Annotated in this window: 104 protein-coding genes, 5 tRNA genes, 1 rRNA gene and 1 pseudogene; 45 read left to right on the top strand and 66 right to left on the bottom strand. The window is 60.3% G+C overall.

Going from position 1 to position 114,381, the window contains the following annotated elements; all coding sequences use genetic code 11:
- The first annotated feature begins 55 nt into the window (after positions 1–55).
- Positions 56–2,497: a TonB-dependent siderophore receptor gene (locus tag QOS90_RS04555; RefSeq protein WP_085272426.1), complete on the top strand. Its 2,442-nt coding sequence runs from the start codon at positions 56–58 to the stop codon at positions 2,495–2,497.
- 85 nt (positions 2,498–2,582) lie between these two features.
- Here QOS90_RS04555 and QOS90_RS04550 read toward each other — a convergent pair whose 3' ends face one another.
- Positions 2,583–2,774: a DUF4223 family protein gene (locus QOS90_RS04550; protein WP_027594641.1), complete on the bottom strand. Its 192-nt coding sequence runs from the start codon at positions 2,772–2,774 to the stop codon at positions 2,583–2,585.
- A 205-nt stretch (positions 2,775–2,979) separates the two neighbouring features.
- Here QOS90_RS04550 and QOS90_RS04545 point away from each other — a divergent pair, with 205 nt between their 5' ends.
- The 5 genes and pseudogenes from QOS90_RS04545 (at position 2,980) to QOS90_RS04525 (ending at position 5,286) form a co-directional block, all read left to right on the top strand.
- Positions 2,980–3,597, top strand: a complete 618-nt coding sequence (locus QOS90_RS04545; protein ID WP_027594642.1) for a LysE family transporter — start codon at positions 2,980–2,982, stop codon at positions 3,595–3,597.
- A 515-nt stretch (positions 3,598–4,112) separates the two neighbouring features.
- Positions 4,113–4,376, top strand: coding sequence for a hypothetical protein (locus QOS90_RS04540; protein ID WP_027594643.1), 264 nt, complete (start codon positions 4,113–4,115; stop codon positions 4,374–4,376).
- Between the two features lie 108 nt (positions 4,377–4,484).
- Positions 4,485–4,760 carry a DUF3077 domain-containing protein gene (locus tag QOS90_RS04535; protein ID WP_027594644.1) on the top strand — a complete coding sequence of 92 codons (276 nt, stop codon included), beginning with the start codon at positions 4,485–4,487 and terminating at the stop codon, positions 4,758–4,760.
- 63 nt (positions 4,761–4,823) lie between these two features.
- A pseudogene (locus QOS90_RS04530) lies at positions 4,824–4,949 on the top strand (type II toxin-antitoxin system RelE/ParE family toxin); the annotation flags it as partial.
- Positions 4,942–5,286 carry an addiction module antidote protein gene (locus tag QOS90_RS04525; RefSeq protein WP_027594645.1) on the top strand — a complete coding sequence of 115 codons (345 nt, stop codon included), beginning with the start codon at positions 4,942–4,944 and terminating at the stop codon, positions 5,284–5,286. The pseudogene QOS90_RS04530 and the gene QOS90_RS04525, both read left to right, overlap by 8 nt.
- Positions 5,287–5,414: 128 nt before the next feature.
- Here QOS90_RS04525 and QOS90_RS04520 read toward each other — a convergent pair.
- The 5 genes from QOS90_RS04520 to dapA all read right to left on the bottom strand — a co-directional run bounded on the left by QOS90_RS04520 (position 5,415) and on the right by dapA (position 9,110).
- A tRNA-Ser gene (locus tag QOS90_RS04520) sits at positions 5,415–5,504 on the bottom strand.
- Between the two features lie 92 nt (positions 5,505–5,596).
- Positions 5,597–6,307: a phosphoribosylaminoimidazolesuccinocarboxamide synthase gene (gene purC, locus QOS90_RS04515; RefSeq protein WP_008097517.1), complete on the bottom strand. Its 711-nt coding sequence runs from the start codon at positions 6,305–6,307 to the stop codon at positions 5,597–5,599.
- Between the two features lie 29 nt (positions 6,308–6,336).
- Positions 6,337–7,095, bottom strand: coding sequence for an MBL fold metallo-hydrolase (locus QOS90_RS04510; RefSeq protein WP_027594646.1), 759 nt, complete (start codon positions 7,093–7,095; stop codon positions 6,337–6,339).
- The gene (gene bamC, locus QOS90_RS04505; protein ID WP_027594647.1) at positions 7,096–8,214 is read right to left on the bottom strand and encodes an NlpB/DapX family lipoprotein; all 1,119 of its coding nucleotides are present in this window, start codon (positions 8,212–8,214) and stop codon (positions 7,096–7,098) included.
- Positions 8,215–8,231: 17 nt separating this feature from the next.
- On the bottom strand, positions 8,232–9,110 hold the full coding sequence (gene dapA / locus QOS90_RS04500) for a 4-hydroxy-tetrahydrodipicolinate synthase (protein WP_085272425.1): 879 nt from the start codon (positions 9,108–9,110) through the stop codon (positions 8,232–8,234).
- Positions 9,111–9,369: 259 nt separating this feature from the next.
- Here dapA and QOS90_RS04495 point away from each other — a divergent pair, with 259 nt between their 5' ends.
- The gene (locus QOS90_RS04495; RefSeq protein WP_027594649.1) at positions 9,370–9,930 is read left to right on the top strand and encodes a glycine cleavage system transcriptional repressor; all 561 of its coding nucleotides are present in this window, start codon (positions 9,370–9,372) and stop codon (positions 9,928–9,930) included.
- A gap of 10 nt (positions 9,931–9,940) precedes the next feature.
- Positions 9,941–10,414 carry a peroxiredoxin gene (locus QOS90_RS04490; RefSeq protein ID WP_085272424.1) on the top strand — a complete coding sequence of 158 codons (474 nt, stop codon included), beginning with the start codon at positions 9,941–9,943 and terminating at the stop codon, positions 10,412–10,414.
- A gap of 100 nt (positions 10,415–10,514) precedes the next feature.
- On the opposite strand, the gene QOS90_RS04485 is transcribed toward QOS90_RS04490, so the two are convergent.
- Complete coding sequence (locus QOS90_RS04485; protein WP_027594651.1) at positions 10,515–11,585, bottom strand: AI-2E family transporter; 1,071 nt, start codon at positions 11,583–11,585, stop codon at positions 10,515–10,517.
- Between the two features lie 20 nt (positions 11,586–11,605).
- Positions 11,606–11,845: a sulfurtransferase TusA family protein gene (locus tag QOS90_RS04480; RefSeq protein ID WP_027594652.1), complete on the bottom strand. Its 240-nt coding sequence runs from the start codon at positions 11,843–11,845 to the stop codon at positions 11,606–11,608.
- 120 nt (positions 11,846–11,965) lie between these two features.
- Here QOS90_RS04480 and QOS90_RS04475 point away from each other — a divergent pair, with 120 nt between their 5' ends.
- Complete coding sequence (locus QOS90_RS04475) at positions 11,966–13,402, top strand: M48 family metalloprotease (protein ID WP_027594653.1); 1,437 nt, start codon at positions 11,966–11,968, stop codon at positions 13,400–13,402.
- Between the two features lie 118 nt (positions 13,403–13,520).
- Here QOS90_RS04475 and nadA read toward each other — a convergent pair whose 3' ends face one another.
- Complete coding sequence (gene nadA / locus QOS90_RS04470; protein ID WP_085272423.1) at positions 13,521–14,579, bottom strand: quinolinate synthase NadA; 1,059 nt, start codon at positions 14,577–14,579, stop codon at positions 13,521–13,523.
- Positions 14,580–14,794: 215 nt separating this feature from the next.
- Positions 14,795–16,303 (bottom strand): YdgA family protein, encoded by a 1,509-nt coding sequence (locus tag QOS90_RS04465; protein WP_085272422.1) that lies wholly within the window; start codon positions 16,301–16,303, stop codon positions 14,795–14,797.
- Positions 16,304–16,776: 473 nt separating this feature from the next.
- Between QOS90_RS04465 and QOS90_RS04460 the strand changes: the two genes are divergently transcribed.
- The 3 genes from QOS90_RS04460 to QOS90_RS04450 all read left to right on the top strand — a co-directional run bounded on the left by QOS90_RS04460 (position 16,777) and on the right by QOS90_RS04450 (position 21,360).
- Complete coding sequence (locus QOS90_RS04460; protein ID WP_027594656.1) at positions 16,777–18,129, top strand: APC family permease; 1,353 nt, start codon at positions 16,777–16,779, stop codon at positions 18,127–18,129.
- Between the two features lie 66 nt (positions 18,130–18,195).
- Positions 18,196–20,262: a methyl-accepting chemotaxis protein gene (locus QOS90_RS04455; protein WP_027594657.1), complete on the top strand. Its 2,067-nt coding sequence runs from the start codon at positions 18,196–18,198 to the stop codon at positions 20,260–20,262.
- A 138-nt stretch (positions 20,263–20,400) separates the two neighbouring features.
- On the top strand, positions 20,401–21,360 hold the full coding sequence (locus QOS90_RS04450; RefSeq protein ID WP_085272421.1) for a cation diffusion facilitator family transporter: 960 nt from the start codon (positions 20,401–20,403) through the stop codon (positions 21,358–21,360).
- Positions 21,361–21,429: 69 nt separating this feature from the next.
- Here the strand turns inward: QOS90_RS04450 and QOS90_RS04445 are convergent.
- From QOS90_RS04445 to QOS90_RS04360, 18 genes are all read right to left on the bottom strand, one after another.
- A tRNA-Lys gene (locus QOS90_RS04445) sits at positions 21,430–21,505 on the bottom strand.
- Between the two features lie 61 nt (positions 21,506–21,566).
- Positions 21,567–22,241 (bottom strand): 7-cyano-7-deazaguanine synthase QueC, encoded by a 675-nt coding sequence (queC, locus tag QOS90_RS04440; RefSeq protein WP_027594659.1) that lies wholly within the window; start codon positions 22,239–22,241, stop codon positions 21,567–21,569.
- Between the two features lie 17 nt (positions 22,242–22,258).
- On the bottom strand, positions 22,259–22,906 hold the full coding sequence (gene queE, locus QOS90_RS04435) for a 7-carboxy-7-deazaguanine synthase QueE (RefSeq protein ID WP_085272618.1): 648 nt from the start codon (positions 22,904–22,906) through the stop codon (positions 22,259–22,261).
- A gap of 159 nt (positions 22,907–23,065) precedes the next feature.
- Entirely contained in the window at positions 23,066–23,881 is an 816-nt protein-coding gene (gene ybgF / locus QOS90_RS04430; protein ID WP_085272420.1) for a tol-pal system protein YbgF, read from the bottom strand.
- 6 nt (positions 23,882–23,887) lie between these two features.
- On the bottom strand, positions 23,888–24,385 hold the full coding sequence (gene pal / locus QOS90_RS04425) for a peptidoglycan-associated lipoprotein Pal (RefSeq protein ID WP_008090230.1): 498 nt from the start codon (positions 24,383–24,385) through the stop codon (positions 23,888–23,890).
- Positions 24,386–24,439: 54 nt separating this feature from the next.
- Positions 24,440–25,711: a Tol-Pal system beta propeller repeat protein TolB gene (tolB, locus tag QOS90_RS04420; protein WP_033694211.1), complete on the bottom strand. Its 1,272-nt coding sequence runs from the start codon at positions 25,709–25,711 to the stop codon at positions 24,440–24,442.
- A gap of 26 nt (positions 25,712–25,737) precedes the next feature.
- The gene (gene tolA, locus QOS90_RS04415; protein WP_033694212.1) at positions 25,738–26,862 is read right to left on the bottom strand and encodes a cell envelope integrity protein TolA; all 1,125 of its coding nucleotides are present in this window, start codon (positions 26,860–26,862) and stop codon (positions 25,738–25,740) included.
- Positions 26,862–27,314, bottom strand: coding sequence for a protein TolR (gene tolR / locus QOS90_RS04410; RefSeq protein WP_012273765.1), 453 nt, complete (start codon positions 27,312–27,314; stop codon positions 26,862–26,864). Before tolR ends, tolA begins: the two co-directional genes overlap by 1 nt.
- A 14-nt stretch (positions 27,315–27,328) precedes the next feature.
- The gene (gene tolQ, locus QOS90_RS04405; RefSeq protein ID WP_008090219.1) at positions 27,329–28,024 is read right to left on the bottom strand and encodes a protein TolQ; all 696 of its coding nucleotides are present in this window, start codon (positions 28,022–28,024) and stop codon (positions 27,329–27,331) included.
- A 2-nt stretch (positions 28,025–28,026) separates the two neighbouring features.
- The gene (gene ybgC / locus QOS90_RS04400; RefSeq protein WP_027594664.1) at positions 28,027–28,479 is read right to left on the bottom strand and encodes a tol-pal system-associated acyl-CoA thioesterase; all 453 of its coding nucleotides are present in this window, start codon (positions 28,477–28,479) and stop codon (positions 28,027–28,029) included.
- 124 nt (positions 28,480–28,603) lie between these two features.
- Entirely contained in the window at positions 28,604–29,650 is a 1,047-nt protein-coding gene (ruvB, locus tag QOS90_RS04395) for a Holliday junction branch migration DNA helicase RuvB (protein WP_027594665.1), read from the bottom strand.
- The gene (gene ruvA / locus QOS90_RS04390) at positions 29,647–30,264 is read right to left on the bottom strand and encodes a Holliday junction branch migration protein RuvA (RefSeq protein WP_027594666.1); all 618 of its coding nucleotides are present in this window, start codon (positions 30,262–30,264) and stop codon (positions 29,647–29,649) included. The genes ruvB and ruvA overlap by 4 nt, the downstream gene beginning before the upstream one ends.
- 109 nt (positions 30,265–30,373) lie before the next feature.
- On the bottom strand, positions 30,374–30,898 hold the full coding sequence (ruvC, locus tag QOS90_RS04385; RefSeq protein ID WP_027594667.1) for a crossover junction endodeoxyribonuclease RuvC: 525 nt from the start codon (positions 30,896–30,898) through the stop codon (positions 30,374–30,376).
- A 110-nt stretch (positions 30,899–31,008) separates the two neighbouring features.
- Complete coding sequence (locus QOS90_RS04380) at positions 31,009–31,755, bottom strand: YebC/PmpR family DNA-binding transcriptional regulator (RefSeq protein WP_027594668.1); 747 nt, start codon at positions 31,753–31,755, stop codon at positions 31,009–31,011.
- Between the two features lie 114 nt (positions 31,756–31,869).
- Entirely contained in the window at positions 31,870–33,645 is a 1,776-nt protein-coding gene (gene aspS / locus QOS90_RS04375; protein WP_085272419.1) for an aspartate--tRNA ligase, read from the bottom strand.
- A gap of 93 nt (positions 33,646–33,738) precedes the next feature.
- On the bottom strand, positions 33,739–33,960 hold the full coding sequence (locus QOS90_RS04370) for an FmdB family zinc ribbon protein (RefSeq protein ID WP_027594670.1): 222 nt from the start codon (positions 33,958–33,960) through the stop codon (positions 33,739–33,741).
- A 92-nt stretch (positions 33,961–34,052) separates the two neighbouring features.
- A complete protein-coding gene (locus tag QOS90_RS04365; protein ID WP_027594671.1) occupies positions 34,053–34,382 on the bottom strand; it encodes a ribbon-helix-helix domain-containing protein in 330 nt (109 codons plus the stop codon).
- A 181-nt stretch (positions 34,383–34,563) separates the two neighbouring features.
- Positions 34,564–35,037, bottom strand: a complete 474-nt coding sequence (locus QOS90_RS04360) for a Dps family protein (protein WP_027594672.1) — start codon at positions 35,035–35,037, stop codon at positions 34,564–34,566.
- A gap of 277 nt (positions 35,038–35,314) precedes the next feature.
- Between QOS90_RS04360 and QOS90_RS04355 the strand changes: the two genes are divergently transcribed.
- Entirely contained in the window at positions 35,315–35,908 is a 594-nt protein-coding gene (locus QOS90_RS04355; RefSeq protein ID WP_085272418.1) for a cold-shock protein, read from the top strand.
- Between the two features lie 39 nt (positions 35,909–35,947).
- On the opposite strand, the gene QOS90_RS04350 is transcribed toward QOS90_RS04355, so the two are convergent.
- Both QOS90_RS04350 and QOS90_RS04345 read right to left on the bottom strand, forming a co-directional pair.
- Complete coding sequence (locus QOS90_RS04350) at positions 35,948–36,154, bottom strand: SlyX family protein (RefSeq protein WP_027594674.1); 207 nt, start codon at positions 36,152–36,154, stop codon at positions 35,948–35,950.
- 1 nt (position 36,155) lies between these two features.
- Positions 36,156–36,578, bottom strand: a complete 423-nt coding sequence (locus QOS90_RS04345; RefSeq protein WP_097151314.1) for an HIT family protein — start codon at positions 36,576–36,578, stop codon at positions 36,156–36,158.
- 764 nt (positions 36,579–37,342) lie between these two features.
- Between QOS90_RS04345 and QOS90_RS04340 the strand changes: the two genes are divergently transcribed.
- The 3 genes from QOS90_RS04340 to QOS90_RS04330 all read left to right on the top strand — a co-directional run bounded on the left by QOS90_RS04340 (position 37,343) and on the right by QOS90_RS04330 (position 41,476).
- Positions 37,343–38,626 carry an OprD family porin gene (locus QOS90_RS04340; protein ID WP_085272416.1) on the top strand — a complete coding sequence of 428 codons (1,284 nt, stop codon included), beginning with the start codon at positions 37,343–37,345 and terminating at the stop codon, positions 38,624–38,626.
- Between the two features lie 160 nt (positions 38,627–38,786).
- On the top strand, positions 38,787–40,502 hold the full coding sequence (locus QOS90_RS04335) for a proline--tRNA ligase (protein ID WP_085272415.1): 1,716 nt from the start codon (positions 38,787–38,789) through the stop codon (positions 40,500–40,502).
- A gap of 20 nt (positions 40,503–40,522) precedes the next feature.
- Complete coding sequence (locus tag QOS90_RS04330) at positions 40,523–41,476, top strand: YceB family lipoprotein (RefSeq protein ID WP_027594678.1); 954 nt, start codon at positions 40,523–40,525, stop codon at positions 41,474–41,476.
- A 28-nt stretch (positions 41,477–41,504) separates the two neighbouring features.
- Here QOS90_RS04330 and dinB read toward each other — a convergent pair whose 3' ends face one another.
- Positions 41,505–42,563 (bottom strand): DNA polymerase IV, encoded by a 1,059-nt coding sequence (gene dinB, locus QOS90_RS04325; protein ID WP_177408589.1) that lies wholly within the window; start codon positions 42,561–42,563, stop codon positions 41,505–41,507.
- A gap of 221 nt (positions 42,564–42,784) precedes the next feature.
- Here dinB and QOS90_RS04320 point away from each other — a divergent pair.
- The 5 genes from QOS90_RS04320 to QOS90_RS04300 all read left to right on the top strand — a co-directional run bounded on the left by QOS90_RS04320 (position 42,785) and on the right by QOS90_RS04300 (position 47,482).
- A tRNA-Met gene (locus QOS90_RS04320) sits at positions 42,785–42,861 on the top strand.
- 134 nt (positions 42,862–42,995) lie between these two features.
- Positions 42,996–43,072: transfer RNA gene (locus QOS90_RS04315), tRNA-Met, on the top strand.
- A 133-nt stretch (positions 43,073–43,205) separates the two neighbouring features.
- Positions 43,206–43,282, top strand: a tRNA-Met gene (locus tag QOS90_RS04310).
- Positions 43,283–43,547: 265 nt separating this feature from the next.
- Positions 43,548–46,190, top strand: a complete 2,643-nt coding sequence (mprF, locus tag QOS90_RS04305; protein ID WP_085272413.1) for a bifunctional lysylphosphatidylglycerol flippase/synthetase MprF — start codon at positions 43,548–43,550, stop codon at positions 46,188–46,190.
- Entirely contained in the window at positions 46,190–47,482 is a 1,293-nt protein-coding gene (locus tag QOS90_RS04300; protein WP_085272412.1) for a virulence factor family protein, read from the top strand. The genes mprF and QOS90_RS04300 overlap by 1 nt, the downstream gene beginning before the upstream one ends.
- Before the next feature lie 245 nt (positions 47,483–47,727).
- Here QOS90_RS04300 and QOS90_RS04295 read toward each other — a convergent pair whose 3' ends face one another.
- On the bottom strand, positions 47,728–49,638 hold the full coding sequence (locus QOS90_RS04295) for a potassium transporter Kup (protein WP_027594682.1): 1,911 nt from the start codon (positions 49,636–49,638) through the stop codon (positions 47,728–47,730).
- A gap of 150 nt (positions 49,639–49,788) precedes the next feature.
- Positions 49,789–50,115 (bottom strand): helix-turn-helix domain-containing protein, encoded by a 327-nt coding sequence (locus QOS90_RS04290; RefSeq protein ID WP_027594683.1) that lies wholly within the window; start codon positions 50,113–50,115, stop codon positions 49,789–49,791.
- Positions 50,116–50,402: 287 nt separating this feature from the next.
- Here QOS90_RS04290 and rimO point away from each other — a divergent pair, with 287 nt between their 5' ends.
- The 5 genes from rimO to tsaA all read left to right on the top strand — a co-directional run bounded on the left by rimO (position 50,403) and on the right by tsaA (position 54,491).
- Positions 50,403–51,734, top strand: a complete 1,332-nt coding sequence (rimO, locus tag QOS90_RS04285) for a 30S ribosomal protein S12 methylthiotransferase RimO (RefSeq protein WP_027594684.1) — start codon at positions 50,403–50,405, stop codon at positions 51,732–51,734.
- A gap of 262 nt (positions 51,735–51,996) precedes the next feature.
- Positions 51,997–52,455 (top strand): GNAT family N-acetyltransferase, encoded by a 459-nt coding sequence (locus tag QOS90_RS04280; RefSeq protein WP_027594685.1) that lies wholly within the window; start codon positions 51,997–51,999, stop codon positions 52,453–52,455.
- A gap of 112 nt (positions 52,456–52,567) precedes the next feature.
- Positions 52,568–53,278, top strand: coding sequence for an rRNA pseudouridine synthase (locus tag QOS90_RS04275; protein WP_027594686.1), 711 nt, complete (start codon positions 52,568–52,570; stop codon positions 53,276–53,278).
- Between the two features lie 49 nt (positions 53,279–53,327).
- Entirely contained in the window at positions 53,328–53,789 is a 462-nt protein-coding gene (locus QOS90_RS04270) for a YehS family protein (protein ID WP_027594687.1), read from the top strand.
- Between the two features lie 6 nt (positions 53,790–53,795).
- Complete coding sequence (gene tsaA / locus QOS90_RS04265) at positions 53,796–54,491, top strand: tRNA (N6-threonylcarbamoyladenosine(37)-N6)-methyltransferase TrmO (protein ID WP_027594688.1); 696 nt, start codon at positions 53,796–53,798, stop codon at positions 54,489–54,491.
- 58 nt (positions 54,492–54,549) lie between these two features.
- Here the strand turns inward: tsaA and QOS90_RS04260 are convergent, their stop codons facing one another.
- The 4 genes from QOS90_RS04260 to QOS90_RS04245 form a co-directional block, all read right to left on the bottom strand.
- Positions 54,550–55,872, bottom strand: a complete 1,323-nt coding sequence (locus tag QOS90_RS04260; RefSeq protein ID WP_027594689.1) for a dicarboxylate/amino acid:cation symporter — start codon at positions 55,870–55,872, stop codon at positions 54,550–54,552.
- Between the two features lie 384 nt (positions 55,873–56,256).
- Positions 56,257–57,603, bottom strand: a complete 1,347-nt coding sequence (locus tag QOS90_RS04255; RefSeq protein WP_027594690.1) for an ATP-binding protein — start codon at positions 57,601–57,603, stop codon at positions 56,257–56,259.
- Positions 57,600–58,277, bottom strand: a complete 678-nt coding sequence (locus tag QOS90_RS04250) for a response regulator (protein ID WP_027594691.1) — start codon at positions 58,275–58,277, stop codon at positions 57,600–57,602. The genes QOS90_RS04255 and QOS90_RS04250 overlap by 4 nt, the downstream gene beginning before the upstream one ends.
- 130 nt (positions 58,278–58,407) lie before the next feature.
- Complete coding sequence (locus tag QOS90_RS04245) at positions 58,408–59,013, bottom strand: outer membrane beta-barrel protein (protein ID WP_027594692.1); 606 nt, start codon at positions 59,011–59,013, stop codon at positions 58,408–58,410.
- 129 nt (positions 59,014–59,142) lie between these two features.
- Here QOS90_RS04245 and QOS90_RS04240 point away from each other — a divergent pair, with 129 nt between their 5' ends.
- Complete coding sequence (locus tag QOS90_RS04240; RefSeq protein ID WP_085272411.1) at positions 59,143–59,934, top strand: dienelactone hydrolase family protein; 792 nt, start codon at positions 59,143–59,145, stop codon at positions 59,932–59,934.
- Positions 59,935–60,014: 80 nt separating this feature from the next.
- Complete coding sequence (locus tag QOS90_RS04235) at positions 60,015–60,716, top strand: 4'-phosphopantetheinyl transferase family protein (protein WP_027594694.1); 702 nt, start codon at positions 60,015–60,017, stop codon at positions 60,714–60,716.
- Positions 60,717–60,719: 3 nt separating this feature from the next.
- On the opposite strand, the gene QOS90_RS04230 is transcribed toward QOS90_RS04235, so the two are convergent.
- A complete protein-coding gene (locus QOS90_RS04230) occupies positions 60,720–62,327 on the bottom strand; it encodes an ATP-binding protein (RefSeq protein ID WP_085272410.1) in 1,608 nt (535 codons plus the stop codon).
- Positions 62,324–63,022: a response regulator gene (locus tag QOS90_RS04225; RefSeq protein WP_085272409.1), complete on the bottom strand. Its 699-nt coding sequence runs from the start codon at positions 63,020–63,022 to the stop codon at positions 62,324–62,326. Before QOS90_RS04225 ends, QOS90_RS04230 begins: the two co-directional genes overlap by 4 nt.
- A 623-nt stretch (positions 63,023–63,645) precedes the next feature.
- On the opposite strand from QOS90_RS04225, the gene QOS90_RS04220 reads away from it, so the two are divergent.
- The 3 genes from QOS90_RS04220 (at position 63,646) to QOS90_RS04210 (ending at position 68,536) form a co-directional block, all read left to right on the top strand.
- Entirely contained in the window at positions 63,646–66,525 is a 2,880-nt protein-coding gene (locus QOS90_RS04220; RefSeq protein WP_027594697.1) for a ribonucleoside-diphosphate reductase subunit alpha, read from the top strand.
- Between the two features lie 137 nt (positions 66,526–66,662).
- Positions 66,663–66,794 (top strand): hypothetical protein, encoded by a 132-nt coding sequence (locus tag QOS90_RS04215; protein ID WP_256208043.1) that lies wholly within the window; start codon positions 66,663–66,665, stop codon positions 66,792–66,794.
- Between the two features lie 491 nt (positions 66,795–67,285).
- Entirely contained in the window at positions 67,286–68,536 is a 1,251-nt protein-coding gene (locus QOS90_RS04210) for a ribonucleotide-diphosphate reductase subunit beta (protein WP_027594698.1), read from the top strand.
- A 145-nt stretch (positions 68,537–68,681) separates the two neighbouring features.
- Here the strand turns inward: QOS90_RS04210 and QOS90_RS04205 are convergent, their stop codons facing one another.
- A complete protein-coding gene (locus QOS90_RS04205) occupies positions 68,682–69,005 on the bottom strand; it encodes a helix-turn-helix domain-containing protein (protein ID WP_097151313.1) in 324 nt (107 codons plus the stop codon).
- Between the two features lie 1,268 nt (positions 69,006–70,273).
- Here QOS90_RS04205 and QOS90_RS04200 point away from each other — a divergent pair.
- From QOS90_RS04200 to QOS90_RS04190, 3 genes are all read left to right on the top strand, one after another.
- Complete coding sequence (locus QOS90_RS04200; RefSeq protein WP_085272406.1) at positions 70,274–71,533, top strand: nucleotidyltransferase domain-containing protein; 1,260 nt, start codon at positions 70,274–70,276, stop codon at positions 71,531–71,533.
- Positions 71,517–73,304 carry a ThiF family adenylyltransferase gene (locus tag QOS90_RS04195; protein WP_085272405.1) on the top strand — a complete coding sequence of 596 codons (1,788 nt, stop codon included), beginning with the start codon at positions 71,517–71,519 and terminating at the stop codon, positions 73,302–73,304. The genes QOS90_RS04200 and QOS90_RS04195 overlap by 17 nt, the downstream gene beginning before the upstream one ends.
- Positions 73,305–73,462: 158 nt before the next feature.
- A complete protein-coding gene (locus QOS90_RS04190; RefSeq protein ID WP_349496966.1) occupies positions 73,463–73,783 on the top strand; it encodes a Mov34/MPN/PAD-1 family protein in 321 nt (106 codons plus the stop codon).
- On the opposite strand, the gene QOS90_RS04185 is transcribed toward QOS90_RS04190, so the two are convergent.
- From QOS90_RS04185 to QOS90_RS04175, 3 genes are all read right to left on the bottom strand, one after another.
- Entirely contained in the window at positions 73,784–74,335 is a 552-nt protein-coding gene (locus tag QOS90_RS04185; protein WP_085272403.1) for a 3'-5' exonuclease, read from the bottom strand. It abuts the gene before it with no gap.
- 105 nt (positions 74,336–74,440) lie between these two features.
- Positions 74,441–74,644, bottom strand: coding sequence for a hypothetical protein (locus QOS90_RS04180; protein ID WP_085272402.1), 204 nt, complete (start codon positions 74,642–74,644; stop codon positions 74,441–74,443).
- Between the two features lie 154 nt (positions 74,645–74,798).
- Positions 74,799–75,158 carry a histone-like nucleoid-structuring protein, MvaT/MvaU family gene (locus QOS90_RS04175; RefSeq protein WP_085272401.1) on the bottom strand — a complete coding sequence of 120 codons (360 nt, stop codon included), beginning with the start codon at positions 75,156–75,158 and terminating at the stop codon, positions 74,799–74,801.
- 279 nt (positions 75,159–75,437) lie between these two features.
- Here QOS90_RS04175 and QOS90_RS04170 point away from each other — a divergent pair, with 279 nt between their 5' ends.
- Positions 75,438–76,556 carry an SAVED domain-containing protein gene (locus QOS90_RS04170; RefSeq protein WP_085272400.1) on the top strand — a complete coding sequence of 373 codons (1,119 nt, stop codon included), beginning with the start codon at positions 75,438–75,440 and terminating at the stop codon, positions 76,554–76,556.
- Positions 76,557–76,673: 117 nt separating this feature from the next.
- Here QOS90_RS04170 and QOS90_RS04165 read toward each other — a convergent pair whose 3' ends face one another.
- The 7 genes from QOS90_RS04165 to QOS90_RS04135 form a co-directional block, all read right to left on the bottom strand.
- A complete protein-coding gene (locus QOS90_RS04165) occupies positions 76,674–77,336 on the bottom strand; it encodes a hypothetical protein (RefSeq protein ID WP_143491059.1) in 663 nt (220 codons plus the stop codon).
- Positions 77,333–78,508: a nucleotidyltransferase domain-containing protein gene (locus QOS90_RS04160; RefSeq protein ID WP_085272398.1), complete on the bottom strand. Its 1,176-nt coding sequence runs from the start codon at positions 78,506–78,508 to the stop codon at positions 77,333–77,335. Before QOS90_RS04160 ends, QOS90_RS04165 begins: the two co-directional genes overlap by 4 nt.
- 47 nt (positions 78,509–78,555) lie before the next feature.
- Positions 78,556–80,148, bottom strand: a complete 1,593-nt coding sequence (locus QOS90_RS04155) for an SAVED domain-containing protein (protein WP_085272397.1) — start codon at positions 80,146–80,148, stop codon at positions 78,556–78,558.
- Between the two features lie 989 nt (positions 80,149–81,137).
- Complete coding sequence (locus QOS90_RS04150) at positions 81,138–81,833, bottom strand: hypothetical protein (RefSeq protein ID WP_085272395.1); 696 nt, start codon at positions 81,831–81,833, stop codon at positions 81,138–81,140.
- Positions 81,834–82,061: 228 nt separating this feature from the next.
- On the bottom strand, positions 82,062–83,459 hold the full coding sequence (locus QOS90_RS04145; protein WP_143491057.1) for a GrpB family protein: 1,398 nt from the start codon (positions 83,457–83,459) through the stop codon (positions 82,062–82,064).
- 167 nt (positions 83,460–83,626) lie between these two features.
- Positions 83,627–84,613 (bottom strand): ATP-binding protein, encoded by a 987-nt coding sequence (locus QOS90_RS04140; RefSeq protein WP_085272393.1) that lies wholly within the window; start codon positions 84,611–84,613, stop codon positions 83,627–83,629.
- A gap of 437 nt (positions 84,614–85,050) precedes the next feature.
- Positions 85,051–85,959 carry a site-specific integrase gene (locus QOS90_RS04135; protein WP_159455777.1) on the bottom strand — a complete coding sequence of 303 codons (909 nt, stop codon included), beginning with the start codon at positions 85,957–85,959 and terminating at the stop codon, positions 85,051–85,053.
- A gap of 923 nt (positions 85,960–86,882) precedes the next feature.
- On the opposite strand from QOS90_RS04135, the gene QOS90_RS04130 reads away from it, so the two are divergent.
- Positions 86,883–87,419, top strand: a complete 537-nt coding sequence (locus QOS90_RS04130; protein WP_085272391.1) for a BRO-N domain-containing protein — start codon at positions 86,883–86,885, stop codon at positions 87,417–87,419.
- A gap of 249 nt (positions 87,420–87,668) precedes the next feature.
- On the opposite strand, the gene QOS90_RS04125 is transcribed toward QOS90_RS04130, so the two are convergent.
- The 3 genes from QOS90_RS04125 to QOS90_RS04115 form a co-directional block, all read right to left on the bottom strand.
- Positions 87,669–87,956, bottom strand: a complete 288-nt coding sequence (locus tag QOS90_RS04125) for a type II toxin-antitoxin system RelE family toxin (RefSeq protein ID WP_085272390.1) — start codon at positions 87,954–87,956, stop codon at positions 87,669–87,671.
- On the bottom strand, positions 87,946–88,185 hold the full coding sequence (locus QOS90_RS04120) for a type II toxin-antitoxin system RelB/DinJ family antitoxin (protein ID WP_085272389.1): 240 nt from the start codon (positions 88,183–88,185) through the stop codon (positions 87,946–87,948). Before QOS90_RS04120 ends, QOS90_RS04125 begins: the two co-directional genes overlap by 11 nt.
- Positions 88,186–88,278: 93 nt before the next feature.
- Complete coding sequence (locus QOS90_RS04115; protein WP_085272388.1) at positions 88,279–88,743, bottom strand: GNAT family N-acetyltransferase; 465 nt, start codon at positions 88,741–88,743, stop codon at positions 88,279–88,281.
- A gap of 101 nt (positions 88,744–88,844) precedes the next feature.
- Here QOS90_RS04115 and pdxR point away from each other — a divergent pair, with 101 nt between their 5' ends.
- Complete coding sequence (pdxR, locus tag QOS90_RS04110; protein WP_085272387.1) at positions 88,845–90,323, top strand: MocR-like pyridoxine biosynthesis transcription factor PdxR; 1,479 nt, start codon at positions 88,845–88,847, stop codon at positions 90,321–90,323.
- Between the two features lie 104 nt (positions 90,324–90,427).
- On the opposite strand, the gene QOS90_RS04105 is transcribed toward pdxR, so the two are convergent.
- Complete coding sequence (locus QOS90_RS04105) at positions 90,428–91,696, bottom strand: type II toxin-antitoxin system HipA family toxin (protein WP_085272386.1); 1,269 nt, start codon at positions 91,694–91,696, stop codon at positions 90,428–90,430.
- Positions 91,689–92,006, bottom strand: coding sequence for a helix-turn-helix domain-containing protein (locus QOS90_RS04100; RefSeq protein WP_085272385.1), 318 nt, complete (start codon positions 92,004–92,006; stop codon positions 91,689–91,691). Before QOS90_RS04100 ends, QOS90_RS04105 begins: the two co-directional genes overlap by 8 nt.
- A 598-nt stretch (positions 92,007–92,604) precedes the next feature.
- Between QOS90_RS04100 and QOS90_RS04095 the strand changes: the two genes are divergently transcribed.
- From QOS90_RS04095 to QOS90_RS04060, 8 genes are all read left to right on the top strand, one after another.
- A complete protein-coding gene (locus tag QOS90_RS04095; RefSeq protein WP_027594702.1) occupies positions 92,605–93,843 on the top strand; it encodes an OprD family porin in 1,239 nt (412 codons plus the stop codon).
- A gap of 248 nt (positions 93,844–94,091) precedes the next feature.
- Positions 94,092–94,898 (top strand): NAD-dependent epimerase/dehydratase family protein, encoded by an 807-nt coding sequence (locus QOS90_RS04090; RefSeq protein WP_085272384.1) that lies wholly within the window; start codon positions 94,092–94,094, stop codon positions 94,896–94,898.
- Between the two features lie 25 nt (positions 94,899–94,923).
- Positions 94,924–95,802: a glucurono-1,5-lactonase gene (locus QOS90_RS04085; RefSeq protein WP_085272383.1), complete on the top strand. Its 879-nt coding sequence runs from the start codon at positions 94,924–94,926 to the stop codon at positions 95,800–95,802.
- 63 nt (positions 95,803–95,865) lie between these two features.
- Positions 95,866–96,837 (top strand): TRAP transporter substrate-binding protein, encoded by a 972-nt coding sequence (locus tag QOS90_RS04080; RefSeq protein WP_085272382.1) that lies wholly within the window; start codon positions 95,866–95,868, stop codon positions 96,835–96,837.
- A gap of 66 nt (positions 96,838–96,903) precedes the next feature.
- Positions 96,904–97,431, top strand: a complete 528-nt coding sequence (locus QOS90_RS04075; RefSeq protein WP_085272381.1) for a TRAP transporter small permease — start codon at positions 96,904–96,906, stop codon at positions 97,429–97,431.
- Positions 97,432–98,712, top strand: a complete 1,281-nt coding sequence (locus QOS90_RS04070; protein WP_027594707.1) for a TRAP transporter large permease — start codon at positions 97,432–97,434, stop codon at positions 98,710–98,712.
- A gap of 53 nt (positions 98,713–98,765) precedes the next feature.
- The gene (locus tag QOS90_RS04065; RefSeq protein WP_085272380.1) at positions 98,766–99,689 is read left to right on the top strand and encodes an EamA family transporter; all 924 of its coding nucleotides are present in this window, start codon (positions 98,766–98,768) and stop codon (positions 99,687–99,689) included.
- 25 nt (positions 99,690–99,714) lie between these two features.
- The gene (locus tag QOS90_RS04060) at positions 99,715–100,584 is read left to right on the top strand and encodes an aldose 1-epimerase (RefSeq protein WP_085272379.1); all 870 of its coding nucleotides are present in this window, start codon (positions 99,715–99,717) and stop codon (positions 100,582–100,584) included.
- 338 nt (positions 100,585–100,922) lie between these two features.
- Here QOS90_RS04060 and QOS90_RS04055 read toward each other — a convergent pair whose 3' ends face one another.
- The 11 genes from QOS90_RS04055 to rrf all read right to left on the bottom strand — a co-directional run bounded on the left by QOS90_RS04055 (position 100,923) and on the right by rrf (position 114,251).
- Positions 100,923–102,218, bottom strand: a complete 1,296-nt coding sequence (locus tag QOS90_RS04055) for an MFS transporter (RefSeq protein WP_033694215.1) — start codon at positions 102,216–102,218, stop codon at positions 100,923–100,925.
- Positions 102,219–102,389: 171 nt separating this feature from the next.
- The gene (locus QOS90_RS04050) at positions 102,390–103,286 is read right to left on the bottom strand and encodes a LysR family transcriptional regulator (protein ID WP_027594711.1); all 897 of its coding nucleotides are present in this window, start codon (positions 103,284–103,286) and stop codon (positions 102,390–102,392) included.
- 86 nt (positions 103,287–103,372) lie between these two features.
- A complete protein-coding gene (locus tag QOS90_RS04045; protein ID WP_085272378.1) occupies positions 103,373–105,403 on the bottom strand; it encodes a pyridoxamine 5'-phosphate oxidase family protein in 2,031 nt (676 codons plus the stop codon).
- Positions 105,404–105,430: 27 nt separating this feature from the next.
- Complete coding sequence (locus QOS90_RS04040; RefSeq protein WP_085272377.1) at positions 105,431–106,060, bottom strand: glutathione S-transferase family protein; 630 nt, start codon at positions 106,058–106,060, stop codon at positions 105,431–105,433.
- Positions 106,061–106,233: 173 nt separating this feature from the next.
- The gene (locus tag QOS90_RS04035; RefSeq protein WP_027594714.1) at positions 106,234–106,785 is read right to left on the bottom strand and encodes a UPF0149 family protein; all 552 of its coding nucleotides are present in this window, start codon (positions 106,783–106,785) and stop codon (positions 106,234–106,236) included.
- A gap of 90 nt (positions 106,786–106,875) precedes the next feature.
- On the bottom strand, positions 106,876–107,865 hold the full coding sequence (locus QOS90_RS04030) for an asparaginase (protein ID WP_085272376.1): 990 nt from the start codon (positions 107,863–107,865) through the stop codon (positions 106,876–106,878).
- The gene (locus QOS90_RS04025; RefSeq protein WP_027594716.1) at positions 107,862–109,013 is read right to left on the bottom strand and encodes a hypothetical protein; all 1,152 of its coding nucleotides are present in this window, start codon (positions 109,011–109,013) and stop codon (positions 107,862–107,864) included. Before QOS90_RS04025 ends, QOS90_RS04030 begins: the two co-directional genes overlap by 4 nt.
- Positions 109,014–109,024: 11 nt before the next feature.
- Positions 109,025–109,921, bottom strand: coding sequence for a nitrilase family protein (locus QOS90_RS04020; protein ID WP_027594717.1), 897 nt, complete (start codon positions 109,919–109,921; stop codon positions 109,025–109,027).
- Positions 109,922–110,069: 148 nt separating this feature from the next.
- On the bottom strand, positions 110,070–112,004 hold the full coding sequence (locus tag QOS90_RS04015) for a flavin monoamine oxidase family protein (RefSeq protein ID WP_027594718.1): 1,935 nt from the start codon (positions 112,002–112,004) through the stop codon (positions 110,070–110,072).
- A gap of 197 nt (positions 112,005–112,201) precedes the next feature.
- Positions 112,202–113,845 carry an acetolactate synthase large subunit gene (locus QOS90_RS04010; RefSeq protein WP_027594719.1) on the bottom strand — a complete coding sequence of 548 codons (1,644 nt, stop codon included), beginning with the start codon at positions 113,843–113,845 and terminating at the stop codon, positions 112,202–112,204.
- Positions 113,846–114,135: 290 nt separating this feature from the next.
- A 5S ribosomal RNA gene (gene rrf / locus QOS90_RS04005) occupies positions 114,136–114,251 on the bottom strand.
- Positions 114,252–114,381 lie beyond the last annotated feature (130 nt).

Genomic DNA, 114,381 nt, shown 5'->3' with positions numbered 1-114,381 from the left:
TCGGTTAACCCCTCACAACCTCCCTCAACTGACCGTATCGACCTCAGGGACCAGCATGCCGACGCCCCTCCACCCCGCCTTTCGCCTGGCGCTTGCCGCCCCGCTTTCCCTTTGTGCCGCTGCACCGCTAATGCTGCCGGCGACCTTGGCGCACGCCGAACAAGCGATCAATGCCGAGACTGCCTTCAACATCGCCCCCGGCTCGCTGACCAGCGCCCTCAACCAGTTCAGCAGCCAGGCCGGCATCTACCTGGCCGGCAGCAACGCATTGGCCGCCGGTAAAACCAGCCAGGGCCTGCAAGGCCGCTACAGCGTCACCCAAGGGCTGGCCCGTCTGCTGCAAGGCAGCGGCCTGCAGGCTATACCGCAAGGCAGCAGCGGCTATGTGCTGCAACCGGTCGAAGACGGCAATGCTTTGCAACTGGATGCCACCGCCATCAACGCCGCCACCCTGGCTGCCAGCAATGGCCAGGGCGACACGGGCTACCGTGCCGTCTCCAGCGCCACGGCCAGCAAGACCAGCAGCGCCCTGGCCGACACCCCGCGCTCGGTCTCGGTGGTGACGCGCCAGCGCATGGACGACCAGCAATCGCAAACCCTCACCGAAGTGCTCGGCTATGTACCGGGCATCTTCTCCCCACCCTTTGCCGGCGGTGACGGCCAGGCGGGCGACCTGTTCTTCATCCGTGGTTTCAACGCCACCGACTATGGCTACGGCCTGCTGCGCGATGGCCTGCGGGTGCAAGGCAACCGTTACGACACCAGCAGCGAACCCTATGGCCTCGAGCGGGTGGAAGTGTTCCGCGGCCCGACCTCGATCCTGTACGGCGAGAACGCCCCAGGTGGCGTGGTCAACCTGGTAAGCAAACGGCCGACCGCCGAGGCCCGCGGCGAAGTGCAGCTGAGCTATGGCTCGCACAACCGCCGCCAGCTGGGTGTCGACGTCTCCGGCCCGTTGAACGATGAAGGCAATGTGCTTGGCCGCTTGGTAATGATGGGCCGCAACGCCGATACCCAGGTCGATCACCAGCCTGATGACCGCCTCTACATCGCCCCGTCGCTGACCCTGAACTTCGACGAGTTCAACAGCCTGACCGTGCTGGCCACCTACCAGCGCGACCGCACCTTGATGGAGTTGGGCTACCCCGCAGCCGGCACCTTGCTGCACAACCCCAACGGCAAGATCGACAAGGACCAGCTGTCCGGCAACCCGGACTGGGACAACTTCGAACGCGAAACCTGGAGCCTGGGCTATGAGTTCAGCCACCGCTTCAACGACACCTGGCAGTTCCGCCAGAATTCGCGCTATATGCAGTCGCGCATCGACCGCCAGGAGATGTGGCCAGGCAGCCTGAACAACGGCGGCTTCGGCACCACCTTGGGCAACACTGCCTACGACCGCTACAACAAGTCCATCGCCTACTCGCTGGACAACCAGTTCGAAGGCCACTTCGACAACGGTGAGTTCGAGCACACCCTGCTGCTGGGGGCGAGCCTTGACCGCACTTCGTTCAACCAGGACTGGGATGCCGGCAACGGCGGCACCATCAACGTGTTCAACCCGGTCTGGAATGGCAAGCCAAGCACGCCTTTACACGTGCAGAACGCCTTGCTCGAACAGACCATGTACGGCCTCTACAGCCAGCTGCAAACCAAGGTCGACAACTGGGTGTTGCTGCTCGGCGGGCGCCTGGACCGGGTCAACAGCCAGTTCCGCAACAAGGCCGGTACCCTCAATGCACAAGCCGACATGGACAGCTGGGACAGCGACTTCACCTGGCAGACTGGCGTGATGTACCAGTTCGAAAACGGCCTGTCGCCGTACTTCAGCTACTCCACTGCCTTTGCCCCCACCCAGCAGACCGAGAGCAAGAGCGGCCCGCTGGACCCGACCACCAGCGAACAGTACGAAGTGGGTATCAAGTACGAGCCCAAGGGCTGGAACACCGCCTTTACCGCGTCGGTGTATGACCTGCGCAAGAAGGACGATGTGCTGTTCGACTCAAGCGTCGGCGACTACCGCCAGATCGGCGCCAGCCGCGCCAAGGGTGTGGAGCTGGAGCTCAACAGCGACCTGAGCGAAAACCTCAACCTCACTGCGGCCTACACCTACACCGATTCGCGCATAACCAAGGACGTGGCGGGCTCGCTGTATGAAGACCACCAGATGACCGGCGTGCCGCGCAACCAGGCATCGGTGTGGAGCACCTACCGTTTTCGTGACGGGCTGTTGAAGGGGCTGCAGATCGGCGGTGGCGTGCGTCACTTCGACAGCACCTTCGCTTATACCCCGGCGAGCCTGTACGGCAAGCTCGATACCGGTGATGTCACGCTGGTGGATGCCAAGGTGGGGTATACCCTCGACGAAAATTGGTCAGTCGAGGTCAATGCCCGCAACCTGTTCGACAAAGAGTATGTAGCAGGCTGCAACAACGCCGGGCGTTGCTACTGGGGTGAAGAGCGGACCTTGCTCGGTACCGTTTCGTTGCGCTGGTGATCCCTTAAACAAAAGACCCCGGGCATCTGCATGACCGGGGTCCTTGGATCACGCCGCAAGCGTCGCGATCAGCGTATCGCCAAGATTACTGCGGCTGAGGCAGTTTATCGATCGGGCCGCAGCCACCGATGACCTTGGAGATGGAAACCGAAGGGTGGAACAGGTAGTCGTACGAGCAGTTCTTCTGCTGGTTGTAGACTTGACCAGTGCAGCCGGACAGCAGGGCAACGCCCGAAACGACAGCAACGGCAACAGTGGCTTTCAACAGCTTTTTCATACTAAGTCCTTTAAATGAATCGTCGGCCATCGTACTGATGGCGCCCGGATCATACAGAACCAAAGCATTGGATCCAAGTCACAGAGGGCTCGATGTAACAATACGTCGCGTTATCGCAGCATTAACCGACAGTTGAAAAGTAAGCCGCCGGGGAAGATAGTCTGTAGTTCTGCCTTGCACCTGCACTATTACAGGAGTTCCCCCCATGCTGGGTGTTACCGACTACGGCGCCTTCGTCATCGCCTTCATCATCGTCCTGGCCATCCCTGGCCCAGGCAACTTTGCCTTGATCACGGCCACGGGCAAGGGTGGCATCAAGGCCGGCTTGGCGGCGACCTTCGGGGTAATCCTGGGTGACCAGGTGCTGCTGTGGCTGGCCGTGGCCGGCGTGGCCACCTTACTTGCCGCCTACCCTGCCGCCTTCCACGTGGTGCAATGGGCGGGGGCTGCGTACCTGGCCTACCTGGGCCTGCGCATGGTGCTGAGCAAACCCGGCGGCGCCCCGCGTGCAAGCCGCATGGACAACGGCCACTACTTGCGCCAGACGATGATGATCACCTTGCTCAACCCCAAGGCGATCATGTTCTACATGGCGTTTTTCCCGCTGTTCGTCGACCCGGTGAAGCACCAGGGGTTGCTGACCTTTGGCTTTCTGGCGGCGACCGTGGCGGTGGTGACGTTCCTGTATGGGCTGATTGCGGTGGTATTGACCCACAAGCTGGCCGAACGCATGCGCGCGAACCCACGGATTGCCAACCTGTTCGAGCGGTTGGCGGGGGTTTGCCTGGTTGGGTTCGGGATCAAGCTGGCGGCGATGCGCTGATTCGAGATTTCCGGGGCTGCTGCGCAGCCCATCGCAGGCAAGCCAGCTCCTACAGGTACTGCACTGCCTTCAAGGCTTGCGCTTTACCTGTAGGAGCTGGCTTGCCTGCGATGGGCCGCAAAGCGGCCCCAGGTTTACCCAAAACGCATAAATAACAGAAGAGCGCAGTTGTCATTTCTTGAACTGTAAAGGATGGCGAATCAGCCATCCGCCCTACAGCTAACCTTCAGTTTTTTCCCCTATCTTGTAGTCCATTTCCCAAACATACTGCCGATCCGCTCAAACTGTTGCGAGTGCTTGGGTCGCGCTCTAGTCTCGCCGTGTCGTTGCCAAATCAACGACTGGCTTTGACAGGCCGACAACCCAAGTTTCCGCTGCAGCGCTTCATGGCGGCTGTACATAGGGCACATTCGTGTGCGCCGGGTTGCTTGGGTACCGGTCTGTCAACCTGTGTATAGCTGCCTCCATTCGTTTGACAGCGTTGCCAGGCAGCTCCACTTACCCAAGGAGCTTTCATGCGCAAGATAGTCCCCGATCCGCCCTACTCCCTCAATTCCTCGCAGATATTGCAGGACACCCTGATCCAATCCACAGAGTACGTCCTCTGTGCCCTGTCTGTAGCCCGCCAATCAGTGCAACTCAAGCCCACCTCCCCCAACTCGATCGTGATGCAGGCAGTCATCCACGAGATGGAGGCAGTACAAAGCCTGGTTGAGTCCGCATTGATGCAATTGCAGATGCAGCCGCACATCCCCGCAGCGCCGGGCACGGTGCATTGAACGTTCGAGTAGCTGCGTACCCCTCCCACAGGGCTCTTCTCCATACCTGTGGGAGCGGGTTCACCCGCGAAGGGGCCAGACCCGGCACTAAAGATTTCAGGGAGTTAAATGACGACTACAGCCACCCCAAAGCCGCCCACCACGGTCGGCCTGACAACGTTCTACCAAGGCGAAAACCAAACCCACCCACTCTTTCGCATCGAGCCAGGCATCTGCTGCCAAAGCGCCCGCGAACAGGCATCCGAGCTGATGGGCTATGTACGCGACATGACCCTGACAGGGTTGATGGAGGGCGATCAGAAGTTGATCTGGGCTTCGCATTACCTGAGCGCGATGGCCAAAGCGCTGCTTGATGATGCGGAACTGGGGATGATGAAGCTTTAGGGACAGGCAACGAAGGCATCGAACCTCTCCGCCAAGGCGCCATCATCAAGATGGCTATCTCACTACTACGTGCGTACAGGCACAACCCGCTACCTGATGCTCTACGGCAGTGATAAGACGGCTCAATCCAGAAGCATTAAACGAGCGAAGGAAATTCTTGACGCCCTGCGAGGTAAAAATCATGAGTAACACAGCCCATCACGACGAGATGCCAATCCTCGATCTAGATTTGAGCAATACCAAGCCTTTCGAAGCCTCTCGGTTCCTTGATAGCCCTGAAACCATTGCCGCGTTTCTAGCTGAAGCGATGAAGGCTAACGACGCTCAGGTCTTGATGCACGCCATGGGAGAAGTGGCAAAAGCAAGGGGCGTGAACCAGTTCGCTCAGGATGCCGGGGTAAACCGAGAATCTCTTTATAAAACACTCAAAGGTGGCGACAAGACTCGTTTCGCTACAGTTCAAAAGCTCATGCTTGCCCTGGGAGTGGAGTTAACGGTTAGGCCGCTTGATAAGCATCTAGCGTAAAAGATGCCGCCTAGACCAAGGTGACGTCTTTTATGACGCCGACTAGGCGACCGATGAGGGCGTATTAGAGACCAACGAAAAAGCCCCTGAAAACTCATCGTTTTCAGGGGCTTCATCTACCACATGTATGGCGGAGAGATAGGGATTTGAACCCTAGGTACTGTTGCCAGTACAACGGATTTCGAATCCGTCCCGTTCGACCACTCCGGCATCTCTCCAATGGCGCGCATCATACCAGCGAATTTATGAAACGCAAACCTTTATTTCAAAAAAATTCGCGTGGTATCAGGCGCTTGCGTGAACGTGCCGCTTACAGCGGCACGCCCAGGCGCTTGGCAACTTCTTCGTAGGCTTCGATGACGTCGCCCAGGCCCTGACGGAAGCGGTCTTTGTCCATCTTCTTGCGGGTTTCTTTGTCCCACAGGCGGCAGCCGTCTGGGCTGAATTCGTCGCCCAGGACGATCTGGCCGTGGAAGACGCCGAACTCCAGCTTGAAGTCGACCAGCAGCAGACCGGCGTCATCGAACAGCTTGTTCAGCACTTCGTTGACTTTCAGCGACAGCTTTTTCATTTCGACCAGCTGCTCGGCGGTGCCCCAGCCGAACGCGACAACGTGGGATTCGTTGATGAAGGGGTCGCCCTTCTCGTCGTTCTTCAGGAACAGTTCGAAGGTGGACGGCTCCAGCTTGATGCCCTCCTCCACGCCCAGGCGCTTGACCAGGCTGCCCGCGGCGTAGTTACGCACCACGCACTCGACCGGGATCATGTCGAGCTTTTTCACCAGGCACTCGTTGTCGCCCAGCAGCTTGTCGAACTGGGTCGGCACGCCGGCTTCTTCGAGCTTTTGCATGATGAAGGCATTGAACTTGTTGTTCACCATGCCTTTGCGGTCGAGCTGTTCGATGCGCTTGCCGTCGAACGCCGAGGTGTCGTTGCGGAACAGCAGGATCAAGCGGTCGGCGTCGTCGGTCTTGTAAACCGATTTGGCCTTGCCGCGGTAAAGTTCTTCGCGTTTTTCCATGATGGGCTCCGCTTGCTTGAGTAGTTGGGCTAGGCGATTTCGCGCCAGTCGAGCCCGTGTTCCTGATTCGCCACCTGAAGCCAGTCCGGGTCGCACCCAAGGGTGTCGACGAAGCACTGGCGGGCCAGTTGTGGCAGGTTGTTCTTGCTGCTGAGGTGGGCCAGCACCAGGTGTTGCAGGTTGCTCCAGCCCAACTCGTCCACCAGGCGCGCAGCCTGGTGATTGTTCAAATGCCCTTGCGCGCCACCCACCCGCAGCTTCAAGAAGGCCGGGTAGTGCCCGCGCGCCAGCAGGTCACGGCAGTGGTTAGCCTCGATCAACAAGGCATCCAGGCCTTGGTAGCGCTCCAGCAACAACGCATCGTACGAGCCCAGGTCGGTGAGCATGCCGAAACGCCGTCGGCCGTCGCTGAACACGTACTGCAACGGCTCGTAGGCGTCGTGTTCGACGCGCGCCGCCGTCACCTCCAGGCCACCGATGCGCAGGCTGTCGCCACACGCGAGAAAACCGGCCACCTCCACCGGCTTGCGCAGGCCGCGCAAGGTCCCTTGGCTGAGGTAGACCGGTACATTGTAGCGCCGCGACAGCAACCCCACCCCATGCACGTGGTCGGCATGTTCGTGGGTGACCAGCACGGCGCTAAGCTGTGCTGCGCTGACCCCGAGCAGCGCCAGGCGCCGCTCGGTTTCACGCAGGGAAAACCCGCAATCGACCAGGATAAGCGTGTCACCACTGGCGATCAGCGTGCCGTTTCCCTGGCTGCCGCTTCCGAGTACCGCGAAGCGCACTTAACCCAGGTGGTCCTGAATGGCGCTCAGCACGCGGCGGGCGACATCGGCCGGAGCCACGGTGTTGATGTTTTTCTCGACCGTTACCTGCACGCTTTCACCGACCTTGCTCAGGCGCACCTGGTAGCGTTCGGCACGGGCTTCACGCTCTTCCTTGGACGGCGCACTGCCGAACAGGCGGCTGAAGAAGCCCGGCTCGTTCTGCTTGTCGTCAGGCTTTTCGGACAGGTTGATGTAGTACAGGCCCAAGCTGCGGTTGATGTCTTCGACACGCCACTCGCCACCTTGCTCCAAGGCGCGGCCTACGCTGGACCAGGCACGATCCAGGTCGGCGCCCAGGTACAGCACCGGGTTGCCGCTGCCGTCTTCGCTCAGGCTGACGCGGCTCGGGGCATCGAAATCGCGTGCGGCCAGCAGCGAGACCGACCCGCCCTTCTCGGCGCTGCGGTTCATGCTGGCAAGCATTTCGTCGACCAGCAGGGCATCGGCGCCAGTGTTGCTGGACGAGGACGGGAAACCAGGTTCGGCAGTGCTGCCGGCCGGGCGCTCGACGCTGACGATGTACACCTCGGAGGTGTTGCGTTGCACGCCGGGCTCCATGCGTACACGCACGCGCACTTCGCTGTCTGCGCTGCTGGCGGTGCTCGCCAGGCGCTGACCGAGTGACGCGGAGAGTTCGTCGAAACGCTGCCAGGTGGTGTTGAATTCGCCAGTCTGTGGGCGCTCTTCAGCAATGCGGAAGCCATTGTCTTCAAAGAACTGACGGGCTGCCGGCCAAACTTCGGCGGGCGAGCGCTGGGCCAGGACCCAACGGCTGTTGCCGCTGCGCTGCAGGCTGAAATCGCTGACTTCGGCACCCGCAGTCAGGGGCTGCGGGCGCGGTACTTCGAACTCGCCGGTGGCACGGTCATCAGCAACGTTACGCGGAATAGGCAACAGCGGGTCGAGGCGCTTGACGTTGCTGGCGTCCGGCGGCAGCTGCATCGGCGCGGTCGGGTGCGCCTGCAGGTAATCGCTGCCGCGGTCGCGGAAATAACCCTCGTCGCCCCACAGCCAGCCGCAACCGCTGGTGCTGGAAATGATCAGGGCAAGGGCGGAAAGACCAGCCAGTCGCTTCATGCGGTGTACTTCCTCGATTAAACCAGTACGCCGGACTGGCGCAAGGCAGTACGGACTTTTTCGTGACAGCCTTCGCTCAGCCAGGTCAGCGGCAGGCGAATGCCCTTGTGCATCAGGCCCATTTCAACGAGCGCCCACTTCACCGGAATCGGGTTGGCTTCGCAGAACAGGTCTTTGTGCAGCGGCATGAGTTTTTCGTTGATCGCGCGGGCCTTCTCGGCATTGCCCTCAAGGGCGGCCTCGCACAGATCGGCCATTTCGCGCGGGGCGACGTTGGCGGTCACGGAGATGTTGCCCTTGCCGCCCAGCAGGATCAGCTCGACTGCGGTCGGGTCGTCGCCGGACATGACGATGAAGTCCTTGCTGACGCCATCGAGGATGGCTTTGGCGCGGGCCAGGTCGCCGGTGGCTTCCTTGATGCCGATGATGTTCGGCACGGTCGACAGGCGGATCACGGTATCGGCCTGCATGTCGCACGAAGTGCGGCCGGGCACGTTGTAGAGGATCTGCGGGATGTCGACGGCTTCAGCGATGTGCTTGAAGTGCTGGTACAAGCCTTCCTGGGTCGGCTTGTTGTAGTACGGCACGACCAGCAGGCAGGCATCGGCGCCAGCGTTTTTGGCGTTCTGGGTCAGGTGCACGGCTTCCGACGTGGAGTTGGCGCCGGTGCCCGCGATGACCGGGATGCGGCCATTGACACGTTTGACAACAAATTCGATGACCTCGATGTGTTCTTCAACAGTCAGGGTGGCCGACTCGCCGGTGGTGCCGACGGCGACGATCGCATGAGTGCCGTTTTCCAGGTGGAAGTCTACAAGTTTGCCGAGGCTGTCCCAGTCAAGACGCCCTTGTGCATCCATGGGAGTGACCAATGCCACCATACTGCCCGCAATCATGTAACTGCTCCTGCCGGAAAAAGAGAGCGGTAATGGTACTGGGGGCATCGGCCTTGCACAAGCGAAGCAGGCGGGCGGAGCATTCCCCTCGGCGGCTTATTTCGCTACCCTTGGCCCTTTGATCGGTGCAGCGCGGCCCGCCGGGCCGTCGACCTTGCTCCCCGCCGGCGTCCACGACCTCGCATGCGAGCCCCGGGCCCTGCCGACTGGAGGCTTTTGCCTGTCCTGCACCGACCGCTCATCGCTTTAGGAATGCTGCATGTCCACCCCCACCGTCCGCGAACAATTCCTTGTCATCAGTGCCCTGGGCCCAAACCCCATGGAACTGGCCAACGTCCTCAGCCGCGCTGCCTTCGAAAACCGCTGCGCGGTCGTCACTTCGCGCCTGAGCCGCCATGGCGAGACCAGCGCCCTGGTGCTGCAGGTCGGTGGCAGCTGGGACGCCCTGGCGCGTCTTGAAGCTTCCCTGCCGGGCCTGGGCAAAAAGCACGGCCTGACCCTCGATGTGGTGCGCAGCGCCGACCAGGAGGTGCGCCCGCAGGCGCTGCCTTACGTGGCCTATGTCAGTGCGGCCTACCGCCCGGACATCATCAATGAGCTGTGCCAGTTTTTCCTCGACCACCGCGTCGAGCTCGAAGCCATGACCTGCGACACCTACCTGGCGCCACAAACCGGCAGCAGCATGCTCAACGCCCAGTTCACCGTGATCCTGCCCGCCGGCACCCAGATCAGCTGGCTGCGTGACCAGTTCCTGGACTTTGCCGATGCCTTGAACCTGGATGCGCTGATCGAGCCTTGGCGCCCACAGAACCCCGTGTAAGGAAGCCCCTATGGCCGTAGCACTCGACCAACCCGTTGCCGACTTCCAGGCCCAGGCCACCAGCGGCCAGACGGTCAGCCTCGCCGAGCTTAAGGGCCGCCAGGTGGTGGTGTACTTCTACCCGAAGGACAGCACTCCGGGCTGCACCACCGAAGGCCAGGGTTTCCGCGACCAGCATGACGCCTTTGCCGCAGCCAACACCGTGGTGTTCGGCGTGTCGCGCGATGGCATCAAGTCGCATGAGAACTTCAAGGCCAAGCAAGGCTTCCCGTTCGAGCTGATCAGCGACAAGGACGAGGCCCTGTGCCAGCTGTTCGACGTGATCAAGCTGAAGAAGCTGTATGGCAAGGAATACATGGGCGTGGACCGCAGTACCTTCCTGATCGACAAGGACGGTGTGCTGTGCCAGGAATGGCGTGGGGTGAAGGTACCAGGGCATGTGGAGGCCGTTTTGGCGGCGGCCCAGGCTTTGAACAAGGCTTGAGATAGGTTGGGGCCGCTTCGCGCCCCATTCGCAGCACAAGGCTGCTCCTACAACGGCAACCTTGTGCTGCGAAGGGGCCGCAAAGCGGCCCCAATGTCATTCAAAGCAGTGGCGAAACACTCGGCTCCTGCCGCGGCCAGGCATCCAGCACGGCCTTGAACAGCGTCGCCAGCGGGATCGCGAAGAAGATCCCCCAAAAGCCCCACAGCCCACCAAACAACAACACCGCGCAGATGATCGCCACCGGGTGCAGGCTGACCGCCTCGGAAAACAGCAGCGGCACCAGCACGTTGCCATCCAGTGCCTGAATGATCGCGTACACCGTCATCAGGTAGATGAACTGGTCCCCCCAGCCCCACTGGAACAAGGCAATCAGCGTCACCGGCACCGTCACCACCACCGCGCCCACATAAGGCACCACCACCGACAAGCCCACCAGCAGCGCCAGCAGCGCGGCATAGTTGAGCCCCAGGCTGATAAAGGCGATGTAGGTGGCAATCCCGCAGATCAGGATCTCGATACCCTTGCCACGGATGTAGTTGGCAATCTGCCGATTCATCTCGCTGCCCACCCGGTTCAACAGTGTGCGCTGGCGTGGCAGATAACCACTGACCCAGCGGGCGATCATTTCCCGGTCCTTGAGGAAGAAGAACACCAGGATCGGCACCAGCACCAGGTAGATCATGGCGTTGACCAGCAGCGGCAGGCTCGACAGCGAGAAGGTCAGGGCCCATTGGCCGAACTTACCGATTTCACCGCGCACCGACTCGATAGCTCGCAACACCTGCTCATCCGACACCAAGTGTGGGTAGCGCTCAGGCAGCAGCAACAACAGCGACTGCCACTTGCCGAGCATGCCGGGCAACTCGTTGAACAGGGTGATCAGCTGGTGCCAGAGCAACGGCACCAGCACCAGCAGGATGACCGCCAGCGCCCCCATGAACAACGCGAACACCACCGCCACCGCCAGCCGAGTAGGCACGCGCAGACGCTCCAGGGCATTGACCAGGCCTTGCATCAGGAACGCCAGGACCATCCCCGCCAACACCGGCGCGAGCATGCCGCCCAAGGTCAGTACCGCGGTAAACGCCAGAAACAGCAGGACCGCCAGCACCACCGCTTCTTCATCGGAGAAGTAGCGCTGCATCCAGTCGCGAAGCACTTTGAACATTGACGATCCTTGGTTAAGACTCAGGCCTTGCGCAGCCAGTAGGTGTAGGTACCGGCCTCGGCCGTTTCGTGCAGCAGGGTATGACCGGCCAGCTTGGCAAAAGTGCGGAAGTCACGCTGCGAGCCGGCATCGGTGGCAATCACCTTGAGCACCGCGCCACTGGCCAGGCGGTTGAGTTCCATCTTCGCCTTCAGCAGTGGCAGCGGGCAGTTCAGCCCGCTGGCGTCGAGTTCGGCGTCGCAGGTCAGGGTGTCACTCATCAGGGGTTCTCCACACGCGGGTAGACGTCTTTGGTAACAGGCCCGCTAGGATACCGCCACTGGTCGCCAACGTGTGAGCGGGCTACAGTAGAGGCCTTTGACCCGACGCGAGCTTCGTGCATGAATCTACTGCGCCCTACCCTGTTGACGCTGGCCTGCCTGATGGCCCTTCCCGGCCATGCTGACGACCTGCCATCACTGGGTGATGCCAGCTCTGCGATCGTCTCGCCGCAGCAGGAACACCAGCTCGGCCGCGCCTGGCTCAGCCTGTTGCGTGGCCAGGTCAATCAGCTGAACGACCCGCAGCTCAAGGACTACGTCGAAACCAGCGTGTACCGCCTGGCAGAAACCAGCCAGCTGCAGGACCGACGCCTGGAATTCATCCTGATCGACAGCCGCGAGCTCAACGCATTCGCCGCCCCTGGGGGCATCGTCGGGGTCAACGGCGGCCTGTTCCTCAATGCCCAGACCGAGGGCGAATACGCCTCGGTACTGGCGCACGAACTGGCGCACTTGTCGCAGCGCCACTTTGCCCGTGGCGTCGAAGCCCAGCAACGCATGCAACTGCCCATGATGGCAGCACTGCTGGCTGGCATCGTGCTGGCGGCCGGGGGCGCTGGCGACGCTGGCATCGGCATGATTGCCGGCACCCAGGCGGCGGCGATCCAAGAGCAGCGGCGCTTTTCGCGGCAAAACGAGCAGGAAGCCGACCGCGTCGGTATCCAGAACCTGGAAAAGGCCGGCTACGACCCGCGCAACATGCCAAGCATGTTCGAGCGCCTGGCGCGCCAGTACCGCTACGATGCCAAGCCGCCAGAATTCCTGCTGACTCACCCGGTCACCGAGTCGCGCGTTGCCGACACCCGCAACCGCGCCGAGCAGGCGCCCAAGGGCGGCATCGAAGACACCCAGCGCTACCAGTTGATCCGCGCCCGCGTGGCCCTCACCTACGAAGGCACCCCAGGCCTTGCCGCCAAGCGCTTCCGCGCCCAGCTGGATGAAGACCCCAAACTGGACGCCGCACGCTACGGCCTGGCCCTGGCGCAGATCAAGGGTGGGCAGCTCAACGAAGCCCGCGAACTGCTCAAGCCGTTGCTGGCCAAAGCGCCCAACGACATTACCTATAACCTCGCGCAGATCGACCTGGACATCACCAACAACCGCCTCGCTGACGCCCAGCAGCGTGCCGAGCGCATGCAGGGGCTGTACCCGGGCAACTACCCGCTGAAACAGGTGCGGGCCGACCTGCTGGTGAAGCAGAACAAGCCAGCTGAAGCGGAAAAAGTACTGAACGACCTGCTCAAGAGCCGGCCGGATGATCCGGATGTGTGGTACGACGTTGCCGAAGTGAGGGGGTTGTCGGGTAACACCATCGGCTTGCACCGGGCGCGTGCCGAGTACTTCACCTTGGTCGGTGACTTCGACCAGGCTATCCAGCAGCTGGATTACGCCAAGCGTCGTGCGGGGAGCAACTTCCCGCTGGCGTCACAGATCGATCAGCGCCAGCGCGAGGTCATGGAGCAGCAGCGGATGGTCAGGGAGATGATGGGGCGCTGAGTTTTTCGGGAGCGCTTTGCGCTCCATTCGCAGCACAAGGCTGCTCCTACAGGAGATCGCATTCCCCTGTAGGAGCGGCCTTGTGCTGCGAATGGGCCGCAGAGCGGCCCCAGCATTTTCAGGCGTTACCCGAAAGCTTCAAGCGCGCCGCCTGGGTGAAATCCAGCATGCGGTTAAGCGGCTTGATCGCCTTGGGCACCAACGCCGGGTCAACAAAAATCTCGTTGCTGCCCGTGCGCAAGCATTCCAACACCCGCTCCAGCGTGTTCATCGCCATCCACGGGCAGTGCGCGCAGCTTCGGCACGCGGCACCGTTACCGGCAGTCGGGGCCTCGACGAATTCCTTGTCCGGGCACAGCTGCTGCATCTTGTAGAAGATGCCGCGGTCGGTCGCGACGATGAAGGTCTTGTTCGGCAGGGTCTGCGCGGCTTTGATCAACTGGCTGGTGGAGCCAACCGCGTCAGCCAGGTCGATCACCGATTCCGGCGATTCGGGGTGGACCAGAATTGCGGCATCCGGGTAAAGCGCCTTCATGTCGGCCAACTGACGCGACTTGAATTCTTCGTGGACGATGCACGCACCGTCCCACAGCAGCATGTCGGCACCGGTCTGCTTCTGGATGTAACGGCCCAAGTGCTGGTCCGGGCCCCAGATGATGGTCTCGCCGTTGTCCATCAGGCTTTCGACAATCTCCAGTGCGCAGCTCGAGGTCACCACCCAATCGGCACGGGCCTTCACGGCCGCCGAGGTATTGGCATACACCACCACGGTGCGTTCCGGGTGCTGGTCGCAGAACGCCGAAAACGCTTCGACCGGGCAACCCAGGTCGAGGGAGCAGGTGGCTTCCAGGGTGGGCATTAGCACGCGTTTTTCGGGGGTGAGAATTTTTGCGGTCTCACCCATGAAGCGCACGCCGGCGACGATCACGGTTTCGGCGGGGTGGTTCTTGCCGAAGCGGGCCATTTCCAGCGAGTCGGATACGCAGCCGCCGGTTTCTTCGGCCAGCGCCTGGATGACCGGGTCGCAGTAGTAATGGGCGACCAGCACGGCGTTCTGGGCCTTGAGCTCGGCAGCGATGGCCGCACGGTATTCGGCCTCCTGCTCGGCTGTCAGCGGGTTGAGCTGTTTGGCGTCGAGGTGGGCCTGAACCAACAGGCGTTCGGAAATCTGGGTCATGATCGCTGGACCTGCAAGCGCGTGCGCGCATCAAATCGAGTGTATCACCCGGCCCTGGCAGATCGGCTAAGGGCGCCGGACGGCGCGCAGGCCATCACGGCCCTCTGCGGGCGCGGATTATTATCGGACGCCGAAGGCTACAGACAATCGAGGGAATTCAAAAGGGGTTTTTATGCAGCCTGCCCCGGCGAACGAGCCGGGGCAGGCTTAGCGAATCAACCTTGCGGCTGCAAGGCGGCAAGACGCATGGACATCAGCATGGCGAACTCTTCTACGGTCATCTTCTGGCCATTGAAGTCGACCATGCCATCGGCATAGTGCAGGCGGGTCACCACGTCGTTGCCCTGCACCGTGGCCATGCCGCTCTGCAGCGCCATCATGCCAACCATTTCACCTGCCTGGCTCGACTGCATGGCGATGGCCTGGGCATCGGTCTGCCCTTCCAAAAGAGCCTGCAAAGTTGCCAGGTCACCGATCATCGGCTTGGACAGCGACAGCGACGTCTTGACCTCGGTGATCAGTTGTTTGCTCAGCTGGTCGGGCGGCAGGTCGAAGGAGGCCGGGCTGGCGAAGTCCATTGCCAGGTTGAAGCGGCTCTCGCCGTTGGCGGTCTTGAACGACAGGTTTTCTACCGCGAGCTTGGGCTTGGAGGCCAGCAGCTGCTGCAGGTCAGCCTGGAACTTGGCCTTCTCGGCTTCGCCCATCTGGATCTGTGGCACCGCCTGGCCTGCTGCGGCCGCAGCCTCGAACTCCGGCAAGTGCGCCTGGTACCAGTGTGACAGCGCTTGCAGCGCCGGTGCATTGACCGACTTGATGCTCACGGCCATCTGCGCATTGCCGACGGCGCGGCCGTCCCAGGTGATATCCGCCAGCGTGTAATCCGCGCGCCCACCGACGGTGTCCGGGCCGTCGAGGGCTTGCTGGGCTTTCTGCTCAAAGCCTTTGATCGACAGCACCTGCTGCTTGGGCCCCAAGGTCACCTTGGTTTCCGCCAGCGACAGGTCGACCTTGCCGACATAGATCGCATCGTGCTGGGTGGCGGCCAGGTCGCCGTCGACCTTCAAGCCCTTCAGCTCGAAGGTGGCAGGCGGCTGATCGTCGTGCACCCACTTCATTTCGAAGCGCTCGGCGCTGCCCTGGAATTTCGTCGCCTTGCCTTCGCGGTCGCCGCTGAGCTGCAACTGCATGCCCGAGAACGCGAGGCTGTTGCCGTCGGTTTCGTTGACCTTGAACGGGGCCAGCAGGACCGTACTGTCGACGTTGCCGCCGTAGCCCAGGCTGGTCTGCGCGCTGACCGGCGCCTGTTCGCCCGCTGCCGCGAACCAGGGGGCGGTGAAATCGTCCTTCTGCAGGGTGCTGTTGCTGACAGCCAGCACGGGCATCAGCTTGAGTGCCTTGACCCGCGACCACGGGAATGGGCCATGCTCGATCTGGTCGGTCATGCCTACATCGAAACTGACCACTTCGTCGTCGCCCAGGTTGATGTCCTTGGCCTTGAGCCGGTACTGGGCGGTACTGCTGAAGAAGTGCCGATCCAGCGAGACCAGTTCGACGGTCAGGCTGCCACCGACGCCCACCAGGGCTTTTTTCAGTTCGGCGTTGCTGCGGTTGACGGAATAATCCAGCTCCGCAGGCAAGCGCTCGCCGGTGTACCAGGCGCCAGCGGTGGTTGCGACGGCAATGGCGATAGCCAGGCCGGTAAGGATGCCTACTGATTTCTTCATGAATAGAACCGAATGCTGTCCATAAGGGCTTACACGTGGCCAAGGTGCCACGCAAGGCCTGAAGAATATCACCGCAGCCTCGGGCAGATGGTGGCCGAAGCCGAGAAATCCCGCTTTTAGGACCCGTCTGATAGGCCCATAGGAAACATCCTATTTGTTCAATTTTACGAACATCTAAATCGATCAAAATCGCAAAAAACCGCGCAAAAACTGAACAAAACCCCATTGAAATCGATAAATATTTCAGTTTGGCAACATCTTGTCATGTTTAACTTGACACCAACCTACCCATCGTTTTTTATTTTCACCACTTGCACCGCGCCCACCCCACAAAGAACAACCGGCGCCTCGCACGCGCCTCCCTCTGCTCCGAACAATAAAGGTGAACAACATGGAGCCCACCCGCTCGCCCTTGCCGCATGCGCAACTCACTGTGCCCGCCGTTCACGTCCAGCCGCAGGAGCCACGCCAGCATGCAGCCTGACCAAAGCGCTTCCGGCGGCGACCAATTCCGCAAATCACTGCGCCTCTGGCACGTGGTGATCATCGGCCTGGCCTACCTGACGCCGATGACCGTGTTCGACACCTTCGGCATTGTTTCCGGCATCACCGCCGGGCACGTGCCAAGCGCCTACATCCTGGCGCTGGCCGGTATCCTGTTCACGGCGGTGAGCTACGGCACCCTGGTACGACGCTTCCCGCAATCGGGTTCGGCCTACACCTACACCCAGCGCGCCATCAACCCGCACGTGGGCTTCCTGGTGGGCTGGTCATCGCTGCTGGACTACCTGCTGCTGCCCATGGTCAATGCCTTGCTGGCCAAGCTCTACCTGTCGGCCATGTTCCCCGAAGTGCCGGCGTGGGTCTGGGTGGCCGGGTTCGTCAGCCTGATCAGCCTGATCAACATGCGCAGTATCAACCTGGTGGCGCACTTCAACCTGTTGTTCGTGGCGGTGCAGGTCGCGATCATTGCGGTGTTCATCTACCTCTGCGTGCGTGGCCTGGGCCACGGAGAAGGGCTGGGCACCACCTGGAGCCTGCTGCCGTTCGCCGACAACCAGACCCACCTCAGCGCCTTGGCCGCTGGCGCCACCATCCTGTGCTTCTCGTTCCTGGGCTTCGACGCAGTGACGTGCCTGTCGGAAGAAACCCGCGACCCGGGCAAGACCATCCCACGGGCCATCTTCCTGACCGCGCTGATCGGCGGGATGGTGTTCATCCTGGTGTCGTACTTCATCCAGGCCTACTTCCCGACCATGGCGCGCTTCCATGACCAGGAAGCCGCCCTGCCGGAGATCGCCCTGTACGTGGGCGGCAAGCTGTTCCAGTCGGTGTTCATCGCCTGCACCGTGATCAATACCATCGCCTCGGGCCTGGCCTCGCAGACCAGCGTCTCGCGCCTGCTGTACGTGATGGGCCGCGACAATGTAATCCCGGCCAGCATCTTTGCCCGCCTGCACTCGCGCTACAAGACACCGGTGATGAACATCGCCGTGGTCGGGCTGATCTCGCTGTCGGCGATCTTCTTCGACCTGGTCACCGCCACGTCGATCATCAACTTCGGCGCCCTGGTCGCGTTCAGCTTCGTCAACCTGTCGGTGATCAACCACTGCTACCTGCGCGAAGGCAACCGCAAAGGCTTGGCCAACAAGCTGAAGTACCTGGTACTGCCGACCATCGGCTTCTGCATCATCGTTTCGCTGTGGCTGGACCTGAACGCGCACTCGTTGATGTTCGGCGGGCTTTGGGCACTGCTCGGGGTGATCTACCTGGCCTGGCTGACCAAGGCCTTCAGGGTTGCGCCACCGAACTGCATCGCTGAATGACCCACGCTGCCGACAACGCCCGCGCCTGACCGCGGGCGTTGTCCTTGATCGAAAAGGAAAGCCCTCATGTCGCTGCGTCGCCTCTCCATCCAGTGGAAGATCACCCTGCTTGCCGGCTTGTGCCTGCTGGCCATCGTCGCACTGCTGGTCACCACCTCGCTGACCCAGGCCCGGCGCAGCGCGGCATTGGTCAGCCAGGCCAACTCGGAAATGCTCGACCACAGCGCGCGCCTGCGCCTGCAGGCGCACGCCGAAACCCAGGCGCTGCGTATCCAGCGCTATTTCATGGACGCCTATCAGCACGGTAATGGCTTCCGACGCCTGGTACAGGTGCTGAAGGCCCGCGGCGGCAACGACTTGCGTGGCGAGCTGACCCGCGAGGCGCGCGCCAGCCTGGCCAGCAACCCGGATGTGATCGGCCTGTACCTGGTGTTCCAGCCGGACGCGCTGGACCACCAGGACAGCCAGTTCGTCGCCCAGGAGGCCGTGGGCAGCAACGACAGCGGGCGCTTCTCGCTGTACTGGTCGCAGCCACGCCCAGGCACCCTGGAGCAAGAAGCCATGCCTGAGGCGATGCTCGCCGACACCCGCACCAGCACCAGCGGCAGCCCGCAAAACCGCTGGTTGACCTGCCCGCAAGAAACCGCCCGGACCTGCATGCTCGAGCCGTACCTCGACGAAGTCAACGGCCGCCAGGTGCTGATGACCAGCATTGCCCTGCCCCTGCTGGAAAACGGCAAGGTCGTCGGCGTGGTCGGCCTGGACATAGGCCTGGACAACCTGCAGCAGTTGAGCCTGAACGGCCGCCAGGAGCTGTTCGACGGCCAGGGCCAGGTCAGCATCGTCAGCCCGGCCGGCCTGCTGGCGGGCCACAGCCGCGACAGCAGCCAGCTCGGCAAGGCGCTGGACGCGGCGGTACCACACGGCTTGCTGCGCGTTGCTCACCCGTTCAGCCCCATCCCCGACGCAGCGCCCTGGCAAGTGTTGCTGGAGTTGCCTGAAAGCGTGCTGCAAGCACCGGCCATGGCGCTCAACCAACGCCTGGGTGCGCACAACCAAACTGCCAACCTCACCAGCCTGCTGATCGGCCTTGGCGCCGCTGTGCTGGGCCTGGTACTGGTCTGGCTGACCGCGCGCGGCGTGACGCGGCCGATTCTCGCCGTCGCCGCACGCCTGAAAGACATCGCCAGCGGCGAGGGTGACCTCACGCGCCGCCTGGACTATGCCCGCGAGGACGAACTGGGCCAACTGACCGGCTGGTTCAACCGCTTTCTCGACAAACTCCAGCCGGTGATCGCCCAGGTCAAAGGCTCGCTGCAGGAAGCCCGTGGCACTGCCGACCAGTCCGCCGCCATCGCCAGCCAGACCAGTAACGGCATGCAGCAACAGCACCGGGAAATCGAGCAGGTCGCCACCGCGGCCAACGAAATGAGCGCCACCGCGCTGGATGTAGCCCACAACGCCTCCCAGGCCGCCCAGGCGGCCCGTGGCGCCGACCAGGCAAGCCGCGAAGGCCTGCAACTGATTGCCAGCACCCGCCAGGCCATCGACCGCCTGGCAGCCGACATGAACACCGCGATGGACGAGGCGCGCACCCTGGAAAGCCGCAGCGATCAGATCGGCTCGGTGCTAGAGGTGATCCGTGCGATTGCCGAGCAGACCAACCTGCTGGCGCTCAATGCCGCCATCGAAGCGGCCCGCGCCGGCGAGGCTGGCCGTGGCTTCGCCGTGGTCGCCGATGAAGTGCGCAGCCTGGCCCAACGCACTCAGGTGTCGGTCGAGGAAATCCGCCAGGTCATCGAGGGCCTGCAGCAAGGCACCCAAGATGTGGTGGGCGCCATGCATGAGGGCCAGCGCCAAGCCCAGGCCAGCGCAACGCGCATGGAACAGGCGCTGCCGGCCCTGCAGCGTATCGGCGAGGCGGTGGCGGTGATCAGCGACATGAACCTGCAGATCGCGTCGGCGGCCGAGGAACAAAGTGCGGTGGCCGAGGAAGTGAACCGTAACGTGGCAGGTATTCGTGATGTGACAGAATCGCTGGCTGGCCAGGCCGATGAATCGGCGCGGATCAGCCAGGCGCTGAACCGGCTGGCCAATCAGCAGCAAGCGTTGATGGAGCAGTTTCGCGTTTAGCCGGTACCGGCCTCTTCGCGGGCAAGCCCGCTCCCACAGGACCTGTGCAGCCTTCGAAACTGCACTTTACCCTGTGGGAGCGGGCTTGCCCGCGACAGGGCCAGCACAGGCAACCCACCTTTTGAAAGAGCTTTACCCATGCAAGCAACAAACAAAACCCCGTTCTTCGACATCACCAGCGAACAAGGCCTGCTACGCACCTCGATCGCCGTTACCCTGTTCATCGCCACTATCGGCATTGCCTTCGGCCTGGCCTCGGGCTCGTTCTCGATCATCTTCGACGGCGTTTACTCGCTGGTCGACGCCAGCATGAGCGGCCTGTCGCTGGTGGTGGTCAAGCTGATCACCTCTCACGCCACCAGCCTGCAGATGTCACGCAAGCTGCGTGAGCGCTTCACCATGGGCTTCTGGCACCTGGAACCGATGGTGCTAGCGCTCAATGGCATCCTGCTCAGCGGCGTAGCCATCTATGCGTTGATCAACGCCGTCAGCAGCGTGCTGCAAGGCGGGCGGCACTTGGAGTTCGGCATCGCCATGGTCTACGCGGTACTGACCGTGATCGCCTGCGTGACCATCGCAGTCGTCGAAGCCCGGGCAAACCGCAAGCTGGGGTCGGACTTCGTACGCATGGACGTCAAGGGTTGGGTGATGTCAGCGAGCATCACCGCCGCGTTGCTGATCGCTTTCTGCTTTGGCTATGCGGTGCAGGGCACGCAGTGGGAATGGATGTCCCCGTACATCGACCCGGCGGTGCTGGCACTGGTCTGCCTGGTGATCATTCCATTGCCGCTGTCGGTGGTACGCCAGGCGTTTTCGGAGATATTCCTGGTGACGCCGGGGGACCTCAAACTGCATGTCGACGAAGTCGCCAAGGCCTTCGTTGCGCGCCATGGGCTGCAGTCGTACCGCGCCTATGTGGCCAAGGTAGGGCGCTCGCGGGAGATCGAGCTGTACTTCATCGTGCCTACCGGCATGGGCGCAAAAACCATCGATGAATGGGATGCGTTGCGCAATGAGATCGGCGATGCCGTGGGCGGCGAAGGGCCGGACCGTTGGTTGACCGTGGTGTTTACCGGGGATCCGGAGTGGGCTGTGTAACCGGCAGTTCGCGCCAGAAACGACAAAGCCCGCTACCGTTGCCGGTAGCGGGCTTTGACTTACTGCGTATGGTGGGTCGTGTAGGATTCGAACCTACGACCAATTGGTTAAAAGCCAACTGCTCTACCAACTGAGCTAACGACCCGTTGGATGGCGCGTATAATACTGATTTCTAACGGGAAATCAACACCTCGCCATAAAAAAAATCAAAAATAACGCGTCGGGTCGGTCACCCCGGCAGCCTTGAAGCCATCAGCACGCAGGCGGCAGCTGTCGCACTTGCCGCAGGCACGGCCTTGATCGTCGGCTTGGTAGCAGGAAACCGTCAGGCTGTAATCCACACCCCGGGCGATGCCCGCTTGAACGATCTGCGCCTTGCTCAAGTTCTGCAACGGTGCCTGGATGCGGAAGCCCTGCCCTTCGACACCCGCCTTGGTCGCCAGGTTGGCCATGCGCTCGAAGGCTTCGACGAATTCGGGGCGGCAGTCCGGGTAACCGGAGTAATCCACGGCATTGACGCCGATGAAGATGTCACGCGCTTCGAGCACTTCCGCCCAGCCCAGGGCCAAGGACAGGAAAACGGTGTTGCGCGCCGGTACGTAGGTGACCGGGATGCCTTCACCTGGGGTTTCCGGTACGTCGATGCTGCTGTCGGTCAGGGCCGAGCCACCGATACCGTCCAGGCTCAGGCCAATGACCTTGTGCTCGACCACACCCAGGTCACGCGCCACACGGGCAGCAGCATCGAGCTCGGCCCGATGACGCTGGCCGTAGTCGAAACTCATGGTGTAGCAGCTGTAGCCTTCGGCTTTGGCCATGGCCACCACCGTGGCCGAGTCCAGGCCACCGGACAGCAAGATTACCGCGCGTTTCTCTGTCATGTACTGCAACTCCTCAATCAACGTCCGGGTTCGTCGTTCCACAGCAGCTTGTGCAGCTGCAACTGGAAACGTACGGGCAGGTTGTCGGCAACGATCCAGTCGGCCAGGTCACTTGCGCTCACCTGATGGTGGCTGGGCGAGAACAACACCTCGCCGGCACGCTCGGCCAGGTTGTACTGGATCAGCTTGGACACGGCCCAGTCATAATCCTCACGGGAGCAGATCACGAACTTGATCTGGTCGTTGCGGGTCAGGTGCTCGATGTTCTCGTAGCGATTGCGGTGCGACTCCTCGGAGCCTGGGGTCTTCAGGTCGACCACACGGCTGACGCGGGTGTCAGTACCGGAAATATCCAGGGCGCCACTGGTCTCGAGCGAGACCTCGTAGCCGGCATCGCACAGCTGCTGGAGCAAAGGCAAGGCATTGGGCTGGGCCAGCGGTTCGCCACCGGTGACACAGACGTAGCGCGGCTTGAAGCCGGCCACTTGCTCCATGATCGAATCGAGGGTGCGAATAGTGCCGCCGGTGAAGGCGTAGGCACTGTCGCAGTACTGACAGCGCAGGGGGCAACCGGTCAGGCGCACGAATACCGTGGGCAGCCCAGCCGTTCGTGTTTCACCCTGCAACGAGTAAAAGACTTCGGTGATGCGTAATGTGTCTTGCATGATCGCCACGGGCGTGACAGCTAAACAGGCTGTCCGCCTCCGTCAGGCACTGTCGCGGACTCGACATGGCGTTATCCGCAGCAGCGTGTTTAGGAAAAAGGGCACTGATTCTAACGAAAAAACCCGCGACTCGCGCGGGTTTCTTTTGAAAGGTGCTGCTTAGAGCTTCTGCAGGTCGCGCTGCGCCAGCTGTGCGGCAGAGGTGCCGGGGTACTGGGTGATGACCTGTTGCAGAATGCCTTTGACCTTGTCGGTGTGGCCCATGCGGCGCTCGACGTCGGCCAGCTTGTACAGCGAATCAGGCACCTTGCTGTGCTTGGGGTACTTCTGGCTCACCTGAGCGAAGGCCTGGCTTGCACCCGGCAGGTCGCCCTTGGCCAGGTTCACCTCACCCAGCCAGTACTGGGCGTTGCCGGCGTACTGGCTGTTGGGGTACTTGCGCAGGAAGGCGTTGAACGCCTGGCTGGCCTTGTCGAAGTCCTTCTGCTTGATCAGGTCGAAAGCAGCATCGTAGTAGAGCTTTTCTTTCGCCGGATCACCGGGCTCGCTGCTGGCGGCCGGTTGTTGTGCAGCAGCGCCAGCGGCGCCTGCTGCTGCACCGGCGGCGGCATTGGATGCGCCACCGGTAGCGGAATTGTCAGGGGTCGCGGCAGGCGCGGCACTACTGTTGATGCGACGGTCCAGATCCTGGTATCGCTCCAGGTTTTCCTGCTTCATGCGCGACACATCGTTTTGCAGCTCTTCGATGATGCCTTGCTGGCGGGAAAGCTGATCCTGCATCTGTTGCAGCTGCATGAACAGCTGGCCCTGTGCTGAGGCAGGGGTCGAAGCCCCTGCCCCGGCATAGGCGCCGCTCGTGCCATAACCCGCAGGTGGATACCCACCCGCGTTGTCATCTACTACAGGGACCTCAGCCCAGGCCGCGAGCGGCAGGCTGAGTGCGAGGACGGTTACAACACGGCGGCACATTCGCATAGGAACTTACTTACGCAGTTCTACGCGACGGTTCTGAGCCCAGGATTGCTCGTCGTTGCCAGTGGCAACCGGACGCTCTTCACCGTAGGAGACCAGTTCCAGCTGAGCAGGGGAAACGCCCTGCAGAACCAGGTAACGCTGAACGGCCTTGGCACGACGCTCACCCAGAGCCATGTTGTACTCGCGGGTGCCGCGCTCGTCGGTGTTGCCTTCCAGAACAACGCGGTTGCCGTTGGACTTCAGGTCCTTGGCGTGAACGTCCAGAGCGCGCATGGCTTCTGGCTTCAGGTCCGAGCTGTCGTATTCGAAGTAGAAGGTGGTGATTGCGCGCAGGGCGGCTTCTTCGCTCAGGGAGCCGTCAACAGCGCCAGTGTTGGCACCGTAGCCAGCGTTCGGGTCAACAGCGCCTTCACCAGCGTTGTCACCGCCTTTCGAGGAGCAACCTACAGCTACAGCCATGGCCAGAGCCAGCGCAGCGAATTTACCAAACTTCAGCATTTCCATCGTGAAACTCCTAATGAAACCCCAGTGTGTTAAGCAAAACGTATTACGCCGCAATCAGTTCAGGAAAGGGGACCAGGACGGTTCTCTGACTTCGCCTTGAGCGGTAGGAAGTGGGAGCCTCACGCGGCCATTAAGCGACACGAGCATCAAGACTCCCCGGCCCTGCTGGCGGGTGGCGTAGATTAGCATGGTGCCGTTTGGCGCAACAGTGGGAGACTCATCAAGACTTGTTTCCGAGAGAATCTTTACACTTCCGCGTTGCAAGTCCTGTGCCGCCACTTTGAAGTTGGTGAAGCCCTGCTGACGGTGAATCATCACCAGCGTCTTTTCGTCCGCCGAAAGTTTCGGGTTGGCGTTGTAGTTACCCACGAAAGTTACGCGCTCGGCACCACCGCCACTGACCGACTGCTTGTAGATCTGCGGCTTGCCGCCACGGTCGGAGGTGAAGTACAGGGTGTTGCCATCTTTGCCCCAGAACGGCTCGGTATTGATACCCGGGCCGGCAGTGACACGGCTGATCTGACGCGACGCCACGTTCATCACGTAGATGTCCGGGTTGCCATCTTTGGACAGCACGAACGCCAGGCGCGAACCATCCGGCGACCAGGCAGGCGCACCGTTGAGGCCTTCGAAGTTGGTGACCTGCTCACGGCGACCGGTGTCGATGTGCTGAACGAAGATGCGCGGGCGCTTCTGCTCGAACGACACATAGGCAATGCGCTTGCCATCCGGTGCAAAGCGTGGCGACAGGATCGGCTCGCGCGATTGCAGCAGGGTCACTGCGCGGGCACCGTCGTAGTCCGAACGCTGCAGGGTGTAACGGGTGTTGTTGGTAGAGAAACGCTCGGCCGTCACGTAGAGCATGCGGGTCGAGAACGCACCCTTGATGCCGGTGAGTTTTTCGAACGACTGGTCGGCGATGTAGTGCGACATGTCGCGCAACTGGTCGACGCTGCCCGCCACGCTACCGGTCAGCACTTGCTGCTCGGTAGCGACGTTGAACAGGGCGTACTGCACCTGCAGGCGGCCACCGGACGGCACGATGCTGCCGACCATGACGTACTGCGCACCCAGCGCTTTCCAGTCACGGAAGATGACTTCGCTGGCCTGGGAAGGCTGGCTGATCATGTTCTGACGCGGAATCGGCGAGTAGTAGCCGGAATTGCGCAGGTCGTTGCCGATGATCTCGGCCATGTCTTCGGGCAGCACGCTGCCACCCTGCAGACCGAAAGGCACTACCGCGATGGGAGTAGCCCGGTCACTGCCACTGGTGACCAGGATGTTCTTTTCATCTGCTACCGCCATGCCTGCTACGCAGCAGAGCATGACCAGCAGTCCTCTCAGACGTTTAATCACAACGCTAGATCCTCAGGTGTAAATGTCATCTTGAACGAACGATACTGATTGAAATCGCTCGGCTTCATACCCTGCATTTCGGTCAGACGACCGATGTTCTTCACTGCTGCCACCGCCGAACTGTCGAACGGACCGTCGCCACTGGAGCGCAGAACGCTGGCATTGGTGATGGTGCCATCTGGCAACATGTTGATCTGCAGGACCACCGTCATGCCCTTACGCGCGGAAGGCGGACGCGCCCAGCCTTCGGCCGCTCGCAAACGGATCAGGTCGTCGAAACTGCCGGCCACCTGGTCGCCTTGCTCGTCAGCCAGTGCCTGCTGCCGCTCTGTGGTGTCGGACAACAGCTCGGCCAGGGCCTGAGCTTTCTTGTCTTCCGCCGACTTGCGGGCCGCTTCCTGTGCCTTTTTCTTCTGGGCGTCTGCAGCGGCCTTTTTCTTGGCCTCTTCAGCTGCCTTCTTCTTCGCGTCCTCGGCCGCCGCTTTCTTCTTGGCGTCCTCGGCTGCTTTCTTCTTGGCCTCTTCGGCTGCCTTTTTCTTGGCGTCCTCGGCGGCTTGCTTTTTCGCTTCTTCGGCGGCCTCTTTCTTGGCCTCCTCGTCGGCTTTCTTCTTGGCCTCTTCCTCAGCCTTCTTCTTGGCGATGTCGGCCTGCTGTTTCTCGGCGGCCTTCTTCGCCTCCTCGGCTTTCTTGGCTTCGGCGGCTTTCTTGGCCTCGGTGGCCTTGGCAGCCTCCTCAGCCTTCTTGGCTTCAGCGGCTTCAGCCTTCTTGGCCTCGGCGGCTTCGCGAGCCTCTTCGGCCTTTTGAGCGGCGTCGGCTTTCTTTTGTTCCGCGGCCTTCACGGCCTCTTGCTCGACCTTCTTCTGTTCCAACTGCTCGACTTCGGTCTGGCGCGAGGCGGTTTTCTTCGCTTCCCCGGCAATCTTCTGATTGGTCTGGGTAGTCGCCTGGCTCTTGGACTTCAGCTGATACAGGGTAGCCTGGACGATCGGCTTGGAAGGCGGCAGTTCAGGCGTCATGGCAAAACTGACGAACAGCATGCCGAACACCAGCACGTGCAGACCGATGGCCCAGACACTGGGCCAGAAGTAGCTTTCCGAGGCGGATGGCTCTCGCTGTTGCATCAGGGCGCCTCGGTAATCAGGCCAACGTTACCGACACCGGCCTTCTGCAACCCGCCCATGGCACCCATGACCGCGCCGTAGTCGACAGCCTTGTCGCCACGAATGAAGACCTGTGTCTGCTTGCCCTGGTCACGGCCGGCGGCAATGATCTTGGTCACTGCGTTGGTCATGTCGGGCAAGGTCATGGCCTTGTCCATCTGCTTGTCGGTATCGACTTCGCTGCCGAGGTTCCAGTAGTAGGTCTTGTCGGCCTTGATGGAAATGGTGAGGATCTGGACGTTGTTGTCCTGCGGCAAGGCTTCACTGGAAACCTTGGGCAAGTCGACCTTCACGCCTTGGTTGAGCATTGGGGCCGTCACCATGAAGATGACCAGCAGCACCAGCATCACGTCGATGTAGGGCACCACGTTCATCTCGGCGACCGGCTTGCGTTTGTGGCGAACTCGGGCCATGGGCTTCTACCTGATTACTCTTCGCTGGTGTGCACTTTGCGGTGCAGGATCGCCTGGAACTCGTCGGCGAAGGTGTAGTAACGACCGATCAGCACTTCGCTGCGCGCGGCGAAACGGTTGTACGCGATAACGGCTGGGATTGCTGCGAACAGGCCGATCGCAGTGGCGATCAACGCTTCGGCAATACCGGGGGCAACCGTGGCCAGGGTGGCTTGCTGGGCGCTGGCCAGGCCGCGGAAGGAGTTCATGATGCCCCATACGGTACCGAACAGGCCGATGTACGGGCTGGTCGAACCGACGGTGGCGAGGAACGGCAGGCTCTGCTCGAGCTTTTCTTCTTCACGCGAAATGGCCACGCGCATGGCTCGGCCAACGCCTTCCATGACCGCGTCAGGGTCTACACCCGGCTGCTGACGCAGGCGCGAGAACTCTTTGAAGCCTGCACGGAAGACCTGCTCCACCCCCGAATCCGGGTCTGGGTTGCTGCCGGCCTGACGGTACAGCTTGGACAGGTCGATACCCGACCAGAAACGCTCCTCGAAGGCATCCAGCGCTCGACGACCGGCGCGCAGCATGGTGCTGCGCTGGAAGATCATGATCCATGAGGTGACCGAGGCGGCCACAAGGATCAGCATTACCAGCTGTACCACCACGCTGGCATTGCTGACCAGACTCCACATGGAGGTATGGTCGACGACGTTAGCTTCCACGCTTATTCTCCTGCATTCGATTGAGTACCCGAGCCGTCCGCCATAAAGGCGTCGCGCAGCTTGGGGGGTATGGCTCGGGGTTTGAAAGTGTCGGCGCGCACGGCGGCCACCAGGAACTGCCCCTCGCAGAGCAGCGTTTCATCCTTTTCCCGCCAGACCTGCTGCACGAAGCGCAGGCTGGCACGATTGAGTTCAAGTACTTGCGCGGTCACCCGCAGTTCATCGTCCAACCGCGCCGGCGCGTGGTAGCGCGCCTCGCTGGAATGGACCACGAAGAGCAGGTTCTCCCCGGCCAACTGCAACTGGGAAAAGCCCAGGTGCCGCAGCCGCTCGGTACGCGCGCGCTCCATGAATTTCAGGTAGTTGACGTAATACACCACGCCGCCCGCATCGGTGTCTTCGTAGTAGACGCGACAACGGTGGGCGAACGGTTCGAGCTGATTTTGCGCGCGCATACTCTAGTGCTTACTCCTCAGCTTGCCAATCCGCTGCGGCAACTGTTTTTTCTCATTAATGTCTTATTGCCAGCGCGCCGAGGGCATGCCAGCGGTAGGACCACAAAAAGCCGGTTTTGATCTGTCATTCATCGCCTGGCTCGGAAAAATCACCACCCTCCCCCAAACGCCCAGGAACATTCAGGCCAAAGTGCAGGTAGGCATGCCGGGTGACCACACGGCCGCGCGGCGTGCGCATGATGTAACCCTGCTGGATCAGGTAGGGTTCAAGCACGTCTTCGATGGTATGACGCTCTTCACTGATGGCGGCGGCGAGGTTGTCTACCCCCACCGGGCCACCGTCGAACTTCTCGATCATGGTCAACAGCAGGCGGCGGTCGGAATGGTCGAAACCACGCTCGTCGACGTCCAGCAGGTTCAGCGCCAGGTCGGCCACAGCCTTGGTGATCTGGCCCTTGCCGCGCACTTCGGCATAGTCGCGCACACGGCGCAGCAGGCGGTTGGCGATACGCGGCGTGCCACGGGCGCGGCGGGCAATCTCGAAGGCGCCCTGGTCTTCGATGACCAGGCCCAGGATGCCAGCGGAGCGGCTGACGATGGTTGCCAGGTCCTTGTCGCTGTAAAACTCCAGGCGCTGGACGATACCGAAGCGGTCACGCAAAGGGTTGGTCAGCATGCCGGCGCGGGTGGTGGCACCCACCAAGGTGAACGGCGGCAAGTCGAGCTTGATCGAGCGGGCGGCGGGCCCTTCGCCGATCATGATGTCGAGCTGGAAGTCTTCCATCGCGGGGTAGAGCACTTCTTCGACCACCGGTGAAAGCCGGTGAATTTCGTCGATGAACAGCACATCATGGGGTTCGAGGTTGGTCAGCATCGCCGCCAGGTCACCCGGGCGCTCGAGGATCGGCCCCGAGGTGCTCTTGACCGAAACGCCCATCTCGTGGGCGATGATGTTGGCCAAGGTGGTCTTGCCCAACCCGGGCGGGCCAAAGATCAAGGTATGGTCGAGTGATTCGCTGCGACCACGAGCCGCCTGGATGAACAGCGACATCTGCTCACGCACCACCGGCTGCCCGATGTATTCGTCCAGGCGCAGGGGGCGGATCGCGCGGTCCTGGACCTCTTCGCGGTCACGCCCACTGGCGGCGATCAGACGGTCGGCTTCGATCACTTGGTAATCATCCCTTTAAGGCTGGCGCGGATCAGCTCTTCACTGCTCAGGCCTGCCTTGTCCTTGATGGCGGACACTGCCTTGCTGGCTTCCTGCGGCTTGTAGCCCAGGGAAACCAGCGCACTGACGGCATCGGCCTCGGCCGTGGAGGCACTGCTGACCGGCACCGGCCCGTCAGACACCAGGGTGAACATGGCCGGTGAGGTTTCCCAGGCCTTGAAGCGGTCCTTGAGTTCGACCAGCAAACGCTCGGCGGTCTTCTTGCCTACACCAGGCACACGCACCAGGGCCGAGGTGTCCTGGGCCTGCACGCAGCGCACCAGCTCGTCGGCTTCCAGGCCCGACATCAAGGCCAGCGCCAGCTTCGGCCCAACGCCATTGAGGCGAATGAGCTCGCGGAACAGTTCGCGCTCGCGCTTTTCGTGGAACCCGTACAGCAGGTGCGCGTCTTCGCGCACCACCAGGTGGGTATGCACGGTTACCGTTTCGCCGACCTTGGGCAGGCGATACAGGGTGGTCATGGGCACTTCCAGCTCATAGCCCACGCCATTGACGTCGATAATCAGGTGTGGCGGTTGCTTTTCCGCCAGGGTGCCGCGCAAACGTCCAATCACGTTCCGATCCTTCCTCTTGGGGAGCCGATCAAAGACCGCTCAACCCTATCAGCAAATGCCTCAGGTGAACGCTTCACCTGAACAAAATGTGTATCACCGCATGAAGCGACTACAGACGCAAGCGCCCGCCGCGACGCCGTGCCGTGGCCAGGCCGTGCGGTACAAGGCTGGAACGGGTGTGGGCATGGCACAGGGCGATGGCCAGGGCGTCGGAGGCGTCGATCTGCGGCTTCTTCGTAAGTTTGAGCAGGTGCATGACCATCATCATCACTTGCTCCTTGTTGGCCCCACCCGTACCCGCCACGGCCTGCTTGACCTGGGTGGCACTGTACTCGGCGATTTCCAGGCCGGCCTCGGCGGCGGCGACGATTGCCGCACCGCGGGCCTGGCCGAGTTTGAGCGCCGAGTCGGGGTTGCGGGCCATGAACACCCGTTCGATGCCCATGGTCACAGGCTCGTGCAGCTTGATGATCTCACTGACACCGCGAAAGACAATCTGCAGACGTTCGTGCAACTCACCACTGCCCGTGCGGATACAACCCGACGCCACGTACTCGCAACCACGGGCAGTCTGGCGCACAACGCCATACCCGGTGATGCGCGAGCCGGGGTCGATACCAAGAATCAGAGTCATAAAGCCTGTCGTGTAGGGAGATGCTTGAAAGCCTGAGCTCGATTCAAGGCCATTGGGGCCGCTGCGCGACCCATCGCAGCGGCCCCAATTACAGCCTTGTAGGCGACACCTTAGCCGAGTTTTTCCATGATCTCGTCGGAAATCTGCGCATTGGAATAGACGTTCTGCACATCATCCAGGTCTTCAAGCATGTCGATCAGCTTGATCACCTTCTCCGCACCTTCCTGATCCAGTTCGGCACTGGTGGTCGGCTGCATGACGATTTCAGCGTCATCGGCCTTGAAGCCAGCCTCTTCCAGGGCATTACGCACGGCATAGAAGCTGTTGAACGAGGTGAAGACGTCGAACGAACCATCGTCATTGGCGACGACGTCGTCGGCATCGGCCTCCATCGCGGCTTCCATCAAGGCGTCTTCATCAACGCCCGGCGCGAAGCTGATCTGGCCCTTGCGCTCGAACAGGTAGGCCACCGAACCGTCGGTACCGAGGTTGCCGCCACACTTGGTGAAGGCATGACGCACGGCAGCCGCGGTACGGTTGCGGTTGTCGGTCATGGCCTCGACCATGATCGCCACGCCACCTGGGCCGTAGCCCTCGTAGCTGAGCTCTTCGACGTTGTCGCTTTCGTTGGTGCCAGCACCACGGGCCACGGCACGGTCGATGATATCGCGGCTCATGTTGGCGCCGAGCGCCTTGTCCAGGGCCAGGCGCAGACGCGGGTTGGACGCCGGGTCACCACCGCCTTGCTTGGCGGCAACGGTCAGCTCGCGAATCCACTTGGTGAAGATCTTGCCTCTCTTGGCATCCTGGCGCTCTTTGCGGTGCTTGATGTTCGCCCACTTGGAATGACCAGCCATAACGACTCCAAATTCTTTGAAACACAAACAATTGCGCCCCTGACGGGGCGCAACGACAAAAATACCTGCGCCGTAACGCAAAGGCGCATCCATCTGGATGCGCCCGGGGCCCGCTTACTCGACCTTAGTCTGTTCGCGCAGGCGGATGTGCAGCTCGCGCAAGGCCTTGGCGTCGACCATGCCTGGGGCTTGGGTCATGACGCAGGCAGCGCTCTGGGTTTTCGGGAAGGCGATCACTTCACGGATCGACTGGGCGCCGGTCATCAGCATGACCAGGCGGTCCAGGCCGAAGGCCAGGCCACCGTGAGGCGGTGCACCGAACTTCAGGGCGTCGAGCAGGAAGCCGAACTTCTCTTCCTGTTCCGCCGCTTCGATACCCAGCAGACGGAACACCGCCTGTTGCATCTCTTTGCGGTGGATACGGATCGAACCGCCACCCAGCTCAGTACCGTTCAGGACCATGTCGTAGGCACGGGACAGGGCTGTGGCCGGGTTGGCCTCGAGCTCTTCTGGCGAGCACTTCGGCGCGGTGAACGGGTGGTGCAGCGCGGTAAAGCTGCCGTCTTCGTTCTCTTCGAACATCGGGAAGTCGACGACCCACATCGGTGCCCACTCGCAGGTGTGCAGGTTGAAGTCGTTGCCGACCTTGATGCGCAGTGCGCCCAGGGCCTCGCTGACGATCTTGAACTTGTCGGCACCGAAGAAGACGATGTCGCCATCGACCGCGCCAACGCGATCGAGGATCACGTTCAGGTTAGCCTCAGGGATGTTCTTGACGATCGGCGACTGCAGGCCTTCAACACCTTTGGCGCGCTCGTTGACCTTGATGTACGCCAGGCCTTTGGCACCGTAGATGCCGACGAACTTGGTGTACTCGTCGATCTTGCTGCGCGGCATGCTGGCGGCGCCTGGCACGCGCAGGGCGGTAACACGGCACTTCGGATCGTTGGCCGGGCCGGCGAATACCTTGAAGTCGACATCCTTCAGCTGGTCGGCAACGTCGACCAGCTCCAGCGGGTTACGCAGGTCTGGCTTGTCGGAACCGTAACGGCGCATGGCTTCTTCGAAGGTCATGTGCGGGAATTCACCGAACTCCAGGTCCAGGACTTCCTTGAACAGCTTGCGGATCATGCTCTCGGTGAGGCCCATGATCTCGGACTCATCGAGGAAGCTGGTCTCGATGTCGATCTGGGTGAATTCCGGCTGGCGGTCAGCACGCAGGTCTTCGTCACGGAAGCACTTGGCGATCTGGTAGTAGCGGTCGAAACCGGCCACCATCAGCAGCTGCTTGAACAGCTGAGGCGACTGCGGCAGGGCGAAGAAGCTGCCTGCGTGGGTACGGCTCGGTACCAGGTAGTCGCGCGCGCCTTCTGGCGTGGCACGGGTGAGGATCGGCGTCTCGACGTCGAGGAAGCCGTTCTCGTCGAGGAAGCGACGGATGCTGCTGGTGATACGCGAACGCAGGCGCAGCTTGTCGGCCATTTCCGGGCGACGCAGGTCGATGAAGCGGTAGCGCAGGCGGGTTTCCTCGCCAACGTCGGAGTATTCGTTGAGCGGGAACGGCGGCGTTTCAGCCTCGTTGAGCACTTGCAGCTCGTAGCCCAGGACTTCGATGCCACCGGAAGCCATGTTCGGGTTGACCGCGCCTTCCGGACGGCGGCGTACCTTGCCGGTGATCTGCACGACGTATTCGCTGCGCACACGGTCGGCGGCGGCGAAGGTTTCGGCGCGATCGGGGTCGAATACGACCTGGGCCATGCCCTCGCGGTCACGGATGTCGAGGAAGATCACCCCGCCGTGGTCGCGGCGACGATGGACCCAGCCGCAAAGGGTGACTTCCTGGCCGTCCAGGCTCTCGTTCAGTTGGCCGCAATAATGGCTGCGCATCATGATGGTGGTTTCGCTTCTCGTGATTCGTGTATTCGGTGGAGGCCTTGGCCGCCCAGAGGGCTAATACTGCAAGACCCGGTCACAGCATTCAACTCAGTCGGCTTTGTCGCCGCCTGCAAGGTTCTTTTTTGCCCCGGTCTTGAAGTCGGTTTCGTACCAGCCGGTGCCGCTCAGGCGAAAGCCGGGTACCGACAGCAGCTTCTTCAGTGCCGGCGCCTGACAGGCCGGGCAATCGGTCAGCGGCGCAGCGCTGATCTTCTGCAGCACTTCCATGCGGTGCTCGCAGGACGCACATTGATAGTCATAAAGGGGCATGGGTGTCTCTCGTCAACCATAACACTGGCTGCCGGGGCAGCAAAAAGCGGGATTATATATGGTTAGCAAGCACTGCGCAGCCCGCCTGGCGATCAGCGTGCACTCGGCGGATCGAGCAACCAGGCGACGCAGATGACGCGGATCAGGCCACTGAAGTTGCGCACCCCGCCCTGGCGCAGATGCACCTCGCGGTCCACGTAGGACAACACCGCGCTGACCGAGCAGCGGTTGGCCTCGGCGATACGCTCCAGGATCCCCCAGTAGACCGCTTCCAGGCGAAGGCAGGTGGAAAACCCGTTGAGCCGGACCGAACGCGACACCGGCCTGATCTGCAGCATGTCGAAGTCGGCCTTGAAGGGGTCAACGCATTGCTTGCCCGGCCAACGCCCCTGACCACCGCCTCGCTTGTCTTGTTGCATCATGCCTATCATCCGGCCACTCCATCGCGACTGCCATTGCCCCTGTACCCGGGGCCCTAGGGCAACCATGAAGCGCCAGCCTGCGCCTTCGAAGCAGCGGCAAAACCTTCCCGCATAAACGCAAAAAGCCCGGCTGCACTGCCGGCAGCCGGGCTTTTCAGACGTTTCTGACGCTACGCGGCGACTATTGGCCGTCCAGCAAGACGCGCAGCATCCAGGCGGTCTTCTCGTGCACCTGCATACGCTGAGTCAACAGGTCGGCGGTCGGTTCATCGCTGACCTTGTCCACTACCGGGAAGATGCTGCGCGCGGTGCGCACGACCGCCTCCTGGCCCTGTACCAGCTGACGGATCATCTCCTCCGCGGCCGGCACGCCCTCCTCTTCCTTGATCGAAGAATGCCGCGCATAAAAAGCATAGGACCCCGGTGCCGGGAAGCCCAAGGCACGGATCCGCTCGGCAATCGAGTCCACCGCCAGCGCCAGCTCGTTGTATTGCTCTTCGAACATCAGGTGCAGGGTACGGAACGACGGACCGGTGACGTTCCAGTGAAAGTTATGGGTTTTCAGATACAGCACGTAGGTATCCGACAACAGGCGGGACAGCCCATCGACGATGGACTTGCGATCTTCTTCACTGATACCGATATCAATTGCCATGAAGTTCCCCTTTCCATAAGGCTTGATGATCAAGCGGGCCCTTCCAACTGTATCAACACTTGGCGCAACCCGCCTGTGACTTGGCGCAACACATCGGCTGTGGCGGCCTGCGGTTTGAGTAGCCTGCGCCTTTGCTGTTAAATAGGCAGGGTGCCACCCGTGCGGACTGTTATTGCCGGGTGCATAGGCTGGCCCACCACGTGTTCGCGCTTTACACCTCATGCGCACCGTGTCGCCAGCTCTTCCTGTGATCAGCTTGTCAACTGTGAGCCAACCCATGTTCAAGATCGTCCATCTGGTGACGGGCGTAGCGGCTTTGCTGCTATCGCTCATACCCAGCCTGAAAACCGACGCAACACCCTTCCTGCAGCAACCCGACGCGGTCTACCTGGCACTGCTCGGCCTGCTTAACCTGGTATTGGCCCCGGTCGTGCCGCTGTATTACCGAGGTGCCCGGCAACAATTGCAGCACCTGGCTTGCGCCTTGCTGGTGGTGGCCGTGGTATTGCAGACCCTGACGCTGCTGGCTCGCCCCGAGATGGGCAACCTGGCCGCCCTGGTCTGCGCGGCCTTGGCCGTGGTGCTGCACCTGGCTGCGGGCTTCGCCCGAGCCAACCGAAAAGCCCGCACCAGCCAAAGCGTCCCCTTGGAGGCCGGCAACCGCGATACGGGCACCGTCAAGTGGTTCAACACGTCCAAAGGCTTTGGCTTCATTTCCCGCGATTCGGGCGATGACATCTTTGTGCACTTCCGCGCCATCCGCGGCGAAGGCCACCGCATTCTGGTCGAAGGCCAACGCGTCGAGTTTTCGGTCATGCACCGTGACAAAGGCCTGCAGGCCGAAGATGTGGTCGCGGTAACCCGTCGCTGACCGTGTGCAGCCCTGGTGCAAGGCCAGGGCTGCCTCAACTCAATAATGAGGGGGCGGCGCCTCTTCACCTTCGCTGCCGTATTGCCCCACCATTTCTTCGTAACGCTTGAGCAGCTCGGCCATCTGCAGTTGCAGGCGCTCGATCACACGCCCTTGCTCGACCACTACATCATTGAGCGCCTGAAGCGTGTCGTCCTGGAAGGCCTGGCGGGTTTCCAGCTCGATGATTCGCGATTCAGAGGACACTTCAGGCCACCTGCTGGTAGTCATCGTTGAGCAGCGCGCGCAGGCGCTGACCAATGGCGTCGACTTGCCCCGGCGCGTACTCGACGGCGGGCACTTTGCCCCATACCGGCGCTGGCCAAGCGGCGTCATGCGTGTGACGGACAATGACGTGCATGTGCATCTGGCTGACAACGTTACCCAGGGTGGCAACGTTCATCTTGTCAGCCTTGAATTCGCCCTTCAGCGCCTCAGCCAAGTACGTGGTTTCTTTCCACAACTGCACCTGGTCTTCCTGGCTCAAGTCGAACAATTCGCTCACCCCAGGGCGACGAGGCACCAGGATGAACCAGGGGTAATTGGCGTCTTTGCTGAGCAACACACGGCACAACGGAAAGTCTCCAAGTACAAATGTGTCTTGCTGCAAACGCGAATCCATCTCAACCACTGCCAACCTCCAATACTCGATAACGCGCCCGCGAGACACGGGAACATTGCGCAAGGATACCTTGCTTCGCGCACGCCGGCATGCAACAGCAGCCCGGCACTGCACACTTTAAGTTCATGAATACCTGCTGCCTGCACAGTTGCGGTAACACACCGCTACTTTTCGCACCAAAATGAGGCCGCAAACGAGCACACCACTACGCTTTTACCCACACGAATGACTCCGCATGAACAGTTGCCGGTAACACATTGACTTTTATGGCAGGTTTTGAATTTGAAAACCGCCCGTGTTGTGGCACACCATCAGACAAGCCCCGCCCCGTATTTACGGTACTTTCCGACCTTCGGCAGCCCCATTTGTGAAAATTTCATGAACCGGTGGTAATTTTGAGCACGCTTGTTGCATTCCTCTCCCGCCAAGTCGGCACGACATCTGCATCAAGCGATGTACGCAACAAATAACAACAGCCGCTTTGGATACACCAGGGAGTTTCCCTAACCGGAACCTGTAGTTACAGATTCGTTACGGTGACAGGAACAGCGCTGGCGTTGTACGACCCGGGAATCCGGGACGTGATTTGCGACATGGAAATACCTGAAAGCGACATGGCCATAAAGTTCCCGAAACCTTGAATATGCCCATATCGCCAACAACAGTCAGCGTGTTATACATTTCCGCCGACATAACAAGAAAGAGCTGCCCCATATAACTAAAAGACTGGGCGCAGCGGTACTCTTCCTAAAAAACCAAAGGAGCAAATCACGATGCGCGTGATGAAGTGGAGCATGATCGCCCTGGCCGTTTCGGCAGGGACCTCGCAATTGGCTTTTGCCTCTGCACAAGACGAGTCCAAGGGTTTCATCGAAGACAGCCAGCTGAACGTTAAAACTCGCATGCTGTACTTCAGCCGTGACTTCCGCAACAACCCAGCCGGCAGTCAAAGCCGCGTGGAAGAAACCGGCCTTGGTTTCCTCGGCACTTACGAATCGGGCTTCACCCAAGGCACCGTAGGCTTCGGCGTCGACGCCATCGGCATGCTCGGCCTGAAACTGGACAGCGGCAAAGGTCGCGCCGGCACCGGCCTGTTCCCACAAGGCTCCGACGGCCGTTCGCAGGATGATTACTCCGAAGGCGGCGGCGCTGTAAAAATGCGCATCTCCAATACCGTGCTGAAGTTCGGTGACCAGTTCACCGCCATGCCAGTATTCGCCACTGACGACAGCCGCCTGCTGCCGGAAGTTGCCGAAGGCGGCCTGATCACCAGCAACGAGATCAATGGCCTGACCCTGAACGCCGGTCACTTCACCGCCATGAACGCCCAGGCTCAGACCTACCATGACAGCCTGAACCTGACCGAAGCCAACATCTTCGGCGGTACCTACGCGTTCACTGACAGCCTCAGCACCAGCGTTTACTACTCGCACATCGAAGATCACTTCCGTAAGTGGTACGGCAACATCAACTGGGCGCTGCCGATCAGCGACAAGCAAGGCCTGGTGTTCGACTTCAACATCTATGACACCAAGTCGATCGGCGCCAACCGTACCGGTGCATTCGTCACCAAGTCCGACGGCACCAACGAGCTCGACAACATCGCAGCCAGCTTGTCGGCTGCCTACAACATCGGCGCCCACACCTTCACCCTGGCCTACCAGAAAGTCAGCGGCGACGGTGACTACGCCTACGGCGTGGACGGCGGCGGTACCGTGTTCCTGGCCAACTCCATCGCCCGTTCCGACTTCAACGCCGAAGACGAGAAATCCTGGCAGGCTCGCTACGACCTGAACTTCGCCGAGTTCGGCGTACCAGGCCTGACCTTCATGACCCGTTACGCACGCGGTACCGGTGCAACCACCCGCACCACCGACGACGGTAAGGAATGGGAACGCGACGTAGACGTCAAGTACGTCATGCAGAGCGGCCCAGCGAAAGACCTGAGCTTCCGTGTCCGCCAGGCCACCTACCGCTCCAGCGACGGTGTGTACTACGGTTCGAGCTCGATCGACGAACTGCGTCTGATCGTCGAGTACCCGCTGAGCATCCTGTAAGCCTGGCTTGCAGTGCCCCGCACTTGAAAAAGCCCGGCGATCACGCCGGGCTTTTTCTTGGCTGACAAGTGTCACGCCCTGGGGCATCCTGTACGCCTTCGTTTCGCCCCCGTACAATGCGGGGTCATTTCAACGTCTTAGGCAATCGACACGGCCCACCATGCGCACCAGTCAATATTTGCTCGCCACCCAGAAAGAAACCCCTGCCGACGCAGTGGTCATCAGCCACCAGCTCATGCTGCGCGCCGGCATGATCCGCAAACTGGCCTCTGGCCTGTACACCTGGCTGCCGATGGGCTTGCGAGTGATGCGCAAGGTCGAAGCCGTTGTACGCGAGGAAATGAACGCCGCCGGCGCCCTGGAAGTGCTGATGCCCAGCATCCAGCCCGCCGAACTGTGGCAGGAATCCGGCCGTTGGGAGCAGTACGGCCCAGAGCTGCTGCGCCTGAAAGACCGCCACAACCGCGACTTCTGCGTCGGCCCGACCCACGAAGAAGTCATTACCGACCTGGCCCGTAACGAGCTGTCCAGCTATAAACAGCTGCCACTCAACATGTACCAGATCCAGACCAAATTCCGTGATGAGATCCGCCCACGCTTCGGCCTGATGCGCGGCCGCGAGTTCATCATGAAGGACGCCTACTCCTTCCATGCCGACCAGGCTTCCCTGCAGGAAACCTACGACCGCATGCACCAGGCGTACAGCAACATCTTTACCCGCCTGGGCCTGGACTTCCGCCCTGTGCAAGCCGACACCGGCTCCATCGGTGGCAGCTACTCGCACGAATTCCACGTGCTGGCCGAATCCGGTGAAGACGATGTGATCTTCAGCGACAGCTCCGATTACGCTGCCAACATCGAGAAGGCCGAGGCCATCCCGCGTGAAACCGTGCGCCCTGCCCCTTCCGAGGAGCTGCGCCTGGTCGACACGCCGGACGCCAAGACCATCGCCCAGTTGGTCGAAAACTTCGGCCTGCCGATCGAGAAGACCGTCAAGACCCTGATCGTGCGCGGCGCCGAAGAAGGCAAGCTGATCGCCCTGATCGTCCGTGGCGACCACGAGCTCAACGAAATCAAGGCCACCAAGCTGGAACAGGTTGCCGACCCGCTGGTCATGGCGACCGAAGCTGAACTGCGCGACGCCATCGGCGCCGGTGCAGGCTCGCTCGGCCCGCTGAACCTGCCACTGGAGTGCATCATTGACCGTTCGGTTGCCCTGATGAGCGACTTCGGCATCGGCGCCAACATCGATGACAAGCACTACTTCGGCGTCAACTGGGAGCGCGACTTGCCGGTTCCGCAAGTCGCCGACCTGCGCAACGTCGTCGAAGGCGACCCAAGCCCAGACGGCCAGGGCACCCTGGTGATCAAGCGCGGCATCGAAGTGGGCCACATCTTCCAGCTCGGCACCAAGTACAGCGAGGCACTCAAGTGCCAGGTACTGGGCGAGAACGGCAAGCCTGTCGTGTTGTCCATGGGTTGCTATGGCATTGGCGTGTCCCGCGTGGTCGCCGCCGCCATCGAACAGAGCTACGACGACAAAGGCATCATCTGGAACGACGCCCTGGCGCCTTTCCAGATCGCCCTGGTGCCGCTGCGCTATGAAACCGACGTGGTTCGCGAAGCGACCGACAAGCTGTACGCCGAACTGACTGCCGCCGGCTTCGAAGTGCTGTTGGATGACCGCGACAAGAAGACCAGCCCAGGCATCAAGTTTGCCGACATGGAGCTGATCGGCATCCCGCACCGCATCGTCGTCAGTGACCGCGGCCTGGCCGAAGGCAACCTGGAATACAAGCACCGCACCGAACAGGATGCTCAAGCGCTGCCACTCAATGAAGTGCTGTCGTTCCTGCAGGCCCGCGTTCGCCGCTGATAATCAATGCACGAGTGATCATGTCCAAGCGAAGTACCTTTCCCCTGGGGGGCGCCGCACTGTGCGGCGCCCTGCTCATCAGCGGCTGCGCCAACCAGATGTCCCAGCGCAGCGAGCACGAGGAGCGCGTCGAGCGAAAACTGCTCGAACACAGTCTGCAGATCGATGTCGGCGAGCCGAAGGTGATGGAGCTGCCGCAACGACGTGTGCGCGTGCATGAGCTGAAGCGCTTCGAAGTCACCGAGTTCGAAGTTACCCGGCGCTACGACCGCTACACGCCCTACCAGCCCTGGCGGGAGATCTACGAGATCCCACTGGGTGCGGTGGCTGTCGTAGCGGGCGTGGGTGCCAACGTGGTCAACGTGTTCGCCTTGGGCAACCTGCCTGAAAGCGTGACCCACGACTGGCTCAGCTACGGCGTGGCGGGGCTTAACCCGTTCATGAACGTGCAGTCCAACGGTCGCGCCCAGCAGAACCTTGCCGGGATCAGCGAAGTGCAGAAGGACCAGCGCGAGGAGTCCACCAGCCTGCCCTGGAGCGAGCGCCTGGTCGAAGTCAAGGCCGGCAAACTCACCCACGAGCTGACCACCGACAGAAACGGCGTGCTGCGCCTGAACCTGCTCGACAGCCCGTTCTCCGAGCAAAACCTCAACCACATCGGCACCCTGCACCTGCAGGTGGTCGATGAGGACAATGCGGTGCGCGGTGACGCCAGCCTGCTGGTCAGCGCCACGCTGCGCAACAAGCTGCTTGAAGCGCACGAGCTGATCTTCGACGACCTGGAAGACGATGATGTCAGCCAGTGGGTGCACCGGGTCAAACGCCTGTCCGAACTGGGCCTGGAAGAGGAAGCCAGTGAAATGGAGCAGAGCCTGATCGAGCTGACGCGCAACGATCCGGAACTGCAGCAGGAATTCCTGCAATCCCTGACCAAGGCCACCGGGCGGCTGGTAGCTGACCCAGGCGTGCAATAAATGAAAGGGGCCGCTTAGCGGCCCTTGTTCATTTAGGTGGGAACAGCTCCAGTTGCTCATGCGCACCGCGCAAATCCCGCAACCTTACCCCGACCCCCAGCAAGCGCACCGGCTTGTCACCCCGCGCGAAGGCCTGCTTCATTAATTGCCGGTAACTTTCCAGGTCCCTGCCTGCCCCCGCCTGCTCCATCGTCGTCTGGCTGAAGTCATGGAACTTGACCTTGACGAAAGGCTTGTCCGGCCGGTAGCTGCTGTCCATGCGGGCAATGCGCTCATTAAGGCTGTCGAGCAACGCAGGAAGACGCTCCAGGCAACTGGCCAGGTCCGGCAGATCGGTATCGTAGGTATTTTCCACGCTGACCGATTGCCTGCGGCTGTCATTGTGCACAGCACGCTCATCAATCCCCCGCGCCAGCCCCCAAAGCCGCTCACCAAAACTGCCGAACTCACGCACCAGGGCCAGGCGGGACCACGCGCGCAGGTCCAGGCAGGTATCGATACCCAAGCGCGCCAGCTTGTCCGCCGTGACCTTGCCCACCCCATGCAACCGGGCGACGGGCAGGGCCGCGACAAACGCCTCGACCTCCCCCGGGGTGATGACGAACAGGCCATTGGGCTTGCGCCAGTCACTGGCGATCTTGGCCAGGAACTTGTTGGGGGCGACACCCGCCGACACCGTGATATGCAGGGTACGGGCGACGCGCCGGCGAATGTCCTCGGCAATCCGTGTCGCGCTACCGGCGTACCACTGGCTGTCGCTGACATCCAGGTAGGCTTCATCCAGCGACAAGGGTTCGATCAGCTCGGTGTAATCGCGAAAAATGGCGTGAATCTCACGCGATGCCTCGCGATAGGCTTCAAAACGTGGTTTGACGATCAACAAGTCAGGGCACAGCTTGAGCGCATGGCGCGAGGACATGGCCGAGCGCACACCATAGGCACGGGCTTCATAGTTGCAGGTGGCGATGACCCCGCGGTGGTCGGCCGACCCACCGACTGCCATGGGCCGACCGGCCAGGCGCGGGTCATCACGCATCTCGATCGCGGCGTAGAAGCAATCGCAGTCGACATGGATGATCTTGCGCAAGGACATGGATGACCGTCAGTACTGTAGATTCATACAGATAGTATCGCATGGCCCCTCTGGCGCAACAGCCTGCACGGCGCATCCCTCGACAATCGGCCTGCAAGGCCCGCCGCGCCTGCCCCGCGCGCCTTGCTCAAACGCTAAGGGTTTGAACGAAAAAGGGTTTTCTTGGAATAATGCTTGACATAGGGCGGGAAATCCGTAGAATTCGATCTCACAGGCGCGGGATGGAGCAGCCTGGTAGCTCGTCGGGCTCATAACCCGAAGGTCGTCGGTTCAAATCCGGCTCCCGCAACCAGATTCGAGAAAAGGCCACTGTTAACGCAGTGGCCTTTTTCTTTGGCTTCGAAAAAGTCATTGTGGAAAATTGACGATAAATCAAGAGCTAACGCTTGACACACCGTCAATAAACTGTAGAATCCGCCCCACAGACGCGGGATGGAGCAGTCTGGTAGCTCGTCGGGCTCATAACCCGAAGGTCGTCGGTTCAAATCCGGCTCCCGCAACCAAACAAAGAGAAGGCCACTGTTAACGCAGTGGCCTTTTTCTTTGCATCGAAAATGATGCAGAAGAAAAAAGGTTGAGAAATCAACAATTAACGCTTTACACAGATTCAACAAGCTGTAGAATGCGCACCTCTGACGCGGGATGGAGCAGTCTGGTAGCTCGTCGGGCTCATAACCCGAAGGTCGTCGGTTCAAATCCGGCTCCCGCAACCATATTCGTCAGAACAAACCCCGCCTGTGTAACAGCAGCGCGGGGTTTGTTGTTTTATGGCCCCACGTTTTCCACCGCCACGGCACCAAGCTGCCACTCGCCTGCCCCTCAGGCTTGAGATACCCCTCTCAGGATGAACTATCTTTAACCCGGCCAGAACGCTGAAAGCGCCTGTGCACGGAGTACTATTGGATACGTTTTCCTAAGGGACTTTCACTTGGCCGCACCTCTCCCCTACCTCGCGCTGCCGGCTCGGGGTACCAATCGATGACTTCCCACAACCCTGAACCTCCGGTGCCCCTCGCATCGGCGCTACCGACTGCTGCGCAGCGCCTGCCCATGATCGAGCGCTTGAGCCGCTATCGTCAGCCCATTGGCCTGGCGGTGACGCTGGTGCTGTTCGCCATGGCGCTGGTTGCCTGCCGCCACCTGCTGAGCGAGCTGGACATCTATGCACTGCACGATGCCATGCTCAGCGTGCCGACGCAGTCGTTGCTCGGTGCGTTGCTGGCCACGGTCGTCGGGTTCGTGATCCTGCTGGGGTACGAATGGTCGGCCAGCCGCTATGCCGTCGTGAAACTGCCCGCGAGCAGCCTGGTCCTGGGCGGCTTCAGCGCCTTCGCCATCGGTAACGCCATCGGCCTGTCGATGCTGTCGGGTGGTTCGGTACGCTACCGCCTGTATGCACGCCAGGGCCTTGGGGCTGCCGAAGTTGCGCGGATGACCGTTTTTGCCAGCCTGTCGCTGGGGTGTGCGTTGCCGCCCCTGGCTGCCTTGGCGACCTTGAGCGATCTGCCCGCCGCCTCCACGGCGCTGGGCCTTTCGCCGGGCCTGTTGGCGGGTATCGCCACTGCTGTGCTGGTGCTGTTTGCAGTGTTGGTGATCGGGCTCTATCGCAGGCGCCTGGCCGAACAACCCGTGGCCGATAACCTGTTGGTACAACTGGGCCGCCGCACGCTGCGCTTGCCGGGTGCCCGCCTGGCTGCGCTGCAATTGCTGATCACTGCCTTGGACGTGGCCGCCGCAGCCACCGTGCTGTACCTGCTGCTGCCCGAAGCACCGCCCTTTGGCGCGTTCATCCTGGTGTACCTGCTGGCCTTGGCCGCTGGCGTGCTCAGCCATGTACCCGGCGGTGTCGGGGTGTTCGAGGCGATCTTGCTGGCAGCCTTTGCCGACCAGTTGGGCGCCGCGCCACTGGCAGCAGCCTTGTTGCTGTATCGCCTGATCTACGTGGTATTACCGCTGCTGCTGGCCTGCGTGCTGTTGTTGGCCAACGAGGCACGGCGCCTGCTGTTCGCGCAACAGGCGATCAAGGTGGCTTCAGGGCTGGCCGCGCCGGTGCTGTCGATCCTGGTGTTCCTGTCCGGCGTCGTGCTGCTGTTCTCCGGTGCCACGCCGGAGATCGACACGCGCCTGGAGCACATGGGGTTTCTGGTGCCCCATCGCCTGATCGATGCATCGCACTTCGGCGCCAGCCTGATCGGCGTGCTCTGCCTGCTGTTGGCCCAAGGGCTGCGCCGGCGCCTGTCGGCGGCCTGGCTGCTGACCACCACATTGCTGCTGGTCGGTGCCTTGCTGTCGCTGCTCAAAGGCTTTGACTGGGAAGAAGCGTGCCTGCTCACGTTCACCGCCGCCCTGCTTGCCCTGTTCCGCCGCTCCTTCTACCGCCCCAGCCGCTTGCTGGAGCTGCCCTTCTCGCCGGTATTCCTGGTGGCCAGCGCCTGCGTGGTGGGTGCTTCGGTGTGGCTGCTGCTGTTTGCCTACCAGGATGTGCCCTACAGCCACCAGCTGTGGTGGCAGTTCACCTTGGATGCCGATGCCCCGCGCGGCCTGCGGGCAGCCATGGGCAGCGCCGTGCTGCTGGTGGCCGTGGCCCTGACCTGGCTGCTGCGCACCGCACCGCCGGTCATCCACCTGCCCGATGACGAAGAGCTGCAACGCGCCAACCGCATTCTGCTGGCGTCCGACCAGCCCGATGGCGGCCTGGCGCTGACGGGGGACAAGGCCTTGCTGTTCCACCCACGCGACAACGCCTTCCTGATGTATGCCCGTCGCGGTCGCAGCCTGGTGGCCCTGTATGACCCGATCGGCCCCGCACAGGAGCGCGCCGAGATGATCTGGCAGTTCCGTGACCTGTGCGACCTGCACCACGCCCGGCCGGTGTTCTATCAGGTGCGCGCAGAGAACCTGCCCTTCTATATGGACATTGGCCTGACCGCTCTCAAGCTGGGCGAGGAAGCCCGGGTCGACCTGCGCCGTTTCGACCTCGACGCCAAGGGCAAGGAGATGAAGGACCTGCGCTACACCTGGAACCGTGGCGGCCGTGACGGCCTTAGCCTGGAGATCCATGAGCCCGGTCACGCCCCACTGGCAGAGCTCAAGGAAATCTCCGATGCCTGGCTCAGCGGCAAGAACGTGCGCGAGAAAGGCTTCTCGCTCGGGCGCTTCAGCCCCGAGTACCTGCAGCATTTCCGGATTGCCCTGATTCGCTTCCAGGGCCGGCCCGTGGCGTTTGCCAACCTGCTGGAAACCCACAGCAACGAGCTGGCCAGCCTCGACCTGATGCGCGCCCACCCAGAAGCGCCGAAGCTGACCATGGAATTCATGATGATCGGCCTGATCCTGCACTACAAAAGCCATGACTACGGCCGTTTCAGCCTGGGCATGGTCCCGCTTTCCGGGTTGCAGCCACGGCGTGGCGCGCCGTTGACCCAACGCCTGGGCTCAATGGTGTTCCGCCGCGGCGAACAGCTCTACAACTTCCAGGGGCTTCGACGCTTCAAGGACAAGTTCCAACCGGACTGGGAACCCCGTTACATGGCTGTGCCAGCAGGGCTCGACCCGCTGGTGGCACTGGCCGACACTGCCGCCCTGATTGCTGGCGGCCTGACTGGATTGGTGAAACGCTGATGATCCGACGCTATTGGCTGTACCTGGTGATTGCGCTGCTGCTGGCCGCCCTTGGCGGGGCCGCGGCCTTCTGGCTATGGACGCGCCCGGCCCCCGAGGCGCGGCTTGAGCAATTGACCCTGAATGACACCCACATCACCCGTGTCACCCCTGGCGTGCACGCCAAAGCCCGGGTCGCCATCGGCGTCCCCCAGGACCAGGCCCTGACCGACAAGCAGTTGCTGGACCTGAGCCAGGCTGGGGAAGCCCAGCTGGTGCAGGTGATCCTGCCGCCTAGCGACTGCAGCAAGCAGCAGCAAGCGCTGGACCTGGCACTGACCCAGCTCGCCGAGAAACCGACCCTGGTAGCCGGCATCGGCCCGGGTGCGGCACAAGCCTGGCGCTGGTTGGCCGCACAGACTGACGACAAGGCGCGGGCCATTTCCGTCGACTTCACCCTCGAGCAACCCGGCTGCCAGGCCACACTGCCCAAGTCGGCCGCCCACGGCCACTGGAACGTCGCCTGGAACGACAACCCGGATGACGCCAGCGCCGCCTTCGTGCGCGACCAGGCCAACGCCGAAACCAGCATCAGCGATTACGACATCCACTTGCCCCAGGTACTCAAATCGCAGCTGACCCAAGCCTTGGTCGGGCATGACGGCAACGCCCTGGCCATCCCGGTGGTCGAGGTGCCGGCTGGGCAAACCACCGACACCGTCACCCTGTTCCTGTCCGGAGATGGCGGCTGGCGCGACCTGGACCGGGACGTGGCCGGGGAAATGGCCAAGCTGGGCTACCCGGTGGTCGGTATCGACACCCTGCGCTATTACTGGCAACACAAGACCCCGGAACAGAGCGCCGCTGACCTGTCGGAACTGATGCAGCACTATCGTCAGAAATGGGGTACCAAGCGCTTTGTATTGACCGGCTATTCGTTTGGCGCCGACGTGCTGCCCGCCATCTACAACCGCCTGCCGGCCGAAGACCAGCAACGCATCGACGCGGTGATGCTGCTGGCCTTCGCCCGCAGCGGCAGCTTCGAGATCGAGGTCGAGGGCTGGCTGGGCAAAGAAGGCCAGGAGGCGCCAACCGGCCCAGAAATGGCCAAGCTGCCAGCGTCCAAAGTGGTGTGCGTCTACGGCGTGGAAGAGACCGACGAAAGCGGCTGCACCGACAAGACGGCCGTCGGTGAGCGACTGAAGCTACCGGGGGGGCACCACTTCGATGAGAACTACCCCGCGCTGGCCAAGCGCCTGATCGGCGAGATCGAGACGCGCCAGGGCAAGTCGAGCGTGGCGGAGCAGAACTGATAGAAAGGGGCCGCCATGCGGCCCAATCGCCGGCAAGCCGGCTCCCACCCGAACTCTGTAGCCTCCAAGTCTAGCGCCGCACCTGTGGGAGCGGGCTTGCCTGCGAAGAGCCCGGAACAAGCACCACAAGACAGTTGCTCCCACAGGAAGTGTGCAGCGCTTGAGGGCGCTGTTGAACCTGTGGGAGTCGGCTTGCCGGCGATGAGGGCAGAACGGGCTGCGCAATTCCAGCAGCCCGACCTGGCTCAGATCTCGACCTGGGTCCCCAGCTCGATCACCCGGTTCAACGGTAGATTGAAGAAGCGCAGATTGCCGTTGGCGTTCTTCAGCAGAAACGCAAACAGGTTCCCGCGCCAGCGCGACATGCCCTCCAGCCGCGACGCAATGACGGTTTCGCGGCTAAGGAAGTACGTCGTGCGCATCGGGCTGAAATCCAGGTCTTCCAGGTGGCACAGCTTCAACGCCGCTGGCACGTCCGGCTCGTCCATGAAGCCAAAGTGCAACAGCACGCGGAAGAACCCGTCGCCATAGGCCTCCACCTCGAAACGCTCCTGCTCCGGTACCCGTGGCTGGTCCTCGCTGACCACCGTCAGCAGCACCACCTGGCTGTGCAGCACCTGGTTGTGCAACATGTTGTGCAGCAGCGCATGGGGCACGGCGTCGGGGCGCGCCGTCAGGAACACCGCCGTCCCTTCAACCCGGTGCGGCGGCTGGATGCGGATGCTGCTGATGAACACCGGCAGCGGCAGCGCGCCTTCATCGATGCGCTCGACAAGAATCTGCTTGCCGCGCTTCCAGGTGCTCATCAACAGGAACAACACGCCGCCCGCCAACACTGGGAAAGCCCCGCCCTGCACGATCTTCGGCACGTTGGCGGCGAAGAACAGCCCATCCACGAACAAAAAGCCCAGCAGAATCGGCACTGCCAGCACCGGCGGCCACTTCCACAACAGCAGCATCACCGACGACACCAAGATGGTGGTCATCAGCATGGTGCCGGTGACCGCCACACCATAGGCCGCGGCCAGGGCGCCGGACGATTCAAAACCGATGACCAGCAACACCACACCGACCATCAACGTCCAGTTCACCGCACCGATGTAGATCTGCCCCTGTTCATCGCTGGACGTGTGCTGGATCTGCATGCGCGGTATGTAGCCCAGCTGGATGGCTTGGCGCGTCAGGGAGAAGGCCCCGGAAATCACGGCTTGCGAGGCGATCACCGTGGCCATGGTCGCCAACCCCACCAGCGGCAGCAACGCCCAGGACGGTGCCAGCAGGTAGAAGGGGTTGCGCGCCGCCTCCGGGTTTTGCAGCAGTATTGCACCCTGGCCAAAGTAGTTGAGCACCAGCGCCGGCAGCACCAGGGCGAACCAGGCGCGGGCAATCGGCTTGCGGCCGAAGTGGCCCATGTCGGCGTACAGCGCCTCGGCACCGGTCAGCGCCAGCACCACGGCACCAAGAATGGCCACGCCCATGCCGGGGTGAACAATGAAGAAGTTCACCGCCCAACCGGGGTTGAATGCCCTGAGCACTTCAGGGCTTTGCGAGATGCCATGCACCCCCAAGGCCCCCAGCACCACGAACCAGGCCACCATGATCGGGCCAAACAGCTTGCCGATCTTGTCGGTGCCATGCTTTTGCACCAGGAACAGCGCAACCAGCACCACCAGCGAGATGGGCACCACCCAGTGATCGATGCCGTCGAAAGCCAGGCCCATGCCCTCGACCGCCGACAGGACCGACACCGCCGGGGTGATCATGCTGTCGCCATAGAACAGCGAAGCGCCGATCAGCCCGCAGATGACCATCAGCGTACGCAGCCGCGGATGGGCCGCCGTGGCCCGCCGCGCCAGCGCGGTAAGCGCCATGGTGCCGCCCTCGCCCTGGTTGTCGGCACGCAGGATGAACATCACGTATTTGAACGACACCACCCACAGCAGCGACCAGAGGATCAGCGACAGGATCCCCAGCACACCGTCATGGTTGACCGGCACGCCATAGCCACCGGTAAAGACTTCTTTGAGCGTATACAGCGGGCTGGTGCCGATATCGCCATAGACCACCCCGACCGCCGCCACGAGCAGGCCCAGCGACCGCGTCGCACCCTGCTTCCCCTCGTGCCCGCCTTCGGCATGACTGCTTGCCTGAACCATCGACCACTCCCGCAGACGGCCCTCTCGGCCGATAGAATTCACCCCCACGCCAGGGCATGGCAGATACCCGGACGCAACGGCGCGAAGCATAGCGCAGCGTTCGTCGTATTTCTTCCTGTGGCGCTGATGGGCTCGCCTGGAGTGTTAGGGCTAAAGGTCCAGCGACTGCATAGGAATGCCCAGCGCTGCGGCAATCTTCTCGCGAGTAGCCTTGCGCGGACGCTCTGCGGCCTCTTGCTGGGCATAGGCAGACTGAGAAATGCCCAGCCGTTGCGCAACTTCTGCCTGTGTCAGGTCCAGATGCCTGCGCCACGCAGCTATGGCAGTCAGGCCCTCTTTCACCATGTACCCCACGACTTCATTCGGGACCAGGTCTTCTTGGGGACGACTGGCAATGTAGTCGGCGTATGGCAGGACGACGAACGCAGGGCGGCCATCCGCGCCGTTGATAATCTGCACGTTAGTAGGTGTGTTCATCGCGCTTTTTGACCTCCTCGATGGTGTTCATATCCGCCCCGTTCCCCATAAGCGGATTATAAGACTTCAATAAGCCTTAACAAGTGATTAATGGCGCGGCACAGAGCGACTGACGATATAGGCAGTGCCGGGCCGCCGCGCAACACAGCGTTCGTCGTATTTCTGCTAGTCAAGCGACCTTGCGCTCGCTAGAATTGCGCACTTTTTGATCAGAGGCGCCAAAAAGCGCCCGTCAAGATCGCCCCCGTTTCCGGTCGGGCGACCTGTATTCAATACCGAGGTTAGTCATGTCCACCACTCCCGCCACTCCTAAGGTAGGTTTCGTAAGCCTGGGTTGCCCAAAAGCCCTGGTCGATTCCGAGCGCATTCTGACCCAGCTGCGCATGGAAGGTTATGAAGTCGTGCCCACCTACGAGGACGCCGACGTGGTGGTGGTCAACACCTGCGGCTTCATCGACAGCGCCAAGGCCGAGTCGCTGGAAGTGATCGGCGAAGCGATCAAGGAAAACGGCAAGGTCATCGTCACCGGTTGCATGGGTGTCGAGGAAGGCAGCATCCGTGATGTGCACCCGAGTGTGTTGTCGGTTACCGGCCCGCAGCAGTACGAACAAGTGGTCAACGCCGTGCACGAAGTGGTGCCGCCACGCCAGGACCACAACCCGCTGATCGACCTGGTGCCGCCTCAAGGCGTCAAGCTGACCCCGCGTCACTACGCCTACCTGAAGATTTCCGAAGGCTGCAACCACAGCTGCAGCTTCTGCATCATCCCGTCGATGCGCGGCAAACTGGTCAGCCGCCCGGTGGGTGAAGTGTTGAGCGAGGCCGAGCGCCTGGTCAAGGCGGGCGTCAAGGAGATCCTGGTGATTTCCCAGGACACCAGCGCCTATGGCGTCGACGTGAAGTACAAGACCGACTTCTGGAACGGCCGCCCGGTCAAGACCCGCATGCTCGAGCTGTGCGAAGCGCTGAGCAGCCTGGGCGCCTGGGTCCGCCTGCATTATGTGTACCCGTACCCGAACGTAGACGACGTGATCCCACTGATGGCCGCCGGCAAGATCCTGCCGTATCTGGATATCCCGTTCCAGCACGCCAGCCCGAAAGTGCTCAAGTCGATGAAGCGCCCGGCCTTCGAAGACCGTACCCTGGCGCGCATCAAGAACTGGCGCGAGCAGTGCCCTGAGCTGGTGATCCGTTCGACCTTCATCGTCGGCTTCCCTGGCGAAACCGAAGAAGACTTCCAGTACCTGCTCGACTGGCTGACCGAAGCCCAGCTCGACCGCGTCGGCTGCTTCCAGTACTCGCCTGTCGAAGGCGCCCCGGCCAACGACCTGGGCCTGGACGAAGTGCCGGATGACGTCAAGCAGGACCGCTGGGACCGCTTCATGGCGCATCAGCAAGCCATCAGCAGCGCGCGCCTGCAGCTGCGCATCGGCAAAGAGATCGAAGTGCTGATCGACGAAGTCGAGGAGCAAGGTTCGGTAGGCCGCAGCTTCTTCGATGCGCCAGAGATCGACGGCAGCGTGTTCATCGATGGCGACCATGGCTTCAAACCCGGCGACAAAGTGCGTTGCCGGGTGGTGGATGCCGACGAGTACGACATGTGGGCAGAGCCTGTCTGATCAACGCAAAGCGCTGAAATACCGGGGGCGCATTGCGCCCCTTGTGTTGCCACATCCGCCCACACCCTCCGGTCATGCGCACTCCCGGTAGGAGCAGCCTTGTGCTGCGAAGAGGCCGGTACTAGCAGCGAAGATTTACGGAATTGCCACTGGCCTCTTCGCAGCACAAGGCTGCTCCTACAATGGAATGGTTAGGCTGATCTGACGCCGACCTTTGCATTTGCATCTATCGTTTTCCTCAGTGCCCAGGAGGAATACACGGATGCGCCAGGTTTCGACGCTGCACACCCCCCATCTGCGCGACTACCCCGAACTGACCCAGGTTTGGGAAGACTCGGTGCGCGCGACCCACGATTTCCTGCCTGATGCCTATATCCTGCTGCTGCGCGAACATGTGCTGCACCGCTACCTCGATGCGGTGATGCTGATTTGCTGCAAGGACTCACAGCAACGCATCCAGGGCTTTGCCGGCGTGGCCAATGGGCGGGTGGACATGCTGTTCGTCGCGCCCTCATGCCGTGGCAAGGGCATTGGTAAACGGCTGCTGCATTACGCCATCGATGAACTGAATGCCGAACGTCTGGATGTCAATGAGCAGAACCCGCAGGCGCTGGGGTTCTACCTGCACGAAGGTTTTGAGGTAGTTGGCCGTTCGCAGACCGATGGGCTGGGGCAGCCCTACCCTTTGCTGCACCTGCGGCTGATCCGCGCAGGGGCCTGACGCTTCTGCCGTGTTGTCTCGCCAAAACGGCGTAAATGACACAGATTCCCAGCCCCTCGACCGCCCAGGCAGGTACAATGGCGGCCTTTCCCTGCCTTTGCGAATCGCCGTCATGTCTGAGCCCGTCCGCCTGTCCAAACGCCTTATCGAGCAATTCGGCTGTTCCCGCCGCGAAGCCGAGCTGTACATCGAAGGCGGCTGGGTCACGGTCGATGGCGTGGTGGTCGAGCAGCCGCAGTTCAAGGTCGACGGCCAACACGTCGAGCTGCTGCCCGGTGCGCGTGCCGAAAATCTCGAACCCGTGACCCTCCTGCTCAACCAGCCTGCCGGCCTGGACACCGAGTCGGCCCGTATCAGCATGACTATGGACACCCTCAGCGAGGCGCACCGTGAAGGTGTTCGGCCGCTGCATGGGCACTTCACCAAGCTGTCCTGCATTGCCCCCCTCGAGCGTGGCGCCAGCGGCCTGCAGATTTTCACCCAGGATTGGCGCGTAGCGCGCAAGATCGACGCCGACCTGCGTCGCCTGGAGCAGGAATACATCATCGAAGTCAGCGGCGAAGCCACCCCGCAGGCGCTGGAGCGCCTGGCCCGTGGTGTGATGCGCAATGACCGGGAGTTACCCAAGGCCAAAGCCAGCTGGCAGAACGAAACCCACCTGCGCCTGGCCTTGAAAAACCCGCAGCCGGGGCAGATTTCCGAACTGTGCGCCAGCCTGCGCCTGCAGATAATCAGCATGCGCCGCATTCGCCTGGGCGGTGTGTCCATGGGCAAGCTGCCACTGGGACAGTGGCGCTACATGGCTACCAGCGAACGTTTCTAAGCAATACCGCCGCGCCGGATGGCACGGCTCAGAACAGGATTTCAGCCAAATGAACCACAACGATGTACTGCGCAGCCTGCGCTACATGCTCAAGATCAACGACGCCAAAATGGTCGGCATCATCAAGCTGTCGGGCCTGGAGGTCAGCGCCGAGACCCTGGCCAGCTACCTCAAGAAAGAGGAAGAGCCCGGCTTCGTGCGCTGCCCCGACCCGGTGATGGCGCACTTTCTGGATGGCCTGGTGATTCATCGCCGCGGCAAGGACGACAGCCGCCCGCAACAGCCGGTCGAGCTGCCGGTGACCAACAACACCATTCTGAAAAAGCTGCGCGTGGCGTTCGAGCTCAAGGAAGAAGACCTGCACGCGATACTCAAGTCGGTCAACTTCCCGGTCTCCAAACCCGAACTCAGCGCGCTGTTCCGCAAGGTCGGCCATGACAACTACCGGCCCTGCGGCGACCAGTTGCTGCGCAACTTCCTCAAGGGCCTGACCCTGCGCGTGCGCGGCTAAGTGGCCATGCAGCATACGGTTTCACCGATCGGCATCGTCCGCTCCTGCTTCAAGGAAAAGTTCGCCATCCCGCGCCAGCCCCACCTGGCACCCGCGGCGCGTGGCGTGCTGGAGCTGCTGCCGCCGTTCGACCAGGGTGATGCCGTGGCGGGCCTGGAGCAGGTCAGCCATGTCTGGCTGTTGTTTCTGTTCCACCAGGCCCTGGAAGACAAGCCACGCCTGAAAGTGCGCCCACCGCGCCTGGGCGGCAACAAGAGCATGGGCGTGTTCGCCACCCGTGCCACCCACAGGCCCAATGGTATTGGCCAGTCGGTGGTACGCCTGGAAGGCGTGGAGCCTGGGCGCCTGCTGCTGTCCGGGATCGACCTGCTCGATGGCACCCCGGTGCTGGATATCAAGCCTTACGTACCCTATGCCGACAGCATTGCCGGTGCCAGTAACCAGATGGCCAGCGAAGCGCCCGCCGCCATTGCCGTGCAATGGCACGACGATGCCCTGCCTCAGGCCCACGCGCATGCGCTGCGCCTGGGCGAGCCACTGGTGGAGCTGATCGAGCAGTGCCTCGGGCAAGACCCGCGGCCGGCGTATCAGGTGCCACCACCGGAGCGGGTGTATGGGGTCAAGTTCTGGGATGTGCAGGTGCGCTGGCATTATCCGCAGCCGGCGCTGATCCGCGTGCTGGAAGTCGTGTTGGATCATTGATCCGAGCGTGCACAAAAAAGGCGACCCGAAGGTCGCCTTTTTCATTGCCTAACCGCGATCAGCGCGCCGGGCCTTCAGCCACGCCCAGGTCGTCGGTCGGACGGGTGTCTTCCAGCGGTGCGCCGCCAGATGCCAGCTCCGAAGCCAGCTTGTCGTTGTCCATTTCATTGACCCACTTGGCCACGACCACGGTGGCAACGGCGTTACCGACCAGGTTGGTCAAGGCACGGGCTTCGGACATGAAGCGGTCGATGCCCAGGATCAGCGCCAGGCCAGCAACCGGCAGGTGGCCAACCGCCGACAGGGTGGCTGCCAGCACGATGAAGCCCGAACCGGTCACGCCAGCAGCGCCTTTGGACGCCACCAACAGTACCAGCAGCAGGGTGATCTGGTGGGTGATGTCCATGGTGGTGTCAGTCGCCTGGGCGATGAACACGGCGGCCATGGTCAGGTAGATCGAGGTGCCGTCCAGGTTGAACGAGTAGCCCGTCGGGATGACCAGGCCAACTACCGATTTCTTCGCACCCAGGCGCTCCATCTTCGCCAGCATACGTGGCAGCGCGGACTCAGAAGAAGACGTGCCCAGCACGATCATCAGCTCTTCGCGGATGTAGCGGATCAGCTTGAGGACGCTGAAGCCGTGAGCGCGGCAGATACCGCCGAGGACCACCAGGACGAACAGCAGGCAGGTCACGTAGAAGCAGGCCATCAGGTAGCCCAACTGCACCAGCGAACCCACGCCGTACTGGCCGATGGTGAAGGCCATGGCACCGAAGGCACCGACCGGGGCCAGCTTCATGATCATGTTGATGATGTTGAACATGACATGGGCGAAGCGGTCGATCAGGTCGAGCACCGGCTTGCCGTAGCTGCCCAGGCGGTGCAGGGCGAAGCCGAAGATCACCGAGAACATCAGCACTTGCAGGATATCGCCGTTGGCGAAGGCACCGACCACAGTGTTGGGGATGATGTTGAGCAGGAAGCCAACGGTGGTCTGCTGCGCGCCGGCGGCGGCATAAGCGGCCACGCTGCTGGCGTTCAGGGTGGTGACGTCGATGTGCATGCCAGCGCCTGGCTTGACCACGTTGACGACGACGAGGCCGATGATCAGGGCGATGGTGGAGACGATTTCAAAGTACAGGAGCGCGTAGCCGCCGGTCTTGCCTACCGACTTCATGCTCTGCATGCCAGCGATGCCGCTGACCACGGTGCAGAAGATGATCGGGGCGATGACCATTTTGATCAGTTTGACGAACCCGTCACCCAGGGGTTTGAGGGCAACGCCGGTTTCGGGATAGAAGTGGCCGAGCAGGATGCCGATGGTGATGGCGACCAACACCTGGACATACAGGGATTTGTACAGCGGCTGACGTGTCGTCATGGCTAATTTCCTCAAGTGTGCCGGTTCACCCTTCCCAGGGTGATGGGGCACCTGAATCGCTAACCCTCCTGCACATGGAGGGATTTGTCGTTGTGTTCGAGCTGCCTGGGCAGGCCTCTGCCAGGATCAATAGCAAGGGCAATGCCAAAATGCCCACGAAGGGTGCAAAGGCCGAGATTGCTAGGGACAAGTGCCCAACGACAGGGCGAAAAAGCTGAGGAAGGCTGGCGGATTTCCGCCCGTTGGCGGGATTTGTACAAGGGGTGATGGCGGGAATCCGCCCATAGTGTATGGCGGTATGGCCCTTTCGCGGGTGAACCCGCTCCCACAGGGGAGCACTGCTTTCAAGCATGTGCATGCCTGTGAAAGGGCGGGTACTGCCGATCAATCCAGCGTGAAGGTGATCCGGAACGCCGCGCCACCCAGCGGCGAATCACCCAGGCTCAAGCCGGCGTCATAGCTGTCGACGATGTCTTTGACCACCGCCAGCCCGATGCCCTGCCCCGGGTGCTGGCTGTCCAGCCGCTCGCCGCGCTCCAGAATGCGCTCGCGCTGATCGGCCGGCACCCCTGGCCCATCGTCTTCGATGCACAGCGTCAGTTGGCCTGGGGTTTCTTCCAGGCTCACCCGTACGTGCCCCAGGCTCAACCGGTAGGCGTTTTCCAGCAGGTTGCCGAGCAGTTCCAGCAGCGCGCCCTGCTCCATCGGCAGCTGCGCGGCCTCGGGTATGTCCAGCGCGACGCTGACCTGCTTGTCGCGGTAGACCTTGGCCAAGGTGCTGCACAAGCTGTCGAGCAAGGGCTTGAGTTGCACGCTGTGACGCACCAGGCCGCTCTTGCGCAGGCTGGCGCGCTGCAGTTGGTAGTCGATCTGCTGGCTCATGCGCTCGATCTGGCTTTGCAGCACGCGCGCCTGCTCGCGCTCACCGCTGCGCTGGCGCAAGCTCTCGCCCACCCCTTGCAACACCGCCAGCGGTGTCTTCAGGCTGTGCGCCAAGTCATCCAGGGAGTCACGGTAGCGCTGACGTTGTTCGCGCTCGCTGTGCAGCAGGCGGTTCAACGAACCGGTCAGGCGCAGCAGCTCACGGGGGTGCTCGCGGCTCAACCCGTCACGCGCGCCGGCCTCGACCTCGTCCAGCTCGCGGCTCAGCCGCCGCAGCGAACGCAGGCCCCAGGTCAGGCCAGCCCACAACAGCACCAGCAGCGCCAGCAAGGCTGCGCCAAACCCCAGGTAGAGCTTTTCGCGCAGGCCATCGAGGGTGTGCTGGTACTCGCGCACCGGTTGCAGCGCAACGATGCTGTAGGCCGCGCTCTGGCCGCCGAGCAGCTTGATCTCGACGTCATAGACGAAGAACTCTTCGCCATCGCCTTGATGGATGCGGGCGAATTCGTTGCCACGGCCGTCATAGCGGGGGCGGTAGTTGATGTTCTGGTCTGCAGTGGCCCGCGACTGCCACACCAGGTTGCCGTCGCGGTCGAAGATATAGCCGAGCAGGCCGGTGTAGGGCAGGTTATAGCGTTCGTCCGGCAGCAGTGTCGGCATCTGCAATTGGCCGTGCTCGATGCGGGCGGCGGAGATCAGCGTGGTCACGTCCGAGGCCAGGCGTTGCTCGATGGATTCCTGCAGGGCAAGGCTGAACGCCTTCTGCAAGGCAGGCAGCAGCGCCAGCATGAACAGCAGCGCCAGCACTGCGGCCGCCAACATCAGGCGCACCCGCAGGGAACGGATCATCGGCAGCGCTCGGTAAACAGGTAACCCAGGCCGCGCACTGTGTCGATCGGTTTGAAGCCGTTATCACCTTCCAGCTTGCGGCGCAGGCGCCCTACCAGCACCTCGATCACATTGGGGTCACGTTCTTCATCGCCTGGGTAGAGTTGCTCCATCAGGCGGTCCTTGGCCACCACCTGCTGGTGGTGGCGCATGAGGTATTCGAGGATGCGGTATTCGTAGGCGGTCAGGGCCAGGGGCTGATCGTCCAGGGTCGCCTGCTTGCGGTTGAGGTCGAGCAGCAGCGGGCCTGCGGCGATGGTCGACTGGGTGAACCCGCTGGAGCGGCGCAGCAGCGCGTTGAGGCGCGCTTCGAGTTCTTCGAACTGGAAGGGTTTGACCAGGTAATCGTCGGCACCGGCGGCCAGGCCTTCGACCTTGTCCTGCCAGTTGCCACGGGCGGTGAGGATGAGAATGGGGAAGGTCTTGTTCTGGCTGCGCAGGCGGCCGATCAGTTCCAGGCCGCTCATGCCCGGTAGCCCAAGGTCGATCACGGCGAGGTCGAAGTGGTACTGCTCGGCCTGGTAAAGGGCCTCTTCGGCATCGGCGACAGCCTGGACCACGTGGCCGCTTTCGCCCAGGCGGGTGTAGAGGTGATGGCGAAGCAGCGCTTCGTCCTCGACCACCAGCAGTTTCATGTGCAGCTCCTTGTTTATATGGCCTGTGCCGGCCTCTTCGCAGCGCAAGGCTGCTCCTACAGGCACAGTGGTTGCCCGATGCAGGAGCAGTCTTGCGCTGCGAAGAGGCCAGTGCAGGATAACAACTACCTCAGAACTTGTAGTTCGCCGACAGGTAAGTTTGTGCACTGCTGGTCAGGCGCAGGGTGCCGTCTTTCGGGCCGCCGCTGGCGCCCACCTCGGTTGCAGCATTGGTGCGCAGGTAACGGTAGCCCATCTCCACCGACGCCTTGTCGGTGATCTCCTGGATCACGCCTGCCTGCAGGCCCACCGCGTAGCCATAGTCGGTATCACGGCTGGCACCTGGAGAATCCTGGGTCAGCTTGGTCATGCCCAGGCTGCCGCCGCCGAACAGTTTGGTGGTATCGCCCACCGGCAGGAACAGGTCATAGCTGCCCAGCAGGTTTTCCTGGCGCAACTTGAGGCCGCTGTGGTCGCCTGAGACGTTATCGTAGGTCATGTAGTAGCGACCTTGGTCGTTGATCTTACCCACGCGCACGCCCCAGGTGTCGTCCTTGCCGATGATGCCGTCGGCGTTCAGGTTGTCGGTGTTGCGTTGCAACAGGCCCGACTTGCGGACTTTATCGCTGGTCTGGCCGTAGGTCAGGCTGGCGAAGTTTTCATCGGCGGCCTGGGCGGTGGTAATGCCTGCGGCGCAGACGGCCATGGCGGCGAGCAAGGTGTTGAAGGTTTTCATGGCTTCGTACTCCAGTTGGATGCGCTGTTTCTGTCTGGAAGCTAGAGTAAGGAGGGCACCCTGAACCGTGACTGAACCCTGGCTGAACCAGGGCTGAACGAACTGTCTGCAAGACAAGGAGTAGTAAACATGCGCGCCCTGCTGGCCCTGACCTTGATGTGCAGCGCCGCCCTCGCCCAGGCGGCGGTAGTGACCCGCGAGATCCCCTACCAGGACGACGATGGCAAGCGCTATGTCGGCTACTACGCCTATGACGATGCGCTGGACGACAAACGCCCGGGCATCGTCGTGGTGCATGAGTGGTGGGGCCTGAACGACTACGCCAAGCGCCGCGCCCGTGACCTGGCAGCCTTGGGCTACAAAGCGCTGGCGATCGACATGTATGGCGATGGCAAGCACACCGAGCATCCGCAGGATGCTCAGGCGTTCATGGCCGAAGCGATGAAAGACCCGGCTGCGGCGGCCGCGCGCTTCGACGCGGGCCTGGAGTTGCTGAAAAAACAGCCGAACGTCAACAAGCACCAACTGGGCGCCGTGGGTTACTGCTTCGGCGGCAAGGTGGTGCTCGATGCGGCGCGCCGGGGAGAAAAACTCGATGGCGTGGTGAGTTTTCATGGCGCGCTGGCCACCCAGACGCCAGCCAAGCCGGGCGTGGTCAGGGCCGACATACTGGTCGAGCACGGCGCGGCGGACAGCATGGTCAACGAACAACAGGTCGAAGCGTTCAAGGCGGAAATGGACGCGGCCAAGGTCAACTACAAATTCGTCAGCATCCCCGGGGCCAAGCATGGCTTCACCAACCCGGACGCCGACCGTTTGAGCCATGGCGAGCATGGTGGGCCGGACATTGGTTACAACAAGGCAGCCGATGAAAGCTCATGGGCGGATATGCAGGCCTTCTTCAAGAACGTGTTCAAGTAACGATCGCCGGGGCCGCTTTGCGGCCCATCGCGACGCAAGGCCGCTCCCACACAGGCGTCGCGGCTGGCACAATAGCCCCCATGAACACACTTCCCACCTGCTGCTCCCCACTTCAGCACCACTGGCCCCTGCCCCGCCCGTTGCCGGGTGCAGTGTTGGTCAGCTGTGCCTTCGACCCGGCCCACCTGGCTGCCGACGACTTCCAGCGTGCCGGCATTGCACAAAGCGCCAGCCTGCAACGCTCGGTGGCCAAGCGCCAGGCCGAGTACCTGGCCGGCCGTGTCTGCGCCCGCGCCGCCTTGCAACGGCTGGATGGCCGCGACTTTGTGCCGGGCACCCACGAAGACCGCTCGCCCATCTGGCCGGCCGGTATCCACGGCTCGATCACCCACGGCAAAGGTTGGGCCGCCGCCGTCGTCGCGGGCCAAGGCAGCTGCCGCGGCCTGGGCCTGGATCAGGAGTCGCTGCTCGATGACGAGCGTGCCGAGCGCCTGATGGCGGAAATCCTCACCCCCGCCGAACGTGAGCGCCTGGACCGCCGCCAGCTAGGCCTGACAGTGACGCTGACCTTTTCGCTCAAAGAAAGCCTGTTCAAGACCCTCTACCCGCTGACTCGCCAGCGTTTCTATTTCGAGCACGCCGAAGTGCTGGAGTGGTCCACCGAGGGTTTGGCCCGCCTGCGCTTGCTCACCGACCTGTCACCCGAATGGCAACGCGGCAGTGAACTGCAGGGCCAGTTCTGCCTTCAGGACGGCCACCTGCTGAGCCTGATCAGCGTCTGACCTTTACTGGGGCGCCTGTGCACGCGGCCAGTTGAGGCTGAAGCAGGCGCCGCCCAGCGCCTCGCTGCGCCCTACCGTGGCCCTGCCAGCGTGCCAGTAGATGATCCGCCGAACGATCGACAGGCCCAACCCATGCCCACCAGAAGCCCGGGTGCGGCTGTCGTCGAGCCGGGTGAAGGGCGTGAAGATGCGGTCCCAAACGCCCTCCGGGATGCCTGGCCCGTCATCTTCCACATCGACCCTGCAGCGTTGCTGCCCCAGTTGGTAACTGAGCCGAACTTCGCCTTCGGCATGGCGCATGGCGTTGCTCACCAGGTTTTGCAGCGCCCGATGCAGGTAGCGTGGCTCGGCCTCGACCCAGGCCCCATCAGTTTCAGGCCCTTGGCAAGCACCGCGTACCACCTTGATGCCGGCCCGCAGTGGCGCCAGTTCCTCGATCACCCGGTCAAACAAGGCATCGAGGTCGACCCGCTGGAATTTCAGCGCAGGCGCACCTTGCTCAAGGCGCGCGTAAGTCAGCATCTCGTCGACCAGCTTGTCCAGGTCCTGGATGTCGCCATCCATGCCGGCCAGGTGCTTGGCGCGGGCTTGGTCGGTACTCGCGGTCTCGATCATCTCCAGGCCAAAGCGCAGGCGCGCCACCGGTGTGCGCAGCTCGTGGGACACCGCCCGCACTAGCTCGCGCTGCATGGTCAACGAGCGCTGCAGGTGCTCGGCCATGCCATTGAATGCTGCAGCCAGGCGCCCGACCGAATCGGCGTCACCGGCCGGCACACGGGTGTCCAGGCTGCCCTGGGCAATACGCGTAGCCGCAATCTCCAGGCCCGACACACGACGCTCCAGCTGGCGCACCAGCAGATACACCACCAGTCCGATCAGGCACAGCCCGAGAAAGGCTATCAAGATCAGCAACTGCGGCGGGTACGGGTTGAGCTGATGCAACGGGCCGATTTCCAGCACCCAGGGAGACCCCGAGAGCCCGGAGAACACACGGATCGAATCGCCATCCTTGCCCAGGGCCATGACGGTATCGCCCTCCTCTACCCGCCGCCGCTGGTCGTCATCCAGGCCGACCCGCTCCAGGCGTTGCAGGGCGATGTCGAAACCAAACCCCTTGCTCTGCTTGAGTTGCGCAAGGCGCTGCTGCTGCTCGGTCACCGGGTAACGCACCAGCTCGTCCGCCAACAGGTAAAGGGTGGCCCGGGCCAACTGCTCGCTGACCTGCTTGATCTGGGCCACCAGCAGTACATCCTCGCGGCCAACCTTGCGCAGCACCTGGGCGGCGTGCGGGCCGGTCTTTTCGACCACCACCAGGCCGCGATACAACCGGGCCCGCTGGCCACCGTCAAGGGTGCGCGCCGACATCGGCTGCAGCGCCAACGGCACCCCAAGCAGGCGCTCCCACATCAGCAATGAGCGCTTGCGTTCGGTTTCGTTCTGCACGGCCAGGTTGTCGGCCATCAGGCTGAAAGTGCCTTGGGCCAGGCCCTCGCGGTGCTGGGCGGCGCGCACTTCGTTGACCAGGTGCAGGCTGAGCACCCCGAGCAGCGCCACCAGCACCAGCACGGCGAGCATGCCGCCATAGATGCGCAGAAAGATCGAGTTGTTCATGGCGCCTCGCCGACGAACAGGTAACCCTTGCTGCGCAGGGTCTTGATCAGGCGTGGGTGGATCGGGTCGTCACCGATCTTAGGGCGGATCTTGGAAATGCGCACATCGATGGAGCGGTCCTGGCCGTCGTAGCCGACACCGCGCAGGGCGGTGAAGATCTGCTCGCGCGACAAAACCCGGCCGGCGTTGCTGGCCAGCAGCCAGAGCAGGTCGAATTCGGCGCCGGTCAGGTCTATCAGTTGCTCGCCCAGCCGCGCCTCGCGCAGGCGGTTGTCGATGCGCAGCGGGCCGAAGGCCAGGTCCAGACGCTTGCTTTCGGGCGCTTCGCTGCGCCGCAGCAGGGCCTGGATACGCGCCAGCAACACGCGCGGGCGCACGGGCTTGCACACATAGTCGTCGGCGCCCAGGTCCAAGCCCTGCACTTGGTCGAGTTCGTCGCTGCGGGCGGTGAGCATGAGGATCGGGCCCGCATATTGGCCGCGCACCCGGCGGCAGATGCTCAGGCCGTCTTCACCGGGGAGCATGAGGTCGAGAATCACCAGGTCAGGCTGGCTGTCGACAATGCGTCGCACCGCGCGGCCGCCATCGCCCTCGACGGCCACCTCGAAGCCGTTGGCTTGGAGGTATTCGGCCGTGAGCTCGGCCAGGCGCTGGTCGTCTTCGACGATGAGGATGCGGGGGATGGGTTGGTCCATGGCTTTTGCCTTTCAATTGTTGTTTTTCTATCGTCGATACTACGTTCCGCCCCGAGCACTGCCAACCGACCTGCAGTGCCACACTCGCCACTGGACTGAACCGTTTTTTGTGGTAGGGTTCGCGCCCTCAAAATTCTGCCTTGGGGCAGCGCACTGAAGAAAAATACTGCACACCACTTGGCACAAGGCCTACAGGCCATACCCACAAAGTACGCACAACTTATCCACAGGCGCTCGCCTTGCAAAGACCCTGATACCGCATTATCTTGTATCCCGATCGCAGCGAACCACTACATGTTGGGGTTCGTGCAAAATCACACACAAAAGTCAACCCGGCAAATTATTCGATTTCCCGGTTGAACTTCAGGTGATTTGACCAGCCATACCGCTCCAGCGGACTACTGAACTGCAACAGCTTTTGGGTACTGCCCAAAACCTTTGACTTCGGCCAGGGAGCGGCAAGCTATTGCCCCTTATTCCTGAGTCTGTCCCGAAGTCGGTACGCCCGAGCGGGCGGATGCGCGCGCATGACGCATCCCCGCACGGGTGATCGAGCAAGTGGACGGAACGGTGGGCGCCCAAAAGGCGCCTGTACAATATAGAAACTGTGGAGACACCCACCCATGCAAACCGACACAACTCGCGAGAACCCGCAGGCCCAGGTGCCGCAGGCCGCCGATTCCAACCAGGATCTGGCTGCCACCGCCCCCGGCCAACTGCGCGTGATCAAGCGCAACGGCACTGTCGTCCCCTACACCGACGACAAGATCACCGTGGCCATCACCAAGGCGTTCCTCGCAGTTGAAGGCGGCACCGCCGCCGCCTCGTCGCGTATCCACGACACCGTCGCGCGCCTGACCGAGCAGGTCACTGCCACGTTCAAGCGTCGCATGCCATCGGGTGGCACCATCCACATCGAAGAAATCCAGGACCAGGTCGAACTGGCCCTGATGCGTGCCGGTGAGCAGAAAGTCGCCCGCGACTACGTGATCTACCGCGACCAGCGTGCAAAAGAGCGCGCCACCCGCGCCAACACCGACGCCGTGGTCGAGCCGCACCCAAGCATCCGCATCACCTTGGCCGACGGCAGCCTGGCGCCGCTGGACATGGCGCGCCTGAACACCATCATCAGCGAAGCCTGCGAAGGCCTGGCCGAAGTCGATGGCGACCTGATCCAGCGCGAAACCCTGAAGAACCTGTACGACGGCGTGGCCATCAAGGACGTCAACACTGCCCTGGTGATGACCGCCCGTACCTTGGTCGAGCGCGAGCCGAACTACTCGTTCGTCACCGCCCGCCTGCTGATGGACACCCTGCGTGCCGAAGGCCTGGGCTTCCTCAGCGTTGCCGACAGCGCTACCCACCACGAGATGGCCGAGCTGTACGCCAAGGCGCTGCCAGCCTACGTCGCCAAAGGTATCGAGTTCGAGCTGCTGAACCCGGCGCTGGCCGACTTCGACCTGGAAAAACTGGGCAAGGCGATCAACCACGAGCGCGACCAGCAGTTCACCTACCTGGGCCTGCAGACCCTGTACGACCGCTACTTCATCCACAAGGATGGCGTACGCTTCGAGCTGCCACAGGTATTCTTCATGCGTGTGGCCATGGGCCTGGCGCTGGAAGAGAAAGAAAAAGAAGCCCGTGCGATCGAGTTCTACAACCTGTTGTCGTCCTTCGACTACATGGCCTCGACCCCGACCCTGTTCAACGCCGGAACCCTGCGCCCGCAGCTGTCTAGCTGCTACCTGACCACCGTGCCGGACGACCTGTCGGGCATCTACCACGCGATCCACGACAACGCCATGCTGTCGAAATTCGCCGGTGGCCTGGGCAACGACTGGACCCCTGTGCGTGCACTGGGCTCCTACATCAAGGGCACCAACGGTAAATCCCAGGGCGTCGTACCCTTCCTGAAAGTGGTCAACGACACCGCCGTTGCGGTCAATCAGGGCGGCAAGCGCAAGGGCGCTGTCTGTGCCTACCTGGAAACCTGGCACCTGGACATCGAAGAATTCATCGAGCTGCGCAAGAACACCGGTGATGATCGTCGTCGTACCCACGACATGAACACCGCCAACTGGATCCCTGACCTGTTCATGAAGCGCGTCTTCGATGACGGCAAGTGGACCCTGTTCTCGCCCTCGGAAGTGCCTGATCTGCACGACCTGACCGGCAAGGCCTTCGAAGAGCGCTACGAGTACTACGAAGCCCTGACCGAGTACAACAAGATCAAGGTGTTCAAGACCATCCAGGCCAAAGACCTGTGGCGCAAGATGCTGTCGATGCTGTTCGAGACCGGCCACCCATGGCTGACCTTCAAGGACCCGTGCAACCTGCGTTCGCCGCAGCAGCACGTGGGCGTGGTCCACAGCTCGAACCTGTGCACCGAGATCACCCTGAACACCAACAAGGACGAGATCGCGGTCTGCAACCTGGGCTCGATCAACCTGCCGAACCACATCGTCGATGGCAAGCTGGACACCGCCAAACTGCAACGCACCGTGAACACCGCCGTGCGCATGCTCGACAACGTGATCGACATCAACTACTACTCGGTGCCGCAAGCGCGTAACTCGAACCTCAAGCACCGCCCTGTTGGCCTGGGCATCATGGGCTTCCAGGACGCACTGTACCTGCAGCACATCGCCTACGGTTCCGACGCTGCGGTCGAGTTCGCCGACAAGTCGATGGAAGCGGTCAGCTACTTCGCGATCCAGGCGTCCTGCGACCTGGCCGACGAGCGTGGCGCCTACGAGACCTTCCAGGGCTCGCTGTGGTCCAAAGGCATCCTGCCGCTGGATTCGCAACAGATCCTGATCGAGGCCCGTGGCCAGAAGTACATCGACGTCGACCTGAACGAGACCTTGGACTGGGCGCCGGTGCGTGCTCGCGTACAAAAAGGTATTCGTAACTCGAACATCATGGCCATCGCGCCGACCGCGACCATCGCCAACATCACTGGCGTGTCGCAGTCCATCGAGCCGACCTACCAGAACCTGTATGTGAAATCGAACCTGTCGGGCGAATTCACCGTGATCAACCCGTACCTGGTTCGCGACCTGAAAGCCCGCGGCCTGTGGGACTCGGTAATGATCAACGACCTGAAGTACTACGACGGTTCGGTGCAGCAGATCGAGCGTATCCCGCAAGAGCTGAAAGACCTGTACGCCACCGCGTTCGAGGTCGAGACCAAGTGGATCGTCGATGCTGCCTCGCGTCGCCAGAAGTGGATCGACCAGGCTCAGTCGCTGAACCTGTACATCGCTGGCGCTTCGGGCAAGAAGCTGGACGTGACCTACCGCATGGCCTGGTACCGTGGTCTGAAAACCACCTACTACCTCCGTGCCCTGGCTGCGACCAGCACCGAGAAGTCGACCATCAACACCGGCAAGCTCAACGCCGTTTCCAGCGGCGGCGACAGCGCCCCGGTTCAGGCCGCCGGCCCGGCACCTGTGCCAAAGGCGTGTGCGATCGACGAGCCTGACTGCGAAGCCTGCCAGTAAGGCCTGATGCCGCAAGGGGTGCCCACGGGCGCCCCTTGCGGCATTTTTGTATCCGCGCTCCAGAGAAGCCTTACCCTTTGCCCACCGCTCGCGCGGCTCGGTAAAAGAGCAGGACCTCTCAAAAAAGGACGTACCCCATGGCGCGGAAAAAAGTGGCAACTCGCAAAATTGGTCGCAATGCTGAAACCGGCCGCTTCACCTCGGTCGAAGAAGCACGCAAGCACCCCAAGACACATGTGGTCGAGACCCTGCGCAAGCAGTGCAGCTAACACGTGCTGTGTAGGAGCAGCCTTGTGCTGCGAAGAGGCCGGTTATGCCAGCGAAATGTGCTGTGCTTACGCTGGCCTCTTCGCAGCACAAGGCTGCTCCTACATGACGCGCAAACCCCATATACAGTGTTTAACAAACAAAAAACCACAACATATAGTGCCAAACCTTCGTTTAGCGGCTACACTCTTGCCCGAACGCACGGCACACCCTTGGTGAACGGATGCGCGCCAAACCGGTCGAAAAAGTTACCCTTGCCGGCCAGACTCGCACCCCGATCGAAGGCGAATTCCGGTATACTGCGCCCCCTCTGAAAAGGGCACCTTTCAAGTCCCTGGCCCCTCTGTGAGGCCTGGCCAGGCACAAGCACATCCAGATGTAACGAGAGTCAGCCTCTCGAGCTGTCCATTCGCCGTAACGGCCTTGCGTCAGGCATCACATTCTTAAAATCCAACCGGTTGCCTGAGGGCGACCCTCAAGCAGGAGCCAAACCATGCTGAGCTGGGACGAATTCGACAAGGAAGACGGCGAAGTAGCCGCCAAAGGCAACACCCCTGCGCAGGCCAACGCCGCTGCCACCCTCGACAAGCTCGACAGCGCCGGCGGTGCCGCCGCCCTGGAAGCCCGTGCCGCTACCGCTTCTGACTCCGAAGCCGTAAAACGCGCCAAGGCTGCCCTTGACGCCCTCGACGTTGCCGAAGGCCTGGCCGAGCTGGAAGGTTCTGCTGCCCGCGTTGCGGTCGATGAAAAGCGCATGATCAACTGCCGCGCCGACCTCAACCAGCTGGTGCCATTCAAGTACGACTGGGCCTGGCAGAAGTACCTCGACGGCTGCGCCAACCACTGGATGCCGCAAGAGGTCAACATGACCGCCGACATCGCCCTGTGGAAGAGCCAGGACGGCCTGACCGAAGACGAGCGCCGCATCGTCATGCGCAACCTCGGCTTCTTCTCCACCGCCGACTCCCTGGTTGCCAACAACCTGGCCCTGGCCGTGTATCGCCTGATCACCAACCCGGAGTGCCGCCAGTACATCCTGCGCCAGGCCTTCGAAGAGGCGATCCACACCCACGCCTACCAGTACTGCATCGAGTCGCTGGGCATGGATGAAGGCGAGATCTTCAACATGTACCACGAGATCCCGTCGGTCGCGAAGAAAGCCGCCTGGGGCCTGAAGTACACCCGCGCCATCTCCGACCCGGAATTCAACACCGGCACCCCGGAAACCGACAAAGAGCTGCTGCGCAACCTGATCGCCTACTACTGCGTTCTGGAAGGCATCTTCTTCTACTGCGGCTTCACCCAGATCCTGTCGATGGGCCGCCGCAACAAGATGACCGGCGTTGCCGAGCAGTTCCAGTACATCCTGCGTGACGAGTCGATGCACCTGAACTTCGGTATCGACGTGATCAACCAGATCAAGATCGAGAACCCGCACCTGTGGGATGCCTCGATGAAAGAAGAAGCGACCCAGATGATCCTGCAAGGGACCCAGCTGGAGATCGAATACGCCCGCGATACCATGCCGCGCGGTGTACTGGGCATGAACGCAGCGATGATGGAGGACTACCTCAAGTTCATCGCCAACCGTCGCCTGACCCAGATTGGCCTGAAGGAAGAGTACCCAGGCACCACCAACCCGTTCCCGTGGATGAGCGAGATCATGGACTTGAAGAAGGAGAAGAACTTCTTTGAGACGCGCGTGATTGAGTATCAGACCGGTGGGGCGTTGAGCTGGGACTGATTGTCCGGGCTGAGCCTTATTTTTCAGCGAGAACCGAACGAATTTCAGATTTTGCGAATTCTCGCACCAAATAAGCGCATGAAATGAAAAAAGCCACCCGAGCCGCAAAGGCCAAGGTGGCTTTTTCGTATATGCCGAAGAACGGCTAAACCCCTACCCGCTTCAGCGCTCTGATTTCATCCCGGATTTTTGCCAGAACCTCGTCCACATCGCCCTCCTGACCGACCTGCATCAAGACAATCAGGGTCGCAGGATTCACTCCTAGTCGCTCCGCAAATTCTTCCATTTTTTCGATCGTTGGACTGCGAATGCCACGCTCAATTGTGGAAACGAATGATTGGCTCGCCCCCAACTGCTCTTGTGCGATCTCCTTTCGTACCCGCACCTCCTTAAGCGCGGAGCCAAAAGCCAACTTGCGATCCATCTGGTTACCCACAAAAGGAACGATAAAGCCCTGATGCGGACTCAAACGCTATGCTGCATACAGCATATATGAGAAAATTCGTTGTACTCCTAAATAATCAGTACGACCCCACTCCGTCTCCGTTTCGATTGAGGTTTCAAGCCGTGTTTGTTTCAGATCCCCAGGAAGAGGTCATCACTCTTATAGGCAAGGTCGACCCCAGCTACAAGAGTTGGCCTAGAGTTGATACTAGCGAAACATTCTTCCAGGTACATACTAAGCAACAAGGGGACCCCAAGCTCACCTTCGGCGTAATATTGCTGGCGACCCCGCGGGCGCTTCTAGATTTTCTGGAATGCTGTCAACGGGATGAGCTAATACGAATTGTACAAATTATTATATCCACCCCTCCTCATGCTAACCGGTCCAGGAAATGGCGCACCGAGGTGCTCGCCAAACTTGAGGTAAGCTTCGATGACAATGAAGTACCAAACTCGATCATCTATCACACGATTGACGAAACCTACTACGAGGATCGTGTGCACGGAAAGCGCAAAAACCAAGGTCAACTAGCATTAAAAATAGTATACAAAGCGCGCGCAAGACACTCGCCAGCTCAAAAGAATAACAAACTGCAGCCACTAGCCATCACAAGCGGTGTCCAATGCTGAAACGTACAACGCTTGAAATCACTTTCAAAACTCGCGCTATTTTTGCTCGCGCACGGGCCACGCCCTGCCCACTAGGCCGTTGAGTTTTTTCAACATGAGAATCACTTAAACAGAATTAAGCAGATCAAGTAGGCAATCCGGGTGCGACATATTAAGTCGCACTCAACCTCTAAAATCAGTCACAAGTTACGATTTGAAAACACTATGTTTTGCTTCAAAAGCAAAATCAGATTAAACGATTCATCATAGTTCATCTTCTTTGACTTACAAATGGATCCATGATCAAATCTGGTCTAGATAGAATATCCACACCCGCTCTTCGGCCTGTGCGGTGAGGGTCAAACATTCAGCAAATCGATGTCAAAAAATCGCCGTCAATTCGGCAGCGAAAAAAACGGTGCAAGCTCTAGTCTTGGGGAGCTTTCACCGCGCACTTCTGTGAGTACCCTTAGGGATTTCATCCTGCGGACGCGCGCATTATTTATCAGATCAAAATTTAAAACCTGCAACCCTACCACCTTCATTGCCGGTACATCTAAAGAGATTGGTTCTGGCAGCTCCGGAGCAGCGGGAAGCATATGCGTTATACACGCGAAAGAATGGTGCTATTAGACCATTCAAACGCATTATGACCTTGGGCCACACTTCTGACGAGACTCGAGCATGATTACACAAGATGAATCAACCAGGCGCAGTAGCTGGGAGCGCCTACTTCTGCGCGCTGCGAGCAGCATCTCTTTGACTGCCAGCCAATACAAGGTGATTGAGGATCGCTACTCACAGCTGCAGAGCATCCTCTCGGCCTCCAAAGACCCTTTGCTTGAGGGTGCGCATATCTTCCCTCAGGGTTCAATGCGCCTTAAGACTACGATCAATCCAGTCAAAGATGCCCCCAAAGATCTCGGCACGATCGATGCTGATGCCATAGTCTGGCTTCCCAATGCCGGAGATGCAGATGCGGACACGGTTCTAGCAGCTATAGAACAGCGCTTCCGTGAGGGCAGCCGAGTGCAGTCGGAGATAGTCCAGCTGCGCCGCGGCATTCGTATCGAATACGCAGACGAGAATCCAGGATTTCACATTGATGTCACCCCTGCGCGGCCTGTGCAAGGTAATGACGAGAGTGACGGTCAAGGAAAACTTGAGGTACCTGACCGTGTAACTGGCTGGAAGGCCAGCAGCCCAATCCCCTATGCGGACTGGCTACATAGCGCTTCAGAGCAAAATATCTCGCTCGAGCTGTTCAAGAGCCTGGCAATAAATGCAAGTCGCGGCGCGATTATGGACTCGGCCACACAAGAGCCCCTTCCCTCATACCAGGACTACGACAAGCTCGATCCTTTGCGAGCCACCATCAAACTGCTTAAACGGCACCGCGATGAATGGGCAATTGAAACGCGAAATGAGGATTACCGCCCAATTTCTGCAGTGATCACCACCTTGGCAACTCATGCCTACCTCAAGGTGGTAAAAGAGTCACATCACACTCCACTGACCCCGATCGATGCGATCCTCAAGATCGTCGAAAAAATCCCTGAAGAGATCAGAGTATTTGCAGGACAGTACTATGTACTCAATCCACGGGACGCCGGTGAGAACTTCGCGGAGAAATGGAATAGGCCTGAGGAAGGACACAAATACCGCCAGGCCTTTGACAATTGGCATGCGAGTGCATTGGTTGCCTTTATGCTTGGCCTGCATCCCCACGACAGCGCTGACTCTTTCGCCAACGTCATGAAACGAAGCTTTGGAATCGGCCAGAGTGTGATTACAGAGGTCAACAACGAAATTCCGGGGCACTGGACGATGGCTGGTCGAAAAGTTGGGACTACCAAAAACATCTTAGCCGCCACTGCAATCTTTGGCAGCTCGAGCCACGCCACTCCACAAACGAATGTGAAGCCAGTTGAACGCCTCGGTTAAGCCCAACCTGTCCCCGGCCGTGGAGCGTGGCATCGCCGCGCTTCGCGCATTTATAGGCGAGGAAGTTGCGACTTCAATCCTTAGAACTACAGATCGTAAACAAGGCGAAGCCGCCAGCTTTCTGTTGCCTCTCCCACCCGACCACACCGGCATTGAAAGGCAGCTGCGCATAGCGTTTCCAAACCAGTTTCCATTGGTCTCGCTGAGGATCCAAGTCGAGCCGTCCCCCTGGCTCGCATGGCCGCATGCCACTAGATCCGGGCTCTGTCTGCACGGTTTCCGCGAAAGGCCAATTACGGGAGATCCGGAAACAGTGGTACAGGACTGCCTCGTACGGCTTGGGGCAATTCTTGAGTTTGTTCGAACAGATGCAGATCCTGCATTGCGTGACACTGAGTTCCAAAAAGAATTTACCTCGTATTGGAACATGCAGCTTGATATTTCTCCTCAAGATGTCTTGCTGCTGGAGAGGCCTAAGGCGGCATCAGAACTATTTGCAACCAGCGACCCGCGCCCTGGCCGACGCACCCGTACCGCCTGGCTTGCACCAGATGTGCAATTACTCAGAACGCATATCAACCGTACGCTTGGGTTAAGCGCGAAAATCAAAGCACCAGCAGTCGCAGGCTTCTATCTGAAGTTGCTGACCTTCCCCGATATCCAATTTCCGACTCCTGATCGCTTGCTGGAATGGCTGACACCGCACCTCAGCCCAGACGATAGCAAGCAATTCCTGGCCTGGTTCTCCGGAAAGGGCTCACTGGCCAATCGGTGGCTTGTACTTGAATTACCCGGTCCCACAGGAGCGCCTCTGTATTGCCTAGATGTCCGTTCTTACAGTAAACAACCAGACCATGGCCGCTGGTATGGCTTTCGCTCAGCTCGGCGATGGTCAGGCAAGAATCAGCCATCCCACTCGCCTGTTCTGGTGAGGGGCGCCATTCTCAATGTGTTAGATCGGGATGACATTCTTTCCCGCGACCTCAGCGGTACCGCCAAGAGCCTGGAAAAGTCCAAGGTAGTAATGGTCGGCGTCGGCTCGCTGGGGAGCACTGTTGCCTTACAACTTGCCCGCTCGGGCGTGGGAGAGCTCGTCCTCATCGACCCTGACATCCTAGAGTCTGCGAATCTGGGACGTCATGTACTAGGGGCCGACGATCTCGCTCAGTCAAAAGCGACTGCTCTTGCCGAAAAAATTACGCATGATCTGCCTACCGTTAAGGTCACGGCCTTCATGGATTTCGCTGAGCTCATGCTGCTCAAGATGCCGGAAATTTTCGACGATGCAGACATGGTGCTTGTCACCACTGCAGACTGGTCATCGGAAGTAGCCCTGTGGTTCCGCAAAGCGCAAGCCGCAGGCTGGAATCTCCTGCAAGCGTGGAGTGAGCCTCACTCGTTTGTTGGGCATGCGCTCTTAGCGCCACAAGGGCAGCATGATGGACGCCCCTTGTTCGATGACGCTGGTAATTTCAACTTCAAGTACACCGAGTGGCCGAACGGTGGCGGGGTGGTTCCACTGCCGGCGTGTGGCCAAACCTTCATCCCTGGAGGCGCCTCAGGCATGGCCAACGTGGCGTCGATGGTTACCCAAGTAGCATTGAGGGGTCTTACCGGGCAGATCACCAAACCTGTGTGGACCACAAGTATCTATCGACCTCAGGACATTCCTACTCATGACGGCACTTACAGCGGGCCACCCTTAGCAGATGGCGTCCAACACATCGTGCTTGAACGTGATTGGCCAGATGCGGAGAGTGGTAAGCAGTGAGTGCTATAGCGTGGGCATGGCAATGGCCTGGCATCGATGTTCGCTTGTCGGTTTCCCAAACTGTTGCCGAAGTGCTTGATCAGTACAGGCAACGAACGTGGAGAACTGAAAGAGGTGGTCAACTGTTTGTCGACCTGGCCAACCCCGCTGGATTGATCATGAGCCTCGCCACACCGCCACATGCAAGAGACCGCGCTGGATGGTCCTGGCTGGAACTCGACGCTGACCGCTGTCGCAGGGAAATTGAATCGGCCAATGCACAAGGGCTTCGGCTTGTGGGGTATTGGCATACACATCCACAAACCGTTCCGGCGATTTCACCCACAGATATAGCAAGCTTTTCTCGATTCGCAGCACGCTACGCGCAGGAACTACCCCACCCGATCGCAGTGATTGTAGGCCTATCCCCAGAACCCGACGGCATCAAGGCGTGGTTGTTCCGTGACGGGAAGTGCGTGGAAGCCGCCTTGGCCAACTGATCAGGGCAGCGCTGCCCTACGCTGCAGCATCAACTGGAAAAGCTCTGCCTGATAGCGCGCGTCATCCAGCGCATTATGCGTGGGAGATGACTGCGGTAGTAGATTTGCACTCATGTGCGATGATTTAGTCTGCTTCCAATCGAGATTGAAAGCCCCCATGTAATACGCCTTGATATCGAGTGCCGCAAATCCGAAGGGGTTCTCCCCCACATACTTATGAAAGTAATAATTGACAAACGACCAATCAAAAGGAGCGTTGAGACCGACAAATATAGCTTTTTGACCGGGCAGACTGACATTGGCCAACCATTCCGCAAGCCTCTGCATCGCCTGTACAGGAACAATTCCTGTAACTGTCAACTCCTGCAGATCGAACCCCGTTACAGCCACCGCTTCAGGATCATGCTTGGGGCTGTCTGGCTGTAGCTCCAGGTAGATAGCCTGATCTGGGCGCCCGACAACACACGCCCCAAGGGAGAGCATGCTGTAGTCCCCAGGGATCGGGCCTGAAGCCTCGATATCTATAGAAATATAAAGTTCTTCAGTGCTCATTCCCTTACCTCCTGGATAGACAACTGACGATCTGCAGGGTCGAATTCACTATCCTATTAGAAAACAGGCTAGCAGCCGAGCATATTGGAATATGGCAATAAGTATTCAAACGCCAAATAGCTCGTCCACGCGATCCGGAATTTTTGGTGTCTTTGAGAGCACCAAACAGCGACTGGTGCCGACGAACTCTTCAATCAGATAGAGCGAATCCCCAACGTCAACGCCAAGCTCTTGCAAGGCTTGGTCGGGTATGCGGACGGCTCCGTCTCCATCCCAGTCTTCAATGGTTATTCTGAATCGGGTATTCATCGTCGCTCCAAAATCCGCCACGCATAGAAAATCTCACAAGACCCTTCCTGCTCAGCACCTGACTCGGTCAAGGCAGCACTTATTTGCCTGCCTTGAAGGGTACGGTGGCCGCCAATCTGGGCCTCCTTGCTGGGAAACAGGATCAGTGAGGAAGTCAAGAAAGCCAGGACTCTACGGTACCGGCACCGTACTGAGCCTTCCATTCTTTCAGGGTACGATGATTCCCACCCTTGGTTTCAACCACCTCTCCCGTGTGGGGGTTTTTGAAGACCTTCATTTGACGAGGTTTTCGAGCATTTTTGGCCGGCAGGACTGCTACTTCTGCGCGAGCGCTGGGGTCCAAAATCTGAATTACGTCGCGCAAGCTGTAACCATATTCTCCCACCAAAGAACGCAGCTTTCCTTCAAATTCGATTTCTTGCTTCAGCGCGTTGTCATTTTTCAAGCTTTCCAGCTCGGCCAGCTGCGCCGCAAGCTTTTGCTCAAGGGCACGAAATTCAGCGAGTTTAGACATGAAAATAACCTTCAGTGAGTAAGTCCAAACATTCAATCATTAGCTTGCTTAGCATGTCAACCTGATGCAATCCCATCTACGCCCGACGAAAAAACGAATCCAAAGTGCGCAAGAAATCCTACCTATCAGGACAGTTTGATATCATTCTCACCAACGCTTATAGCTTTTCCGACCTGTTGAAATGCTAAATCTATTAATTTCACTGTAGCCCGCCCGATCAACTAACCACCTGTAGTCAGTTTTAAGATTGCGGCAGCCAACCAGACCTAGGATGTACTTATGCTTAAGGAAGAATTGCTGAATTGGGGAAGAAAGCTAGTCGACTGGTTTGTGCGCCCCAAAAACCTGGGCGTAACGCTGATCCGCAGCGGCGCTTTAGTCATAGGCCTTTCGCTCGCCGGCGGGATCGTCGGGCAAATTGTGTATAAAAGCGATTCGACCCAGCTACAGGCCAGCGTAGACACCTCAGGAGGACCTGCCACCTGGATCAGCCTGACTGCATTCGGCGTTGGCGTACTGATGATTGTGCTTGGGGTTTGCCTCAATCTGCACGACCGTCAGCAACTGGCCCGCCAACGGGTCCTGATCCTCGAGCAAAAAGGACTCTTCAAAATTGATAGTCCTTTGGACACCACAGTAAAGAGCACCCTCGGGGGTAACGTCGACACCATCCTTGTCGACATTCGCGAAGGCATTACCGAGGGGCGCATCACTAATCCAGAGATCGCCCTGAAAAAGGTGGTAGACGGTAGAGGTGATCTGGTCCGACGTCTTGATGGGCAAAATAAAAACGATATTGAGATCGTCTACGGCGGACTCATGGCCGTGCCATTCACGTTTTTGACTGGATGCCTGCTCGATGACGAGGGAGGTAGAATCAAGATCTTTGACTGGGACCGCCTAGGGGTCGGCCAATGGCGCTTGATTCAGAGCGGCGTTGACGACAATCAGCGACTTCAAACTGTGTCTGCCATCGCCGACAGGGTAGAAGAAGTCGTTTTTGCCCTTTCGATTTCTTACCCTGTAGACGAGGCAGGCATCGCAAAAGCCTTCCCAGAATTGCCCGTTTTGCACATGAGAATGGACGATCTCTCGTCCAACGCACACTGGTCTATTGAAAAGCAAAGCGCGTTGGCAGAACAATTCCTGCAAGTCGTGAAGGGCTTGTTAGCTAAAGGGGCCAAGACAATTCACCTGATCATCGCCGCGCCAAACAGCGTGGTATTCAATCTGGGGCGTATCTATGATCGGAGACTGCTACCTCTGGCCATTGTCTATCAATACGAACGGTCATCCAGTCCGGCCTTCCCCTGGGGGGTTGCCCTTCCCTCTCACGCGCAGGATGAGCCCTCAATTTTTCGATACGAGGTGAAAAGAGCGGCAGAACCACTGTCTTAAACTACGCAGTGAGAAACCGACGAGTTTGTTGGCCGGCTGGCGTGCTGATCCACACTTACGCAGCTGGCCATCCGTGAAGAGGACATCACCCGCAGCCGCAAGAGGCTGACCGCCGCACTAGTGAGCATCCTCAAACCAAATCTCTTTGTAGGCTCGTTTTATATCCAGGCGGGAAAGCGTGCGCCGAGCGGCATGAGCACGAGCATGAAGGCCGCAAGCCGCGAAGCGGCGTCCGCAACCGCAGATACAAGAAAGCTTGTTCGCTCGCCGCCGCTTAAGTGCGAGCATTTTCATAAGCAATCGCAGACTGGCAGAATCAGGCACGCCAAAAATCTTGAGGTAGTCGTCAATCAGGCCCTGCTCCCCATGCTCGAGTTCACCAAAAGGAAACAGTGCCAAGCCTTGCTCACGCAAGCTATGAGCATAAAGAAACGGAATGACGCACTTTTCGACGAAGTCAGTCAAGGTTGGCTTGGCACCGAGGACAAGGCGCTGACTGAGCAGAGAGCCCAGACAGAGTGAGCCATCAGGGTTCACATGATTCACCCTCTCCCTGGCAATTCGACCACCCGTCTCGAAAACCTGAGGCAGCGACTGATCCAAGGGCTTGGCTATGTCGATCTGGACGCGGTACTCATCCCCTAACTCCGGAAGCCCTTCCGAAAACGCAGAGAACACTAAACGGCCAGCCAACCTGACAGCACCGGCCACTGTTGGCCGATACCGCATCATTGGATAGGCGTCTAAAAATGCCTCTATCGCTGGATCGAATGCCCTCAACCGCGACCACTCCATGGCCTCGGCGCATTGGTAACGACGATCGCGGGTGCCGGCGTCGATGCTGCTGAAGCCATGACAGGTGCGCCGACCTGGTTCATTGAAACGTTTACGCCAAGCACGTCCTTCAAGTGGTCGATAAGAGACTGTCCATCGAGTGAGCGGATTTTCTCGAAGTCACGTACTGCTTGGCGTACCCAGAGTTGGAAGTTTTCCTTCAACCGAAGCTTTTTCCCGTCAAGGGTTGCCCAGCGGTCGGCAAAGTTTTCCTTTGGGTTGACTGGGTTCGGCACCACATTGGCATTTGACTCGACGAAGTGGCTGAGAGCACCTAAGCAGCATGTGAGGGCCTCTCCAAGCGTCGCGGCGGGCAGATAACTGCTTGCAGCCAGGGTAGTAATGATGACCGAGATGGGCTTGGGGTCCGGATCGTCCTTGTACATGACATCCCGATGCCGCTTGAGGAGCTGAACTGCCCGCTGCAGATTAGTTTTTCGTGAGTGGAATGGAACCTCATCAACCTGTGCTTCCATCGTCACTACTGGCCCGACCGGCTCTGGATCTGACTTCGACTCAAACCATTTGCAGTAACCATCAGGATTGCTTAGAAGCCAGTCATCACTGATTGCCTCGTAGTTAGGGCGTTGATCATCAGTGATGTAAACAGCCAGCTCCGCGACATCGTTCGCAAGCACTTGCCTGAAGCCGAAACTCTCCATGGCGATAGAAAGCGCTTGTTTTCTGGCCTCATCCACAGGAACGCCCGGCACTACGTCCATGTGAAAATTCATATCATCCTGGTAGTAGAGACGCCAGCACCGATGCTTCTCTTCCAGATCCTCGCGGATTTGCTTGGCATCCCGGTAGCCTTCGAGCTCGAGGCGCACCATTTCCTTGAGCTGCGCCTGGCTGTGAGTATGGCGGAACACTTCCTCCCGCAGCTTGCAGGAGAGGTCTAGATCATAGCTTTCACCCTCCAGCAGCGGCTTGATCGCCGTACCGAGGGCAAATGACCCCTGCACGAAGATATGGGGATCGTTATCCGCCAACGTGGACTCCTTGCGGCTGAACCACTCACCCAACGATTCATACCGGCGCTTAGCTCTCTCATACGCGCCAGGTGGCAACTCAAGCGCTTCCACTGCGGTGGTTAGGCTACGTTCTTCATGGTCCACGTTGAAATTCCTTGATTGGGTTGAAGCCGATAGTGTCCAGCCAGCGCTCAGAAGGCTTCGAGCTGCAGCTCGTTATGGGGTGGTTCATGTGGAGCAATGATGGTGTGCCTGCCGAGACTGAAGGCCCTGAATGGCGGCTTCCGCGGAGCCATTTGGTACATGTGAATTAGTGGATGCAACCTTGCCTGCAGCTTCATCCCAAAAGCAAATACTGCAGCTGCCGGGGCGATGGCGCATATACATACTTCCGATGCTTTGAGGACATCAGTGACGTAAGCCCAGGCCTCATGACAAGCCACCCGGTAAGCCTCCATTGCCTTCGGGGGCACAACCACATCAACACCATGGACGCTGGGCTCAATACGGATGCGGGGCATCGACAGAAGCTCAGCATTCAGCGCCGAGTCAGTGATTTCCGCAGTCAATTCCAGAGTGATCAGCACCCTACCAGCGGGCGAAGGGGGCTGGTCTGGCTTAGTCCAAGTGAAGGTCACAGGTGCTGGATCCGTCTCAGGGCGTACCCATGTGCCGTGATTACGTCTGAAGCTAAATAATTCAACCCGGCGAGCCTCGCCGATCAACCATCCGCCCAGCAACATAGCTGGCATGTTGCCCAACGGAAAAATTGCCAACTGCTCTGCTTGGGTACCAAATGCGCCGTGTCCGCGAACCGCTTCATGGATGTGCAAGATCTGAGACCGGAATGCTCTCAAGAACGACGACCAATAACCCGGGTCATTCACGTCATTGCCGCCCTGTGAGTCGCGTAGCAGGAACTCAGCAACCCTTTCGCTGGCCGGGTTCAACTGAGCTTGCAGCAACGCCTTACGGGCATCGTGCTGAGAGAACGAGGTGGTTCTACCTGCGATGTCGCCAATGAATGCCAAGGCATGAACCACCGGATACGCCAGTGTCCTGACCTGATGAGTACGCCATTTCACCCGAGACGCAACCATGGCCTCTAGTCGCTCACGCGGATAGCTGTCGGGGTCGACTTTGTCTATTAACCGGTGATGGATGTCGCAGCAGAGCATGATGTTGTTCGGGGACTGCGCCAAGACAGCGGAGAGCTTTTCATCGCCCCGAGGTCCCTTGGCCTTAGCCGCTACGATATGCGCGAGGTACCCATAATAGCCGTAGTGGTCACGATCATCCTTGAACAAGACGGCATCACAGCCCTCAAACTCACAAATGCCGGCAGACCTCGAATAGACCCAGTTAACGACCTGGTCTGGCAGGCTAGGCCGTTTGAGGTCGCTAAGCAGAGCCTCACGGCATTTTATGAAGGAGGTCAAAGCCCCTTTTGTAGCCTTTGCTTCAGGAAGCACAGCCAAGCCTTCTGCGAACTGCGTAACGTCGGTAGCAACCACAGGAATATCTGATACAGCATGAAGCTCCAGCTTGATACTGAATGCAGGCCTCGCTGCTGCCCAGGCGGTCAAGAACGCCTTGGTGTCCTCCCCCAAATCGCCGGTGACAGCATGATCAAGCGCGCCTGATAACGTGTCGATTCGAACGATTGCAAACCTCCAACCACCCTCCTCGAAGGCCATGATGACCCGACAGTTCGGGGTCTGCTGCCAATACTCCAGAGTGGCCTTCAGGTCCTGATCGTAGAGTGCATCCAACGGTACCGCCATTAGTCCCTCCTGGGAGTTACCACCTTTACGTTTGGCATGGGGATACTGCATCGCTGGCGACACCCAGCGCTTTGAGAGTACGAAAAGGCTTCCGCCAAATCAAGATATAGTGTCTTTTTTAAGATAAGGCACAACATGATGTGCCTTATATTCCATGGAGTTCTATATAGAATTGATTTGTCGATAAATATCGAATAACACCCACAACCTTCCGGCACCTACCGCCCCTCACAGCGGCGAGCCGCATGCTCAGCAGCCCGCAGTGCAGTGTCCGTCGAGATATGCTCGTCAGCGACAAGATGTCCAGCACTGACCGGGCACGAAGCTTGCGCAATCGAGTTTGAACTCAAAGCACTCATATACCGAGCGATTCATCACACTGGCCGTAATCTGGCTCGAATGAGCCCCCCCCCCCCCGACCGCGCGCTAATTTGTGCCTTTCAAAACTGTAACGCTGCCCCCTACCGTGGCACGGGAGGTCGTTTTATTTATCACAAATAGACGGCAACTCTCAAATATGCAGTGAGCTTTAATCATGCGTGACATCAGTTCAACCATAAATTGAGGAGTGATCATTTGAGAAACATACGAAGCTGAAATCTAATCGGGGGAAACCAACAAAAAACCGCACTGATGCGATTAGCGAAAGAGAAACTCTAGATGACCCCCACATATTCATTGATTGTTCTTGCCGCAGCGATAGTCATTATCGTGGTCATGATCAGCAAGCTGCGCATCCACCCGTTCCTCTCCTTGATGGCAGCAAGCCTAAGCGGCTATCCGGCCTCAAGGCATGCTTCCCTGTGCGGTGCTCAAGCTAGCTGGTACGTGTTACCCAGATCAAGTATTTTGGGAGCGCGGGCTCCGACTTCTTGACTCATTGCCTCCCCTTGGAGACGCTTGAAAGCCCGCCCCTGCCTTCGCGGGCTTTCACATATCTGCCGTAGTCAGTCAGCAATTTCATGCGCCTACGACCGAGGCTGACTGCATCATGGAGGAGTAGCAACAGTCGGCTGGTCGACCACACGGCTAGCTTGCGTTTTGGCAGGTACAGTCTCATTTTCCGCAAGAATTTCGGGGTGCTTCTTTAGGTAGGCCTCGAACGAGCGGGCGATTTTGTAGCTGTGATAAGGGGTGCCTATCCATCCGGCAGCAGCTATGAACGCTAGCTCAATGCCAACCCCAGCGAAAAGCCCGGTGAGGGTACCTGCTCCTTTCACCATTATCCCGACCCCAAAAATTAAACCTAGCCCCATGAAAGTCACCGTTAATGCTAATGCGAACCTGGCCCCAGTAGTTTGCCATCCAGTTATCCTGAAAACAGCCTTCGATACTTCGGGAAATGTCACGATATATTTTGAGATTTGCTTGATCTGATGACGATTCCAAACCTGTGTCTCATCTAGGCGCATCAAATAGTCTGCCGTTATCCTGTTTGCACTGACCCCGCCCGCAATACGGAAGCTTTCAAGATGCAGGGCATTATCAAGATACTTATTGAGCTGGCTATTATTTGATTCTGCTGTGCGCAATTCTTTTAAGGTTTTATGATGTCGGCGCGACCAATGTTGCTCATAAATAACAAAGACCTGAGCGGCACTTTTAACAGCTAAAACAACCAGTCCGATTGCTGCTGTCGCGATACCGACTCCAGTGTCCATCTGAGATTTTAAAAGTTCAAGCATCTATTAACCTGGCGTTCTTGAGTGACATTTAAGTCGATGTAGACAGTACACTTTTATCCCTCCGAGCTCAACGGACACAGAACGCACTGCATCGCTTGAAAATCGGTAGTGCATGACGCTGGGTCTGAGATCATCTGGATGAATCGCCATTTCGCCGATCAGATGTCCAACCTCGTGCGGCCCCACGTACCGGCTCTCGCTCACTGAAATCGGTGCCGATTAACCTTCTCAAGGTGCGACGGGATCCTGTGGAGTCGTAGTGCGCTTGGTATCCGAGCCCGTTTTAATATCACGCCTTAATTTCGCCTCGACATAGGCTTGCCAGCGACGATTCAAACCATCTCGATTGAGCTTATAAAGATAGGGAAGAGTACTAGGAGCTCGTTCGATTGCCGCATTATAGTCAGCCATCAACAGCAGAACATCCGACTCTTTGTAGCTGCGAGCTGCTGCTGCCTCAACGCGCTTAAAAATTTCGTCAATCGTTTTCGCTGAGCTTCTATATGCGAACACTAAGCCGAGCGCATCAGAGGAAACCACAAACACCATAATGGCTAAGACCCCCCTAGACAGCGACACTATACTGTCAGAAGCTAGCGAGGCAACTGCTGCACCACTAACAACAAGCACGACAGCCACCAGAAGCAGCAGCGCGACGACCATAAAATTACAACTTATCGTCTGTAGATCTCGAGTCCAGTATGAGGACTCTTCAATCATTTCAGCTAATCGCTTATATCCAGGTGCCTCTCGGGTTGCAAAGTGATCTTCTTCGCGCCTGAATTCCCCAGCAGGTGGCGACACTTTGAAACCTTCACTAATTCTAAGCTGCTGCACAGCCGAAAGCTCTAATTTCAGTCCACTCATCAAAAGCACCGCTCGACGCGCTTGATCTCCCGCGGCCCGGTGCGAAAGCTGCCCTTGACTGAAGTACACCCAAAGCAACATTAGGGCAAACCCTAATCCAGCCAGCCCAAACAGATAACTATTGTTGTTAAGATACACAGAAAATGCTGCAATTACCGCAATCATAAACTGTACAACCATCATGGCAATTTGCAGTTTTTCAGATTTATTAGACTCGGCTCGCTGACGCGTAAGCAGACTATTAATACTGAACTCACCACCCACTTTCTTCAACCTGCTTTCAATGAAGTTTTTCTTACCTGCCGCATACGCTTGGACATCATCATGATAAACACCTGCCAAGTGCTTCTTCAAATTTGCATAGTCTTGAGCCAACTGCGGGTCAGAAATCAGCTCGTTTTTGAACACTAACATGTCCCGCCCCCATCGACTGTGTGGCTCGCACACATGTACGTGGAACGAGCCCGTACCGTCTGAGGTATATTTAGTCAAAAAGAACCGCGGTGTACTGTCACATCGTTCGCTGAGGCGGTACCCAATGGATTGCAATTGAGAGATTAGCTCATCAACCTCAGCCCAATTGCCCACTGATATTAGAATATCAACGATAGGCTTGGCAGAGAGGTGAGATACAGATGTGGAGCCTACATGATCAACATACCCGCTTGTAGCAGTGACTACTGAGCGTATTAAACTGTACTCTTTAGAAAACTGATTCTTCCAAGAGCCACTATACTCAGCGATGCTTACTGTGTTCATAATTCCAATCTCTAACCACACCTAACGTCAGCCTTAAGGAGTGACGCCATGCACATTTAAAGCGCCCTAATGCCTGAGACTTAACTATCCGCTTAGGTACGCCCGAGTCAACCAAACGCAAAAAATCCGTCTATGCTCCGTCATCGGTGGTGAGCAGAGCATAAGCTTTACCCCAGTTTAGATATTGCCGAGGCTTTCTTCGCAATACCGTGGAGCCCTGCCTCTTCTTCACCAGCACTAATAATATCTTGCAAAAGCCCAATCATATCTGACGGAGTTTTGTTCAAGCGGAGACCGACATAAGTCCCATCAAACGAAGAGATCGATGTTGAACAACCTCTCCCTTCTCCAAGTAGTTTGCATTGACCACTACCCAGTAGAAACCAACCGAAATTACTCCCTATTTCACTTAGCACGAACAGCCCAAAACCAGAGTTATCATAGATATTCTGTTCCGGACTTAGGTTCGCTGTACGACTCACACCTGGTCGAATTGCCTGCTTTAGCGCTTCTTGATCATCAGGAATTTCGTAAGCCGCCCTCAACGAACGACTTATACCAATACCTTCGTCCACGACTACGAGTTCAGCTGCCCCATTGGACCAGCGCTGACCACAAACGAAACATTCGGACGCTCCCGAGTGTTCAAAAACATTTCGTATGATTTCACGAATGGCATAGGTGTAGAGGCGTAATTCGTTACTTTCATCGTGCGATCCAGCCAAAACGCCTGCCAGTCTCCTAGACACCGTCTGAATCGAATCGTACCAGACCTCCAACTCACCAGCTTCTGCTGCATCGGCAGGCTTCTCGATCGCGATGATGGGCAGGTAGGTCTGCGAGCCTTTTGCCTCACCGACCTTTTTACCCTTTTGTACACCTATGAAATCGAAGAAGCCCAAATGCATCAAGTAGGTTTGAGCCACATTCGTATCGGTTAGCTCAGAGCGCCAAACTTCTAAACCTAGCGATTTTCGGTAAGTCACCCAATTTCGCAAAACCACACCAGCAACGAGCATCGAAGTTGGTGTGGAAAACTCGAGACTGCCAAAATTTATGGTTACCCGCTCAGTATGGTCCTTAGCCTCGTCCAACTGAGCAAAAAAATCACCCAGGCAATCCTTGTCCAGTTGTTTGGGAAAATCGATTTTCATGGTGTCCCTTCCTTACTATGCTGTGGCAAGCTCTAATAACTAAAAATCATGGGTTTCACGGTTGCCAACCTACGCAACGACCAGGCTGATTTCGAGCGCCTGCATTTACTGCAATAGCAGCGCTCCGTCGTAAACGGTTTTCCGCCAGCCACGTAAAGGCTGCTGACCGACCTTGCGTTCGAGATTAATCGCGGGCTAGACGGCTCACAACGCCCGATGTTCTTCGGCGCCAGTTCACCCGTGAGCGCCCTGTGTCCCAAGTGAGAACAGATACTTGCACAGAAGGGTGGCCGTATGCCACCACCACTTACCTCCAGATGACTTGAGGTTGTTTATCGCGCACTGCCCCCTTTATCCCCTTTATGTCTGAGTGCATTGCCCCTAGAACCTGGCAGCAAGGGGCAATGTTGTACGATGCATGTCCCACACAATCTCCCTCAGCGAACCCATTCGCCGAAAGGCGCGTCACTTTCGATGTAACGCGCAGCCGATTGCACATCGCGCCATCCGACATAGTCCATCAGCGCTTTGTTGCTCCATTGATTTCTGCTCGCCCAGGTAGCGAAGCCGCGTCGCAGCGAATGTGCCGAGTACCCTTCCGGGTCAACGCCGCTGCGCAGAAAAATCTGACGCAATAGACGTGAGAGGCTATTCGCGTGGAGCGTATGAGTCCTTAGATGCCTCCAGCGATCAATAGCGCGAAACAGCGCCCCCTCGCTGAGCCCACTCGCTTCCAACCACACCTCGTAGGCCGCGACCGGGCACAAGCGCTTGAGGGCCGGCACCTTGAGCACGCGGCCGCGGTTGCTGCGGTCGGACTTACTACTCGGCAAGAACAGCTCCAGCCCCTGGGCTGGGCGCCACTGGATGTGCTCGATGCGCAACCGGCTCAACTCATCGCTGCGGAACGCCCGCCAGAAGCCGAGCAGGATCAGCGCCTGATCACGCGCAGCGCGCAGCCTTACCGCTGGCAACGGATCCGCAAGCTCCTCAGCAAGGTGGGCGATGCAGGTTTCCAACTCCCTTAGTGCTAGGGCCTCGGCCTGCTTCACCGGCTGCGGATGCAGCGCCTGAATCCCCTTCAGCGTATCGCGCACCCGATAGGATTTGGTGGGGTCGGTAAAGCCCAACTGCTGATGCCAGCGCGCCAAAGCGGCCAGGTGTACGCGCAGGGTACGGGACGTCAGTTGGTCGCCGTAATGCGTGAGGTAGCGCACCACGCTCTCGCCGGACGCGGGCAGCAAGCCGCCCCACTCCGTCTCGAAGTGCGCAATGGCCTGAGCGTAGCGCCGCTCGGTACTGGCTCGACGCGCGGCTTGGAGATAACGATCGGGCGAAGTGTCCACCACCGCCTCCGTCTGTACCCCCGCACGCGGCAAAATACCTCTAAAAGCACCATCACGTTCGAGAAACTTGGCTTCTCAAACATCAGTTTGTTCGATTTTTTTCACATGATCAGGCGCTTGTACACGTGTACTTCCATACTGATTACAGTACGAAAAAATGGGAACAGACCTATGGCCCGCGCTGGTATCAATAAAGCCTTCGTGCTGCGCGCCAGTGATGCAGTGCTCGCCAGCGGTCTATCACCCACCATCGAGGCCTTACGCGCAGAGCTCGGCCACTCGGGATTCTAAGACTACCTGCCTTCACTTCCTGCGTGAGTTGAACGTGGCAGCCCCCCATCCACTGCAGGTGGATCTGTCGGAAGAGTTACAGGCGCTGCTGGAAAGTTTAACTGAGCGCTTAGCCAACGAAGCGCAGACGTCTGTCTCGAACGGCTGCGCTTGCCTGAAATGGTAACAAACGGCTACCAATAGCAGCGTGCATCGATAGGGTGAACAATGACAGCTCAGATTGCGCATGCGGCGAGATGACTTACGTATGAACCCTTCATTCACATTCATTTTCTGAAATCTCCTACAGCTTGCGCAATTGACTGCTTATCTACTCATCTCTACCTTTGTATACGGCGCCTAAGAAACGCCTCACGTAGCGGTCAATCCGCCCCGACAGATGCGGCTTTTTTGTGCCTGTGGTCTAATCCTGCGCGCTCAGAAAACGTGTTATGTCGGGAGCGGACTAATACAAGACCCGCAAGGGGAATACGTCCGGTCCGCTACGTGGGATTTCTTAGCTCCCGACACCCAGCCCTAAGAAAGCTGAAATCACGTAGAGGTAATGGAAATGCCTACCAATTCCAGTAATTACAGGTTTTTCGCACATGCGTCTCCCCTAGTGAATTCACGAAGGACCACGGAGGCCAGCCATGACTGACCTTCACACCCCCACCCTCTTCACCCGCCACAACCGTCCCCTCCACACCCTTTGGCTCGAATCCCAAGCCTGGTTCTGCGCCCACGAACTCGGCCGCTTGAGCGGTCACTTCTTTGACGAACACTGCATGCGAACGCTCGACACAGACCAGCACCGTAGCGTGCTGTTACTGCGCAACGGTCAGTACCAGCAGACCACCATGGTCAGCGAGTCCGGGGCCTATACCTTGCTAGCACATCACCATATTCCGGAGAACCGGCATCTGCGCTGGTGGCTGACCCATGAGGTAGTGGCGGTGCTTCGTGATAGGCAGGTTGATGATGTGGAGGGTGTACCGCAGCTGGGGCAGATGTGTTGGCCTGGTGGGCTGTCGGCAACGTTGTTGTATTGGCAGAGTGAGCCTTGGGTCAGGATGCGGGATATGCCGGTGGTAATGGCTGGAGAGGTGGCTGAGCGGGGGCCCACTGCCAAGCGGAAGATGAGCTGGCGGGAGTGTGCCCAGCGGGCGTTGCGGCTCCATGGAGTGTAAAAAAGCGGCTACAGCTTCGCCCGCGCGCTCGGCAATACCACACTCGTAGAACAACGCATTCATTAGTGATTCAGCAGGGGCCTGTGGGAGCGGGCTTGTCCCGCGAACACCGGCGAAGCCGGTGCCATGCTCCGCGTGGCCCCATTCGCGGGACAAGCCCGCTCCCACAGAATTGGCAGACCGGCTGCTTGTGCAGCCCAAAGGATGACGGATCAACAGCTGGGTAAGCATCGGGCCTGCGTTATCTGCTTACTCCAGACGCTCCGCAGCCTTGCGGTAAACCTGATCGCGCTCGCGGCGGTCCACTGCGACGACGAACACGACAACCTCATTGTCGATCACCTGGTAAACCAACCGATAGCCACTGCTACGCAGCTTGATCTTGTAGCAGTCCGGAAATGCATGCAGCCGATTGGCTTCGATACGGGGATTGAGCAGAATCTCCGTCAGCTTTTTCTTGAACTGCTGGCGAACGGTATCACCCAGTTTTTTCCACTCTTTCAGCGCACGCGAATCGAACTCGAGACTATAGATCATCCAGCTTTACCTTCACGCGCTGCGGGGCGGCTAGCCGCTCGCTTACGGTCGCGATCAGGTCTTCATCCTCCTCGGTCATCAGGACCGGCCGAAAGGGCAGTTTGCCCCGCTCGGCTACATATTGCAGCGCTTGGCGCATGAGCTCGGAGGGTGTAACACCAAGACGTTCCAACTCCTGATAGGCACGAGCCTTGAGCTCATCGTCGACACGAACGTTGATGGATGCCATGGGCGCTCTCTCCAGGTAAAGACATTCGTCATTACACTGCACCGTTTGCCGGTGCAGTGCAAGCGCATCTCGTCTCTTGCTGGCCTCAGTGCCCTACGCAGGCAGCGCCATCCGGTACTCGATTACCCCCGGCTTTTCAGCTATCCAGTCGTACAGCCGCTGTGCAGTCTGGTTGGTTTCCTGGGTATGCCAGTACAACCGATCGCACTGTTTCTCCCGCGCCTGGCCCTGAACGTACTCGATCAACTGCTTGCCAACCTGCTTACCTCGCGCGTTTGGGCAAACGTACAGGTCTTCCAGATAGCAGAAGTCGTTACGCCCCCAAGTCGAGCGATGGAACACAAAATGGACGAAACCGAGGATGCGCTCACCGTCCGTGGCGACGGCGCAGTGCACGGGCTCTGCCGGGTCGAAAAACCGGGCCCAGGTCAGCTCGGTGGTGGCCTGGCTCAGCGCTACTTTGTAGAACGCCTGGTACTGGTCCCAATAGGCGGACCATTGAGGGAAATCGGTCTGCTTCAACTCGCGGACTGACATCAATGCGGGTGCAACTGTCATCGTGGACCCCTTTCAATGTGGGAATGGTCTGAAAACAGGTGCATTTATAGCGATAGAATGGCCTGAATAGCCCCGCCACTTTTTGCAAGCGAACCAGACCAATGTTCAAACACGCACAACTGCAATCGGTCAAAGCCTGGATGAGCGACCCGGCCCATGGCGCGTTGTCGTTGCATGTGCGGATCCAGCGAGCGATTCGCCAATTGATCCTTGATGGCGCGCTGCCGGTCGGTAAGTCGCTGCCGGCTTCACGCCCATTGGCCCAGTCACTGGGCGTCTCGCGGGATACCGTGGAGGCGGCTTACAGCCAGTTGCATGCAGAGGGCTTCATCGAGCGTCGGGTGGGCAGCGGAAGCTTCGTCTCGCAACGCGCACGGCATCTGCCACGGCGACAGCAAAAACGCGAAACGCGCTGCGATGAGCCACCTCAACTGAGCCGCCGGGCGCTGGCCGTGCTGCAGAGCGGGGGCGTGAATAATTTCCAAGGGCCGCGCCCGTTTGCACCGGGCGTAGCCGAGACCCGGCACTTCCCCCTGGCGATCTGGGAAAGGCTGGAGCGCCAGGTGTACAAGGAATTTGGCACCCAGGCATTGGAGCACAGTGCGCCACAGGGCATGGCCTGCCTGCGCAGCGCGATCGCTGACTACCTTAACCTTGAACGGGGCGCGCAGGCGTCTGCCGACCGAGTGCTGATCCTCACCAGCTCGCAGCAGGCGCTTAGCCTATGCGCGCAGGTGCTCATGGATGCAGGCGATCAGGTACTGGTCGAAGACCCGCTCTACCAAGGCACGCGCAAAGCCGTCGCGGCAGCAGGCCTCGAAGGCGTGCCCGTGCCGGTGGATGAAAACGGCCTGCAGGTGGAACGCATGACGCGGTTGGCCGCCAATGCCAGGGCCGTGTTTCTAACGCCGTCCCATCAATACCCCACCGGCGCGACGTTGTCGCTGGACAGGCGCCTGCAGGCCATCGAGTGGGCAAGGCAGCAGCGCGCCTGGATCATCGAAGATGACTACGACAGCGAGTTCCACTACGAAGGCCGGCCGACTGCCTGCGTGCAGGGCCTGGACCCGCATGACCGCACGCTGTACATCGGCACGTTCACCAAGTCGCTGTTCGCCGGGCTGCGCATCGGCTACTTGCTGTTGCCACCTGCTCTCGTAGCGCCGATGACCAATGCACGCACGCTGCAGGATGGGCATACGGCCTCCATTGCCCAGCTGACCCTGGCGCGGTTCATGGAGGGCGGGCACTACACGGCGCATGTGCGGAGCATGCGGGCGCTGTATGCCGCGCGCCGGGACATGCTGGCCGAGCTTGTGCACAAGCACTTGGGGGCGTTTCTGGCGCCAAGCATTCCAGCCGGGGGGCTGCAGATGCCCTGCCACTTCGTGCAGGACATGCCGGAAGATGCGGTAGTGAGGGCGGCGCATGCGGCGGGGATCGACCTGTTGGGGCTCGGCAGTTTGTATGCATCGCCGAGGAATGATGTGGGCCTGTTGATGGGGTTTGCGGCGCTAACGCCGGGCGAGATGCGTGTAGCGGTGGGGAAGCTGGCGAAGGTGTTTGCGGGGCTCAAGTAGTGGCCTCGCCCCCGCCACAAAGGCATCGATGTGCCGTACTGGGGCGCCCAGAGACGTGGTCGAGGGTGAGTCCGTTGCTAAGTTTAGGAGCAATTGCGGCTGCTTCAACTCACCGCCTGGAGCAGCGCACTGTTTTCGTCGATACGGCGTTGCACGGTTTGCAGCGTTTCCTGGGTGATCATCTGCGGATACATACGCTCGGCCATGTACCTAAACTGGCTCGCTGCAGCGCATATACGGTCGATGATGGCGGCGGCGGACGCCGGCGTAATGTCTGCTTCGCTTGCCAGGCCCAATATCGCTTTCCGGTCGATCGCCAAGGCCTCCCCCATCACATCCATCTGATGATAGCCGCCAGGGCCTTCGCAAAAGGTCACGTCATACGCGGGTGCCAGTTTCCACTCGCCTGCTCGCGACATCACGTAGGAAAAATTCTTGGGATGGTCATCGCGGTTATTGAACACCACGTTAAAAACAGCTCGCTCAAAGGCGCGCGCTTTCTCTCGCAGGTCGTTGGTGCACAGATGAGTCGCCCGCAAGAAGTTGACGTAATCCAGGGCACCGGGTGACCTGAAGTCGGCGCCGGTATAGGCCGCCAAGCTCTGCATCGGCACACGCAGATCCCCCTGGCGATCAAAACGTCGGCTGGCGAAAGCGGCCAGCCCATTTGGCAAACTGAAATGCTGGGTATCAGGCGTCGCAATGCCGCACTGACGTAGGCACTCGGCATAGACCATTTCGATAGCGCAGACTTCAGGGTGCTCTTCTCTCGCCGGAAACTTGATCAGCCAAGCTTCCAGGCCTGCCCTGGCAACGGTAGTAAATGCCCCCGTGTGCGGATCGCGATAGGCCAAGGCTTTTGGCCTGGCGCCTTGAGGGGAGCCCCCCACCACCAGAAGCTTCTGCACAAACGCGGCTCCGTCCCCCTTGAGTACCTCTTGTACCTCGGCGGCCAGCAGGTCGAGCGGGATATGCTCCGCAGGTTGCAGCCCCTCGGCCGCAACGGGCTCGAATGAAAGGGCACCCATGGCGTTATTGCCGATGTAAGCCAACCGCTCCAATGGCCCTATGCGAGCAACGTTGAGCCCACGACGCTTAAACAGGCGGTCCATCAGCAGCATGCCCCAGCCATCTGGCATCGCATCGTAGACAGGCCCTGGCAAACCGGACTGGTGGGCAGGGAAGCCTCTACGCAATGCGTCACCTTGCAACGGCATGGCATACGACGACAACTCAAGCCCACGCAGCTTCGCTTCGCTGCTGTACTCGAACACAATCTGCGGACGGCTAGAGACGGCCGTGGTGGACACAAGCGTGCCCCACAGCCAGCGCTCACCCCAACCTTCGTAATAGATGCGCACTTGCTCAAGCATTGTCGTGTTTACTCCTGATACGCTGCCGCTTAGCACTCTGCTCGTAGCGATGCAGGTCAGCGAGGCTGTCCAGCTTGGGCAAGAAAAGGCCTTCTAGCTCCTTGCCGCGCCCCAGCACCATGGCCACCTTGACCAGGTTCTCAAAGCCGACATTTCGCCCAGCCTCCAGATTGGACACGGTATTGGTAGCGATACCCGCCCTGCCAGCCACATCGCCCTGCGTCATCTGCTGCGCTAGCCGCTCGGTGCGCAAACGTTCGCAAATGCGCTTCACCACTTCGCTCGGCTTACTAAAGCTTAAATCCAGCATAGCGAGTAATAACTCCATGAAATCCACTTAACACACAAGATAGTAGTAGCAGGCCCTGCCAGCGATCAATCTCAATAATCACAATATTTTGTGTCTTATTGATAAAATAATCAGTTTAGCAACAAAATAATGGAATTAAATTAAGATACGCAGACATGATCTTGATCGTCATGTAGGTTAGAGAAAATCAAAGCCCCCTACCCTACACAGACTCAGTCATCGTATCTCCACACGAACCCCTGGCCCCCGGTATAGAGCCCACCACCCTTCATACCACCCAGAATGCCGCGACAACATCTCACCCTCATCACACCACAAAGCGTTGACATCCCCACCACCACTTGATAAAAATCGCCACAGTTGTACGACAACGCATAACAAAAACAACAATCCGTGGACGATCGCCATGTCGACTTCAATCGCGTTATACCCCCGCGTTGCACCTTTCCCGATTTCGTCACCTGCGGCCACCTAGGGCCGTAAGCCCGTTTCACCCTCCCTGGCCGTGACCGGCCCGTTACCTACCCGCCCCTACCGCTGGCCGCTTGCGCGTGCACGGTGGACGGGCCGCCACACCCTTTTGTGGAGCACAACAATAATGAGAATCTGCCAAACCCTTCCCTTTGCCCTGCTCGGCGTCGGCATGCTCGGCAGCCTGCCGGGTACCACGCTGGCAGCGGGCTTTGTCGAGGATGCCAAGGCCACGCTCGGCCTGCGCAACTTCTACATCAACCGCAACTTCACCAACCCCAGCAACCCGCAAAGCAAGGCCGAGGAATGGACGCAGAGCTTCATCCTCGATGCCCGCTCGGGCTTTACCGAGGGGCCGGTGGGGTTCGGTGTGGATGTGCTGGGCATGTGGTCGGTGAAGCTTGATGGCGGTGGCGGCACCTACGGCACCGGGCTGTTGCCGCGCCACGACGATGGGCGCCCAGCCGATGACTTTGGGCGCCTGGCGGTGGCGGGCAAGGCGCGGATCTCGAAGACCGAGCTTAAGATCGGCGAATGGATGCCGGTGCTGCCGATCCTGCGTTCCGACGACGGCCGTTCGCTGCCGCAGACGTTCCGCGGGGGGCAGGTCACCTCCAACGAGATCGCCGGGCTGACGCTGTATGGCGGGCAGTTCCGTGGCAACAGCCCTCGCAATGACGCGAGCATGGAAGACATGAGCTATGGCGGGGCGCTTTCCGACCGCTTCAACTTCGTCGGCGGCGAATACAAGTTCAACCAGGACCGCACGCTGGTCGGGCTGTGGAATGCGGTGCTCAAGGACGTCTACCAGCAGCAATACCTGCAACTGAGCCACAGCCAGCCAGTGGGTGACTGGACCCTGGGCGCCAACCTGGGCTACTTCCATGGCGATGAAGACGGCTCCGAGCGTGCCGGGCAGCTGGACAACAAGACCTACTCGGGGATGTTCTCGGCCAAGTATGGCGGCAACACCTTCTGGGTTGGGCTGCAAAAAGTCGATGGCGATACCTGGATGCGGGTCAATGGCACCAGCGGCGGGACGCTGGCCAACGATAGCTACAACTCCAGTTTCGACAATGCCAACGAACGCTCGTGGCAGGTGCGGCATGACTTCAACTTCGTCACCGTCGGGGTGCCGGGTTTGACGCTGATGAACCGCTATATCAGCGGGCAGGATGTGCACACCGGTGCGGTTACCGATGGCAAGGAGTGGGTGCGGGAAACGGAGCTTGCGTATGTGATCCAGAGCGGGGCGTTCAAGGATTTGAGTGTGAAGTGGCGGAACTCGAGCATTCGCCGGGATTACAGCAACAACGAGTTTGATGAGAACCGGTTGATCTTCAACTATCCGTTGTCGCTGTTGTAACAAGAGGCTAGCGCGCTCCGTGTAGGAGCGGCCTTGTGTCGCGAAAGGGGCGCGCAGCGGCCCCAGTAATGGTAAGGGCTGCGCAGGTTTGGGGCCGCTGCGCAGCCCTTTCGCGACACAAGGCCGCTCCTACAATGGATTGCGTAAGCCGGTAAAACCCACACACGGCTCATTGACAACAGCCAACCCCACTGCCAATAATTCACATAGTCATACGACAACCTACAACAACTAACAACGAGCCGGCCATGACCCCAACTCCCCTCAATCGCCTGCTGCTCACCGGAGCCGCAGGCGGCCTGGGCAAGGTCCTTCGCGAACGCCTGCAAGGCTACGCCGAGGTCCTGCGCCTTTCCGACATCAGCCCGATGGCACCTGCCGCGGGCCCGCATGAAGAGGTGGTGGCTTGCGACCTCGCCGACAAGGCAGCGGTCCACGCCCTGGTCGAAGGCGTAGACGCCATCATCCACTTCGGTGGCGTGTCCACCGAGCATTCCTTCGAAGACATCCTCGGCCCCAACATCTGCGGCGTGTTCCACGTCTACGAGGCGGCGCGCAAGCATGGCGTCAAGCGCATCATCTTCGCCAGCTCCAACCACACCATCGGCTTCTACCGCCAGGACGAGCGCATCGACGCCCACTCCCCGCGTCGCCCCGACAGCTACTACGGCCTGTCCAAATGCTATGGCGAAGATGTCGCCAGCTTCTACTTCGATCGCTATGGCATCGAGACCGTGAGCATTCGTATCGGCTCGTCGTTCCCGCAACCGCAGAACCCGCGGATGCTCTGCACCTGGCTGAGCTACGACGACCTGGTCCAGCTGATCGAGCGCGGGCTGTTCACGCCCAACGTCGGCCACACCATCGTCTATGGCGCCTCCGACAACCGCACCGTGTGGTGGGACAACCGCCATGCCGCGCACCTGGGCTATGCGCCTAAAGACACCTCCGAGGTCTTCCGCGAGGCCGTCGAGGCCCAACCGGCGCCCGCCGCCGATGACCCGAGCATGGTCTATCAAGGCGGCGCTTTCGCCGTGGCCGGACCGTTCAACTGACCCCCACGCGCCAGGAGGCACGGCCATGAACTGCGAACTGATCGTCGACGCCCGCAACGGTACCGGCGAAAGCCCTGTGTGGCACCCTACCGAACAGGCCCTGTACTGGGTCGACATCCCTGCCCGCACACTGCACCGCTGGCAGCCCGATGGGGCCCAGCAGGCGTGGCAAGGTGACGAAATGCTCGCCTGCATCGCCCGCACCGAACACGGGTGGGTCGCGGGGATGGAAAGCGGCATCTTCCACCTCGAACCCAAGGCCGACGGCAGCCTCGACAGCCGCCTGCTCAGCACCGTCGAACATGCCCAAGGCGGCATGCGCTTCAACGATGGGCGCTGCGACCGCCAGGGCCGCTTCTGGGCCGGCACCATGTTGATGGACATGCCGCAGGGCGCCCATGTCGGGGCGCTGTACCGGCATGACGGCGAAGGGCACCTGCACCTGCAGCAGGACGGCATGATCGTGCCCAATGGCCTGGCCTTCAGCCCCGACGGCACGCGCATGTACCTGTCGGACTCGCACCCCAACGTGCAGAAAATCTGGGTATTCGACTACGACATCGACAGCGGTACGCCCCACAACAAGCGGTTGTTCGTCGACATGCATGCCTACCCTGGCCGCCCCGACGGCGCCGCCATCGACCAGGACGGCTGCTACTGGATCTGCGGCAACGACGCCGGCCAGATCCACCGCTTCACCCCCGATGGCCGCCTGGACCGCTCGCTCAATGTACCGGTGAAAAAACCGGCCATGTGCGCCTTTGGTGGCGCCAACCTGGACACCCTGTTCGTCACGTCGATCCGCCCTGCGGGCATTGACCTCGCCGACCAGCCGCTGGCCGGTGGGGTATTTGCCTTCGAACTCGGCGTCAAAGGCCTGGAGGAGCCTGCCTACCGGGGCTGAACACCCGCTCTGCCACACACTTGCACACACGAAACCGGATAATAAAAACCACGGAGTTTCACCATGACCTTCAAACGCAAGCTGCTCCTTGCCGTACTCCCCTTCGCCTTCAGCCTGTCGATGCCGGCCTCCGCGCTGGACATCAAGTTCGCCGAGATTCACCCGGCCGGCTACCCGACCGTGGTCGCCGAACAGAACATGGGCAAAAAGCTCGAAGCCGCCAGCAATGGCGAGATCACCTTCAAGATGTTCCCCGGTGGGGTGCTCGGCTCCGAGAAGGAAGTGATCGAGCAGGCACAGATTGGTGCCGTGCAAATGACCCGCGTCAGCCTGGGGATCGTCGGCCCGGTGGTGCCGGACGTGAACGTGTTCAACATGCCGTTCGTGTTCCGTGACCATGAACACATGCGCAAGATCATCGACGGCGACATCGGCCAGGAGATCCTCGACAAGATCACCAACTCCGAATTCAACTTGGTGGCCCTGGCCTGGATGGATGGCGGCTCGCGCAGCATCTACACGAAAAAACCGGTGCGCAGCCTTGAAGACCTCAAGGGCATGAAGATCCGCGTGCAGGGCAACCCACTGTTCATCGACATGATGAACGCCATGGGCGGCAACGGCATTGCCATGGACACTGGCGAAATCTTCAGCGCCCTGCAGACCGGCGTGATCGACGGCGCCGAGAACAACCCGCCGACGCTGCTCGAGCACAACCACTTCCAGAGCGCCAAGTACTACACCCTCACTGGCCACCTGATCCTGCCGGAACCGGTGGTGATGTCCAAGACCACCTGGAACAAGCTCACCGCAGACCAACAGGCACTGGTGAAGAAGGTCGCGCGTGAAGCGCAGATGGAAGAGCGTGCGCTGTGGGACGCCAAATCTGCGGCCAGCGAAGAGAAGCTGAAGGCGGCCGGTGTCGAGTTCATCACCGTCGACAAAAAGCCGTTCTTCGACGCCACTGCATCGGTCCGCGAGAAGTACGGTGCACCGTACGCGGACCTGATGAAGCGTATCGACGCCGTCCAGTAATACCGGCCCCTTCCAAGACGACCTCGACAGTGCGGCGGCCGCCGCCCTGTCGCTTTGGTGATGCCTATGAAATCGCTTTTCCTGAGCGTGAACGACACGCTGTACCGCGGCTGCATCTGGATTGCGGGCCTGTCGATCCTGGCCATGACGCTGATCATTCCGTGGGGCATCTTCGCCCGCTACGTGCTGGGCACCGGTTCCAGCTGGCCTGAGCCGGTCGCGATCCTGCTGATGGTGGTGTTCACTTTCGTCGGCGCCGCCGCCAGCTACCGGGCGGGCGCGCACATGGCGGTGGCGATGATCACCGACCGCCTGCCCGCCCTGCAGCGCCAGCTGGCTTCACTGCTGGTGCAACTGCTGATGATCGTGGTGTGCGTGTTCATGACCTATTACGGCACCAAGCTGTGCATCACCACCTGGAACCAGTCGCTGGCCTCGCTGCCAGGCATACGCGTGGGCATGACTTACGCGCCGATCCCGGTGGGGGGCGTGCTGACGCTGATCTTTGTCGTGGAAAAACTCCTGCTGGGCGACCAAAGCAACCGCAAGGTGGTGCGTTTCGACCTGGCTGAAGAAAGCGAAGGAGCTGCGTAAATGGATGCGTTCATTCTGTTGGGCAGTTTCATCGCGTTGATCCTGATCGGCATGCCGGTGGCTTACGCCTTGGGCCTGTCTGCGCTGATCGGCGCTTGGTGGATCGATATCCCGCTGCAGGCGATGATGATCCAGGTGGCCAGTGGGGTTAACAAGTTTTCGCTGCTGGCGATTCCGTTTTTCGTACTGGCTGGCGCGATCATGGCCGAGGGCGGCATGTCCAGGCGGCTGGTGGCGTTCGCCGGGGTACTGGTGGGCTTCGTGCGGGGCGGGTTGTCGCTGGTCAACATCATGGCCTCGACGTTCTTTGGCGCGATTTCCGGCTCGTCGGTGGCCGACACCGCGTCGGTGGGCTCGGTGCTGATCCCGGAGATGGAGCGCAAAGGCTACCCGCGTGAATTCTCCACCGCCGTGACCGTCAGTGGCTCGGTACAAGCGCTGCTGACCCCGCCCAGCCACAACTCGGTGCTTTACTCGCTGGCTGCGGGGGGCACGGTGTCGATTGCCTCGCTGTTCATGGCCGGGGTGATGCCTGGGCTGTTGCTGAGCGCGGTGATGATGGGCCTGTGCCTGATCTTCGCGAAAAAGCGCAACTACCCCAAAGGCGAAGTGATCCCGCTGCGCCAAGCGCTGAAAATCGCGGGCGAGGCGCTGTGGGGGCTGATGGCGATGGTCATCATCCTCGGCGGTATCCTGTCGGGCGTATTCACCGCGACCGAGTCGGCCGCCGTGGCCGTGGTCTGGTCGTTCTTCGTGACCATGTTCATCTACCGCGACTACAAGTGGCGTGACCTGCCCAAGCTGATGCACCGCACGGTACGCACCATCTCGATCGTGATGATCCTGATCGGCTTTGCCGCAAGCTTTGGCTACGTGATGACGCTGATGCAGATCCCCTCGAAGATCACCACGGCGTTCCTGACCCTGTCGGATAATCGCTACGTGATCCTCATGTGTATCAACTTCATGCTGCTGCTGTTGGGCACGGTGATGGACATGGCGCCGCTGATCCTGATCCTGACGCCGATCCTGCTGCCGGTGATCACGGGCATCGGCGTAGACCCGGTGCACTTCGGCATGATCATGTTGGTGAACCTGGGTATCGGCCTGATCACACCGCCGGTGGGCGCGGTGCTGTTCGTCGGTTCGGCCGTCGGCAAGGTGAGCATCGAGTCGACGGTGAAGGCGCTGCTGCCCTTCTACCTGGCGTTGTTCCTGGTATTGATGGCCGTGACCTACATCCCTGCCATCTCGCTCTGGCTGCCCAGCGTGGTGCTGTAAAGCCAAATGGGGCCGCTTGCGGCCCCATCCTCTTTTGCAAATGGATCCTGCACATGGCTGTTCCCTCCTCTGCCACTCCCCTCTTTCCTCGCAAGCTGGCACTGGCGCTACTGGCGCTGCTGGCCTGCTCGTTCGCTGCCAACCACGTTGCCGCACGCATCGCCTTCGATGATGGCACCGGGGTGCTGCTGGCGATCCTCTGCCGCTCCGGCATCACCTTTCTGGTCCTGGCCTGCCTGCTGCTGTGGCAACGCCAGGCCGTGGGCCTGCCGACCGGCACACGGCGCTGGCAATTACTGCTTGGCCTGCTGATCGCCACACAGAGCCTGTGCCTGTATTCGGCGGTGGCGCGCATCCCGGTGGCACTCGCGCTACTGGTGGGCAATACCTTCCCGATGTTGCTGGCGCTGCTCACGTGGGCGTTGGGCGGTGCACGCCCGACTGGCCGCACCGTGCTGTTCATGGGCCTGATCCTCTGCGGCCTGGTGCTGGCGCTGGATGTGCCGGCACGGCTGGCCGACAGCGCCGACGCCAACCCGCACTGGGCCCTGGGGGTAAGCCTGGCCTTCTGCGCCGCGTGCGCCTTCGCCTGCGCGCTGTGGATCACCGATCACAAACTGGCCGCCGTGCGCGGCCCGGTACGCAGCCTGCTGACCTTGCTGATCGTGTTCTCCAGCATGCTGGTGGCAGGCGCAAGCGGCGTGATGCCTTCCGGGCTGTCGCTGCCCGCCAGCAGCGGCGGGTGGGCGGCCTTGGCCAGCCTGGTGGTGCTGTATGGCGTGGCCTTCACCCTGCTGTTTGTCTGTGTGCCCCGGCTGAACATGGCGCAGAACGCGCCGGTGATGAACATCGAACCGATCGCCACCTTGCTGCTGGGCTGGGCGTTGCTGGATCAGCGCCTGAGTACCTGGCAACTGATCGGCGGTGCCGTGGTGGTGTGCGGCATCGTGCTGCTGACCTATCGCCGGGCGAGCTGAGCAAACATTCTCAAAGGAGCCGCTGATGGCTGTCACCGAACTGCACCTGCAAGACCACCTGACCCGCCTGAGCCTGGCGCCGGACCTGGGCGCCAGCCTGATCAACTGGGAAGTGAAAGCGACCGGGCAGGCGCTGCTGCGCCACTCTGACCAAGACGCGCTGGCCAGCGGCACGCCGCGGCAACTGGCGTGCTACCCACTGGCGCCTTGGTCCAACCGGATTGCCCAAGGGGGTTTCGAGCGCCCCGAGGGTTGGCTGGCGTTGGCGCCCAACACCGCACACGACCCCTACCCGATTCATGGCACCGCCTGGCAGCAGGCCTGGCAGGTGGACCACCACAGTGAACGCCGTGCCCGGCTAACGCTCGACAGCCAGTTGCCCTTTGCCTACCGGGCGACGCTGGATGTGCACCTGCTCGACGGCTGCCTGAACCTCGACTTGCATGTGACCCACCTGGATGAAACGGCCACCTGGTATGGGCTGGGGCTGCATCCTTATTTCCCGCGCTATCCGGACACCCAGCTAAGCGCTATGGCGCAGCATGTGTGGCTGGCAGAAGAGGGGCGGCTGCCGTCGTACCCGGCTGAGCTGCCTGATGACTGGTGCTTCGACACCCCGGGCGGGTTGCCGACCAGGGTGGTCGATCATGCGTTCGGTGGTTGGCCTGGCAGCTGCGTGATCGCACAGCCCAGCGCAGGCTATGCCCTGGAATGCACGGCCAGTGGGTGTGAGCACTTTCTGTTGTTCTGCCCACCGGGCAAGGCGTTTTTCTGCTTCGAGCCGGTCAGCCACCCGATCAACGCGCATCACCTGCCTGGGCGGCCAGGGTTGCGGTTGTTGCAGCTGGGTGAGGCGATGAGCTTGGGGTTCAAGATGCAGTATCGGGCGCTGTAGGGGGTTGCCTGTATAGGGGTCGCTTTGCGCCCCATCGCTGGCAAGCCAGCTCCCACAGGTGCGGCGCTAGCCTTGGAGGCTACACCGTTCGGGTGGGAGCAACTGTCTTGTGGTGCTTGTTCCGGCCTCATCGCTGTGTGGCCAGCTGCCACAGGTGCGGCGCTTGCCTTGGAGGCTACACCGTTCGGGTGGGAGCAACTGTCTTGTGGTGCTTGTTCCGGCCTCATCGCTGGCAAGCCAGCTCCCACAGGTGCGGCGCTTGCCTTGGAGGCTACACAGTTCGGGTGGGAGCTGGCTTGCCGGCGATGGGCTGCAGAGCAGCCCCGCGATCTCAAGCTTTAAACCAGCACTTCGCCGGTGGCCACGCCCTGCCGCGCGACCGGCTCACCCCGTACCTCACGCGCAACCTTCCACACCAGCACCGCCGCAACGATGTCGAACGCTGCCAGCACCACGAACAGCGGGCTGTAGCCGATCTGCGTCACCAGGATGCCGAACACCAGGGTAAAAACCGCCGCGCCCAAGTACCCGCACATCCCGCCCATACCTGTCGCGGTGGCCACCTGGTCCTTGCTGAACGAGTCCGACGTAATCGAATACAGCGCCCCCGACAGCGTCTGGTGCGCAAAGCCACCCATGCACAGCAGCAAAATCGCGGTATATGGGCTTTCAACCAAGCCAATGCACGCTGGGCCGATCATGCAGCTGGCACCGAACACCAGCACCATCTTGCGCGAGGTGAACAACGACACCTTCAAGTGACGGTGGAACAGCGGGCTCAGGTAACCACCGAGCACACAGCCGATGTCGGCCGCCAGAAACGGCAGCCAGGCGAACATCGCCACTTCCTTGATGTTCATGTGCCGCTCGGTCATCAGGTACAGCGGGATCCAGGCATTGAAGGTTTGCCAGGCCGGCTCCGAGAGGATGCGCGCGGAGGCGATGGCGTAGAAGTTTCGAGTCTTGAAGATGCGTTTCCAGGCGCCCTTCTCGCGCTTCTCTTCCTTGAAGTGCGCTTCCTGGCCAGACAGGATGTAGTCACGCTCTTCGCTGCTCAAACGCTTCTGATCGCGAGGGTGTTTGTAGAACAGCATCCACAAAACCGTCCAGACGATGCCGGACACCCCGACCATCACAAAGGCCAGTTGCCAGCCGCTGTGCAGGATCGCCCACACTACCAGAGGCGGCGCCAGCAACGCACCCAGCGAGGAGCCGATGTTGAACCAGCCGATCGCCACCGACCGCTCTTTGGCCGGGAACCACTCAGTGGTGGCCTTGACCCCGGCAGGCAAGCCAGCTGCTTCGGTCATGCCCAACAGCCCGCGCATGAAGGCCATGCTTTGCCAGCCCGTGGCCAAAGCTGCGCCAGCACAAGCAACCGACCAGGCCATGGCGAACACGGCAAAACCGAGCTTGGTCCCGATGAAGTCGATAAACCAGCCGGCGATCGGCTGCATAAGGGCGTAGCACACCTGCCAGGCGGCGACGATCTTGGCGTATTGCTCGGTCGTGATGGAGAGGTCGGTCATCAAGGTGGGGGCAGCCACCGAGAGGGTATTGCGGGCGAGGTAGTTGACGACGAGCCCAGCCGTGACGAGGCTGACCATCCACCAACGGATGCCTTTGATCTTCATGGGTCACCTGAATCTTATTTTTAGAGGTGCGGGTGAGTGCCTCAACGCTGGCAGCGTTAATTGAGACAATTTGTTTCAGGCGCAAGATTGCCATGTCGTAGGTCGTCGTACAACATAAATTGTTAACGGATGTGTATCTTCAGGGGTGCTATTGCAGGGGGTTGTACGACCTCAATCCAGCCCTTGGGCTCGAAGCGCATGGGCTAGCATGTCGATGAAGGTCCTGACTTTGGCGGACCCGTACTTGCTCTCCCGGTGCAGCACATGGATCGGCCAGGGGGCTTCTTCGTACTCGGCCAGAATGACCTGCAACTGCCCGTTCGCTATCTCGTCTGCCACTTGGTATGACAGCAACCGTGCGATCCCCAGCCCGCCACTGGCTGCAGCAATCGCCCCATCATTGCTGGTCACCGTCAGTCGCGGCTTCATGCGGACCAGGGTCGGCTCATCCGTCACGCCGAAGCGCCAACCGGCCCGGGGCGACAAGTTGGTGGTGCCGATCACCGCATGGCCTGGCAAGTCCGATGGGTGTTGCGGCACGCCGTGGCGCGCCAGGTAGTCCGGCGAGGCGCAGAGCATGCGCCGCACCCTGCCCACCCGCAGCGCCTTCAGGCCGGAGTCTGGCAGCGGGCCGATGCGCACAGCCACGTCCATGCCCTCCTCGACCATGTTCACCACCCGGTCGAGGAAGTACGCAGACACGTCGACCTCGGGGTATTGCTGCAGGTAACGAACGATGCACGGCATGACGAACTTCTTGCCGAACAGGATCGGCGCGGTAACGGCCAAGTCCCCCTTGGGCGTGGCGTTGATACCGGCCGCGGCTTCATTGGCCTCGTGGATGCTGGCGAGAATATGCCGGGTGTCTTCCAGGTAGCGGCCACCCGCTTCGGTCAGGCGCACGCTGCGGGTGGTGCGCAGCAGCAGTTTGACCCCCAACTGGTCTTCCAGGGCACTGACGGCACGGGTCACTGCGGCGGGCGAGATGTCCAGCCGGCGGGCGGCAGCGGCGAAGCTTTCCAGCTCGCCGACTGCTACGAACACCTTCATCAGGTGAATCTGATCCATGCCGGCTCCTGGAATGTCGGGGGGTGTGGATTATCGATTATCTGCGGTTTTTTCGCTGCCCTGTGCGCAGGCCACAACAGTCAGCACTACAGTTCCAGCACCAAGGCCTGCGCGCCCTCCTCCACTTTAGCCGGCACGGCACAGCAGATCAGCGCCGTACCGCTTTCCGGCATCTCGGCAGGCGGGTTCGGGTAATGCACCTGCCCACTCACCACCTTGGTCTTGCAGGTGCCGCATGAACCACCCCGGCAGCTGAAATCCGGCGACAACCCACGCGCCTCGGCAAGTTCCAGCAAGGTACCGCTGCCCGGCGCCCAGCGTGCCTCCTTGGCCGAGCTGGCGAAGTACACCGGCACCGGTTCGCTGGCAGCCGGAGGTTGCTGCAGCACCGGCTGGTCGTCATCGGTGTGCCGCCTGAGCGTCGATGGCCCAAAGGCTTCGGCATGGATGCGTGCGTCGGGTACATGCACGGCACGCAGCCCTTCGTACAGGTCCTGGGTAAAACTCGCTGGGCCACACACATAGAAATCGTAGTCATCCAGCGCCAGCTGGGCTTTCACCTGCTCAATGCCCAGCCGGCCAGCATGCTCGTAGTCGCGCCCCCTGACCGCCTCGGCCTCAGGCTGGCTCAGGCAACGGTGCACACGCAACCATTCGCTCGCTTGCTGGCGCAGCGCCGCCAGTTCTTGCTGGAAGGGCAAGTCCGCCAGGCTTCGCGCACCGTGAAACAGGTGAATAGGCCGCGCCTGACGCCGGGCCAATTGTGCTCGTAGCATGGCGATCAATGGCGTGATACCCACGCCCGCGCCAATCAGTACAATCGGCCGTGCGCTTTGCTCATCCAGGGTAAAACTGCCCATGGGCAGGCGCACATCGAGCAGGTCCCCCACGGCAATGCGCTCATGCAGATAGCGCGATACCGGGCCCTGGGCCTTGACGCTGATGCGCAGGTAACCGTCCGACGGGGCGCTGGAAACGCTGTAGGTACGAATCAGCGGGGCATCGCTGCCCAGCGCGATACGCACAGGAATATGCTGCCCTGGCGCAAACTGCACGGGTGCATCTGCCGCCAGGTAGAACGAGCGAATATCACGGCTCTCCTGCTCTAGGCGCACCACCCGCCACGCCTGCCATTGACGCTGACGTTCACGCTGTTGCAGGCGTTCGCCGGCCTCGGCCCAGGTGCCGGTCATCAAGCTGGTCGGTGCGTATTCTTTAAAGGCCCAGCGCAGCGACACGGCTGCCGGGCGCCATACCACGTGCTCGACGTCCAGCGTCCACAGCCGCTCGGCGCCCTCGAACGCATTGATGGCAGGGCTCTCCAGTACCACTTCGGCATGCCCGCAAAGCTGCAGTACATTGCCGGTGGCGAAGTCGATGAACAGCAGCCCTGCCACCGGGTTCACCAACAGGTTGCCCAGCGTGTTGAAATGCAAATTGCCGGCGTAATCGGGAATGGTCAGGCGGTTGCCCTCGACCTTGACGAACCCAGGCCGACCGCCGCGGTGGGACACATCGACCGAACGCGGGCCATCGTCTTGCGCGACGTAGCTTGCAACAAAAAAGGTATCGGCCGCTTCGATCATGGCAACCGCGCGGGCATCCAGTGCAGTGGCATCGACGCGCCCTTTTGCCAGCTCATCGCTACGCGTGTACTCGCGCAGCTGGATGTACTGAGGGCAGTTGCCGAACGACTGCTCTACCGTCACTTCCAGTTGCCCGTTACGTGCCTGGCCGATCAGGCCGTTGATTCGGTTGCGCCGGCGCGTATGTAACTCGATGCCCAGCAGCCCAATTGCCTGCCCGCTCGCCAGCCCTGGTGTGGCGGGGTCATCCGCTTTCAGGTCCACGTTGATCAGCAACTGGCGTGGGTCGGGCGAGCTGACGAAGCCTTGCGGGCCTTCGAGGAAGGTCGCCCACGGCCTGCCGTGGGCATCCACACTGCCCGCCACCATGAACGGCAACTGCTGATAGAACGCGCGATGCTGGTCTGGCATGAAGTCGCGAATGACCTTCTGCCCGAACACCTCCATGCGCTCCGACACACCGACCTTTTCCTGCAGGATCTTCTCACCGCTGTGCCAAGGTGACGCGCGATGGCCTGGAAGCTGGTGCATGGTGGCATTCCTCGAAGGGGGTTGAGCTCAATCGCCGGCTTGCAGGCCCGTGGCGGTACGCGGCATCGGCACGAAACCTGGCAGCGCCTCGATCCGTGCCAGCCAGCTGCGCACGTTGGCGTACGGCTCCAGCGAGACATTGCCCTCTGGTGCGTGGGCGATGTAGGAGTAGTTGGCAACGTCGGCGATGGTGGGCTCACTGCCTGTCAGGAAGGGGGCCTTGGCCAGTTCGGCGTCGATCACCTTGAGCAGGGTGTGGGCACGGCCGATGACTTCATCGGTGTTGAACGCGGCGCCGAACACGGTCACCAGGCGAGCGGCAGCCGGGCCAAAGGCCAGTGGGCCTGCGGCGACCGACAGCCAGCGCTGCACGCGCGCTGCGGCTTCGGGCTCCTCGGGCAACCAGGTGCCGTTGTCGTATTTCTTGGCCAGGTACACCAGGATGGCGTTGGAATCGGCGATGACCGTGCCGTTGTCGTCGATGACCGGCACCTGCCCGAACGGGTTGAGGGCAAGGAACGCAGGCTGCTTGTGCTCACCTTTGGCCAGGTCGACGAAAACCAGCTCGGTCGGCAGGTTCAGCAACGAGAGCATCAGCTCGATACGGTGTGCGTGGCCAGACTTGGGGAAGTTGTAGAGTTTGATCTTGGTCGACATGGGCTTGGCTCCTGGTCAGCGCCGGAATGGGCTGGTGGAGGCCATGTTGGACCGATTCGACTGGCAGCAGAATCAGTGCTGGGGGGAAACCATAATTTCGCGTGGCGGAATAATGCTTGTAGAAGCGGCGCTAGGCCGCTTTTACAGTGCAGTGCACAGGCTGCATCTTCGGCTCAATGCCGCTGATTATGGAACTTGAACAACTGGCGTGCCGCCTCGATCACCTGAGGCACACAGGCTTGAATGTCCTCTTCACGCATTTGATCGAGCAACTCGAAGTTGTCCTCCAGCCCATGCAGGGAAATGGCCTTGAGCAGTTGATCCTGCTCAGGCGGCAACGCGTCCCAGCTGGCGACCTGGGTACCGCGCATATAGCCGAAGCACCACTCTTCCATGATGATCACAGCGCCATCGTCGGTTTCATTTTCCTCGAACAGCGGTTCGAACTGATCGATGTTGTCACCCAGTTCGTCCGCCACTTGGCTGGCGTAACGCAACATCAACGCCGTGTACGCCTCTTCATGCGCGGGCTTCTTGAATTTCGGCACTTTGCCACCCGCAACGGCTGGCAACCATTGTTCGGGGTGGACGGTGATGGGGGAACTGGCCAGGGCGGTAAAAAAACCATTGAGCTCGGCCAGGTTGAGTACCGAATAATCGTTGCCGTAGGTGATCAGCAGGTCTTCGAGGCGGTCGAGTTCTTTTTCGCTGAGCGCGGGGAGCATGGGGGTTGTCCTGAAAAGCAAAAGTGCAAGCACCCTAGCACAGCACGCACCAGAAGGCTGCCCGCAGCGACGAGGCTGCGGGCAGTTTCGCTAGCGTGGCAACCACGTGGGCAGCAGGGCCTGCCTGCCTGAGCCGATCAGCAGCCAGAGCAGGACTCGGCACTTGCGCGGGCAAAGTTGCCCAGCCATGTGCAGCCCTTTTTTCTGCAGGTCGATCTCGCCGCCGACAAACCCATAGGTCGCCAGCGCCGTAGGCCCCCTGCCTGTGCGGGTAGCCACGATCACTGGCAAGCCAGGCGTGAGCTGGCCCAGCATCTCGGACCAGGCGCCCGAGACGTGCCCGGCACCAAACCCCGCAATCACCAGCCCCTCGTAACCCAGCGCCGGCAAAGCCTGCAACAAGTCAGTGTCCGCATCCAGGCAGGCCTCCAACAGGGCAACGCGATGATCGAGACGATGCGGCAGTGGCAGTACCTCCCGTGGTGAAGGCTGGAGGTGATAGCGCGCAACACCTTCGACCACTTCGCCCACGGGGCCACTGCCTGTCGACTCAAAAGCGGACATCGCCAGGCTGGCGACCTTACGAACCTTCGCGGCGCTGTGGATCTGGTCGTTGATCACAACCAGCACGCCACGCCCCTTGCTGGCCTGGGCTAACGCCACTTGCGCGGCCGCCAGTAGATTGGCCGGCCCGTCACAGCCCGGTTGGCTGGCCGAACGCATGGCACCGGTCAGCACCAAGGGGGCATCGAATGGCCAGAGCAGGTCGAAGAAGTAAGCCGTCTCCTCTAGCGTATCGGTCCCTTGGGTGAGCATCACGGCCTGCGCACCGCGCGCTACCTGACCACGCGCCCACGCCAGTACTTCAAGCAGCGTCACAAACCCGAGCGAGGCGCTGGGCAGCATGCCCAGCGTCGCCACTTCGAGGTGCGCCATTTGCCTGAGCGCTGGCAGCAAGGACAGTTGCTTCTCACAATCGAGCGTTGGCGTTACCCCCCCTTCAACCGTATCGACCTGCATGCTGACGGTGCCGCCCAGGCTGGCGATCGACAGCCGAGGCAACTGTGAAGACTCAGTCATGCCGCACCTCCTATCAGCCCCACCAGCGGCACGATCGCCAATGTACTGAAGGCCATGGACAAGACATTGCCGATGTAGCCATGCATATAGCTTGGCAACCGGCCACTGATGGCCACCGCCAATGGCGGCGCTACCAGCGCACCCAGCACCGCGCTGGCTACCACAACCTGCCAGTCACCACCGTGAATCAGCACGGCAGCCGGAACGATCGACACAATGGGAATGTAAGTGGGATACCAGCCACGCGCCTGCCATTGACGACGCCACACCAGCACCCCCACCATTGACGCCAGCGCCTGGCCTGCCACCATCTGCACGACCAGTTGCGAACCGTAGGCCGGTGCAGCAGGCGCAATCACATAGGCCAACAGCAGGCCCAGCAACAACCCGAGGCTGGCAAGCTCATTGCCGAAAAATGGCGCTTCACTGAAGTCAGCCAACACACGTCGAAAGGTCCAGACCACACCGTAATCAGGTTGACGAGTGACGGGCTGCAACCCCGCGGGCCTTTTGCCTTGGTGCACCCATGACGGGAAACGCTTGCACAGCAGGAAAGCCACTACGCTCGCCACGGCCATGCCGCCAACGTTGCCGATGACCACCGGCAGCTGCAAAGGAATGCACAGGTAATTGACCAGGAGCAGGCTGGCAGGCGTTACCAGCAGCGCACCGAGTAGCGCCCCGGTAATCGTCACCTGCCAGCCTCCGCCAAACAGCAATACCATGGCAGCCGGCAGCGACACGAAAGCGACGAAGGTCGGTTGCCACCCTCCCCCAGCCAGCGTCCACCCCCACAAGACGTGGCTGAGCAACAGGCCGAGCAGCGAGCTGGTGAACACCCACGGCCACAGCCCAGTGCCATAACAAATGGCAAAGCCTTGCCAGCGGTAGCCACGAAGACCGGCCCAATGCGCCAGACAGGCCCCCAGCAGCAGGCCCAAAGCCGGCAACTCGTGCTTGTAGAAAGCGACTTCGCTGATGTCGCCGACTATCCAGCGCAAACGGCTCAAGGGTTGATCAAGGGTGGCGGTGAGCTGTGCGTAGTCCGGCCATTGGCCGAAAACCAGGCTAACCATCAGCAATACGGTCAGGCAGGCCAATATCACCAGCGGTGGCCTTTGCCTGTTCGGGATGCTTATCTCGTTCATGTTCTGCCTCCTCAGCGCGGCATCGGGGCATGCAGGCGATAACCGAGGGTGTGGTCATAAAGATCGGTACGCCGATCTCGCGGCAGATCATTGAGGCTGTTCCAGATCGGCGCAGACCGAGCCGCACTGAGGTCCACATCGGCATAGAGGATGCTTTCCTCTTCCGCGCTTGCCACTTCTCCGATCGGCCAGCCGTTGGTGCCGGCAATCAGCGAACAGCCCAGAAAACGACCGCCACGCTCGCTGCCAATTCGGTTAGCAGCGGCGATATAGACGTTGTTGACGTGCGCTGCGGTCATGGTCAGGTAAGAAGCCATGCAGCGCCCGGCCTCATCGAACAGCGGCGGCGGCGTCCACACCCAGTTGTTGAGGCTGCAGAGGATGTCGGCGCCTTGTGCAGCCATCAGCCGGGGGACTTCGGGGAACCAGATATCCCAGCAGATCAGCAGGCCGATACGCCCAATGGGGGTTTCGAACACCGGGAACCCGAGGTTACCGGGCGTGAACCACAGCTTCTCCTGGTTCCATAAGTGCGCTTTGCGGTAGTGCCCAAGCATTCCTTCCGGGCCGAAAAGTACGGCGCTGTCATACAGCTTCATCCCATCCCGTTCGGCGAACCCCGCCGCCAGATAGATGTGATGATCCCGCGCAAAGTCCGCCCAGGCTTGGACGCTGCGCCCGTCGTGCAGGGCCTGCGCATGGGCATAGGCTTCTGCCCGCGAGTGGAACGTATAACCGGAGTTGGCAAGCTCTGGCAGGACAATCAGGTTGGCACCTTCGCGCACGGCGCGCCGGGCCAATGCCAGGCCCCTGCTCACATTGCTATCACCGTGCTCGACCCCCACTTGAGGGTCATACTGGATGACTGCAATGCGCACGGGGCTGACAGGGGTGCAGTGTTCAGACATGGCGGCTTCCTTTTATGTTTGTTGTGGAAGGGCGCCAGTAAAGCGGGGTTGGGCCTGGGAGCGACAGTCAGGACGCTCCCACAAGATCGTAAGGAAAAGGAAGAATTTTTGAGGGAAGGGTCCTACATATTGATTGCCGACGCCCTGATTACCGCACTTGATAATGCGGGTAATGATCCAAGGTGAAGCCACCATTGAACGTGGCTTTCGTGCGATTGCAGAGGTTGATCACGGTATCGATTGCAGTGCGCAGGCACGGCTCGGTCCAACCCGCGTCAACAGAGAAGGACTCTCCCGCCAGATAGAGTCCGGAGGCAGCGCTGAGGTCGCGGTTGTATTTCATCAGGCTGACTGCGTCGTAATAGGTACCTGCCCTGTACAGCTTTGCGCAGCCGAGAGCATTTCTATCTGTCATCCAGCGCTGTATGCGGATGTTTCGAGTATCGATGTAAGGCGATATGGCTTCCCCCATATTGGTACAGCGCATCAGAATCCGGTCGAGTTCCTGGATGCATTTGTTGCCCAACGCCTGATCTGATATCGCCCCCAATTTAGTGGCGTCATCTTCCCAGGTATAACTGAGCAGAATGCAGTCATCGGAGTAGCTGTCGTTGTAGCGGTAGGCATAAACATCGTGCACGAAGCTGTCAGTGACGAGGATTTGAGGGATGGCCACTTTGCGGTCGAGAAAGCTTTTTTTGAGTGGTGCATAGACCTTGCAACTGGTTTCCCAGTGGGCATGCTTCCAGGCATCGATGATCCGTTGCGGCAGAATCTCTCGATTGAAGCCATTGATCTGTATCTGGGTTTCAATCAGCCATGAAGGCGTGGTGAGGATTACGCTGTCGAAATCCTCGTGCAAAACCTGGCTATGTGCCGGGTCACTGTGCTGCCAGCGATACTCCACCCGGACACGCCCATCAGACCGCTTGTGCAATGCACAGACTGAACTGTCGGTCAGCAGACCGTCGTCTCGTTGAATGAAGTGATCATAGAGCGATGTGCCTTGCATCCCAACGTCCATGAACAGCAGACAATCATCCATCGCCGCAAGGCCCAAATAGGCAGGCGCCTGAAACATGAGCCCTTTGCTATCGGGTAACTGGCCCGCTCCCAAATACGGTGCGACGTAGGGTATGCCGCCCTCATCAACACGCCCATGCACCAACTGCAAATGGCTGCTGAAGCCAAAGATCGCAGTACGCAGCGGGTACAAGCAGCAGACGTCATAGAATGCGCCCCAGCTGCCATCTCCAATGCCGATTGCATAGAAAATTGCCGACTCATCGCTGTTCATCCCCAACCCGCCGAAGTCTCCGGGGTTTTCAGCGCTCCAGGCGTCAAGGGCAGGCAACTGCACCAGGTCCCGGAAAGACAAGCGGTGATAACGTTCGACGATTGCCGACCACATCGCCTCCCAACCCCCCGTCCCATAATGAGCAGCGACCCGCTCGGCGAAATGCTCCGCAAAGCGCCGCCATTTGTTGTAGACATTCTGCAGCGTGAGGGTGGGAGGTGGTGTGTCTCCCTCCGGGTTAAGCCAAATCAGCAGCGTTGGATCCCCCTTCCCATCCAGCTGACCCTCTCGCAGATAAATACCGGTGGCATTCACCCAGGGCGTACCGGGATTGGGAAAGTCAGTCAGGCGCAGCTCGAACAAACTGGCGTAATAGGCCATAAGCGAGCGACCGTCCTTGGGTGGCTCTCCTGTCCTATTGAACAACGGCATACGCATAGCCCCCATTTCGAATGGGGTGGTGGGGTGCTTGTGATCCCCAAGCGTGTTCACCACAGTCAAATGACGCCCGCCCACACGCTTCGATTGCTCAATCAGGGTGATATGGGTAAAACCGCAACGCAACAGCTCCCGTGCGGCGGTCAACCCCGTTACACCAGCACCGATAATGCATATTCGGTGATGCGGCTGAGTAGCACGGGCTATACCTCCCGCTTGCTCGAGCAACCGGCGGTAATCAAAACAGAGATCGGGTGGATTGGGGTAGCGTGCAGCCCATGGCTGGGCTGGGGATGACGGCTCAACGGCCAAGTGTGCGGGGTGGTTGTGAGTCGATCCGATCGTCATGTTCTCGTGTTCGCCAAGGGTTGGGGAACCTGAGAATGGAGAATCGTAGAGTTACAGGCGCGGTGTTTATTTAATACCACTTGGTGTCTGGCGCAAAGCATTCGCGGGGGCGTGCCTACTCCCAAGGTAAGCACAGTCCTCAGGAACTGTGCAGTACTTGTGGGAGCGGGCTTGCCCCGCGAATAGGCCGTTAAGCCTTATACCGCCAGCGCGCGCTCACGCAGCTCGCTGTTGAGGATGCGGTCGTTCTCGCTGTAGTCGACCGGGCAGTCGATCACGTGTACGCCAGGGGTGTTGATGCAATGCTCGAGCAGCGGCAGCAAGCCTTCGGCGCTTTCCACGCGGTGGCCATTGGCACCGTAGGCTTCGGCGTATTTGACGAAGTCCGGGTTGCCGTAGTCCAGGCCAAAATCGGTGAAGCCCATGTTGGCCTGCTTCCAGCGGATCATACCGTAGCCGTCATCACGCAAGATCACCACGGTGACGTGCATGCCCAGACGAACTGCGGTTTCCAGCTCTTGGCTGTTCATCATGAAGCCGCCGTCGCCACATACCGAGATTACCGGGCGGTCCGGGTACACCAGGTGCGCTGCCATCGCCGACGGCAGGCCGGCGCCCATGGTCGCCAGGGCGTTGTCGAGCAGCACGGTGTTCGGCTTGTGGGCCTTGTAGTTACGGGCGAACCAGATCTTGTAGATGCCGTTGTCGAGGGCAACGATACCTTCAGACGGCAGCACGCGACGGATGTCAGCGACCAGGCGCTGCGGGTAGACCGGGAAGCGGTCGTCGTCGGCGCCTTCGGCGATTTGCGCTTCGTTGGCTTCACGGATGGCCATGAGGCGGGTGAAGTCCCAGTGCGAAGTGTCGCCCAGGCCTTCAGCGATTTGCCAGACGGCGTTGGCGATGTCGCCGATCACTTCGACCTGCGGGAAGTACACGGCATCGACTTCGGCGGAGCGGAAGCTGATGTGGATGACTTCGGTGCCGCCACGGACCATGAAGAACGGCGGCTTCTCGATCACATCGTGGCCGATGTTGATGATCAGGTCGGCCGCTTCGATTGCGCGGTGGACGAAGTCACCGGACGACAGCGCGGCGTTGCCCAGGAAGCGCGGGCTGCGCTCGTCGACCACACCCTTGCCCAACTGGGTGGTAACAAACGGAATGCCGGTCTTGTCGATCAGCTGCTTGAGGACCTTGGCGGTCATCTTGCGGTTGGCGCCGGCACCGATCACCAGGATCGGGCTGCGAGCGGTGCGCAGTTTTTCGATGGCGGCTTCGATGGCCACGTGCTCGGCCAGCGGGCGGCGGTGCAGGCTGCGCGGGATCGGCATGGCATCGGTCTGCTCGGCAGCGATGTCTTCCGGCAGTTCCAGGTGCACGGCGCCTGGTTTTTCTTCTTCAGCCAGACGGAACGCTTCACGCATGCGCGAAGGAATGTTGTCGGCCGAGGCGAACTGATGGGTGTACTTGGTGATGGGGGCCATCATGCCGCACACATCGATGATCTGGAAGCGGCCCTGTTTGGACTTCTTGATCGGCTTTTGGCCGGTGATCATCATCATCGGCATACCGCCGAGGTAGGCGTATGCACTGGCGGTGACCAGGTTGGTCGCGCCAGGGCCGAGGGTCGACAGGCTGACGCCGGTCTTGCCGGTCAGGCGGCCATAGGTGGCGGCCATGAAGCCCGCAGATTGTTCGTGGCGGGTCAGGACCAGTTTGATCTTCGACTTGCGCAGGGATTCCAGCAGGTCGAGGTTTTCCTCACCAGGGATGCCGAACACATACTCGACACCTTCATTTTCCAGGCATTGCACAACGACATCGGCGGCCTTAGCCATCTTGCTCTCTACCTCAAGTGATAGGACGGTGAAAGTCCATAAATGCGCAGCACGGCACGCTGGCATCGCTCTATTCGGGCGCGAGGGTGCCCCGAACCTAAGTCTTGACGCAGGTTAGGCAGGGCAAAGTCACGTGCGCGAACAGGATTAATTGTCGCACCCTTGAGCGCGTTTGAAGAGGTACAGGACGGACAAAACATCTTTGCCTGGAGACAGCGGATCTGCGGTTATAAACAGCAGAAAGACAAAACCCCTACCTGCTCGCGCAGATAGGGGTTTTGCGAAATGAATCTTGACGATGACCTACTCTCACATGGGGAAACCCCACACTACCATCGGCGATGCATCGTTTCACTACTGAGTTCGGGATGGGATCAGGTGGTTCCAATGCTCTATGGTCGTCAAGAAATTCTGTAGCCAGAATGTCCATATGGACAGCCCAGCGAATTCGGATATGCGATTTTGTGGTTACGAACTTTCGGTTGTTTCGTCTTCACCACCGCAATTCGCGCTAGCAAATTGCTTGGGTGTTATAT

The organism is Pseudomonas sp. LAIL14HWK12:I10, assembly GCF_900184205.1.
GTDB classification, from domain to species: domain Bacteria; phylum Pseudomonadota; class Gammaproteobacteria; order Pseudomonadales; family Pseudomonadaceae; genus Aquipseudomonas; species Aquipseudomonas kermanshahensis.
The sequence above is the reverse complement of the archived record's forward strand: the minus strand, read 5'-3'. Positions and strand labels throughout refer to the sequence as shown.

Bases quoted from the DNA above. Each gene is read 5' to 3' on its own strand.
- QOS90_RS04555 (WP_085272426.1), top strand. From the start codon at position 56: ATGCCGACGCCCCTCCACCCCGCCTTTCGCCTGGCGCTTGCCGCCCCG.
- QOS90_RS04550 (WP_027594641.1), bottom strand. From the start codon at position 2,774: ATGAAAAAGCTGTTGAAAGCCACTGTTGCCGTTGCTGTCGTTTCGGGC.
- QOS90_RS04545 (WP_027594642.1), top strand. From the start codon at position 2,980: ATGCTGGGTGTTACCGACTACGGCGCCTTCGTCATCGCCTTCATCATC.
- QOS90_RS04540 (WP_027594643.1), top strand. From the start codon at position 4,113: ATGCGCAAGATAGTCCCCGATCCGCCCTACTCCCTCAATTCCTCGCAG.
- QOS90_RS04535 (WP_027594644.1), top strand. From the start codon at position 4,485: ATGACGACTACAGCCACCCCAAAGCCGCCCACCACGGTCGGCCTGACA.
- QOS90_RS04525 (WP_027594645.1), top strand. From the start codon at position 4,942: ATGAGTAACACAGCCCATCACGACGAGATGCCAATCCTCGATCTAGAT.
- purC (WP_008097517.1), bottom strand. From the start codon at position 6,307: ATGGAAAAACGCGAAGAACTTTACCGCGGCAAGGCCAAATCGGTTTAC.
- bamC (WP_027594647.1), bottom strand. From the start codon at position 8,214: ATGAAGCGACTGGCTGGTCTTTCCGCCCTTGCCCTGATCATTTCCAGC.
- dapA (WP_085272425.1), bottom strand. From the start codon at position 9,110: ATGATTGCGGGCAGTATGGTGGCATTGGTCACTCCCATGGATGCACAA.
- QOS90_RS04495 (WP_027594649.1), top strand. From the start codon at position 9,370: ATGTCCACCCCCACCGTCCGCGAACAATTCCTTGTCATCAGTGCCCTG.
- QOS90_RS04490 (WP_085272424.1), top strand. From the start codon at position 9,941: ATGGCCGTAGCACTCGACCAACCCGTTGCCGACTTCCAGGCCCAGGCC.
- QOS90_RS04485 (WP_027594651.1), bottom strand. From the start codon at position 11,585: ATGTTCAAAGTGCTTCGCGACTGGATGCAGCGCTACTTCTCCGATGAA.
- QOS90_RS04480 (WP_027594652.1), bottom strand. From the start codon at position 11,845: ATGAGTGACACCCTGACCTGCGACGCCGAACTCGACGCCAGCGGGCTG.
- QOS90_RS04475 (WP_027594653.1), top strand. From the start codon at position 11,966: ATGAATCTACTGCGCCCTACCCTGTTGACGCTGGCCTGCCTGATGGCC.
- nadA (WP_085272423.1), bottom strand. From the start codon at position 14,579: ATGACCCAGATTTCCGAACGCCTGTTGGTTCAGGCCCACCTCGACGCC.
- QOS90_RS04465 (WP_085272422.1), bottom strand. From the start codon at position 16,303: ATGAAGAAATCAGTAGGCATCCTTACCGGCCTGGCTATCGCCATTGCC.
- QOS90_RS04460 (WP_027594656.1), top strand. From the start codon at position 16,777: ATGCAGCCTGACCAAAGCGCTTCCGGCGGCGACCAATTCCGCAAATCA.
- QOS90_RS04455 (WP_027594657.1), top strand. From the start codon at position 18,196: ATGTCGCTGCGTCGCCTCTCCATCCAGTGGAAGATCACCCTGCTTGCC.
- QOS90_RS04450 (WP_085272421.1), top strand. From the start codon at position 20,401: ATGCAAGCAACAAACAAAACCCCGTTCTTCGACATCACCAGCGAACAA.
- queC (WP_027594659.1), bottom strand. From the start codon at position 22,241: ATGACAGAGAAACGCGCGGTAATCTTGCTGTCCGGTGGCCTGGACTCG.
- queE (WP_085272618.1), bottom strand. From the start codon at position 22,906: ATGCAAGACACATTACGCATCACCGAAGTCTTTTACTCGTTGCAGGGT.
- ybgF (WP_085272420.1), bottom strand. From the start codon at position 23,881: ATGCGAATGTGCCGCCGTGTTGTAACCGTCCTCGCACTCAGCCTGCCG.
- pal (WP_008090230.1), bottom strand. From the start codon at position 24,385: ATGGAAATGCTGAAGTTTGGTAAATTCGCTGCGCTGGCTCTGGCCATG.
- tolB (WP_033694211.1), bottom strand. From the start codon at position 25,711: ATGCTCTGCTGCGTAGCAGGCATGGCGGTAGCAGATGAAAAGAACATC.
- tolA (WP_033694212.1), bottom strand. From the start codon at position 26,862: ATGCAACAGCGAGAGCCATCCGCCTCGGAAAGCTACTTCTGGCCCAGT.
- tolR (WP_012273765.1), bottom strand. From the start codon at position 27,314: ATGGCCCGAGTTCGCCACAAACGCAAGCCGGTCGCCGAGATGAACGTG.
- ybgC (WP_027594664.1), bottom strand. From the start codon at position 28,479: ATGCGCGCGCAAAATCAGCTCGAACCGTTCGCCCACCGTTGTCGCGTC.
- ruvC (WP_027594667.1), bottom strand. From the start codon at position 30,898: ATGACTCTGATTCTTGGTATCGACCCCGGCTCGCGCATCACCGGGTAT.
- QOS90_RS04380 (WP_027594668.1), bottom strand. From the start codon at position 31,755: ATGGCTGGTCATTCCAAGTGGGCGAACATCAAGCACCGCAAAGAGCGC.
- aspS (WP_085272419.1), bottom strand. From the start codon at position 33,645: ATGATGCGCAGCCATTATTGCGGCCAACTGAACGAGAGCCTGGACGGC.
- QOS90_RS04370 (WP_027594670.1), bottom strand. From the start codon at position 33,960: ATGCCCCTTTATGACTATCAATGTGCGTCCTGCGAGCACCGCATGGAA.
- QOS90_RS04365 (WP_027594671.1), bottom strand. From the start codon at position 34,382: ATGATGCAACAAGACAAGCGAGGCGGTGGTCAGGGGCGTTGGCCGGGC.
- QOS90_RS04360 (WP_027594672.1), bottom strand. From the start codon at position 35,037: ATGGCAATTGATATCGGTATCAGTGAAGAAGATCGCAAGTCCATCGTC.
- QOS90_RS04355 (WP_085272418.1), top strand. From the start codon at position 35,315: ATGTTCAAGATCGTCCATCTGGTGACGGGCGTAGCGGCTTTGCTGCTA.
- QOS90_RS04340 (WP_085272416.1), top strand. From the start codon at position 37,343: ATGCGCGTGATGAAGTGGAGCATGATCGCCCTGGCCGTTTCGGCAGGG.
- QOS90_RS04335 (WP_085272415.1), top strand. From the start codon at position 38,787: ATGCGCACCAGTCAATATTTGCTCGCCACCCAGAAAGAAACCCCTGCC.
- QOS90_RS04330 (WP_027594678.1), top strand. From the start codon at position 40,523: ATGTCCAAGCGAAGTACCTTTCCCCTGGGGGGCGCCGCACTGTGCGGC.
- mprF (WP_085272413.1), top strand. From the start codon at position 43,548: ATGACTTCCCACAACCCTGAACCTCCGGTGCCCCTCGCATCGGCGCTA.
- QOS90_RS04300 (WP_085272412.1), top strand. From the start codon at position 46,190: ATGATCCGACGCTATTGGCTGTACCTGGTGATTGCGCTGCTGCTGGCC.
- QOS90_RS04295 (WP_027594682.1), bottom strand. From the start codon at position 49,638: ATGGTTCAGGCAAGCAGTCATGCCGAAGGCGGGCACGAGGGGAAGCAG.
- QOS90_RS04290 (WP_027594683.1), bottom strand. From the start codon at position 50,115: ATGAACACACCTACTAACGTGCAGATTATCAACGGCGCGGATGGCCGC.
- rimO (WP_027594684.1), top strand. From the start codon at position 50,403: ATGTCCACCACTCCCGCCACTCCTAAGGTAGGTTTCGTAAGCCTGGGT.
- QOS90_RS04280 (WP_027594685.1), top strand. From the start codon at position 51,997: ATGCGCCAGGTTTCGACGCTGCACACCCCCCATCTGCGCGACTACCCC.
- QOS90_RS04275 (WP_027594686.1), top strand. From the start codon at position 52,568: ATGTCTGAGCCCGTCCGCCTGTCCAAACGCCTTATCGAGCAATTCGGC.
- QOS90_RS04270 (WP_027594687.1), top strand. From the start codon at position 53,328: ATGAACCACAACGATGTACTGCGCAGCCTGCGCTACATGCTCAAGATC.
- tsaA (WP_027594688.1), top strand. From the start codon at position 53,796: ATGCAGCATACGGTTTCACCGATCGGCATCGTCCGCTCCTGCTTCAAG.
- QOS90_RS04260 (WP_027594689.1), bottom strand. From the start codon at position 55,872: ATGACGACACGTCAGCCGCTGTACAAATCCCTGTATGTCCAGGTGTTG.
- QOS90_RS04255 (WP_027594690.1), bottom strand. From the start codon at position 57,603: ATGATCCGTTCCCTGCGGGTGCGCCTGATGTTGGCGGCCGCAGTGCTG.
- QOS90_RS04250 (WP_027594691.1), bottom strand. From the start codon at position 58,277: ATGAAACTGCTGGTGGTCGAGGACGAAGCGCTGCTTCGCCATCACCTC.
- QOS90_RS04245 (WP_027594692.1), bottom strand. From the start codon at position 59,013: ATGAAAACCTTCAACACCTTGCTCGCCGCCATGGCCGTCTGCGCCGCA.
- QOS90_RS04240 (WP_085272411.1), top strand. From the start codon at position 59,143: ATGCGCGCCCTGCTGGCCCTGACCTTGATGTGCAGCGCCGCCCTCGCC.
- QOS90_RS04235 (WP_027594694.1), top strand. From the start codon at position 60,015: ATGAACACACTTCCCACCTGCTGCTCCCCACTTCAGCACCACTGGCCC.
- QOS90_RS04230 (WP_085272410.1), bottom strand. From the start codon at position 62,327: ATGAACAACTCGATCTTTCTGCGCATCTATGGCGGCATGCTCGCCGTG.
- QOS90_RS04225 (WP_085272409.1), bottom strand. From the start codon at position 63,022: ATGGACCAACCCATCCCCCGCATCCTCATCGTCGAAGACGACCAGCGC.
- QOS90_RS04220 (WP_027594697.1), top strand. From the start codon at position 63,646: ATGCAAACCGACACAACTCGCGAGAACCCGCAGGCCCAGGTGCCGCAG.
- QOS90_RS04215 (WP_256208043.1), top strand. From the start codon at position 66,663: ATGGCGCGGAAAAAAGTGGCAACTCGCAAAATTGGTCGCAATGCTGAA.
- QOS90_RS04210 (WP_027594698.1), top strand. From the start codon at position 67,286: ATGCTGAGCTGGGACGAATTCGACAAGGAAGACGGCGAAGTAGCCGCC.
- QOS90_RS04200 (WP_085272406.1), top strand. From the start codon at position 70,274: ATGATTACACAAGATGAATCAACCAGGCGCAGTAGCTGGGAGCGCCTA.
- QOS90_RS04190 (WP_349496966.1), top strand. From the start codon at position 73,463: ATGAGCCTCGCCACACCGCCACATGCAAGAGACCGCGCTGGATGGTCC.
- QOS90_RS04185 (WP_085272403.1), bottom strand. From the start codon at position 74,335: ATGAGCACTGAAGAACTTTATATTTCTATAGATATCGAGGCTTCAGGC.
- QOS90_RS04180 (WP_085272402.1), bottom strand. From the start codon at position 74,644: ATGAATACCCGATTCAGAATAACCATTGAAGACTGGGATGGAGACGGA.
- QOS90_RS04175 (WP_085272401.1), bottom strand. From the start codon at position 75,158: ATGTCTAAACTCGCTGAATTTCGTGCCCTTGAGCAAAAGCTTGCGGCG.
- QOS90_RS04170 (WP_085272400.1), top strand. From the start codon at position 75,438: ATGCTTAAGGAAGAATTGCTGAATTGGGGAAGAAAGCTAGTCGACTGG.
- QOS90_RS04155 (WP_085272397.1), bottom strand. From the start codon at position 80,148: ATGGCGGTACCGTTGGATGCACTCTACGATCAGGACCTGAAGGCCACT.
- QOS90_RS04150 (WP_085272395.1), bottom strand. From the start codon at position 81,833: ATGCTTGAACTTTTAAAATCTCAGATGGACACTGGAGTCGGTATCGCG.
- QOS90_RS04145 (WP_143491057.1), bottom strand. From the start codon at position 83,459: ATGAACACAGTAAGCATCGCTGAGTATAGTGGCTCTTGGAAGAATCAG.
- QOS90_RS04140 (WP_085272393.1), bottom strand. From the start codon at position 84,613: ATGAAAATCGATTTTCCCAAACAACTGGACAAGGATTGCCTGGGTGAT.
- QOS90_RS04130 (WP_085272391.1), top strand. From the start codon at position 86,883: ATGACTGACCTTCACACCCCCACCCTCTTCACCCGCCACAACCGTCCC.
- QOS90_RS04125 (WP_085272390.1), bottom strand. From the start codon at position 87,956: ATGATCTATAGTCTCGAGTTCGATTCGCGTGCGCTGAAAGAGTGGAAA.
- QOS90_RS04120 (WP_085272389.1), bottom strand. From the start codon at position 88,185: ATGGCATCCATCAACGTTCGTGTCGACGATGAGCTCAAGGCTCGTGCC.
- QOS90_RS04115 (WP_085272388.1), bottom strand. From the start codon at position 88,743: ATGACAGTTGCACCCGCATTGATGTCAGTCCGCGAGTTGAAGCAGACC.
- pdxR (WP_085272387.1), top strand. From the start codon at position 88,845: ATGTTCAAACACGCACAACTGCAATCGGTCAAAGCCTGGATGAGCGAC.
- QOS90_RS04105 (WP_085272386.1), bottom strand. From the start codon at position 91,696: ATGCTTGAGCAAGTGCGCATCTATTACGAAGGTTGGGGTGAGCGCTGG.
- QOS90_RS04100 (WP_085272385.1), bottom strand. From the start codon at position 92,006: ATGCTGGATTTAAGCTTTAGTAAGCCGAGCGAAGTGGTGAAGCGCATT.
- QOS90_RS04095 (WP_027594702.1), top strand. From the start codon at position 92,605: ATGAGAATCTGCCAAACCCTTCCCTTTGCCCTGCTCGGCGTCGGCATG.
- QOS90_RS04090 (WP_085272384.1), top strand. From the start codon at position 94,092: ATGACCCCAACTCCCCTCAATCGCCTGCTGCTCACCGGAGCCGCAGGC.
- QOS90_RS04085 (WP_085272383.1), top strand. From the start codon at position 94,924: ATGAACTGCGAACTGATCGTCGACGCCCGCAACGGTACCGGCGAAAGC.
- QOS90_RS04080 (WP_085272382.1), top strand. From the start codon at position 95,866: ATGACCTTCAAACGCAAGCTGCTCCTTGCCGTACTCCCCTTCGCCTTC.
- QOS90_RS04075 (WP_085272381.1), top strand. From the start codon at position 96,904: ATGAAATCGCTTTTCCTGAGCGTGAACGACACGCTGTACCGCGGCTGC.
- QOS90_RS04070 (WP_027594707.1), top strand. From the start codon at position 97,432: ATGGATGCGTTCATTCTGTTGGGCAGTTTCATCGCGTTGATCCTGATC.
- QOS90_RS04065 (WP_085272380.1), top strand. From the start codon at position 98,766: ATGGCTGTTCCCTCCTCTGCCACTCCCCTCTTTCCTCGCAAGCTGGCA.
- QOS90_RS04060 (WP_085272379.1), top strand. From the start codon at position 99,715: ATGGCTGTCACCGAACTGCACCTGCAAGACCACCTGACCCGCCTGAGC.
- QOS90_RS04055 (WP_033694215.1), bottom strand. From the start codon at position 102,218: ATGAAGATCAAAGGCATCCGTTGGTGGATGGTCAGCCTCGTCACGGCT.
- QOS90_RS04050 (WP_027594711.1), bottom strand. From the start codon at position 103,286: ATGGATCAGATTCACCTGATGAAGGTGTTCGTAGCAGTCGGCGAGCTG.
- QOS90_RS04045 (WP_085272378.1), bottom strand. From the start codon at position 105,403: ATGCACCAGCTTCCAGGCCATCGCGCGTCACCTTGGCACAGCGGTGAG.
- QOS90_RS04040 (WP_085272377.1), bottom strand. From the start codon at position 106,060: ATGTCGACCAAGATCAAACTCTACAACTTCCCCAAGTCTGGCCACGCA.
- QOS90_RS04035 (WP_027594714.1), bottom strand. From the start codon at position 106,785: ATGCTCCCCGCGCTCAGCGAAAAAGAACTCGACCGCCTCGAAGACCTG.
- QOS90_RS04030 (WP_085272376.1), bottom strand. From the start codon at position 107,865: ATGACTGAGTCTTCACAGTTGCCTCGGCTGTCGATCGCCAGCCTGGGC.
- QOS90_RS04025 (WP_027594716.1), bottom strand. From the start codon at position 109,013: ATGAACGAGATAAGCATCCCGAACAGGCAAAGGCCACCGCTGGTGATA.
- QOS90_RS04020 (WP_027594717.1), bottom strand. From the start codon at position 109,921: ATGTCTGAACACTGCACCCCTGTCAGCCCCGTGCGCATTGCAGTCATC.
- QOS90_RS04015 (WP_027594718.1), bottom strand. From the start codon at position 112,004: ATGACGATCGGATCGACTCACAACCACCCCGCACACTTGGCCGTTGAG.
- QOS90_RS04010 (WP_027594719.1), bottom strand. From the start codon at position 113,845: ATGGCTAAGGCCGCCGATGTCGTTGTGCAATGCCTGGAAAATGAAGGT.